Raw genomic sequence first — 112,946 nt, forward strand, 5'->3', positions numbered from 1 at the left:
ACCCAGGGCCCGACTACGACGCCACCCGCCACAACGCCGGATTCTGGTGGATCGATGCACTGGCCCGCGAACTGAAAACCACGCTGGTGCCGGACCGCAACTACCACGGCCTTGTCGCCCGCACGAACGTGCATGGGCAGAGCGTCTGGCTGCTGGAGCCCCAGACCTTCATGAATCTCTCGGGCAAATCGGTGGCGGCGCTGGCGCGGTTCTTCAAGATCCAGCCCGACGAAATCCTGGTGGCGCACGATGAACTCGACATCGCCCCGGGCCATGTGAAGCTCAAGCGCGGCGGCAGCCATGCCGGCCACAACGGGCTGCGCGACATCCATGCGCAATTGGGATCGGCGGATTACTGGCGCCTGCGCATAGGGATCGGGCACCCGGGCATCAAGGCGGAAGTGGCGAACTGGGTGCTCAAAAAGCCGTCGCCCGACCAGCGAACGCTGATCGAAGACAGCATTGCCCATTCGTTGAAGGCGCACCCGGCGATGCTGGCGGGCGACATGGAAAAGGCCACGCTGCTGGTGCACACGACCAAGCCCCCACGCCCCAAGCCGCCACGGCCGGACGGCGTTTAACTGCTATTTTGAGAGCTGCCCGCGCAATACCTTCTTGCGTGGGAGACGGAACCGCCTGAATCAGGACGCCGCGCCCTGGGCCGCCGCGGCTTGCAGGCGCTCGTACTTCTGGAACAGGGTTTCCCGGCTTTCCACGTGCTGCGGGCTGACCGGAATGCAGGCCACGGGGCAGATCTGCACGCACTGCGGCTCATCGAAATGGCCCACGCACTCGGTGCATTTGGCCGGGTCGATTTCATAGATGGCCTCGCCCAGGTAGATGGCCTGGTTGGGGCACTCGGGCTCGCACACGTCGCAGTTGATGCACTCGTCGGTGATCATCAAAGCCATGGCGATCTCCTGGCACAGGCCTGGGGCGCGCGAAAGGCCGCAAGGGCACGGAGGGCGGACGTCATGCCAGGATTATCCCCGCCCTGGCAAGTCCCTGGCGCAGGCGGGGCGGTCTGCCCCCCTGCCCCATCCCCGCGCGCACCGCGCCGTGCCCATCCGGCCCCGCGCCGCAACGGGTACCGGTGCACCGCACGCGCCCCGCCTCCGACCGCCGCACGGTGTTTGCCGCTATGCTGCACCCACACCGCCCTGCCCCTTTCGGCAGCCCGGACGCCTTGCGGCGCCCTTCCGATCCATCCCATGGGACCCTTCCTCCTCAAACGGCTGCTCACGCTCATCGCCACGCTGGCCGGGGCGTCGGTGGTCGTGTTCGTGGTGCTGGAGATCCTGCCCGGCAATGCGGCGCAGATGCTGATGGGACCGGATGCCTCGCCCGAGGCCGTGGCCGCCCTGGCGACGAAGCTGGGGCTGGACCAGCCCGCGCTGCAGCGCTACGGCCACTGGGTGGGCGGGCTGCTCACGGGCCAGCTGGGCGACAGCTACGCCTACGGCACTCCGGTGCGGGACCTGGTTCTGGAGCGGCTGGCGCTCACCGTGCCGCTGGCGCTGATGGCCATGGCGATCACCACCGTGCTGGCGCTGCTGGCGGGCGTGTACGCGGCACCGCGCCACAACCGCTGGGGCGACGTGGGCGTGATGGGGCTGGCGCAGATCGGCATCGCCATTCCGAATTTCTGGTTCGCCATCCTGCTGATCCTGCTGTTCTCGGTGAAGCTGCAATGGTTCGCGGCGGGCGGCTTTCCGGGCTGGACCGAGGACAGCGGAGGCAGCCCGCTCGAGGCGCTGAAGGCACTGCTGCTGCCCGCGATCTCGCTGGCCGTGGTGCAGGCGGCGATCCTGGCGCGCATCACCCGCTCGTCGGTGCTGGAGGTGCTGCGCGAGGACTTCGTGCGCACGGCCCGCGCCAAGGGCCTGTCGCGCCGCGCGGCGCTCTGGGGCCACGTGCTGCGCAACGCGATGATTCCCGTGGTGACGGTGATGGGCCTGCAGTTCGCCAACCTGCTGGCCGGCACCATCGTGGTGGAGAACGTGTTCTACCTGCCGGGCCTGGGGCGGCTGATCTTCCAGTCGATCGCCAACCGCGACCTGATCGTGGTGCGCAACTGCGTGATGCTGCTGGCGGCCATGGTGATCGTGGTGAACTTCGTGGTGGACCTTCTCTATGCCGCCATCGACCCGCGCGTGAAAGCGAGCGACCTGTGATGCCCCCGTCCCCCGCCACGCCCTCCCAGCCCGTCCCGGCAGCGGGGGCCGCGCCGTCCGGCCTGCGCCGCGCGCTGCGCCACCGCAGCTTCGCCATCGGCGCGGTGCTGTCGCTGCTGCTGGTGCTGGCGGCGCTGGTGTCCTTCGTGTGGACGCCCGGCTCGCCCTACGACATGGACATGGAGGCCAAGCTGCTGCCCCCCTCGGCCGCGCACTGGCTGGGCACCGATGCGTTCGGGCGCGACGTGGCCTCGCTGCTGCTGGTGGGCGCGCGCAATTCCATCCTGGTGGGGGTGATCGCGGTGGGCATCGGCCTGTCCATCGGCACGGCGCTCGGGCTGCTGGCGGCGGCGCGGCGCGGCTGGGTGGAAGAACTCATCATGCGGATGGCGGACTTCACCTTCGCGTTCCCGGCGATTCTCTCGGCCATCATGCTCACCGCCGTGTTCGGGGCGGGCGTGGTCAATTCGATCATCGCCATCGGCATCTTCAACATCCCCACCTTCGCCCGGGTCACGCGCGCCTCGGCCAATGCCGTGTGGTCGCGCGAATTCATCCTGGCGGCGCGCGCCTGCGGCAAGGGCCCGTGGCGCATCACGCGGGAGCACGTGCTGCCCAACATCGCGGCGGCGCTGATCGTGCAGGCCACGATCCAGTTCGCGCTGGCCATCCTGGCGGAGGCCGCACTGTCGTACCTGGGCCTGGGCACGCAGCCGCCGCAACCGTCCTGGGGCCGCATGCTGAGCGAGGCGCAGACACTCATGTTCCAGGCGCCGCTGCTGGCCGTGTGGCCCGGCGTGGCGATCGCGCTGGCGGTGCTGGGGCTGAACCTGTTGGGCGACGGCCTGCGCGACCTGCTCGACCCGCGCCTGTCGCGCCAGCGCTGACGCCATGGACTCCCACGCCCCGCCCGCCATGCCCCTGCTCGAAGTCTCCGACCTGCACGTGCGGCTGCACACGCACCGCGGCCCGGCCGATGCCGTGCGGGGCGTGGGCTTCACGCTCGAACGCGGCGAGACGCTGGGCCTGATCGGCGAGTCGGGCTGCGGCAAGTCCCTCACCGCCATGGCGCTGATGGGCCTGCTGCCGGACCGCGCCACCACGCACGGCAGCATCCGCTTCGACGGCACCGAGCTGCTGGGCCAGGACGAGGCGGCGCTGTGCCGCATCCGCGGGCGCCGCATCGGCATGGTCTTCCAGGAGCCCATGACGGCGCTCAACCCGGTGCACACCATCGGCCGGCAGGTCGCCGAGCCGCTTCGGCAGCACCTGGGCCTGCCCGCCGCCGCGGCGCGCGCACAGGCCGTGGCGCTGCTGGACCGCGTGGGCATCCCCCGAGCGGCGCAGCGCTTCGATGCGTTCCCGCACCAGTTCTCGGGCGGGCAGCGCCAGCGCATCACCATCGCGATGGCGCTGGCCTGCGGGCCGGACCTGCTGATCGCCGACGAACCCACCACCGCGCTGGACGTGACGGTGCAGCAGCAGATCCTGGGGCTCATCGGTGAATTGGTGGCCGAGCGCGGCATGGCGCTGATCCTGATCTCGCACGACCTGGGCGTGATCGCGCAGAACGTGGACCGCATGCTGGTGATGTACGGCGGCACGGTGGTCGAGCGCGGCCCCACGGCGGCAGTGTTTTCGGCCATGGCCCACCCCTACACGCGGGGGCTGTTCGCGGCCCGCCCGCGGCTCGATGCGGCTGCGTCGGGAAGGGGCGCCCACGGTGCGCGCGTGCGCCTGCCCACCATCGCCGGCACGGTGCCGGAACTGGTGGACCTGCCGCCCGGCTGCCCGTTCGCGGGCCGCTGCGGCTTCACGGTGCCCGCGTGCTACCCGGCCCTGCCGGCGCCCGTGCCGCTGGGCGACGGCCATTCGGCCCGCTGCATTCGCCTGGACGCGGTGGCGGCAGCGGCGGTGCAGGAGGGCCGGGCATGACCTTGGATGCCACTATCAAAAACATAGCAATCACGGCAATCAGTACTAGGGCACAGGACCGATTCGACCCCGAAGAGCCCCCCCTGCTGCAGGCCACCGGCCTGGTGCGCGAATACGCCCTGCCGCGCGAGCGCCTGTGGTCGCCGCCGCCCACGGTGCGGGCGCTGGACGGGGTGAGCCTGTCCATCGCCGCCGGCCGCAGCCTGGGCGTGGTGGGCGAATCCGGCTCGGGCAAATCGACGCTGGCGCGGCTGGTGATGGCGCTCGATGCGCCCACCGCCGGCAGCGTGCACCTGCTGGGCCGCGATCTGCACGCGCTGCCGGCGGCCGAACTGCGGGCCGCGCGGCGCGATTTCCAGATGGTGTTCCAGGACCCCTACGGCTCGCTCGACCCGCGCCAGACGGTGGCGCGCATCGTGGCCGAGCCGCTGCAGGCACTGCCCGCCACGCCGGGCACGGCGAAGGTGTCGCGTGCCGAGCAGCGCGAGCGGGCCGGCGAGGCGCTCGCCCAGGTGGGCCTGCGCACGAGCGACCTGGACAAGTACCCGCATGAGTTCTCGGGCGGGCAGCGCCAGCGCATCGCCATCGCGCGCGCCATCGTCACGCGGCCGCGGCTGGTGGTGGCCGACGAGCCGGTGAGCGCGCTCGACGTCTCGGTGCAGGCCCAGGTGCTGAACCTGCTGCAGGACCTGCAGGAGCGCTTCGGCATCACCTACCTGCTCATCAGCCATGACCTGGCCGTGGTCCACCACCTGTGCGATGAGGTGGTGGTGCTCTACCAGGGCCGCATCGTGGAGCGCGGCACGCCCCAGGCGCTGTTCACCCAGGCCGAGCACCCCTACACCCGCGCGCTGGTGGCCGCCGTGCCATCCATCGAACCCGGGCGAGCGCGTGCGCCGGCGGCGCGGCGCCCCCCGGCCGGGCCCGGGGTGTAGTAAAAAGCCTGTTGGCCGCCGAGGGCGCGCGCCGCCGGCCGATCCACCCCGCCGATCCGATGCCGCCGCCCGCCCCCTCGCCTTCCGTCCCGCCCCTGGTCTGTTCCTATCCGGAGAATCCGCCCATGCTGAACCGTCGCACCGTCCTCGCCACCGGCGCCCTGGCCACCGTGCCGCTCGCCGCGCCCCTGCAGGCGCTGGCCCAGGGCAAGAAGGACGCCGTCACCCTCGCCATGACGCTGGAGCCCCCGGGGCTGGACCCGACGGCCGGCGCGGCCTCGTCCATCGGCGAGATCACGCTGTACAACGTGTTCGAGCCGCTCACCAAGATCAACGCGGACGGCAGCGTCTCGCCGCTGCTGGCCGAAAGCTGGGAGGTCTCGCCCGACCTCAAGACCTACACCTTCAAGCTGCGCGGGAACGTCAAGTTCCACAACGGCGCGCCGTTCAACGCGGCGGCCGTCAAGTTCTCGTTCGAGCGCGCGGCGGGCGACAAGAGCACCAACAAGGACAAGCGCACCTTCGCCAACCTCACCACGCAGGTGGTGGACGACCTCACGGTGGTGGTGATCAACAAGGACATCGACCCCGACCTGCTCTTCCTGCTGGGCCAGGCCACCGCCGTCATCGTGGAGCCGGGCAGCGCCGACACCAACGCCACCAAGCCCGTCGGCACGGGGCCGTACCGGCTCGAATCGTGGAGCAAGGGCGCCTCGGTCACGCTGGCGCGCTGGGACGGCTACCGCACGGCGAACGCGATGCACATCCGCCGCGCTACGTTCCGCTTCATCTCGGACCCGGCCGCGCAGGTGGCGGCCCTGATGGCGGGCGACGTGGACGCGTTCCCGCGCGTCACGCCGCGCAGCGTGGCGCAGTTCAAGGCCAACCCGCGTTTTCAGGTGATCGTGAGCGGCTCGCGCGCCAAGACCATCCTGGCCATCAACCAGCAGAAGAAGCCGCTGGACGACGTGCGGGTGCGCCGCGCCATCGCGGCCGCCATCGACCGCAAGGCCGTGATCCAGGGCGCCGGGGACGGCCTGGGTGTGCCGATCGGCAGCCACTACGTACCGGGCGCCTTCGGCTACCTGGACACCACGGGCATCAACCCCTTCGACCCCGAAAAGGCGAAGAAGCTGCTGGCCGAGGCCGGCGTGAAGACGCCGCTGGAGCTGACCATGACACTGCCGCCCACGCCCTACGCGCGCCAGGGCGGCGAGGTCATCGCGGCGCAGCTGGCCAAGGTGGGCATCGTCGCCAAGCTGCAGAACGTGGAGTGGGCGCAGTGGCTGAGCGGCACCTACGGCAACAAGAACTACGACCTCACCCTCATCTCGCACGTGGAGCCGTTCGACCTGGGCAACTTCGCCAAGCCCGACTACTACTGGGGCTACAACTCGCCCAAATTCAACGCGCTGTACGAGCAGATCAAGAACGCCGCCCGCCCCGCCGACCGGGCGCGCCTGCTGGGCGATGCGCAGCGCCTGCTGGCCGAGGATGCCGTGCATGCCTTCCTGTACCAGCCGCAATGGGTCACGGTGGCCAACAAGAACCTGCGCGGGCTGTGGAAGGACATGCCGATCTTCGTGAACGACCTGTCGGCCCTGTCCTGGGCCTGAGCGTGAACGAGCCCGCCATGCCCCAGGCCGCCTCCACAACGCCCGCATCGTCCGCCTCATCCGCACTGCACGACCTGCCCGCCCACGCCCTGCTCGACGCCTACCGCAGCCGCCGCCTGTCCCCGGTGGAGGTCACGCAGTCGGTGCTGGACCACATCGCCCGGTGGGAGCCCCACCTGTGCGCCACCTACCTGCTGCGCCCCGAAGCGGCCCTGGAGCAGGCCCGCGCGAGCGAGGCGCGCTGGCTGCGCGGCGCCCCGCAGGGCCTGCTGGACGGCGTGCCCGCCACCATCAAGGAAAACATCGCCACCGCGGGCGACCCCACGCCGCTGGGCACGGCCGCGACGGTGCTGGTGCCGGCCCCGGCCGATGCCCCGCCGGCCGCGCGGATGCGCGAGGCCGGCGCGGTGATCGTGGCCAAGACCACCATGCCCGACTACGGCATGCTGTCGTCCGGTCTGTCGAGCTTCCATGCGCTGGCGCGCAACCCGTGGGACCGCTCCAAGGGCCCGGGCGGCTCCAGCGCCGGCGGGGGCGCGGCCGCAGCGGCGGGCTACGGGCCGCTGCACATCGGCACCGACATCGGCGGCTCGCTGCGCCTGCCGGCCAGCTGGTGCGGCATCTTCAGTTTGAAGCCCAGCCTGGGCCGCATTCCCATCGATCCGCCCTACACCGGCCGCGCCGCCGGCCCGATGACGCGCACCGTGGCCGACGCCGCGCTGATGATGCAGGTGCTGAGCCAGCCGGATGGGCGCGACAGCATGGGACTGCCGTTCCAGCCCATCGCCTGGGGCGATGCCGCGCGCGGGCCCGAGCGGCTGCGCGGACTGCGCCTGGGGCTGCTGCTGGATGCCGGCTGCGGCCTGCCGGTGGACCCCGAGGTGCGCGCAGCCATCGAGCAGGCCGCGCGCTGGTTCGAGGCGGCGGGCGCTCACATCGAGCCCATGACACCGTTCATGACGCAGGGGATGCTCGACGGCATGGACCATTTCTGGCGCATGCGCTCCTACACCGACCTGCAGACCCTGCCCGAGGAGCGGCGCGCCCGCGTGCTGCCCTACATCCGTGCCTGGGCCGACAGCGCAGCGGGCCTGTCGGGCACCGAAGTGTTCCACGCCAGCCAGCAGTTCCACGCGACGCGCGTGGCCACGGTGCAGGCCTGCGGCGCGTTCGACTACGTGCTCTCGCCCGTCGCGCCCCTGCCCGCCTTCGCGGCCGAGCTGCCCTCGCCCACCGACGACCCGCTGCGCCCGCTGGAGCACATCGGCTTCACCGTGCCGTTCAACATGTCCGAGCAGCCTGCCGCCTCGGTGAACTGCGGGTACACGGCCGCGGGCCTGCCGATCGGGCTGCAGATCGCCGGGCCGCGCTTCGACGACCTGGGCGTGCTGCAGGTCGCCCATGCCTTCGAGCAGATCCGCGGGCCGCAACGCCCCTGGCCCCAGCCCCCCGGGACCTGACGGGTGCGCCCGCGAGCGCGCCTTTCAGGCCCATGTTCCTTTCAACGCCTGCCCTGCTTTCCTTCACCCCCGTTTTCCCGACACCACGGCCCGACCCCGCACATGGACACCTTTCTTCTGGCGATCCTGATCGCCACCGGCACCTACGCCCTCAACGCCCGCCAGCAGCGCCGGCGCATCGCGCTGCTGGCGCGCCACCTGGCCAACTACCAGATCGAGAAGCTGATGGAGAACCTCACCGAGGGCTACCTGCGCGCCCTGGGCGAGAGCGAGCCGCAGCGGCGCGACCAGATCTGGAGCCTGCTGACCACCACCGAATCGCAGCTGACCGAGCAGTTCAACCGCTTCACGGCCGAGTTCTCGCGCCTGGACCCGGCGCTGACCCGCGTGAGCCGCATCGCGATCAGCCTGCCGTTCGCCCACCAGCTGTTTCCATCGGCCGCGTTCGACATGCGCAAGGCCCTGCTGGTGCATGCCCAGGGCATCGACCGCGCGGTGCGCAACGAAGCCGGCCGCGATGCGCGCGACAAGGCCTTCACCCTGTCGGCCGAGCTGTTCCTGATGCAGCACACCTGCCACTGATTCTGCAAATCGAAGACCATCGCCTCGGCCCGCATGATGGCGCGGCACCAGACGCCTTACGACCAGCTCGTGGCCTCGGTGTCGCCGGAGACGCGCAAGGCCTATCTGGCGCTGGTCAACGGCTGACCGCCCTCATCGTCCACACCCCGCCCCACCCCACCCCACCCCACCCCACCCCACCCCGCCATCGCCCATGCCCACCGCGCCCGCCGCACCGCCCCCTGCCGCCCTGGCGCCGCGCGCGGCCTGGGGCATGCTGCTGGCGCTGGTGTCGGGCTTCGCGCTGAGCCAGGCGTTTCGCACCATCACCGCGATCATCGCCACGGGCCTGCGGGCGGAGTTCGGGCTATCGGCCGCGGCGCTGGGCGCCTTCGCCGGGGCCTTTGCGTTCGCCTTCGGCACCATGCAGCTGTTCATGGGCATCGGGATCGACCTGTACGGCGTGCGGCGCACGCTGCTGGCGGCGTTTCCGCTGGCCATTGCGGGCGCGCTGCTCTCGGCGCTGGCGCCGGGCTACGGACTGGTGCTGCTCGGGCAGGCGCTGATCGGCGTGGGCTGCGCCCCGGCCTTTCTGGTGTGCACCGTGTTCATCGCGCGGCATTTTCCGGCCCAGCGGTTCGCGGTGGTGTCGGGCGTGGCCATGGGCGTCGGCGGCCTGGGCATGCTGTTCACGGGCACGCCGCTGGCCTGGCTGGTGCAGCACGCGTCGTGGCGCTGGGGGTTCGGCGTGCTGGCGGGCCTGGCCGCGCTGGCGTGGCTGCTGATCTTCTGGAAGGTGCACGAGCCCGCGCGGCCGCACGCTGACGGCGCCCCGCGCGAATCGGTGGGCGCCGCCGTGCGTGGCTTCGCGGCGCTGTTCCTGCTGCCGCACACGGCAGGCATCGTGCTGCTGGCGCTCAACACCTATGCATCGTTTCTCGCACTGCGCGGGCTGTGGCTGGGGCCGCTGCTGATCGAGCGGCACGGCTTCTCGCTGGTGCAAAGCGGCAACGTGGCCGTGGTGGTGTCGCTGGTGTCGCTCTTCAGCCCCGCGCTGTTCGGGCGGCTGGACCCGGGCCCCGCGCGGCGCCGGCGCTGGATCGCCGGGTTCACCGGCGTGCTGGCCCTGGTGTTCCTCGCCATCGGCCTCGTGCACCAGACCTGGCTGGACGTGGGCGGCGCCATCGGCGTGGGGCTGCTGTCGGGCTACATGGTGCTGCAGTACGCCGACGTGTGCGCTCGGCCTACCCCGCCGCGATGACGGGCCGTGCGATGGCCGTGTTCACCATGGCGATGTTTCTCGGCGTGGCGCTGATGCAGTGGCTGACCGGCGTGGCGGCGGCCATGGCGGCGGCGCACGGCGTGGAGCCATACACGGCCGTGATGCTGACGATCGCGGCGCTGCTGATGGCGGGAGTGCTGGCCTTCCTGCGGCTACCGGCGCCGGCGCCCACCTGAGCCGGTGCCCACCTGAGCCGGTGCCCATGGAGCGGCGCGATAGGGCTTCAAGCCAAATCGGCCTCCACCGCAATTAGCACTAGGGCGTATAGCTATTAATTTAATAGCGAATCAAGAACATCTGGCGCTCGGCATTGACGAACTTTCACTGCCGCCTGGCTTTTGCCATCAGACTTTTCCCGCCGCCCTGTCATTGACCCACTCCAAGCTCTTGCCTTTAACGCACCAGTCGGGATTGCGCACCCAGTCGGTAAACCAGATAGAAGGTTGATCTTGAAGCTGATCGCATTGGACGTAACCCAGCCGCGGCATCCATCGACTTTGCACAAGCGCAGAGGTGCTGATGATCAAGAATAAAACGCCCACGCTTAAAAACACTAGGAAGTTAAACAGAGCTTCCAACCTCTTGACCCAGACGCCTTCATAAGGGATAGCCTTGAGCACCAAGCCCAGTGGGAGAACCAACGAAATCAACAGCGCAAAAGGCGCCAGCAGTGCCGTGGGCCTGATCCGAATGACAGGCATCGAAAAGATCATTTGCTTGATCGGCGGTATGACGCTATCAAGAATGAGCCATCCAAATAGAAACGCCATAGACAGGCACAGAGGCAGGCCCCACACCAATGCCTTTCTGATCTGACGGGTGTTATTCATGGGTTAGCTCATTGAAGGAAAGACGAAATCAGTGTCGACGGCATGTCATTCGGCACAAGAAATCCTTCACTCCCTGGTCGATGGACTTGCCCATCCGAACACCCGTTTGCTCGGCAGAACTACCTATTTCCTTAGCCCAGGATTCGACAGCTCTATCGATGTAGTAAAGCCCTTGCGACATGGATTCAGGAGTGGCTTTCAGCGCATCAATCACATTTTTCTTGATCTGCCATTTGTTGTCCGCTGCATTCAAAACCGTCCCCACGACCACAGCAAAAACGGCCATGACAAAAAGTGGGGTGACCGCCACCGTGGTGAAAAGTCCTGCAAGGGTTGCGAAACCATAGGCCACCAGCCCAGCCAGTCCCCCTTTCACAGCCTCCACCCCGATTCCGCCCACCAAGTCATACATGGTCTTCTCGTCGTTGAACATGAAGTCCATCAACTCGATCCCTGTGGACACCACCACGCCCAGCATGAAGCCGCCTTTGGCGATGCCTTGCAGGCTCTTCATTCCCAAGCCCAACTGAAGCATCTTGGGATTCGTCGCCAGGTAGCGCGTGCCCTGCAATGCACTGCTGCGTTTGGCTGAGTACCCTTTGATGATGATGTACGTGCCTGTTGCCGTGGTCTTGATGTAGGTGCTGATACCCGCCATGCCGATGGCGTTCAGCGTCTTGGTGATGGCCAGCATGTCATTGGCACCCTGCGCTACGGGCCCGACCCACGGCTCGCTGGCATTCGGGCTGAACTCCTTCTGCCAATACTGCCCGAACGTGGACTGCGACAGCATCTTGCGCAGCTTGAATTCCAGCGCGGCATTGCGCCTGGCCTTGTCCTGCAGGATGCTCATGTACTGGCCCTGCGTCAGCACCAGCACGTCCACCTGGTTCTTGTCCATGGACTGGGCCAGGGTCTGTCCGTAGCCGACGTTGAAGAACGTGGCCGCGAGTTCTGCGCTCATTCAATCCCCCCTTCGAGATCGCGTTTTTATTGGGGGCGAATGCTAACTGCAGATGGGAGCGCTCCGGCTCCAGGATGCAACATTCTCTTAACTAATTGTTAACTCACCGCAATGTCCGCACAAACACACCCGTGATACCCGCAAGAAACACTCCAACCAAATCGGCCTCCACCGCAATCAGTACTATGGCGTATAGCTATTAATTTAATAGCAAACTAAAGTGAACTGGCACTGGAGCCATCGCCCCGGTAAAGCCAGGGCACGTCCAGCAGACGCTCGCCCAGCAGCCGCAGCGAGGCATCGCGCGCCCAGCGCACCGGGCCGGTGGCGTGGAAGATCCGCCCGTTGCGCGTGGAGCGCGCCTGCACCCGGGCGTTGCGCTGCCAGCGGTTGAGGGCGTAGCGGCGCAGGCGCAGGGGCACGTCGAGGTCGTGCATGGACAGGGCGCGCTGCAGTTCGGCGGCGTCCTCGATGGCCATGCCGGCGCCTTGTGCGAGGTAGGGCCGCATGGGGTGCGCGGCATCGCCCAGCAGGGCGACCCGGCCGCGCGCCATGCCGTCGGCGCCGCGCACGGGCGGGCGATCGCACAGCGGCCACAGGCGCCAGCCGCCGCCGGCGTCGGCCACGCCGCTCACTGCCTGCTGCAGCGCGGGGCAGGCACCGCGCAGCGCCGACGCCAGCCCGGCGGCGTTGGCGGCGTGGTCCCAGCCCTCCAGGTCGTCCGGCGCCGGCCCTTGCACGATCACCACCAGGTTCTGCAGTTCGCCCCGGCGCACCGGGTACTGCACGGCATGCAGGCGCGGCCCCAGCCACGCGGTGACCTGGCGGGTGCGCAGCACGTCGGGCAGGGCGTGCTGCGGCACCAGCGCGCGGTAGGCCAGGTGCCCCGTCACGCGCGGGCGCGCGTCCCCCAGCAGCGCGGCGCGCGTGCGGCTCCACAGGCCATCGGCGCCCACCAGCGCATCGCCCTCCACCTCCTTGCCGCGGCTGGTGCGCACGGTGACGACGCCCTCGGCATCGGAGAAATGGTCGATGGCGTGGGCCAGCGAGATCTGCGTGTCGGTGTACTTGGTGACGGCGGCGAGCAGCAGCCCGTGCAGGTCGGCGCGGTGGATGGTGGCGTAGGCCGCGCCGTAGCGCGCCACGGCCGTGGGCCCGAGGGGCAAGACGGCCAGTTCGGCACCGCTCAGCGCGCTGCGCACCTGCAGACGCTCCGGGAACGCGGCCACCGACTGCAGCCGATGCTGCAGGCCCCAGGCCTGCAGCCGGCGCACGACGTTGGGGCCGAGCTGCACGCCCGCGCCCACTTCGCTGAAAGCCTCGGCGCGCTCGTACAGGCGCACGTCCCATCCCGCCCGGGAGGCACCCAGCGCCGCCGCGAGCCCGCCGATGCCGCCGCCGGCGACCAACACCTGTTGTTTCTGCATGCCGGCGATTGTGCCCGCGGCAGGGCTGGCACCCGCAGGGGACAGATCAAGGAAGAAGCGATCCCGCCCTTCGCAGGGGCCGGGTGCCGGCCCCGCAGGGGCTCAGAGCGCGGGCCGCACCGCCCGCTCCAGCACCGTGGCCGGCGCCGGGCGCCCGAACAGGTAGCCCTGGAACGCATGGCAGCCGTGGCGCTGCAGGAACTGCAGCTGGCCCGTGGTTTCGACGCCCTCGGCCACCACGTCCAGGTCCAGGCTGTGCGCCAGGGCGAGGATGGTGCGCACGATGGCGGCGTCGTTGGGATCGGTGAGCACGTCGCGCACGAAGCCCTGGTCGATCTTGAGCTGGTCGATCGGCAGGCGCTTCAAGTAGCTGAGCGACGAGTAGCCGGTGCCGAAGTCGTCCAGCGAAAAGCCCACGCCGTGCGAGCGCAGCTTTTCCATGCGGGCGATCACGTCCTCCACGTCGGTGAGCAACAGGCTTTCCGTCAGTTCGATCTTGAACAGCCGCGGCTGCGCCCCGCTCTCGCGCAGCGCCTGCAGCACCTGATCGACGAAGTCGGGCTGGCGGAACTGGCGCACGCTCACGTTCACCGACAGCACCAAGTGCGCCGTGGCCGCGCTGCGGGACCAGGCCACGAGCTGCCGGCAGCCGTGCTCCAGCACCCACTGCCCCAGCGGCACGATGAGTCCGCTCTGCTCGGCCACCGGGATGAACTCGCCCGGCGACACCATGCCGCGCTGCGGATGCTGCCAGCGCACCAGCGCCTCGGCGCCGAGCATCTGGCCGCGCCGGTCCACGATGGGCTGGTAGTGCAGCATCAGCTCGCCCACCTGCAGCGCGCGGCGCAGCTCGGCTTCCAGCGCCGCCCGCGCGCTGACGGCGGCCTGCATGCCGGGGTCGAAGAAGCGCACGGCGTTGCGGCCGGCCGCCTTGGCCTGGTACATGGCCATGTCGGCGTGCTTGAGCAGGTCGTCCACGCTGCCGGCGGATTCGCCGAAGAGCGTGAGCCCGATGCTCGGCGTGCTGTGGTGGCTGATGCCGTCCAGCAGGTACGGCAGGCTCAGGGCGTTGCCGATCTTGCGCGCCAGCAGCGAGGCATCGGCGCTGGCGGCCCAGGCCTCGGCGGGCAGGCCTTCGGCCAGCACCACGAACTCGTCGCCGCCGAAACGGGCCACGGTGTCGCTCTGGCGCACGCAGCCTTGCAGGCGCTGGGCGACCTGCACCAGCAGGCGGTCGCCCATGTCGTGGCCGAGCGTGTCGTTCAGGTCCTTGAAGTTGTCCAGGTCGATGAACAGCAGCACGCCGTGCCGCCCCGTGCGGCCGACGGACAGCGTGGCGCGGTAGAGCCGGTCGATCAGCAGCCGCCGGTTGGGCAGGCCGGTGAGCACGTCGAAGAACGCCAGCCGCTCGATCTCGGCCTCGACCTGCTTGCGGTCGGTGATGCTGCGGCCGACGCCCCGGTAGCCCTGGAACGCACCGGCCTCGTCGAACACGGGCACGCCGCTGATCGACACCCAGTAGGCCGTGCCGTCCGATGCCAGCCGCTGCAGCTCGAGCTCCCGGAACGGCTCGCGCGCATCGAGCAGCCGGCGGTGCGCCGCCCAGTCCTCCTCGGTCATGTTGAGGGCGCCCAGCTCCCAGCGGGTGCGCCCCACGACTTCGCCGGGCTCCATGCCCACGGGGTTGCGCCCGCCCACGAAGTGGATGAACCGGAAGGATGCGTCCTGCTCCCAGTACCAGTCGGAGGAAAGGTCGCTCAGGCTGCGAAAGCGTGCCTCGCTCACCCGCAGTTCGGCCTGGGTGCGCACGTGGTCGGTCACGTCGGTGAAGGTGCGCACCATGCCACCGTCGGGCAGTTGTGTGGTGTGCACCTCCAGCGTGCGCCCGTGGCGCGTGCGGCGCCAGTACACCGCGGGCGACGGAATGCCGCCAGCGCTTTGCACATAGGCCCGCGCCTGCGCATCGACCAGTTCCGCGCTTTCGCCGAAATCGCCGCGCGCTTGCTGCAGCTGCTTGAGCTCCATCAACGTGGGCCGGGCATCGAGCAGTGCGCGCGGCAGCTCCAGCAACTCCAGCACCCGGTCGTTGTAGACGGTGATGCGGCCGTCGGGCCCCACGGTGTACAGGCCCTGGCTCATGCTGGCCAGCGTGGTCTGCAGCAGCGCGCGCTGCGAAGGGGGCTCGTCCGGCCACGGCAGCGCGGGCACGGCGGCGGGCACCGGACCGTGCGGCGCATGCGCATGCAGCAGCGCCGCCAGCCGCTGGGCCAGTTGCGGCAGGTGCGCGCCGCCTTCGGCGCGCAGCACGTAATCCCCGGGGCCCAGGCGCAGGGCACGCGCGGCGAGCGCCTCCTGCGCCGGGTCCAGGCAGAGCACCAGCGGCTGGGTGCGCGCCTGGGCCGCCCAGTCCGGCAAGGTGGTGGCACTGCGTTCCAGGTCCAGCACCAGCGCCTGGCAGGCCGCCGGCACGGCGAACGCGGGAGACCGCGCCACGCCATCGCGGCCGGCCGCGAAATCCGCGGGGGACACCTCCCAGTCGGGGCGGTGGCTGGACAGCCATCGCATCGCCGCGCGGGCCGGTGCCGCGCCGGTGCCCACCCATCCGATGCGCGGCCGCGCGGCCATGGCGGTGGAGACCGGCGCGCCGCCCGTTCCCAGAGGGCAAGGGGCGGCAGCGGCAGGGGAAACGGTGGGCAGCGCGCTCATGCCATGCCGGCTTCTGCGGCCGTGGGCTGAGCGCCCGGCAATTGCTGGTCGCGTTCGAACTGGGCCACCGGGCTGGGCCGGCCGAACAGGTAGCCCTGGAAGCCTTCGCAGCCGTGCAGCTTGAGAAACGCCAGTTGCCCGGTGGTTTCCACCCCTTCGGCGACCACCTGCAGGTCCAGGCTCTTGGCCAGGGCGAGGATGGTGCGCACGATGGCGGCGTCGTTGGGATCGGTGAGCACGTCGCGCACGAAGCCCTGGTCGATCTTGACCTGGTCCAGCGGCAGGCGCTTCAGGTAGCTGAGCGACGAATAGCCCGTGCCGAAGTCGTCGAGCGAGAAGCCCACGCCCTGCTTCTTGAGCTGGGCCATGCGCTGGATGGCGTCCTCGATGTCGCCCAGCAGCAGGCTCTCGGTGAGCTCCAGCTTGAGCCGCTGGGGGTTGGCGCCCGTGCGCTGCAGGGTCTCCAGCACCTCGGCCGCGAAGGCCGGCTGCCGGAACTGCCGGGCACTCACGTTGACGGCGATGGTCAGCCGCGCGGTGTCGGGGTGCTCGGCCCAGCGCACCAGTTGCTCGCACGCCGATTCGAGCACGAAGCGCCCCAGCGGCAGGATGAGCCCGGTCTGCTCGGCCAGCGGGATGAAGTCGCCGGGGCTGATCATGCCGCGCCCGGGGTGGTGCCAGCGCACCAGGGCTTCGGCACCGCACAGCTGCGCGCGGTGGTCCACGATGGGCTGGTAGTGCACCGCGAGTTCCTGGCGGGCCAGCCCCTGGCGCAGGTCGGCTTCCAGGTGCGAACGGGCGTGCACCTGGGCCTGCATCTCCGGGTCGAAAAAGCGCTGCGTGTTGCGGCCTTCGGCCTTGGCCTGGTACATGGCCAGGTCGGCGCGCTTGAGCAGCTCGTCCACGCTGCGCGGCTGGTCGCCGAACAGCGTGATGCCGATGCTCGGCGTGCTGTAGTGCTGCTGCGTGCCCAGCATGAAGGGCTGGTTGAGCTGCAGCAAGAGCTTGTCGGCCACGTGCTCGGCCTGCGTGGCCGCCTCGGTCAGGCCGGCGTCGAGGTTTTCCAGCATCACCACGAACTCGTCGCCGCCGAAGCGCGCCACCGTGTCGGTGGCCCGCACGCACGACACCAGGCGCGTGGCGACCTGCGCCAGCAGCTGGTCGCCCATGTCGTGGCCCAGCGTGTCGTTCAGGTCCTTGAAGTTGTCCAGGTCGATGAACAGCAGCGCGCCCAGCTGGCCGTTGCGCTGGCAGACGGCGCTGGCGCGCTGCAGGCGGTCCAGCAGAAGGCGGCGGTTGGGCAGGCCGGTGAGCGCATCGAAGAAGGCCAGCAGTTCGATCTGCTGCTCGGCCTTCTTGCGGTCGGTGATGTCACGGCACACGCCCAGCAGCCCGGTGACATGGCCGTGCAGGTCCCGGATGGGGGTCTTGATGGTTTCGAAGTAGCCCTCGTAGCCGTCTTCCTGGAACGTGAGGGTCTCCTCGTACACCAGTGGCTGCCAGGCCGCCATGGCGCGCTGGTCGAGCTGGCGCACCCGCTGGGCCTCGACGGCGGGTAGGAGATCGTCGTCCGACAGGCCGATGATGTCGCGCTCGCGCCGCCCGATGAAACGCTCGAAAACGGGGTTGCACGACAGGTAGCAGCCGTTGGCATCCTTGAGGAACACCACGTCGGGGATCGCGCTCACCAGGCTGGCCAGGCGGGTGCGCTGCTGCGTGAGCTCCAGCGCCATGCGCTTTTGCTCGGTCAGGTCGAACGCGAACACCACCACGGCCACCGTGCGGCCATCGGCGGCGACTTCCGGCACCAGCGTGGTGTGCCAGAACTGGGCGCCATGGGTTTTGGGAATGCGGTGCTCGAACACCACTGTTTCGCCCTGCAGCGCCCGGTCGAAATGCGGCTGGATCGGGGCCATCAGGTCGGCAGGCAGCACGTCCACGAGGAACTGGCCTTCGAGCTCATCGACCGGACGGCGCAGCCAGTGCGCCTGCGAAGGGTTCACGTACACGATGCGCAGATCGCGGTCCAGCCGCGAGACGCCGCCCGGCAGGTGGCTGAGCAGGCTCGCCAGTTGCACCTCGTGCGCGCGGCTCAGGTCCTGGGCCTCCCGCTGCTCGGTGACGTCGGTCAACACGCCGTCCCAGATCACGCGGCCCTTGTCCAGCGGCCGGGGGGTGGAGCTCATCCGCATCCAGCGCAACTGGCCGTTGGCCACGCGCATGCGCACCACCGAGTCGCCGACGCCCATGGTGCGGTAGGACGCCTCGTCCGACGCGGCGCAGGCCAGGCGGTCCTGCGGCTCCATCTGCTCGAAGAACAGGGTGGCATCGTTCACCACCGCCTGGGCCGAAATGCCGTTCAGGCGCTCGATCGCATCGCCCATGTGCACGAAATGCCAGCGGCCGTCCGCCTCGCGCACGCGCTGGTACAGCACGCTGTCGGGCAGGTTGCGGCCCAGCAGCTGCAGGCGGCGTTCGCTTTCCAGCAGCCGGGCCTCGGCCTCGCGCGCCCGGGCGAACGGCATGCGGATGCCGGCGATGAACACCGCCTGGAACATCAGCGCATACCCCAGCACGCGCAAGGCGTGCGCGAACGTGTCGACGAAAACCGGATGCAGCGGGTACAGCAGCATGGCGAATTCCGCCAGCGCCAGGGCGGCCGCCGCGCAGGCCATGATGCGCCGGCGCCCCCGGCCGCGCTCCCTGCCGGCTGTGTCGTGCACCCGGTACATCACCCAGGCGGCAACGGCCATGACGCCTCCGAGCAGCGCGTCCGCCCCCATGGCGAAGCGCTCGCCGTGCGCCAGCCCGAACTGCTCGGGCAATCCGCTGGAGGCGGACCACACGAGCACCAGCGACACACCGGCCGAGGCCACGGCCCAGGCCCGACCGGGCCCGTGGAACGACACCCGCAAAGCGAACAGCAGCAGGGTCAGCGCCTCGACCCCATGGGCTAGCAAGCCGAAGTAGGAAGATACATTCGCCCGCGTGACGGACGCCATGCTTTCCATCTGGTGCAGCAGGACGGCGTGAAGGAAATTACAGACCGCAGCGGTCGCCAGCCCGGCCACGAGCACGTTGGCGCGGCCTTGCTGCGTATCGTCGAGCATGTGCAGGGACACTGCCACGGCCAGCAGGCCGATGAGCACCACCACCATGTCGAGGAAAGGCTCGAGGCCGTGCAGCCCCTGCAGGCCCGAGCCCAGCAGTTGCACCACCGGCACCAGCAGCAGCGCCAGCACCGCCACCACCAGCATCAGCGTGACCGCGGGCGCCTCCGACAGAAGCGTCCGCGCGATGGCTGCAGTGACCGGACGGTGGGGAGGGGGGGTCATGGCGGCGGCGGGTTACCTAAACATATCGTCACAAGTGTATCGGGCCGCTCGCCCCCCGGGTGGATGTCCCCCAATCAAGCGGTCAACAACTGCCGGAGCACATAGGGCAGGATGCCACCGGCGCGGTAGTAGTCCACCTCGATCGGCGTGTCGATGCGCAGCGTGACCGTGACCTCCTGGCGCGACCCGTCGGCCCGGCGAATCGTCAGCAGCGCGTCGCTTTGCGGGGTGAGTTCCGAATCCGGAGCCACGTCGATCGTCTCGTTGCCGGTCAGGCCCAGCGATTCCCAGGAATCGCCCGCCTTGAACTGCAGGGGCAGCACGCCCATGCCCACGAGATTGGAACGGTGGATGCGCTCGAAGCTCTTGGCCACCACCGCCTTGATGCCCAGCAGCTGCGTGCCTTTGGCCGCCCAGTCGCGGCTGGAGCCGGTGCCGTATTCCTCGCCCGCGAAGATCACGGTGGGGATGTCCTGGGCGATGTACTTCATGGCCGCATCGAAGATGAACATCTTCGTGCCCTGCAACTCGCCCTCGTTCTGGAACAGCGTGACGCCGCCCTCCTCGCGCGAGCCGTCGGCGGTGGGCGGAATCATCAGGTTCTTGATGCGCACGTTGGCGAAGGTGCCGCGCATCATCACATCGTGGTTGCCGCGGCGCGCGCCGTAGCTGTTGAAGTCCTGCTTCATCACGCCGTTGTGCAGCAGCCACTGCCCGGCGGGCGAAGTCTCCTTGATGGAGCCCGCCGGCGAAATGTGGTCGGTGGTGATCGAGTCGCCGAACAGCGCCATGATGCGTGCGCCCACGACCGACTCCGATGCCTTGGAGCCGTCCGCGCCCACCGCCCGCTCCTTGGCCTCCAGCGTGAACCGCGCGAAGAATGGCGGCTCCGCGATGTAGGTGCTGGCGGGCCAGTCGTAGGTGTCGCCCTTCACGCCCTTGATGTTGTTCCAGAGCGCGCCCGGATCGGTCTTGACCTTGCCGTAGTTGTCGCGGAAAGCCTTGCCGTTCATGGCGTAGCGCATCAGCGCGTGGATTTCATCGCTGGTGGGCCAGATGTCGCCCAGGTACACGTCGCGCCCGCCCTTGCCCTTGCCCACCGGCTCCGTCATGAGGTCACGCAGCACCGTGCCGGCGATCGCGTACGCCACCACCAGGGGCGGGCTGGCCAGGAAGTTGGCCTTGATGTTGGGGTGGATGCGGGCCTCGAAATTGCGGTTGCCCGACAGCACCGCCGCGCAGACCAGATCGTTGCCGGTGATGGCCTCGTTCAACTCAGGCGCCAGGTCGCCGGCGTTGCCGATGCAGGTGGTGCAGCCATACCCCGCCAGCGCGAACCCGAGCTTTTCCAGGTAAGGCATCAGACCGGTTTCGGTGAGGTATTCCGTGACGATGCGGGAGCCGGGTGCGAGCGAGGTCTTGATGTGCGGCCGCACTTTCAGGCCGGCCTCCACGGCCTTCTTGGCCAGCAGGCCGGCGGCCAGCAGCACGCTCGGATTGGAGGTGTTGGTGCAGCTCGTGATGGCGGCGATCAGCACGTCGCCGTTGCCGATGGTGGGGTCCACCCCCTTGGTCGGCAGGCGCACGGCGGCATCGGCATGCGTGACCGCCAGCGGCGGCTTGTTGTGCTCCATCTCGACCAGGAAACGCGGGCCACCCGCAGGGGCCGGCTTCTCGGCGGGAACCGCCTCGCTCACCCCCTCGTCGCCCCGGTGGATGTGGTGCCGCGTGTGCAGCAGTTCGGCCGGGCGGTTGAAGCCGTTTTCCGCCGCGGGCTTGCTGAACAGCGACACGAAGTCGCTGCTCACGTTGCCCAACTCGATCCGGTCCTGGGGCCGTTTCGGTCCGGCGAGGCTGGGGGTCACATCGCCCAGGTGCAGGCGCACGATCTTGGAGTAGTCGATTTCGCCGGCGAGCGGCACGCCGAACAGGCCCTGGGCGCGGAAATACGCCTCGAACGCTTCGATCTCGCTGTCGGTGCGGCCAGTGCCCTTGAAGTAATCGATGGTCTTTTCATCCACCGGGAAAAACCCCATCGTCGCGCCGTACTCGGGTGCCATGTTGCCGATGGTGGCCCGGTCGGGCAGCGACAGCGTGCGCGTGCCCTCGCCGAAGAATTCCACGAACTTGCCGACCACCTTGTGCTGGCGCAGGATCTCGGTCACCGTCAGCACCAGATCGGTGGCGGTCACGCCTTCGCGCAACTGGCCGGTCAGCTCGAAGCCCACCACGTCCGGGGTCAGGAAATACACCGGCTGGCCCAGCATCGCCGCCTCGGCTTCGATGCCCCCCACGCCCCAGCCCACCACGCCGATGCCGTTGATCATGGTCGTGTGGCTGTCCGTGCCCACCAGCGTGTCGGGGTAGTACACGCCATCGGCCCTCTTGTGCACCCCCCGCGCCAGGTATTCCAGATTGACCTGGTGGACGATGCCGAACCCGGGCGGCACCACGCCGAAGGTATCGAATGCCTGCATGCCCCACTTCATGAATTCGTAGCGCTCGCGGTTGCGCTGGAATTCCAGCTTCATGTTCAGGTCCAGCGCTTTTTTCGTGCCGTAGTGGTCCACCATGATGGAGTGGTCCACCACCAGGTCCACGGGCACCAGCGGCTCGATCTTCTTGGGCTTCTTGCCCAGGCGCTGGGCCACGCTGCGCATGGCGGCCAGATCGGCCAGCAAGGGCACGCCGGTGAAATCCTGCAGCACCACGCGCGACACGACGAAGGGAATCTCGTCCTTGCGGTCGGCCACTGGCTGCCAGCGCGACAACTGCTCCACGTGTTCCGCCGTGACCTTGCGGCCATCGCAGTTACGCAGCACCGATTCCAGAACGATCCGAATCGAAACCGGGAGCCGTTTGATCGACGGGTATTGCTTGGCCAGTGCCGGAAGCGAATAGAACTTGCCGCTTTTGCCGGACCCCGTCGTGAAATTCTTCAGGGTGGATGCGAACGCGTGGCGGGAAACCGGGGGTGACATCGAAGCCATGTAGTGCTACTCCTGTGGGGACGAGAACACCTATTCTGGCAGTCCTACATATCGATGCAATCGTGGGGTAATCGCATGCAGGACATTTCAGAGAGTCCACCGCCAAACTCCAGAAGAAACGCCCGATCGCAAGGCTTGCCGTCCTACGCCATGGGAACAGCAGCGCGGGTAGGTGCAGCGCCATATATCGCGCGCCATTCGATTAACAAAATACCGCCCTGCGGAATTTCCATTTTTATCCGATGAATTCCCTTGAAATTAATCGGCTGGGCAGCATTGCCGCTCAAGAAGGTTAAGCCAACTCCCAATGGCTGGGATTTGAGACAGAGCGCAGCGCCCGAAAGCGGCCAGTGCACAGATGAAAGGGAAGCCAGGAAACCCGCCTGGGCTGCCCATGCAGTCAAACCGAACGGCACGGTATTCGCAGCCATGAAAAAAGCCCGCCAAGGCGGGCTTTTTATTGCGTGGGTTGCTCTTGCCGACCCGCAGCGCGGGCAGTGCCTGCGCGCGATCTGGAATTCCAGGCTTGCACTCAAATGGCGAATTGCTCGCGGTCCTGGTTCTGGATCCACTTGGGCGCCTTGCCACGGCCCGTCCAAGTCTTGCCCGTCGCGGGATCGCGGTATTTGGGAGCGACTTTGACGCCGGCGCTGGCACTGCGGGCACGGCCCGTGGGAAATACGTCCTGAGCGGTCAAACCATACTCCGCCACCAGATTGCGAACCTGATTGATGGCATCGGAAAGTTCGCGGCGACGTGCTTCGCCGATTTGCTGCTCAAGTTCTTCGCGCTGTTTCAGCAGGTCTTTGTAGCTAGTGCTCATGGTGATGTACGGAGATTAATAACGAAGGCCGCATTATAGGTATCTTTCAATATCGTGCAGAGAAAGCGGGCGCAATCCACCCTTTGAATAACCCGCTGATTTCTGGAATTTCGGGGAACTCTGCCAGCTCAGCCATATCGAAGCGCGCGCCCTGATTTGCACCGGCCGGACCATCGTGGCCTGGGCGATTACCTGGCACGGCCTCGTCCAGCCGCGACAATGGAGGTTTACCACCTTCGGAAACGCCATGGCGCTCTACTGCATCGGGGATATTCAAGGCTGCGACACGGCATTGCAGCGCCTGCTGGACCACATCGGGTTCTCTCCCAGCCGCGACACGGTTTATTTGCTGGGCGACCTGGTGAATCGGGGCCCTGATTCCGCTGCCGTGCTGCGCCGCTGCATGCATCAGGGCGACAGCCTGCGCAGCCTGCTGGGCAACCACGACCTGCATCTTCTGGCGGCCGCCCACGGGGCCCGCAAGCCTTCCCGCCGCGACACGCTGGACCAGGTGCTGCAGGCACCCGACCGCGAGGCCCTGCTGGACTGGCTGCGCCATCAGCCGCTGGCACGCCAGCATGTGCATGGCGGAGAGCCCCTGTTGATGGTCCACGCGGGCGTATTGCCCTCGTGGTCGGCCCAGGACGTGCTGGCGCATGCCGACGAGGTGCATGCCGTGCTGCGCGGTGCCGACATGCCCGCATTCCTTCACGCCATGTACGGCGACACGCCCGACCGCTGGGACCCCACGCTGACCGGGACGGATCGCTTGCGCGTGATCGTCAATGCCCTCACCCGATTGCGCTTCTGCACACCCGAGGGCGCCATGGATTTCGAGAGCAGCGAGGGTGCCAGCGCTGCCCCAGCCGGCCTGGTGCCGTGGTTCGAAGCACCGGGCCGAAAAACGCAGGACGGGCTGGTGGCATTCGGGCACTGGTCCACCCTGGGCTGGATGAACCGAGCCAACCTGCTGGCGCTGGACACCGGTTGCGTATGGGGAGGCTGCCTCAGCGCGGTCCGGTTCGGCCGCACGCTGGCAGACCGTGAGCACTGCCATGTCGATTGCGAGGAGGCGCAAAAGCCTGGGGCCTGAACACGAACGAGCCACCCGCCGCCCAACGGCGATAAGGACTCACCCAAGGCCTCAGCGGATCAGGCCCGGCCGACGGATCGGCCCGGGGGGATCACTGCGAGGAGGTTTCGGTCTCGGGCTGCACGGCCTTGAACAGGGCCGCCACCTTGCGTTTGGGCTTGATGTTGGCCGAGATGCCGCTGCGCGCCGGCTGGGCCTTGGCCGCGGACTCCCAATGGGGCGCCGCCTCGGTGGCCGGTGCCTCGTAGGGCTTGTCGAAGAACGGATCGCGGGGTGCCGAAGGGGCACGGTAGCTGCTGCGCGGCGCGCTGCCACGCGGGTCGTGCGCCTCGCCGCCGCGCTCACGCCGGCCACCTTCACGCTGGCCATCCTCGCGCCATGCGCGCTGGCCATCGTTGATGCGGCCGCGCGGGCGGTCTTCCTCGTACTCGAGGGCTTCGAGATCGATCTTCTTCTTGATGAGCTTTTCGATGTCCGCCACCAGGCGCGTGTCGCTGCTGGACACCAGCGTGACCGCCAGGCCCGAGGCGCCTGCACGGCCCGTGCGGCCGATGCGGTGCACGTAATCCTCGGCATTGAACGGCACGTCGAAGTTGAACACGGCCGGCACATCCTTGATGTCCAGTCCGCGTGCCGCCACGTCGGTGCACACCAGCAGATCGACTTCGCCCTGCTTGAAGGCGTCGAGCGCCTTCAAGCGTTCGTCCTGGCTCTTGTCACCGTGCAGCGCCGCGGTCTTGAGGCCTTCGCGCTCCAGGCTGCGGGCCAGCCGGGCACAGCCGAGCTTGCTGTTCACGAAGATGAACGCCTGCTTCAGGCCCCGCGTCTTCAGCACTTGGTGGATGGCGCGGCGCTTGTCGTCGTCGTTGGCGCTGTAGAAACGCTGCTCCACCGTGGAAGCCGTTTCGTTGGGGCGCGCCACTTCGATCGTGATCGGGTCTTGCAGGTAGCTGCCCGCCAGGCGCTTGATCTCGGGGGAGAACGTGGCGCTGAACAGCAGCGTGGTGCGCTGCTTGGGCAGGTACGAGAGGATGCGCTGCAGATCGGGCAGGAAGCCGATGTCCAGCATGCGGTCGGCTTCGTCGAGCACCACGTACTCGACCTGGTTCAGCACCGCATTCTTGGCTTCGATGTGGTCCAGCAGCCGGCCGGGCGTGGCCACGAGCACTTCCACGCCTTTTTTCAGCTCCAGCGTCTGCGGCTTCATGTCCATGCCGCCGAACACCACGGTGCTGCGCAGCTTGGTGTACTTGGCGTACAGGGCGACCTGCTGGGCGACCTGGTCGGCCAGCTCCCGCGTCGGCAGCAGCACCAGGGCGCGCACCGGATGGCGGGCGGGGGAGGTGGAGCTGTTTTCGTGCTTGAGCAGGCGCTGCAGCAAGGGCAGCGAGAAGGCGGCCGTCTTGCCGGTGCCCGTCTGGGCCGCACCCATCACGTCCTTGCCAGTCAAGACGACCGGAATGGCCTGCTCCTGAATGGGCGTCATGGACTCGTAGCCCATTTCGGCCACGGCGCGTGCCAGCGGTTCAGCCAGCGATAAATTGGAGAAAGAACTTGTCATTTAGCCCGCTATTGTCGCACCAGGGGCTGAACGGGGTGTTTTTTCGGGTAGGCATTCGTGTGCCAAAGGCAAGATGCTACTCAATTCATAGCGCCATACGATGGCTGGACCAGCGCAAACGCCACCCCAGGCATTGCGGGGTGAAAGCCGCCACTGCGGCGTTCGCACTACAGGCTGCGGGCCGAGAAGGTGTCGCAGGCCTTCACGCTGCCGTTTTCGAGGCCTGCATGGAACCACCGCTGGCGCTGCGCGCTGGTGCCGTGGGTGAAGCTGTCCGGCACGACGGCGCCGCCGCCCGCCCGCTGCAGGGCGTCGTCCCCGATCTTGGCTGCGGCGTTCATGGCCTCCTCCACATCGCCCTGCTCCAGGATCTGGCGGGCATTCTGGGCATGGTGGGCCCAGACCCCGGCAAAGCAGTCGGCCTGCAGTTCCAGGCGAACGGACAGCTGGTTGTACTGCACCTGGCTGACGCGGCCGCGCATCTGGTCCACTTTGGCGCTGATACCCAGCAGGTTCTGGACGTGGTGGCCCACCTCGTGGGCGATCACGTAGGCCTGGGCGAAATCCCCCGGTGCGCCCAGCCGGTTCTTCAAGGTTTCATAGAAGCCCAGGTCGATGTACACCTTGCGGTCGCCGGGACAGTAGAACGGGCCCATCGCCGCCTGGCCGGTGCCGCAGGCAGTGGGTGTGGAACCACGGAACAGCACGAGCTTCGGGTCCTGATAGGCGTTGCCACCCTGGCGGAAGATGTCGGTCCACACGTCTTCGGTGTCGGCCAGCACGGTGGAGACGAAGCGCGCCATCTTGTCGTCGGCCGGCGGGCGATGTGCCGGCGCCTGCTGGACCTGGGCGGGAGCGCCTCCGCCGCCGCTCAGCAGTCCCAGAATCGTCAGCGGATTGATCCCGAAAATCCAGCCCCCCAGCAACGCCACCACGATGGTGCCGATGCCGATGCTGCGGCCGCCGAACACCGGCATGCCCCCACCGCCGCCGCCATCGCGGCGGTCCTCGACGTTGTCCGACTCGCGGTTGCCTTCCCATTTCATACGGTTCTCCTGCTCGCACCTGCGGATGCGGTGCGCCGGATGTTACGCCCGTGCCGCACGCCGGGCAGCAGTTCCCATGGGTCGATTCGCGACGCCATCAAGGCTGCGGCTCGCTGAACGAGGGCGCGTCCACCGCTGCATAGGTGGCCGGTGAACTCTGCAGGCCCCGGGGCGCCCAGTGCGCCTGGCGCTCCGATGCCTGCTGCACCTGCCCCTGCACCACCCAGCCCAGCGCGACGAGTTGCGCCGCGATCACCACGCTGCCGATCACGATGGGCCAGGGGCGCAGCCTGGGTGCGGAGGACACAGGGGGATGGAAATCGTCGTGCATGGCAGTCTCTTGCGGATGGGGCTGAAATGGATGGGTGGGATGCTAGGCAGCGCGCCAGGGTCGAAAACCCGGTCGATGGCCTGCGGGGGCGTAGGACGCAGCCGGTATGGCGACACCCCCTGCAACGCGCCGACCTTCAGGCGCCCCCTGCCTGGATCAACGCGTGCACCAGTGCACGCTGGCGGCGGCGGGCTCGGCGTCTTCGAAATACCCGGACAACTCCTGCACCAGGGCTTGCAGGGCGCATCCCGGAAGGGCACGGGCCCGTTCGATCTGCTGCAGGGCGTAGGTGCGGTCGCCGAGCATCATGGCGGCGCTGATGCAATGGCCACGGGCGGCCATCTGCAGCAGGAAGGCATCGAGCGCTTCGGCGGGCCAATAGCAGCGGTGGGTGCTGCCTCCCGAAGCCTCGTGCAGCACATGCGAAAGGCCCGTGCGCTCGGCCTGGAGAGACGATACGGCGTGGTGGGTGGCAGGCATGGTGGGCTCCTCAGGCAGCGTTCTGCGTGGGATTTACAGCATCCAACCGGATGCAACACAGAACCTGACTGAATCGTAAAAAACCGTAGCCGCCCCCGCTCACGGCAAAAAAGCCGTGGCGGTGTAGGACTCCACCGCCCGGAAAATCAGGCCCGCATCAGGCCTTGGGCAGGGTGACGCCGCTTTGTCCCTGGTATTTGCCGCCCCGGTCTTTGTAACTCACGTCACAAACCTCGTCGCTTTCGAAAAACAGCACCTGGGCGCATCCCTCGCCCGCGTAGATGCGGGCCGGCAGCGGCGTGGTGTTGCTGAATTCCAGCGTGACGTAGCCCTCCCACTCGGGCTCGAACGGCGTCACGTTCACGATGATCCCGCAGCGGGCATAGGTGCTCTTGCCCAGGCAGATGGTCAGCACGTTGCGGGGAATGCGAAAGTACTCCACCGTGCGTGCCAGCGCAAAGCTGTTGGGCGGGATGATGCAGCTGTCGCCTTCGAAGTCGACGAAGCTCTTTTCATCGAAGTTCTTCGGGTCCACCACGGTGCTGTGGATGTTGGTGAACACCTTGAATTCCGGCGCGCATCGGATGTCGTAGCCATAGCTGCTGGTGCCGTAGCTGATGATCTTGCGGCCTTCCGCCTCACGGACCTGGCCCGGCTCGAAGGGCTCGATCATTCCGGTCTGCTCCGCCATGCGGCGAATCCACTTGTCGCTTTTGATGCTCATTGCTCACTCCTGCTGGGCCGCCATTGTAGAGAGGACGCGCGGGAAGGCACTATATTTTTCATAGCGACCTGCGCAAGTGCAACCTGCGCCAGGGGCCTATTCGGCTTGGGAAACCACGGTGCGCTCGATCACTCGGTCATCGCCCAGCACGATCATCGCGAAGAGCAGTTCGTCCAGGTTGGCCGCGTGCGCGGTCTTGCGCGCCAGCAGCGGCGTGGCGCGCGGGTCCAGCACCACGAAGTCGGCTTCGCACCCGGGCTGCAGGTTGCCGATGACGCCCGCCAGCCCCAGCGCGCGCGCCGCGCCGGCCGTGTGCTGCCACCACAGCGCCTGCGGCGAGAGCGACAGGCCGGGCTTCGTCTGCCCTTCGCGCCCCACGTAGTAGGCGGCGAGCATGGTGTGGAACGGGCTGAAGCTCGTGCCGCCCCCCACATCGCTCGCCAGTCCATAGCGAAAGCCGACCCGGTCGGCCCCGGCGTAGTCGAAGAAACCACTGCCCAGAAACAGGTTGCTGGTGGGGCTGACCGCCGCCACCGCCCCGGTGTCACGCATGAGCGCCCGGTCGGCATCGTCAAAGTGGATGCAGTGGGCGTACACGGCGCGCTCGCGCATCAGCCCGAAATCGTCGTACACCGACAGGTAGCTGCGAGCGGCGGGAAACAGCTCGCGGGCCCATCGGATCTCGTCCAGGTTCTCGGCCACGTGCGACTGGATCCACACGTCGGGGTATTGCGCGGCCAGTTCGCCCGCACCGCGCAACTGGGGTTCGGTGCAACTGGGCGCGAACCGCGGCGTGATGGCATAGCCCAGCCGGTCCTGGCCGTGCCAGCGGCGGATCAGCGCCTCGGTGTCGCGCAAGGATTGTTCGGTCTGGTCGCGCACGCCATCGGGCGAGTGGCGGTCCTGCAGCACCTTGCCGGCGATCAGGCGCAGTCCGCGCGCCTGCGCCTCGCCCATCAGCGCGTCCACCGACGCCGGGTGCGAGGTGGCGAACGTGAGCGCGGTGGTCACGCCGTTGCGCAGCAATTCGTCCAGGAACACGGTGGCCACGCCGGCGGCATAGGCCGGATCGGCAAAGCGGGACTCGTGGGGAAAGGTGTAGTTTTCCAGCCAGGGCAGCAGGCCGTCGGCGGGCGAGCCGATCACGTCGGTCTGCGGAAAATGCACGTGCATGTCGACGAACCCCGGCGCGATGATGCGGCCGGGCCAATGCACCACCGGCCATTGCGCGTAATGGGCCGCCAGGGTGTTCCAGGCGCCTGCGGCCTGGACGCGCTGGCGCCCCTGGGCATCGGGGCCGATGGCCAGCAGGCCGTCTTCTTCATACAGGGCCGAATGGTCGTCGGCGAAACGCAGCAGGCCGGAGCGGTAGATTTGCATGGCGGCAGCTTAACGCCGGGAACGGCGCCTTTCATGCGCGCAGCGCATGGGGCCCATACCGGCGGCGCTACACCGCCACCCGCTCCCGGGGCGGCAACGCCTCGCGGTCTCCGACCGCCGTCGGGGCGGCTGAGCGGCCCAGTTGCCCCGCGATGCGCTGGGCGTGCAGCAAAAGCCGCTCGATGGCAGACACGTAGAACAGCGCGCCCTGGGTCAGCGCCCCGATGGCGAACAGGCCGGGCTGGCCCAGCACCTGAAGGCTTTGGGCATCGATCGCGATGCCGCCCAGTTCGTGCTGGCGGATCAGGCCGCGGTCGATGAGGTTCTCGATGAGCGGCGAATCGATGCGCGCCAGGTTACCGGCCACGCCGGTCGCATCCAGGATGCCGTCGAGCGCCAGCGTTCCGCCGGCCAGCTCCACCTGGAATCCCGGCCGGCCCTCCGCCAGCCGGGTGGCCCGGTAGCCGGGGTGCACGGTCAGTTGGCCCGCCTGAAGCAGCGCCTGGACCTTGCGCGCGTTGTCCAGCGGCATCGGGTGCCGGTAGCTCATCCAAAGGCCCTGGTATTTGCGAAAGAACCGGCGCTTCTGGTCCGGACGCAGCGCGGTCCAGTAGCGGTCGATGTCCTCCTTGGTGGCGTCCAGCTGCAGCTGCCAGTCCCGCACGGCGTGGGCCGCCTCGATCTCCCGGCCTATGCGGACCAGGGGGTCGCGGATCGTCATGAGGCCCGGGTATTCGTGCCCACAAGGATGGCTTTCGCGGAACCAGCGCAGGAAGCCGCGCAGCGTGTCGCCCGCATAGCGGTGCTCGGGGCGCACCAGGGGGGTGGTGGGCAAGGCGCCGCGCACCAGGGGCAACTGGCCGGAATGGGAAAACATGTGGATGCGCTCCACACCGAGCCGGCCCAGCAGCAGCGCCATGTCGATGGCGGTGAGCTTGGTGCCGAGGATGCCGATGCGTGCGTTCCGCGGCAGCTCGGCCTTGATGGCGCCCAGGTCGTGGTACGGGTTCGCGTGGTAGTGCGCCACGCCCGGAAACGGCGACCGCTTTTTGAGATGCCCCAGCGCCAGCACGACCTGGTCCACATGCCAGGCATGCTGGGCCGTGGCCACGTGAAAGCCACTGGCCCCGCGCTCGATGTCGGTCACCGCCTGCGCCACGCGCACCAGCTTCACGCCGCGTGCGGCGAACGCGCTCTCGGCCTGGTGGGCGACATCCTGCAGGTAGGCCCCCATGAGCGAGCGCCGCACGTATCCGCCGGGCGCTTCGGCCTGTCCCGCGCAGAGCTGCTGCAGCCAGCGGTCGAACCCGTCCGGCTCGCCGGTCCGGGCGCTCAGCAACGACGAAGCCATGTTGAGGATGAACTCGCCGTCGTTGGTGTCCCGGCCATAGGGCAGTCCCGGGCCGAACCCGCCGGACTCGTCGAACAGCAGCACCTCGGAAATCCCGGCATGGCCGCCCATGCGGCTCAGCGCTTGCGTGACGAGGGTGCCGCTGCAGCCGCCCCCGATGATGGCGATCCTGGCCATGGTCATGTCTCCTTCGCGGATGCGGTGCGCCGCCGCATCAGGCGGCACCACCGGCCAGGGCCAGGTCCGCCGCGCGATCCCGGGCCGCGGACGCGGGGCGTGATGAGGAGCCATGCCGTGCGAAATGCTGGCGCAGCAGCATGTCGGCGCGCAGCGAGGCGGGAGCGGTCTGCAGCAGTGTCACCAGTTCGACCAGCGAAGCGGGCGCGCCTTCCAGGTAGCGGCGGATGGAGTGCCCGTCGTGCAGGCGGACGGGGTCTTCCCGCAGCACCACGCCCACCAGGCGGAGCAGCAGCTTCTTTTGCTCGCCCTTGCGCAAGATCCAGTGCGCGCTGCCGTAGCGGGACGCCTCGTCATCGCGGTGCGGCAGGAGCGGCGCCAGGCTCCAGAGCCCGTTGCCGCTGCCGCACAGGTAGTCCGGCGTGGTCGTGCCGGCCACGCTGCGCACATCGTTCAGCGCGGTGACGTCCACTGTGGGGGTACCGAGCACGGACAGGTTCACATCGCAGGCCGACGCGAACGACAGGGCGACGGAGCGGTTGAAGATTTCCTCCTGCTCCTGCACCGAATAGCCCAGCCGTTGCAGGTCCGCCCGGGCGGCGTTGTCGATCTGCTGGATGGTCGCGATGCCGGAACTGTGCGCCAGGAAATGCAGCCGCACCAGGTCTTCGATGCCCTGGAAAGAGAGCCGCCCCGCCGGCTGCCCGTCGCGGTTCAGCGGCCGGCCCGCCGCATCGCGCTCCACCAGCCCGGTGGCCGTCCAGGCCAGCGCCCGCGGCAACGCGACCAGCCGGGGCAGCACCACGCGCTCGTAGATGAGGCGGGACGAGTGGCTGACCACCTGCGCATGCGACTTCGTGTTGAGCGTGAAGCGGTTGTGCAGCATGCTGGATTCGATCAGCACGGTGCCGTCGGCATCGAGGCCCGCGTGCGCGATGCCGAGCACTTCGGCGGCGGCCTGCGTGCGCTCCAGGAACCGGGCAAACGTGGCCGTGAGCCCGGTGGAGAGCTTCAGCCCCTCCGGGTAGTGGGTGGTGGGCGTGCTCGGCAGGACGATCCATGCGCCGCGGGCGATGGCGCCCTGCACGGCCGCCACGTCCATGTCGATGGGCACCGCCAGGCCGCCGCTGCGCGGCGCGTCCCGGTACACCCGGATGCCGGCGCTCTTGGGCTCGGCCTCCGAATTGGCCCGCAGGGCCACCGCCCGCTCGTGGATGGCCTCGAACAGCACGGCCATGGCGGCGCTGTAGCCGGGCTCGCTGCGCACGGCGGTATGGACGATGTCGGTGCGGTCGTCCGTGTAGTGGCAAGGAATGGCGGTGAGGAATTCGAGAAACCGCACCTCCGGCCCCTTGAACTGCGCAGGCGGCACCTGGAAGGCATGGGGCGGCAGGCCCGCTTCGGCAGCCATGGCCTGCAGCGCCGCGTCCCACCGCCCGCCGGGGCGCTGGCGCTCGGCCAGCAACTCGCGCACGAAGTTCAGGGCCTGCAGCGGATAGACGTGCCGGAACGCCGCCGCACCTTCACGGGGATAGCGGTCCCGCTCCTCCACGAAAAAGCGCGCGTAGAGCCCATGGTCGCGCAGGGCCGCGAGCGCGAGGTCGCCCGCACCCGGTGCCTGCGGATCGGGCGGCAGGTGGTTGGCCGCGGCCTCCAGCGTGTCCAGGAACCGCGATTCCCGGGCCGCGTAGGCGGGCTGCAGCGGTGCCAGCGCCGCCAGCACGGCGCTGGCCATGGCCCGGGGGCGGTCCAGCGGCACGGTCGCGGCCAGCGGCTGCAGCCGGGCGATCGCGGCCTGCAGCAGCGCCACATCGGGGTGGGGCATGTCCAGCGCCACGCGCGTTTCCTCGGCCGTCAACACCGTGGCCCCCAGGGCCTGCAACTGCTCGCGCAGATAGCGCACCTGCTCCGCCGTGGTGCCGCGGCGCCAGCCGCCCGCCACCTCGGGATCCGGCACGTTCAAGGCATCTTCGAGGCCCACCCGCACGCCGTCGAGGGCCACAGCCAGGCGCGGCAGCAGCACGATCATCGGGCCGGGCACAAGGGCGGACACCTTGGCGCCGGGGCACTCCGCGCGGATGCGCGCCACCACTGGCCGCAGCCGCGCCACCGCCTGGGCCAGGGCCTGTTCGAAGGCCTCTGCAGAGCCCTCTGCCAGCAGGCGCAGGATGTCCTTGCGCTCTTGCACCGGCAGCAGGGAGTCGTCCTGCACCCCGCCCTCGGGCAGGCGCCGGTGCTGGTCCACCCCCACCACCAGAATGAACAGCACCGGCCCACCCACCGAACGCAGGCCGGGCTGATAGGGCCCCAGCGCACCGTCCAGGATTGCGCCGTTGAACACCTCCACCTCGAGCCGCACACCCCATTGCCGGCAGTGCGCGATCTGCGCCGCCAGGAAGGCCGGGGGGTTTTCATAGCCGCCCCCCGCCTGGAAGACCACCGGCCCGGGGCTGAAGGAGCCCATCTCCGGCGCGCGCTGCTGCGCACCATAGGCCCGCAGATGCACCCGGCGCACGGGGCTTTCGAAGTCGGCGGCGCCGCCCCGCACGCTGGTGGACAGGTTCAGGATGGCGGCAGGCGCCGCCTGGTGCAGGCGGGGCACGATCGCCGCGTACTGCGCTTCGTCGATGTGGTTGGCCTGCCGCCCCAGGCGCACCGGCACGGCCACCCCGGGCACGTGGACCGGGTGCTGGCCGCTGCAGTCCCGCGTGTGCAGGTGCACGATGGCGGCCCCCTCGCGCACGGCCGCCACGCTCTGCGCGACGATGGCTTCGGGTGCGATGGGCAGGTGCGGCGATGCGGTCCTGCCCGGATTCCAATGGCCTGCGCCGTGGTCGGCCCAGCCGCGCTCGCGCAGGGTGTCCAGCAGCTGCGGCGCCTCGGCCTGCAACGCGGCCACCAATGCGGGCGGCAGGTAGGTCTCGATCGTTTCCGCGCGCCATGCCAGATCGCCGGCGCCCGCCACGTCCCAACCCTGGAAGGTGAGCGTCAGCACCAGCTCGCGCGCCGTCTTCGCCGAGGCGATGCGGTGCAGGGCCACACCCGGCAGATGCCGGCGTGCCTCCACGTCGCCCAGGCGGCGGCCCGGCGCCTGGGGCCCGTCCGCCGCGCTGGCCACCTGCAGGGCGTCCAAGCTGTCGCAGATCCCCAGGCCGCCGGCCGGCACCGCCTCCCAGCCATCGGCGGCCAGCCGATGGGCCAGGCCCATGCCCTGGGCGTCCGCGGCCTCGATCGACCAGGCAGGCAGGAATTTCGGCTCCCGGGCCAGGGCTTGCTGTGGAACGGCGCCCACAGGCGCTGCCGTGATGAACATTCGCATCGACCTTCTCCCCTTGGTTTTTTCTGAACCCGCCGCGCGCCGCGGCCGGCGCATCGCGCGCCTGGCGGGCATGTCGGTGGCATTACAGCAATGCCCGGGGCGCCCGGAAACTATCCCTTCGGGTAGTTGCCAGACCGGCGCAGATGAAACCCAGGCCAGCGAGGAGCCCAGTGAGCGGCGTGCCCGGCGCTATGCCGCGTCGCCTGCCTGCGCTGCCGCCTGCCGGGCGCAGACCGCGCGCAGCGCCGCCACGAACAGCGATTGCTCTTCGTAGCGCGCGCCCTCGGTCCGCTGGAACAGCGTGATGGGCGGCAGCGTCCAGCCGAAGCGGTGGGCGACGATGCCCACGCCCGCGATGCGGGCCAGTTCCTCCGCGATGTCGGCGGGCACGATGGACACCGCTTTTTCGTTGGCCGCGATCAACTCGCCGATGAGCTTGGACGACAGGCTCTCGACGAACGGCGCGGGCGGCGCCACCCCTGCGCGCAGAAAGAAATCGGTGATCTGCTCGCGCATGGGCGTCTGGCGGGCGCCCAGAATCCACTCCAGCCGGGCCAGCTCCTGCCAGGCCAGGGGCTGGCGCCCCAGCCGCGCGGCGAGGCGGCGGTGGGTGATGAGGCGGGGCTCCTGGTGGTAGAGCACCTCGTGCGCGAGGCCCTGCATGTCGAGCACGGCCGACGCGCGGCCGATCACGCAGTCCAGTTCGTGCTGGCGCAGGCGCTCCAGCAGGCGGTCGCTGGTGCCTTCGTGGATGGTCACGGTCACCTGCAGGCCCTGCGGCCGCGTCTGGCCGATGGCGGCCGCCAGCAGCCGACCGGACACGAAGGGGATCACGCCCACCTGCAGGTGCGCGGCGCGGCCCAGGCCCACGGCCTCGATGTCGCGCACCCAATGGCCCAGGTCCTCCAGCATTGCCCGGGCCCGGGTGATGACGAGCTCCCCCAGCACCGTGGGCGCCATGCCGCGCGCGGAGCGGTGGAACAGCGCGCCGCCGAACATGGACTCCAGCTCGGCCAGCGCGTGCGTGACGGCCGGCTGGCTGGTCGCCATGCGATGCGACACGCGGGTCAGCGAGCCGTGCTCGGCAATCATGCGCAGCAGCACCAGGTGGCGCATCTTGAGCCGCGACGCGAGCCGGGCCTCCATCTCGGCAGGGGTCATTGAACGCTCCCAAAGCCATATCCATTGGCTTATGAGGCAATACTAAATGAGAAAGATTACCTCATGAGACTCCCCCACAATCGCAGCCCATGCGGCGGCGGCCTTGCGGGGCCGGACGCCTTTCGATCAAAAAAATGGAGGGAGAAGCGCGCAATGGAAACGATCTACTGGGTGGTGGGCATCGGGGCCGTGGTGGCCGGGTTCGTGCAGGGGCTGTCGGGCTTCGCGTTCGGCATGGTGGCCATGTCGTTCTGGGCCTGGACGCTGGAGCCGCGCCTGGCGGCGGCGCTGGCCGTGTTCGGGGCGCTCACCGGGCAGATCGTCGCGGCGGTGTCCGTGCGCCGCGGCTTCGACGTGCGCACGCTCGCGCCGTTCGTGCTGGGCGGGCTGCTGGGCATTCCGCTGGGCGTGGCGCTGCTGCCGCGCCTGGACATGGTGTGGTTCAAGACGCTGCTGGGCGCCCTGCTGGTGCTGTGGTGCCCGACCATGCTGATGGCCAAGCGCCTGCCGCGCATCCGCTCGGGTGGCCGCGTGGCCGATGGCGTCGTGGGGCTGGCCGGCGGCGTGATGGGCGGCATCGGCGGATTCACCGGCACGCTGCCCACGCTGTGGTGCATCCTGCGCGGCTACGAGAAGGACCAGCAGCGTGCCGTGATCCAGAACTTCAACCTGTCGATGCTGCTGGTCACCATGGGCACCTACCTGGGCACCGGCATGGTCACGCGTGACATGCTGCCGTTCTTCGCCATCGTGGCGCCGGCGATGCTGGTGCCCACGCTGCTCGGCACGCGGCTGTACATCGGTCTGAGCGACGTGGCCTTCCGGCAGATCGTGCTGGGCCTGCTCACCGCGTCGGGCGTGGCCCTGCTGGCCTCGTCGCTGCCGCAGCTGGTGGCGCGCCACCTGTAGCGGCCGAAAGAGAGAGGACGGCCCCTCGCCAAGGCCCCTTTCCGCCCTTTTCAGCGCTGCACGCCCTCGACCAGCCAGTTCATCTGCAGGATCTGCGCATCGCCGAGGGTCTGGCCCGCGGCGATGACCTCGCGGCCGGTGTTGTCGCGCACGGGCGTCGCGCCCGCGCGGAACGGGTGGAAGCGCCCCTTGGCGATGTCTTCCTGGCGTGCCAGCACCTCGGCCTTCACGGCCGGCGGCACCTTGCTGCCGAAACCCTCGACGCGGATCATGCCCTCGCGCACGCCGCCCCAGAGGTTGCCGCTTTTCCACGTGCCCTGCGCCACGGCGCGCACGCGTTCGGTGTAGTAGCCGCCCCACTGGTGCGTGACGGCGAGGATCTGCGCGTCCGGCCCCATGCGACGCATGTCGGAGTGGTAGCCGATCGCGAGCTTGCCGCGCTCCTGGGCCGCGGCCATCACCGCCGTGGAGCCGGTGTGGAAAGCCACCACATCCACGTTCTGGTTGAACAGCGCCATGGCCGCATCGCGCTCCTTGGGCGGGTCGAACCACACGTCCAGCCACACGAGCTTGACCGTGGCCTGGGGGTTGACCGAGCGCAGGCCCAGCGTGAACGCATTGATGCCCTGCAGCACCTCGGGGATGGGAAAGCCGGCCACGTAGCCCGCCACGTTGGTGCGCGTCATGCGCCCGGCGGCGACGCCGGCCAGGTAGCGGCCCTCGTAGTAGCGGGCGTTGGCCGTGGCCACGTTGGGCGCGGTCTGGTAGCCGGTGATGGATTCGAACTTCACGCCGGGATAGTCCCGCGCCACCCGCAGCGTGGGCTCCATGTAGCCGAAGCTGGGCGTGAAGATGATCTGGTGCCCCGTGGCGGCCAAGTCGCGGATGACGCGCTCGGCATCCGCGCCTTCGGCCACGTTCTCCACGAACGTGGTACGCACGCGGCCGCCCAAGGCGGCCTCGACGGCCTTGCGGCCCTCGTCGTGCTGGCGCGTCCAGCCCGCTTCGGTGATGGGCGAGACATAGACGAAGCCGGCCTTCACCACGGCCGAGGGGACGGTCTGGGCGGTCTGGCCGGTTTGGGAAAAGGCGGGGGAAAGCCAACAGCAAGCGGCCACGAGCGTGGCTGCGAGGTTTTTGTACATGGTGGTCCTCTACATGGTCCCGGGGGATGGAAACGCGAAAGGTGGCCGGGACAGCCGCCTTTCGGGGAGCGCGATTGTAGTCAGCCGGCCCGGCCCGCGTGCCGGCAGGGCCATGCGGGCGGGCGCGCCTGCGGCCATCCGGGCCGAGACCTGCGCGGGCCGCCCTTCAATGATTGGGGGCGAAAAGTGCCTCTAGCACAATTGGAACTAGGGCATATCGCTATATTTTTAATAGCAATCCGCACGGACGTGCGGGGATCAGCCAAAGCCCGCCGCCAGCACCCCGCGCGCCTCGCGCACGAAGTCCGACTCCCCGGCCCGGGGCGGCAGCAGATAAAAGCCCGCCTGCGGCAAGGCCGGCAGGCCGTGCGGCGCCGGCAGCACCCGCACGCCGGGGCACAGCGCCGAGGCATTGAGGCAGGCCACGCCCAGGCCCGCGGCCAGCGCCGACTGCAGCCCCGCCACGCCCGAGGCCAGCAGCGCGATGCGGTAAGGCACCCGGCGGCGTTCCAGCAGCGCCACGGTGAACTGGTGCAGCGAACAGCTGTCGGGCAGCGCGAGCAGGCGCAGCGGCTCGCCCCGCACGCGCGTGACGCCGGGGGCGGCCATCCAGTGCAGGGCCTCCTGGCGCAGCAGCGACGCCTTCGCCGTGGCGGCATTGGCGGCAGGCCGTGCGCGGGCCGCGCCGGCCGTCGTGCGCGCGGCGGGCAAGGCCATGGTCAGCCCCACGTCAAACTCGCCGCCGGCATAGCCCGCTTCGACCAGCCCGCTTTTCTGCACCGTGACCTGCAGCCGCACCTGCGGGTACTGCGCCTCCACCCGCGCCAGCAGGCCCGCCAGATCGGCCGGGCGGAAGTAATCGGTGACCCCGAGCCGCAGCGTGCCCTGCAGCGCCACGCCGTGCAGATCGCGCCAGGCCGCTTCGCTCAGCGCGAGCAGCTGGCGCGCATGGCCCAGCAGCCGCTCGCCCGCCGCCGTGGGCGCCACGCCGGCCTTGGAGCGCAGCAGCAGCGACTGGCCGGCCTGCTCTTCGAGCTTGCGCAACTGTTCGCTGACGGCCGACTGCGACAGGAAAACCCGCGGCGCGCCGGCCGTGAGGCTGCCCGCGTCGATCACGGCGGCGAAGGTGCGAAGCTGGTCGAGGGGAAAGGCGTGCATGGTCCAGAAGATCCAACGGCAAAACCGATGGATGGTATCCATGAATCCCGATTTTCAGGAAAACGGATGCGGCGAAAAATCTCGGCATCCTTTCAACGAGCACCCGCACCATGCCCCACATCGCCATCCACCTGTCCGGCCCCGCCGATGCCGCCCTGGCCCGCCGCGCGACCGCCGCCGTCGCCGACATCACCCAGAACGTGCTGGGCAAGGCCCTACCCGTGATCGCCACCACGGTGCAGTTCATCGCGGCCGACCAATGGTTCATCGGGGGCGTCTCGCTGGCCGAGTTGGGCCAGACCGCCTTCCACCTGGACATCAGCATCACCGACGAGACCAACACCAAGGCGGAGAAGGCGCGCTACCTGCGCGAGATCCATGCCGCTTTCGCCGGCCTGATGCCCCGCCTGCACGAGGTGAGCTACATCCACCTGATCGATGCCCGCGCGGCCGCCTACGGCTACGGTGGGCGCAGCCAGGAATGGCGGCACCAGCAGGCCGGCGTGTAGCGGCGCGGGCTCGGCGCAGGGCCTGCCACGCCCTGCGGCGGCGCCGTCAGCGCATCGGGATGACGAACACCCGGCGGCGCGCCTCGCAGCCCGGGCCGTCGTAAGGTGTGCTGTCGCGCTCCCAGCCCGGCCCTGGCGACACCTGGGCGCAGACGCGCTTGCCGTCGACCTTGCTGCGCCAGAAGTACCACGGCGCGGGCGCGGCCCCCGCAGTGCCGGCCAGGCATGCGGCTGCCAGCAGCGCGGCGCCGCAACGCAGGGCGAAGGCGCCGGCCGGGCGGGTGCGGAAATCGGGAAGCGACGAAGTCATGGCGTGTCTTTGACATGGCTGTTGAGCATGGACGGGTCGCGGCCTGCGGCGCCGCCCCGTTGCCATTGTGAGGGCCCGGGCCTCAATCCACGGGCGCCGAGACGATCCAGCCCTCCAGCGGGTCCAGCCCCGGCGGCAGGCCGTACAGCGCATCGCCCTGCTGGTGGCGCTGCTCCGCCCAGGCGGCCTGCACCAGGCACAGCACCGCGTCCAGGCGGTCGCCGCTGGCGTCGTCCACCAGCGCATCGCGCTGCGCGTGCGTGAGCTTGAGCCGCAGTCCCAGCCGGGTGGCGCCGTTCTCCAGCGCCGTGACCAGGTCCTTGCGGGCGATGAGGCGGTCGGGCGTCTGCTTGGCGCGGTCGTCGCTCTTGTAGCTGCGCCGGGCCAGGATCTCGCGCGCCAGCAGGCCGGGGTAGGCCTCCAGCGCCACGCGGGCCGGATCGCCCGCATGCAGGCCGGGCAGGTGCACGCCGGCATCCAGCAGCAGCGGCACGCCCGCGTGCAGCATGTAGGCGACGGGCGGGTTGACCCACTTCATCGACGGGCTGGAGCCCGCCGGCCCGTCAGCGGCCCGGTGGGCGAACTTGGCGCCCGCCGGGCGCGCATCGCAGAACGCCGCGAAGGTGTCGCGGATCTGCGCGCGGCTCAGGCCGCGGTAGTGCTGCATGCTGGCATGCCAGGTGAGCGGCCAGCCCAGGTGCGCCAGCAGCTCGCGCGGCAGGCCGAACGGCAGGTCGAACCCGCCCACCCAGGTGCGCGACTCGGCCAGCCAGCGGCCGAAGCCCGCCAGCGTGTCGAAGGTCTCCAGCCCCGAAAGCACCACGCGTGTCCCGGCCAGTTGCCCGCTGGCGACCACGATGGGTTTGCGCCGGCTGGGACTGCTGGAGAAATCGCAGCCGATCAGCATCGGCAGCGGCGGCACGGCGCTGGCACCCGCATCCATGCCCTACCCCAGCGCCAGGGCGGTGACGCCCGCTGCGATCAGCACCGCGCCCGCGATGCGCGCGGCCCGGTCGCCCTCGCCCAGCAGGTGGCCGCCGATGAGGGCGGCGAACAGCATCGACACCTCGCGCGCCGGCGCCACGTGCGACAGCGGGGCCTCCTGCATGGCGTACAGCACCAGCACGTAGGCCACCGGACTCACCGCCGCCACCAGCAGGGCGAAGCGCCACTGCACGCGCCAGAGCACGCGCGCGGCCGGCAGGTCGCGCAGCACCACGGGCGCGAGCACCGCCACCCGCACGAAGTTGCCCATGTAGTCCACGAGGATGGGCGACATGCGCAGTACCTTCACCGCGTAGCCGTCCACCACCGTGTAGCTGGCGATGAACGCGCCGGTGAGCACGCCGTAGCGGATGCCCGCATGCACCCGCTGCCGCGCGGCCGGATCATGCGCGGCGCGCAGCAGCGCGGGGCCGCCGGCGATGAGGAACACTCCGCCCACCACACCAGCGATGCCCAGGCCCCCGAGCAGCGAGATCTGCTCGCCCAGGAACGTGATCGCGACGAGCGACGACATCAGCGGCCCCGAGCCGCGCGCAAGCGGGTACACCACGGTCAGGTCGGCCTGGCGGTAGCCGCGCAGCAAGATGACGTAGTACGCCACGTGCAGCAGCCCGCTGGCCACGACGAAGCCCCATTCCTTGGCGCCCCATTCGGGCACGGCATCGCCCCCGAGCCACCAGCCCAGCGGCGCCCAGCCCAACATCATCAGCACCGAGGTGAAGAAGGCAAAGCGCGAATCGCCGCCCGCTTTCTTGGCCGCGATGTTCCAGCACGCGTGGATGAGTCCGGCCAGCAGGATGAGCGCGAAGGCGTTGAAGGTCACGGCGCTGAAAAAAGGGAGAGGAAGCCTGAATGCAGAAGGCCGCAGCGCATGGCGCCTGCGGCCTCGGGGGACGGGTGGGTGACAGAGGGAAGGCAGGCCCGCCTAGGCGCGGCCGATGATGGACGCCGTGGCCATCAGTTCTTCCAGCAGCGCGAACGACACGCGGCCCGAAACCGAGTACGGGTCCAACTCGGGCTTTTCGGAGTATTTGAGCAAGATGGAGTGGTTGATCCGGGTCAGGTTGACCTGGCCCATGGTCCAGCCGCCGAAGCGGCGCTCCTGGATCTCCTCGAAGTGCAGCAGTTCCACGTCCTTGTGCCGCGGGTCCTTCTGGATGTGGCCGTACAGGGCGCTCACCGCGGAGCGGCCGCCCTCGATCGCCTGCAGGAACACGCCCCCGCCGTAGCAGAGCACGCCGGTGATGCCGCAGGTGGGGTTGTGCTGGCGCGACTGGCTGAGGATGGCTTCGATGGCGTCGGGCGAGGTGTCGACGGCGCGGCTGGCGTAAAGCAGTCGGACGAGCATGTCAGTTCCTTCCGGGAATGAGCGAGAGGAATTCGCGGCGCAGGGCCGGGTCCTTCAGGAACACGCCACGCATGACCGAGTTGAGCATCTTGCTGTCCATCTCGCGCACGCCGCGCCAGGACATGCAGAAGTGGCTGGCCTCCATCACGATGGCCAGGCCGTCGGGCTGGGTCTTTTCCATGATGAGGTCGGCCAGCTGCACCACGGCCTCTTCCTGGATCTGGGGGCGGCCCATGACCCAGTCCACCAGCCGCGCGTATTTGGACAGGCCGATGACGTTGGTGTGCTCGTTGGGCAGCACGCCGATCCAGATCTTGCCCATCACGGGGCAGAAGTGGTGGCTGCAGGCGCTGCGCACGGTGATCGGGCCGACGATCATCAGCTCGTTCAGGTGCTCGGCGTTGGGGAACTCGGTGATGGCCGGCTGCTGCGCGTAGCGGCCCTTGAAGACCTCGTTGAGGTACATCTTGGCCACGCGCCGCGCGGTGTTCTGGGTGTTGTGGTCGGTGGCCGTGTCGATGACCAGGCTGTCGAGCACGCCCTGCATCTTGGCCTCGACCTCGTCGAGCAGCAGTTCCAGCTCGCCGGGCTCGATGAACTCGGCAATGTTGTCGTTCGCATTGAAGCGCTTGCGTGCCGCGGCCAGCCGTTCGCGGATTTTGACGGAAACGGGCGTGCCCTCTTCGGGCGGCGCGTCGTTCGATTCGGCGGCGAGTTGTCTGAACATGGGCGGCATCGTACCAGCGAATGCCCGTCCCGGCTTGCCGAGTGTTTTTGGCCCCCAGCGCATATTCCTCTAGGGCGTATAGCTATAAAAATAATAGCGTCAAACCCAAGCCGCACCGGCTCAGTAGCGGTTGCCGGTCACCCAGAGCGCGGCGCGCATGATGGCGAAGGCGATGCGGTCCAGCGCGCGCTGGCGCCAGGGGCGCTCGGCGTAGGCGCGCGGGTCCATGCGCTGGCCGGCATGCTCCATGGCGTGCACCAGGCGTTCGCGCAGGTCGGCGGCGAAGCCCGCGTCCTCGATCACCACGTTGGCCTCGCGCGCCAGCAGCAGCGACAGCGGGTCGAGGTTGGACGAGCCCACGGTCGCCCAGGGGTGTTCGCCCAGCGCATCGACCACCGCCACCTTGGCGTGCAGGAAGCTGGGCGAATACTCGTGGATCTCCACGCCGGCCTTCAGCAGCGCGCCGTACACGGGCCGGGCAGCGTGGTACTGCATGAAGTATTCGTAGCGCCCCTGCAGCAGCAGGCGCACGCGCACGCCGCGGCGCGCGGCCAGCACCAGCGCGCGGCGCAGCTTGCCGCCGGGCACGAAATAGGCATTGGCGATGATGATTTCGTGCCGCGCGTTGGCGATGGCGCGGCGGTAGGCGCGTTCGATGCGGCTGCGGTTGCGCAGGTTGTCGCGCAGCACCAGCGCGGCCCGCATGCGGGGGCCCGCGTCGTCCGCGTCCTCCTGCGCGCGCCGGGCCTGGGCGGCCGCGCGCAGGTCGCGCAGCGCATCGGCCAGGCGGTGGCGGCGCGCGTCGCGCACCGCCTTGAGCCGCCACCACACGTGCTGCATGGCCTCGTCGGCCTGCTCCACCAGCCGGCCCTCGGCACGCACCGCGAAATCGAAGCGCGGGGCTTCCAGCACGCCGTGGTTGGGGTCGTGCAGGTCGTCCAGCACGTTGATGCCGCCGCAAAACAGCACGCAGCCGTCCACCACGCACAGCTTGCGGTGCAGCCGGCGCCAGCGGTGGGGCAGCAGCAGGCCCAGCGTGCCGACCGGCGAATACACCTGCATCTGCACGCCCGCGGCCTGGAAGCGCTCGGGCCACGGGCCGGGCAGCGAGCCGGTGCCCACGCCGTCCACCACCAGGTGCACGCGCACGCCGCGTTCGGCCGCGCGCACCAGCGCCTCGGCAATGCCGGCGCCCGTGCCGGTGCAGTCGAAGATGTAGGTCTCGAACTGGATGTCGGACGTGGCGGCGTCCATGTCGGCCACGAGGGCCGCGAACAGCTCCTCGGACCCCTGCAGCAAGCGGACGCGGTGGTCCGCGCCGAGCACGGCGGCATGCGACATGGCTCAAAGCCCCCCGCGGCTCACAGGCGGAACTCGGCGATGAGCGGCAGGTGGTCCGACATGCGCCACCAGATGCGCCCGCGCGGCACGTGCAGGCCGAGCGGCGTGAGCCCGCGCACGTACACGTGGTCGAGCTGCACCATGGGCAGGCGGGCCGGGTAGGTGAAGGTGCGGGGCGCCTCCTCGTACTCGTACAGCCCGCAGGCCGCCAGCGCACGCTTGACCTGCAGGCCCCAGTCGTTGAAATCGCCCGCCACCACCAGCGGCTCGTCCGGCGGCACCTCGCGGGCGATGAAACGCTGCAACTGCGCCACCTGGCGCACGCGGCTGCCGGGGATCAGGCCCAGGTGCACCACGATGGCATGCACGCGGCGGCCGTGGATCTCGACCTCCACGTGCAGCAGGCCGCGCTGCTCGAAGCGGTGGTCGGAGATGTCCTCGTGCCGGTGCCCGATCACGGGCCAACGCGACAGCAGCGCATTGCCGTGCTCGCCATGGCGGGTGACGGCATTGGTGCGGTACACCGCCTCGTAGCCCTCGGGCGCCAGGAACTCGGCCTGGGGCATGTCGGGCCAGCGCTGGAAGTACTGCTGTTCGCGGCGGTGCATCTTGCGCACCTCCTGCAGGCACACGATGTCGGCGTCGAGCTGCTCGACGGCATGCCCCAGGTTGTGGATCTCGAGGCGGCGGGCCGGGCCCAGGCCCTGCACCCCCTTGTGGATGTTGTAGGTGGCGACGCGCAGGATGTCGGAGGGGTCCATGGCGCGATTGTGTCGCAGCCGCGCGTCGTTCCGGTGTCAGCCGGCGGGAAGGGCCTTTTTTCCACCCTCTGGCCGGCGCCGCGCGCCCTACACTGTGCTCTTTGCTCACCGGGACGCGCGCCGCACCGCCATGGCCACCGCCAAAGAACCAGACTCCACGGAATCCCAGGCGCTGGTGATCGACAGCAACGCGACCTCGCGCAGCATCCTGGTGGCGCAGTTGCGCGAATACGGCATCCACCGCGTGGTGCAGTGCAGCAGGGTGCAGGACGCACGCAGCCGGCTGGAGCACACCGTGTTCGACTACGTGCTGTGCGAGCAGTATTTCGCCGAATCCGGGCAGTCCGGCCAGACGCTGCTGGACGACCTGCGGCGCGCCCAGATGCTGCCATTTTCCACCGTGTTCTTCATGGTCACCGCCGAGGCCTCCTACGCCGCGGTGGCCGAGGCGGCCGAATCCGCGCTGGACGGCTACCTGCTCAAGCCCTTCACACCCAGCGCGCTGTTCGAGCGGCTGGGCCTGGCGCGCCTGCGCAAGACCCACCTGCGCCCGATCTTCGATGCCATCGGGCGGGAGGACTTCGAGGCCGCCGCGCAGCTGTGCGTGGAGCGCTTCGAGGCGCGCAAGCCCTACTGGCTGTATGCCGCGCGCATCGGCACCGAGCTGCTGCTGCGCCTGGCGCGGCACGACGAGGCCCGCACCCTGTTCGAGGCGGTGATCGAGGCGCGCGCCCTGCCCTGGGCCAAGCTGGGGGTGGCGCGGGCGCAGATCGAGTCCGGCCAGGCGCCGCGGGCCATCACCACCTTGCAGGGCCTGATCGGGGAGGACGCCTCGTTCGCCGACGCCTACGACGTGCTCGGGCGCGCGCAGGTCGAGATGGGCCATTTCGAGGACGCCATGGCCACCTACCGCACGGCCAGCGGCCTCACGCCGGACTCGGTGGTGCGGCTGCAAAAGCTCGGCATGATGGCCCACTACATGGGCGACCGCGAAACGGCGGCCAAGGCCCTGTCGCGCGCCGCGGTGCTGGGCATCGACTCCAAGCTGTTCGACTACCAGTCGCTGGTGCTGTTGGCCTTCGCGCACTTCACGGGCAACGACCGCAAGGGCCTGGAGCGCTGCATGGCCGACTTCGTGCGCATCCTGGAGCGCCATGGCGACAGCCGCCGCGTGCAGCGCTTCAGCGAAATCGTGGCGGCGCTGCAGCAGATCCAGCAGCGCCAGTTCGCCCAGGCCGTGGCGGGGGTGCGCGCCATGGCGCGCGAGATCGGCATCGGCGAATTCGACTACGAAGCCGCCTGCAACCTGAGCAGCCTGCTGGCCGTGCTGGCCGCCACCTCCATCGACCTGCAGGAGGGGCCGGCGTGGGTCACCGCCATCGGCATGCGCTACGCCAACACGCGCGGCCTGTGCGAGCTGATGGCCAATGCCTGCCTGGTCCACCCCGACTACTCGGACATCGTGCGCGGCTGCCTGCTCCAGATCAACAAGGCCGCCGAGAACGCGGTGGCGCTCAGCCTGTCGGGCGACCCCGGCGGCGCGGTGGCGCAACTGCTGGACGCCGCCGGCACCACGCTCAACACCAAGCTGCTGGACCTGGCGCAGCAGATGCTGACCCGGCACGCCGCCCGCATCGACGACGCTGCGGCGCGGCAGGCGGCCATCGACGCCCTGCGCTCGCGCTGCGGCCCGACCACGCCGCGCGCCGTGCTGGGCCAGGCCACCGAAAGAAAGCCGGGCGAGCTGGTGCTGCGCACGTCCAGCGCCGCCAGCACGCCCGCCGCCACGCCCTCCTCGCCTTCGTCACCCGCCTCGCCACTGCCCGAACCGGCCGATCTCGCGGCGGTGCTGCGCCTGCGGCCGATGTAGCACTGGCCAGGAGGCCGCGGTCAGGCCGGCGGCACGAACCGGGGCAGCATCAGGCAGGCCTCGGCATTGGAGGGGGAGAAACAGGCCAGCGCCGCATCGCGCCAAGGCAGCCAGCGCCACGCCACGTGCTCGCGCGGGCTCAGCACCACCGGCGTGCCCTCTGGGACGCACAGGCCGAACAGCCGCTCGCGGTTGCGCACCACGCCCGGCGCATAGCGATGCAGCCACTGCGGCCAGATGTCGTAGACGTTTTCAAGCGCCCAGTCGGTCAGCGCGCAGCCGGGGGCGCGGGCATCGATGCCCGTTTCCTCGCGCACTTCGCGCACCGCTGCATCCTCGAAGGGCTCCTCGGGCCAGTCCTTGCTGCCGGTGACCGACTGCCAGTGGTCGCCACCGCCCGCCCGGTGGATCAGCAACACGTCCAGTGCCGGGGTGTGGACCACCACCAGCACCGACTCGGGGATCTTGAACGCGCCCGGCAACGGGATCAGGCCGCCGCGGCGAGCAAGGACTGCAGGTCCTGCCGGGGCGCATCCGCCAGCGCCCCGGCCGCGCACTGCTGCAGCCACTGCGGCGAGATGCGACAGAGCATGGCCCGGCCGGCCGGCTCGCCCGCCGTGGCGACCGGCACCACGGCATCGATCAAGGGCGCCGCCCCGGCAACCGCTCCCACCCCCACCGGCTGCAGCGTGCGGCGGTCCAGTTCGAGGATGGCGCCGAGCGCATCCACCCGCAGCGCGAACTCTTGCATGCGCCCGTCGTCCAGGGTCGCGCGCACCACCACGATCTGGCGGTTGGGGTCGCCCTCGCGCGGGGCCGGCGCATGCGCCTGGCCTGCCGGCGCGGCGATCACGCTGCGCAGGTCCACCACCGGGCACACGCGGTGGCCGATCTGCGCCAGGCCGAGGAACGGCGCGCGCAGGCCGCCCGCGTGCAGCACGGTCACGTCGGGTGCGGCCTCCACCACCGAGGCGGCCTCCAGCCCGAACCACTGCGCGCCCATGCGAAACGATGCCAGTTGCAGGCCCTGCGCCGCCTCGATGCGCGCGCCGGGCAACGTGGCCAGCGCGGGCGCCAGCGCCGCGGCGGCCTGGTGCTCGCACACGTGGCGCAGCACCGCGCAGCCCAGTCCGTGGTCGTAGCCGTCCTGCGCGCGGAACTCGCGATAGCCCTGGCCCCGCGCGAACCCCGTGGCGTACAGGTGGCGGCCCAGGACCGCCATGCGCGGCTCGGTGCGGCCGGCCGCCCAGGCGGGCATCGCAGCCTGCGCCTCGCTGCCCGTGGCGCAGACCACCGCGCCCTGCGCATCGACGAACGCCAGCACGTCGCGCCCGCCCGCCCCCCCCGCGCAGTCGGCCAGGATGGACGACAGCTGCTCGGCCGCATCCCAGACGATGGCAATGCCGCCCAGCAACGGACCCGTGGCGCCGCGGCCATTGCCTTCGCCGCGCACCGCAGCGGCATAGACGAAGGTAGGGCCCTGGCCGTAGAACCGGCTCGGCGCGTAGCGGCTCACCACGTAACCCTGGCTGCCCTGCAGGCGCAGGCAGCGGCCGACCCATTCCTCGTCCAGCGAGGTGCCCACCTGCCGCGCCTGGCCGGGCTGGGAGACGGCCACCACGCGGCCCTCGCGGTCGAACAGCACCAGGCAGGCGTACACGGTGTAGAGCCGGTTGATGCCCTGCAGCACCGCGGTGGCCTGTTCGCAGCCCGGCGTGCCGGCCTCCAGGGTGCGGGCGAATTGCGGCGTCAACGCCCACCAGCGGCAGTCGTTGGCCCGCTCGTACAGGTTGCGGTCCAGGATCTGCATCGCCAGCGACGCGCGGCCCCGGGCATCGCTCAGCAGCGAACGCATGACCACGCCGTACAGGTCCTGCAGGGCACCGGCGAAGGCCAGCGCCGTCTTGCGGGCGGTGGCGCCAATCTCGGACAGCAAGGTCTTGGCGAACTGCAGCTCGCGCGGCGCCGCCGAATCGCCCCCGAGCTGGTGCAGGTCCAGCAGGCCGTTCCACACCGAGCGCTCCAGCGCCGACTGGATGGTGGCGGACCGCGCCGGAATGTCGCGCAGCTCCTGCGACAGCACATCGGCGTGGCCCGCCAGTTCGACCGGGAAAGCGCCGGCGTCGCCCTGGGCCGCCTCGTCGAAGGCCACGTCCAGCGGCAGCAGCGCCACGCCGCGCCAGCCCGGCCCGGCATAGCCCTGGAAGCCCTCGGTGTCGCGCACGGCCATCAGGTAGCGCCGGCTCGCATGGTGGATCGGCTGCACCCCGGCGGCGGCGGCCTGCGGCAGCGGCCAGCCGGCCGGCAACTGCAGCGGGTCGCTGGACACCAGCACGCGGCCCTGGCCGTCCGTGAGCGCGAGCACGGCGTCGCAGCCCTGCCCCTGCGGGCCGCCGCCGTCCTGCACCGAGGCGAAGATGGCCGGCATTTCGTCGGCCAGCTTGAACTGCAGGCACAGCACGCCCACGGCATGCCCCTCGAAATCCACGCGCCGCGCGTACATGAGCGTTTTGCCGGCCTCGCCGCTGAAGCCGTGCACCGCGTAGTGCTCCACATAGGGCGCATGGCTGTGCAGCACCGACTGCAGAAACGCCTGGTCGGCCTGCCGCTGCGCCTCGGACGCGACCGGCTCCACCGCATGCAACTGGGCGCACGGCCGGCCGGCGGTGTCGAACAGGAAGATGTTGCCGTACACCGTGTACTTGTCGGCGTATTCGCGCAGCCGGGCGGCAATGGTGGGGCGGGTGTCGGGGTCGGGGTGGCCCAGGAACTCGGCCACGCCCACGTCGGTGGCGAAAAAGCCGATGTCGGCCGTGCGCTCGAAAAGGTTGCGCACCAGCACGTCGATGCAGACCTGGGCGCGCGACGCGAGATCGCTGATCCGGTTCTTGAGCGCCTCGCCGGCCAGCCCGCGCATCAGGTCGGCCGACAGGGCGGCGAAGTCCCTGCGGGCCTGCGCCAAGTCATGGCCGGAGGAGGCTTTGGAAGACAGCAGCGACAGGGACGACAGCAAGGACAGGTGGTCCCATGCATTCTCGACCAGTCTCAATTCCTGTCGCTGGTGCTGCGCCGCCGGCATGTACCGCAACCATTGCTCGGGGGTGGCCAGAAAGGGAGACGCGTGAGACACAGGAAGTCCTTTTGCCTGGGCGATGGCCCAGATTGTGATGCATGCATGGCGGAATCCACACGCCATCGGCATGGGGTTTGCCCTTTGCCATCCAGACAGGGTCTGCACGACGGGGCCGAAGACAGCAGCACAATGCGTGCCACACCCCCGTACCCTGTTCCGGTCCCTTCCGCATCACCCGCCTAGGCGGCCCGGTAGCCCCCTGAGCCGCCGCGCCCGGCCCATCAGCTTCCCGAGGATTTGCGGGCCGTGGCCACGGGCGGCGGCATTTCCTTGGCCTGCAGCGCGCGCACCTGCGTGACGAGCTGGTTGTGCGCATCCAGGAAGGCCGCGGCGATCACCTTGCCCTCGTTGGTATTGCTCCAGCCCGCGCCGGCCGCCCCGCCCAGCTTGCCGAACACCAGCCCGCCCACGCCCAGGTCGGTGGAGCGTGCCGCGCCGGTGGAGGCCGCCACCTGCTCGGTGGTCTCGTTGTCGGACAGCAGCAGGGCCGTCTGCGCTTCCTTGAACTTGACCTGCTCCACCAGGCCGGCTAGGCCCGCGATGTCGCGCAGCACCGGAATCATGGCGATGACGCCGGACAGACCCCGGCCCGCGTCCTGCTCACTGAACGTGAGGCTGGGCGTGAGCGTGTACTGCGCCTCGTAGCCCCGGCCCTTTTGCACCGTGGAGTTCTTGCGCAGCACGCCCGCGTCCTTCAGGTCCTGCTCCTGCACCGTGCCCCGCAGGCCTGCGGAACGGTCCACCACGCGAAAGCAGCCGCTTTGCTGCGCCAGCAGCTTGATCAGCGGCACGGGCGAGGCCGGAAGCTGGTAGCCCGACCCCATGATGTAGCCGTTCGGGTTCTCGGCCAGCGCCAGCGTGGCCACGGGCGCGTCACAACGCACCAGCTCGCGCGCGGCGTTGCGCGCCCCTTCCGGGCCGGCCGAGCCGGTGACGACGGAGCCGCCCTGCCCCAGCTCGGTCTTTTTCTCGCCACAGCCGGCCAGCGCAGCCACCAGGGCCAGCAGAGTCACGGAGAGCCGGGTCACTTTGCGGGTTTGCATCAACGCGTCCTTCAATGGAAAAAAAGCGGCAGGAACATGACGCTCCTGCCGCTTGGGGGTCTATCGCTTCGACGGTCCCGGGGGATCGGCCGTGCGCCTGGCGGATCAGGCCGACTTGACCGCGTCGGGGTTGCGCAGGCGGATGTGCAGCTCGCGCAGCTGCTTTTCGTCCACCGGGCTCGGCGCCTGCGTCAGCAGGCACTGCGCGCGCTGCGTCTTGGGGAAGGCGATCACGTCGCGGATCGACTCGGCACCCGTCATCAGCGTGACGATGCGGTCCAGGCCGAAGGCCAGGCCGCCGTGGGGTGGCGCGCCGTACTGCAGGGCGTCCAGCAGGAAGCCGAACTTCTGCTGCGCTTCCTCGGGCGTGATCTTGAGGGCGTCGAACACCTTCTGCTGCACGTCGGCGCGGTGGATACGGACGGAGCCGCCGCCCATCTCCCAGCCGTTGAGCACCATGTCGTAGCCCTTGGAGATGCACTTTTCGGGCGCGGTGACCATCCAGTCCTCGTGGCCGTCCTTGGGCGCGGTGAAGGGGTGGTGCACGGCGGTGTAGCGCTGCGAGTCCTCGTCGAACTCGAACATCGGGAAGTCCACCACCCACAGCGGCGCCCAGCGGTCCTCGAACAGGCCGTTCTTCTTGCCGAACTCGCTGTGGCCGATCTTGATGCGCAGCGCGCCGATGGCGTCGTTGACGACCTTTTCCTTGTCGGCGCCGAAGAACAGCAGGTCACCGTCCTGTGCGCCGGTGCGCTTCAGGATTTCGGCGATGGCCGCGTCATGGATGTTCTTGACGATGGGCGACTGCAGGCCGTCGCGCCCCTTGGCCAGCTCGTTGACCTTGATGTAGGCCAGGCCCTTGGCGCCGTAGATCTTCACAAACTCGGTGTAGCCGTCGATCTCGCCGCGCGAGAGGCCGCCGGTCTCGCGCGCGCCGCCGGGCACGCGCAGGGCCACCACGCGGCCGCCCTTCATGTTGGCCGCGCCCGAGAACACCTTGAAGTCCACGTCCTTCATCACCTCGGTCAGTTCGGTGAATTCGAGCTTCACGCGCAGGTCGGGCTTGTCGGAGCCGTAGCGGTAGGCCGCGTCCTGGTACGTCATGACCGGGAACTCGCCCAGATCCACGCCCAGCGTGTTCTGGAACACCGTCTTGATCATGCCCTGGAACATGTCGCGGATGTCCTGCTCTTCCATGAACGACGTTTCGATATCGATCTGGGTGAACTCGGGCTGGCGATCGGCGCGCAGGTCTTCGTCGCGGAAGCACTTGGTGATCTGGTAGTAGCGGTCGAAGCCGGCCACCATCAAGAGCTGCTTGAACAGCTGGGGCGACTGCGGCAGCGCGAAGAACTGGCCGTCGTGCACGCGGCTGGGCACCAGGTAATCGCGTGCGCCTTCGGGCGTGCTCTTGGTGAGCATGGGGGTTTCGATGTCCACGAAGCCGTTGGCGTCGAGGAACTTGCGCACCTCCATCGACACGCGGTAGCGCAGCATCAGGTTGTTCTGCATGTACGGACGGCGCAGGTCCAGCACGCGGTGCGTGAGGCGCGTGGTTTCCGACAGGTTTTCCTCGTCGATCTGGAAGGGGGGCGTGACCGACGGGTTGAGCACGTTCAGCTCATGGCACAGCACCTCGATCTTGCCGCTCTTGAGGCTGTCGTTGGTCGTGCCCTCGGGGCGCGCGCGCACCAGGCCCTTGACCTGCACGCAGAACTCGTTGCGCACGCCTTCGGCCGTCTTGAACATCTCGGCGCGGTCGGGGTCGCACACCACCTGCACGTAGCCTTCGCGGTCGCGCAGGTCGATGAAGATCACGCCGCCATGGTCGCGGCGGCGGTTCACCCAGCCCGCGAGGGTGACGGTTTGGCCCAGGAGGGCTTCGGTGACGAGACCGCAGTAGTGGGAACGCATGGCCATTGGAGAGTCTTCCTGCGCCCTCGTGGAGCGCGACAAGGTTTCCGCACGCCCGCGGCAAGCGGGCATGCGACGAGGTGTTATCGGGAATCGGGCGGCGTGAGATCCGGGGGTGCGACCACCCCCATGGAGACGATGTACTTGAGTGCCGCATCGACGCTCATTTCGAGTTCGATGCAATCGCTCTTGCGCAGGATCACGAAGTAGCCGCCCGTCGGGTTGGGGGTGGTGGGAACATAGACGCTCACGTATTCATCGCGCAGGTAGGCCGCCACTTCGCCGCTCGGCGTGCCGGTGATGAACGCCACCGTCCACACGCCCTCGCGCGGCCATTGCACCAGCACGGCGGTGCGAAAGGCGTTGCCGCCCTCGGAAAAGAGCGTGTCCGACACCTGCTTGACGCTGGAGTAGATCGAGCGCACCACTGGGATGCGGCTCACCAGGGCATCGCCCCACTCCACCAGCTTGCGCCCCGCGAAGTTGCTGGTGAGCGCGCCCACCGCGAGCAGGATGCCCAGGGTGAGCAGCACCCCGAAGCCGGGAATGTGAAAGCCCAGCAGCTTGTCGGGCTGCCAGGAGCCGGGCAGGATCTGCAGGGTCTGGTCGAGCGTGCTCACGATCCAGTTCAGCACCCAGGCCGTGATGACGCCGGGAACGATGACCAGAAGGCCGGTGAACAGCCATTTGCGCAAAGCGGACATCCGGGGCCGTTCAGTTCTTCTTGGTGTCGGAAATGCTGGCGGCCGGCGCGGGGGCTGGCGCGGGAGCCGCCGCTTCCTTCTTGGGGGCGCTGTCGCCGCCAGACGCAGCGGCAGGCGCTGCACCGTCGGAGGCCGCCGCATCGGGCTTGGCGCTGGCGCCGCCGGTATTGCCGCCGCGGAAATCGGTCACGTACCAGCCCGAGCCCTTGAGCTGGAAACCGGCTGCGGTCACCTGCTTGGAGAAGGCCTCGGCCCCGCAGGCCGGGCACACCGTGAGCGGCGCGTCGGACATTTTTTGCAGCACATCCTTGGCGTGGCCACAGGAACCGCATTTATAAGCATAGATAGGCATCTTGAGCGTGTGCGATGGAAAGTGCAAAACCTTCAATTATAGGCACCGCACCCAAGCCCCTTCACGCCTGCTCCGCCCCTGCCACCGGGTGGTGCGAAGCGCGCACGTTGCGCAGCCCCTGCGGCGCCAGCGAACCGATCAGCATGCCCGCCGTGGCGGCCAGCACGCCCGCCAGCTGGGCTGGGAACACGGCGCCGGCCGGCGTGGCCAGGAACAGCAGCCACGACGACAGGCCCGCGATGATGGCCAGGATGGCGCCCTGGGTCGTCGCGCGCTTCCAGTACAGGCCGAAGACCAGCGGCACGAAGGCGCCCACCAGCGGCACCTGGTAGGCACCCGACACCAGTTCGTAGATCGACGTGCCCTGCATGTGGATCGAATAGGCCAGCACCAGGGCGCTGAACACCAGCGTGCTGATGCGCATGGTGCGCAGGCGGTCGCTGTCGGTGCCGTTCGGTCGGAACTGGCGCCAGATGTTTTCGGTGAATGTGACGCTGGGCGCCAGCAGCGTGGCCGAGGCCGTGGACTTGAGGGCGGACAGCAACGCACCAAAGAAGAACACCTGCATGATGAACGGCATCTTTTGCAGCACCAGCGTGGGGAGCACCTTCTGCGGGTCGTCCTTGAGCAGTTCGGCCGTTTCGGTCGGCATGATGATGAGCGCACTGGCCACCAGGAACATCGGCACGAAGGCGAACAGGATGTAGCAGATGCCACCGATCACCGGGCCGCGCGTGGCCGCCCGGATGTTGTTGGCCGACATGACGCGCTGGAAAACGTCCTGCTGCGGAATGGAGCCGAACATCATCGTGATGCCCGCCGCGATGAAGAAAAGAATGTCGTGCAGCTTGGGCTCGGGCAGGAAGCGGAACAGGTCGCGGCTGCTGGCCAGCTCGATCACCTTGTCCGCCCCGCCGGCCATGTTGCCGGCGAAGACCGCGATGATCGTGAGCCCGCCCACCAGGATGATCATCTGGATGAAGTCCGTCACCGCCACCGACCACATGCCGCCGAACAGCGTGTAGGCCAGGATGGAGACCACCCCGATGGTCATGCCCACCGGAATGCTGATGGCACCGCCGGACAGAAGGTTGAACACCAGGCCCAGCGCCGTCACCTGCGCCGACACCCAGCCCAGGTAGCTCAGCATGATGATGAGCGAGCACACGATCTCGACCGCGCGGCCGTAGCGCTCGCGGTAGTAGTCGCTGATGGTCAGCAGCGTCATGCGGTACAGGCGCGCCGCGAAGAACAGCCCCACGAGGATCAGGCAGAAGCCCGCGCCGAACGGGTCTTCCACCACGTTGCCCAGCCCGCCCTCGATGAACTTGGCCGGAATGCCCAGCACCGTCTCGGAGCCGAACCACGTGGCGAACGTGGTCGTCACGATCATGTAAAGCGGCAGGTGCCGCCCGGCGATGGCGAAGTCCGCCGAGTTCTTCACCCGCCGCGCCGCGAGCAGGCCGATGGCGATGGTGATCAGCAGATAGACAATGACCAGGGTCAACAGCACGGCATGCTCCTCGTATGTCGCGTAGGGAGGGGTAAGGGAAAAGGGAGGGGTCGGAAAAAGGCTAGAAGAGCCGCACGCGGATCAGCAGCTGCATCGCCAGCAGCCCCAATACAAATCCCATGCCACCGTAGATCAGGCTTTGCAGCAGGCGGTTGGTGCGTTTTTGCGCGGCCAGCAGTTCCAGCAGCTCGCGCCGGTGGTCGTGCGGCCGCTCGCGCAGGTAGCCGTGCAGCAGGCGCGGCAGCTCGGGCAGCATCTTGGCAAAGCGCGGCGCCTCTGCGCGCAGCTCGCGCCACAGGCGCTGCGGCCCCATCTGGTCGAGCATCCACTTTTCGAGGAACGGCTTGGCGGTGCTCCACAGGTCCAGGTCGGGGTCGAGCTGGCGCCCCAGGCCCTCGATGTTGAGCAGCGTCTTTTGCAGCAGCACCAGCTGCGGCTGGATCTCCACATGGAAGCGCCGAGAGGTCTGGAACAGCCGCATGAGCACCATGCCGAGCGAGATCTCCTTGAGCGGGCGGTCGAAGTACGGCTCGCACACGGTGCGGATGGCCGCTTCCAGCTCGTTCACGCGCGTGTGGGCCGGCACCCAGCCGCTTTCGATATGCAGCTCCGCCACGCGTTTGTAGTCGCGGCGGAAGAACGCCGTGAAGTTCTGCGCGAGGTATTCCTTGTCGAACTCGGTCAGCGTGCCGACGATGCCGAAGTCCAGCGAGATGTAGCGCCCGAAGGTCTCCGGCTCCAGGCTCACCTGGATGTTGCCCGGGTGCATGTCGGCATGGAAAAAGCCGTCGCGAAACACCTGGGTGAAGAAGATCGTGACCCCGTCGCGCGCCAGCTTGGGGATGTCCACCCCCGCGGCCCGAAGGCGTTCGATCTGGTTGATGGGCACGCCCTTCATGCGCTCCATCACCAGCACCTCGGCGTGGCAGAAGTCCCAGAGGATCTCGGGGATCAGCACCAGTTCGAGCCCCTGCATGTTGCGGCGCAGCTGCGCGGCGTTGGCGGCCTCGCGCACCAGGTCCAGCTCGTCGTGCAGGTAGTTGTCGAACTCGGCCACCACCTGGCGGGGCTTGAGCCGCTTGCCGTCGGCCGACAGGCTCTCCACCCACCCGGCCATCAGGCGCATGAGCCCCAGGTCGTTCTCGATGACGGGCAGCATGCCCGGGCGCAGCACCTTGACGGCCACCTCGCGCTCCACGCCCTTGCGGTCGCGCACGACCGCGAAGTGCACCTGGGCGATGGACGCGCTGGCGATCGGCACCCGGTCGAACGACACGAACACCTCGGCCAGCGGGCGGCGGAAGGCGCGCTCGATGGTGGCCACTGCCACGTCGGGATCGAAGGGCGGCACGCGGTCCTGCAGGTGCGCCAGCTCGTCGGCGATGTCGGGCGGCATCAGGTCGCGCCGGGTGGAGAGCACCTGGCCGAACTTCACGAAGATCGGGCCCAGCCGCTCCAGCGCCTCGCGCAGACGCTGTCCGCGCGGGGCGTCCAGATTGCGGCCGATCGACACGATGCGCGCCACCAGGCGCAGCCAGGGCTTCTGGAAGCTCGTCAGGACCAACTCGTCCAGCCCATAGCGGAGCACCACCCAGACGATGGTGACGCCGCGAAAGAAACGACTCATGGTGCGAATCGGTCGGTACCGCCGGCCTCGCCGGCAGAGGACCCCCGGCGTGCGCCGACGAACTGGCGCAGCGCCTGCGCAGCGCGGCGGGCCGCCGAGCCGATGGCATGGGCCGGCGCATCGCCGATCACGCGGGCCAGGTCTTCCTCGACGTCCCAGCGCACGTGGTCCACCAGCCAGTTGATGTCGGCGGCCAGTTGCACGTCGCCTTCGATGCGGATGCCGGGCTTGTCACCGCGCAGCGCGGTCTGGGCCAGCGACAGGGGCGAGGTTTCGATCACCTCCAGGCGCAGGTCCGGCACCTGGCCCTCGGGCGCCAGGTCGAGCAGCCCGGCCGGGGTGATCTGCAGGGCCATGGAATAGACCCGCCACTGCACCCGCGCCACGCGCCCCTTCTGGCGCACGAGGCGGTCCATGGCCTCGGGCTCCTGCATGAGCACGTGGTTGAGGAACAGCACCAGGCGGTGCTGCACCTCGTGCACCAGCCACTGCGGTGGCTGCGGGCCTGCGGCGATGCGCTCGAAAAGCCCATCCAGGAATGAAAAAGGGGACTGTGTTGCCATAGTCCCCGATTATTCCCCGAACTGGGCGCGGCACCGAGGGCTTTACCCCCGCGCCCGCCGCGCCATTGCGGTGGGTTACTGCAGGGCCTGCACCCCGGCCACCAGCCAGCCGCTGCCGCCGCTCTTGGGCTTGGTCATGTTCCACACCTCGCGGAACGGGCTCGGGCCGGCCGAGAGTTCCTCGCGGATCATGCCGGAGAACTCCACGCTGGCCATGTAGCCGTCGCCCAGGTCCTCGATGCCCAGCAGCTGTGCCTCCAGCATGACCACGTCGGTGTGGTTGGGCTGGCTGGCGCCGCGCAGCGACTCGCGCTCGCTCAACTGGGTGCGGATCTCCTCCACCATGCTGTCGGTCATCATCGAGCGCAGCGCGGCGATGTCGGACCGGTCCCAGGCGCCTTGCAGCGTGATGAAGTTGCGCTTGGCCGCGGTCAGGAAGCCTTCGGTGTCGAAGCCCTCGGGCACGCCCCAGTTCTGCGAGCCGGCCAGCGCCGAGCCGATCACCACGCCGGAGCCGCCACCGCTCTGGCGCGAGGCGTCGAAGGCCATGCTGCTGCGCTCGAAGGGCCGCGCGGAGGCATCGTTGCCCACGTTCTGCGGGCTGTACTGTCGGGGCATCTGCGCCTCGGCCGGCGAAGCGGCACCGCCGCCGGCGCCCTGGAAGGCGAAGGGCGAATTGCCCGCGCCACCGCCTTCGGCGGGCTTGCGCGACCGCATGAACATGCGGAACACGGCGAAGGCCCCCAGCGCCAGCAGCGCGATCAGCAGGAACTGGCCGAAGCCCGCGCCCAGGCCGAGCGAGTGGGCCAGCCAGGCCAGGCCCAGGCCCGCGGCCAGTCCGCCGAGCATCGCGCCCCAGGGCTTCTTGGCGGCCGCCGCGGGAGCGGCTGCCGGTGCGGCGGCGGGCTTGGCGGCCGCCGCGCTGTTGACGTTCTGCGCCGGTGCGCCGGGCGCGGCGGGTGGAGGCGAAGCCGCCTCGCGCTGCGTCACATTGCTCGACTGCTTGCCAACGGACTTGCCGCCGCCCATGCGGCGCGCATCCGCATCGGCATGCACCACCAACAACATGGCGACCAGCGCCACGGACCACAGTTTCATCATGTCATCTCCAATTTATAGATACGTGCCGGCTGCGAACGAAAACGCAAGGCGGCTCAGCACTTGATTCCAACATGCAAAGCGACGATTCCCCCCGTCATGTTGTGATAGTCCACATGCCCAAAGCCATTTTTCTGCATGAGGGTTTTGAGTTCTTCCTGCCCCGGATGCATGCGGATCGACTCGGCGAGGTAGCGGTAGCTCGCGTCGTCGCCGGCCACCATCCGGCCCAGCTGGGGCAGCACCTTGAAGGAATACCAGTCGTAGGCCTTCTCCAGCGGCTTGGCCACCTTGGAGAACTCCAGCACGAGCAGGCGGCCGCGCGGCTTGAGCACGCGGCACATCTCGGCAAGGGCCTGGTCCTTGTGCGTCATGTTGCGCAGGCCGAAGGCCACGCTCACCACATCGAAATGGCCATCGGGAAAGGGCAGCTTCTCGGCATCGCAGACCAGCGTGGGCAGCACCACGCCGGCATCGATGAGGCGGTCGCGCCCCACGCGCAGCATGGCTTCGTTGATGTCGGTGTGGACCACCTCGCCCGATGCGCCCACCTTCTTGGCGAAGGCCTTCGCGAGATCGCCCGTGCCGCCCGCGATGTCGAGCACGCGGTGGCCCTCGCGCAGGTTGGCGACCATGACCGTGTAGGCCTTCCATGCGCGGTGCAGGCCACCGGACATGAGGTCGTTCATGACGTCGTACTTCGATGCGACGGAGTCGAAAACGCCGCGCACGCGGCGCGCCTTTTCCGCTTCATCGACCGACTGGAATCCGAAATGCGTGGTGCTCATTCCGCGATGCTAGGGGCGCGGGCCCCGCTCGTACAGCGACAACCCCGCACCTGCATGGGGCATCTGTCGCAATTTGGACGCTGGGGCACGGGCCGAACGGGCCCGCCGCCCTCAGTGCGCGCAGCCGCCAGAACCGTGCGAATGGCCGCCACCGCCGCGCCGGGGCGGCATCGGCGTGTCGCGATCGGCACCGGCCTCGGCCAGCCGGCGCAGGTAGTCGGCCCACAGCGCGTCCTGGCGCTGGCCGAGTTCGTAGAGGTAGTCCCACGAGAAGATGCCCGTGTCGTGGCCGTCGGAGAACGTGGGCTTGACCGCATAGTTCCCCACCGGCTCCAGCCCCGCGAGCGTGACGTGGCGCTGCCCGGTCTGCAGCACCTCCTGGCCCGGGCCGTGGCCCTGCACCTCGGCGGAGGGCGAGTACACGCGCATCAGCTCGAACGGGATGCGGAAGGCCGCACCGTCCGAGAACACCACCTCCAGCACGCGCGATGCCTCGTGCACCGTGATCGACTGCGGCGTGGGTGCGCCGGCTTTCAAACCTGCCATGGAAATCCTCTGTGCGTTTGCGTTGTGCCCGCTGCGGGCGGCCCGATGGAGCCGGAGCGCGATTGTCCCACCGCGCCCTGGCCGGGCCGGCAGCGCGCCCTGCGCGGGCTCAAGCGCCTGGGCGTCAGGCCAGCTGCGCCAGCTGCGCGGCCATCGCCGCCTCGGCCGCGGCCAGGCGGGCGGCCACTTCGGCCTCGCGTTCGGGCACGCGGTCGCGCTGCGGCGTGGCCCACACGGCGCCGGGGAAATGGCTGTCCCAGGCAAAGCGCGCGATCACGTGCCAGTGCAGGTGCGGCACCATGTTGCCGAGCGCGGCCAGGTTGATCTTGTCCGGCTGCACATGGGCGCGCAGCGCGGTCTCCACCGCCGCCACGGCCTCCATGCAGTGCAGGCGGTCGCTCGCGTCCAGGTCGGTGAACTCCGCCGCGTGCGCGTTCCACACCACGCGGTAGAAGGCTGGAAAGCCGGCCTCCTGCGCGCGGATCACGCGCAGCTTCGGGCCGCGCCAGACCAGCGCGCCGCCGTCGCCGTCGCACAGCGGGCAATCGGGCACGGTGGCCGCAGAAGGCGCCGTGGCCGCCATCAGACCAGCACCCGCTCGATGCCGCCCGCATTGGCGCGCTGCACGTATTCGGGCATCCATTGGTCGCCGAGGATCTCGCGCGCCATCTCGACGACGATGTAGTCGGCCTCCAGCAGGCCGTTGTTCAGGTCGTCCTGGTAGCGGTTCAGGCCCTGCAGGCAGCTGGGGCAGCTGGTGAGGATCTTCACGTTGTCCTGCGCGCCCGCGGCGCCGCTGGCCCGCAGCGCGGCCTCGCCCTTCCTGATTTCCTCTTCCTTTCGAAAGCGCACCTGCGTGGAGATGTCGGGCCGCGTCACGCCCAGCGTGCCGGATTCGCCGCAGCAGCGCTCGCTCTTGAGCACCTGCGGCCCCACCAGCGCCTTCACGGTCTTGACCGAGTCCTGCAGCTTCATGGGGTTGTGGCAGGGCTCGTGGTACAGGTAGGCGCCCTTGCCCTGCAGGGTCACGCCCTTTTCCAGCAGGTATTCGTGGATGTCGATGATGCGGCTGCCCGGGAAGATCTTGCCGAAGTCGTAGCCCTGCAGCTGGTCGTAGCAGGTGCCGCAGCTCACCACCACGGTCTTGATGTCGAGGTAGTTGAGCGTGTTGGCCACACGGTGAAAGAGCACCCGGTTGTCGGTGATCATCTTTTCAGCCTTCTCGAACTGGCCGCTGCCGCGCTGCGGGTAGCCGCAGCACAGGTAGCCCGGCGGCAGCACGGTCTGCACGCCCGCATGCCACAGCATGGCCTGCGTGGCCAGGCCCACCTGGCTGAACAGGCGCTCGGAGCCGCAGCCGGGAAAGTAGAACACCGCCTCCGTCTCGGCCGTGGTCGTGGCCGGGTTGCGGATGATGGGCACGTAGTCCTTGTTCTCGATGTCCAGCAGCGCGCGCGCCGTCTTCTTGGGCAGGCCGCCGGGCAGCTTCTTGTTGATGAAGTGGATCACCTGCTCCTTGACCGGCGCGGTGCCCACCGTGGCCGGCGGCCGCGCGGTCTGGCGGCGGCCCACCTTGCGCAGCAGGTCCACGGCGATGCGCTGGGCCTTGAAGCCCACGCCGACCATGGCGCTGCGCATCAGCTTGATGGTGTCGGGATTGGTGGCGTTGAGCATGGTCATGGCCAGCGCGTTGCCCGGGCGGAAGGTCTTCTTGCCCATCTTGCGCAGCAGGTTGCGCATGTTCATGGTCACGTCGCCGAAGTCGATCTTGACCGGGCACGGCGTGTAGCACTTGTGGCACACGGTGCAGTGGTCGGCCACGTCCTCGAACTCCTGCCAGTGCTTGATCGACACGCCCCGGCGCGTCTGCTCCTCGTACAGGAAGGCCTCGACCAGCAGCGAGGTAGCGAGGATCTTGTTGCGCGGGCTGTACAGCAGGCTGGCGCGCGGCACGTGGGTGGCGCACACGGGTTTGCACTTGCCGCAGCGCAGGCAGTCCTTGACCGAATCGGCGATGGCGCCGATGTCGCTCTGCTGCATGATCAGCGACTCGTGCCCCATCAGGCCGAAGCTCGGCGTGTAGGCGTTGGTCAGGTCGGCGAACATCAGCGAGTTGCGGGCCGAACCGGGCTCCCGGGCAATATCCACTAGGGCACCATGCTCCTTATTTCGTAGCAGCTTGCCTTTGTTGAATCGCCCTTCGGGGTCCACGCGCTGCTTGTAGTCGGCGAACGGCCGCAGCTCGTCGTCGGTCAAAAATTCCAGCTTGGTGATGCCGATGCCGTGCTCGCCCGAGATCACGCCGTCGAGCTGGCGGGCCAGCACCATGATGCGCGCCACGGCCTCGTGGGCCTTCTGCAGCATGCGGTAGTCGTCGCTGTTGACCGGGATGTTGGTGTGCACGTTGCCGTCGCCGGCATGCATGTGCAGCGCCACCCACACGCGGCCCTTGAGCACGCGCTGGTGGATGGCCTGGGCCTCGTCCATGATGGGCTGGAAGGCGGCGCCGGCGAAGATCTTGGCCAGCGGCTCGCGCAACTGGGTCTTCCAGCTGGCGCGCAGCGTGTGGTCCTGCAGCTGAGCGAAGAGCGGCTCCACGTCGCGCAGCCAGCCGGTCCACAGCGCGCGCACCTCGCCCACCAGCGCCACGGCCTGGCCCACGCGGTCTTCCAGCAACTCGGCCGACGGGATCTCGTGCGCGTCGTCCTGGCGGCCCAGCGGCAGGTTGCCGCGCAGGAAGAAGTCTTCCAGCGCATCACACAGTGCGATCTTGTTGCGCAGCGACAGCTCGATGTTGATGCGCTCAATGCCGTCGGTGTACTCGGCCATGCGCGGCAGCGGGATCACCACGTCTTCGTTGATCTTGAAGGCGTTGGTGTGGCGGCTGATGGCGGCCGTGCGCTTGCGGTCCAGCCAGAACTTCTTGCGCGCCTCGGGGCTGATGGCGACGAAGCCCTCGCCCGAGCGCGAATTGGCCAGCCGCACGACCTCGCTGGTCACGCGCGCCACGTCGTCGGCGTTGTCGCCCGCGATGTCGCCGAACAGCACCATCTTGGGCAGGCCGCCGCCGTGCCGCTTGCTCTTGGTGGCGTAGCCCACGGCCTTCAGGTAGCGGTCGTCCAGGTGTTCCAGGCCCGCCAGCAGCACGCCGCTGCGCTGCTGCTCGGCGAACATGAAGTCCTTGATCTCCACGATGCTGGGCACCGCGTCCTTGGCGTTGCCGAAGAACTCCAGGCACACGGTGCGCGTGTGCTCGGGCATGCGGTGCACCACCCAGCGCGCGCTGGTGATGAGGCCGTCGCAGCCCTCTTTCTGGATGCCGGGCAGGCCCGACAGGAACTTGTCGGTCACGTCCTTGCCCAGGCCCTCCTTGCGGAAGGTCTTGCCGGGGATGTCCAGGCGCTCGGTGCGGATCGGCGTCCTGCCGTCGGCCTCGAAATACTGCAGCTCGAAGCTGGCCACCTCGGCGTCGTGGATCTTGCCCATGTTGTGGTTCACGCGGGTCACCTCCAGCCACTGGGCGTCGGGCGTCACCATGCGCCAGCTGGCGAGGTTGTCGAGCGCCGTGCCCCACAGCACGGCCTTCTTGCCGCCGGCGTTCATGGCGATGTTGCCGCCGATGCAAGAGGCCTCGGCGCTGGTCGGGTCCACGGCGAACACGTAGCCCGCGCGCTCGGCCGCATCGGCCACGCGCTGGGTGACCACGCCGGCCTCGGTCCACACCGTGGCGACCTCGCGGTCCATGCCCGGGAGGCGGCGCATTTCCACCTCGGTCATGGCTTCGAGCTTTTCGGTGTTGATGACCACGCTGCGCCAGGTGAGCGGAATGGCGCCGCCGGTGTAGCCGGTGCCGCCGCCGCGCGGGATGATGGTCATCTCCAGGTCGATGCAGGCCTTGACCAGCGCGGCCATCTCGGCCTCGGTGTCGGGGGTGAGCACCACGAACGGGTATTCGACGCGCCAGTCGGTCGCGTCGGTCACGTGGGACACGCGCGAGAGGCCGTCGAACTTGATGTTGTCCTTGGCCGTGTGGCGGCCCAGGCGCTTTTGCACCTGGCGGCGCAGTTGCGCCGCCTCGATGAAGGTGGCGTCGAACTCGGCGATGGCGCGGCGGGCGGCCTCCACCAATTGGCCCACGAGCTGGTCGCGGCCGGAGTCGTCGGCCGGCGTGCGGCGCTTGCCGATCTCGGCCAGGCGGTGCTCCAGCGCTTCGACCAGCAGCTTGCGCCGGTCGGGGTTGTCCAGCAGGTCGTCCTGCAGATAGGGGTTGCGCTGCACCACCCAGATGTCGCCCAGCACTTCATAGAGCATGCGGGCAGAGCGGCCGGTGCGGCGCTCGCGGCGCAGCTGGTCGAGCACGTCCCAGGACGGAGCCCCGAGCAGGCGGATGACGATTTCCCGGTCGGAAAACGAGGTGTAGTTGTAGGGAATCTCTCGCAGGCGGGCGGGCTCGGCGGCCTGCGCCTGCAGGGCAGCCAGCGCTATGGGAACGTTCATGGGGTCAACCTGGGTCGGGCGCGTGGGGCGCCCCTGTGCCTCGGGGCCGCGATTTTATGCCAGCCTCCGGGCGGTCCCGGGGGCCGGGACGGCCCCGCCAGCCGGTGCGGCACCGACCGCACCCCTTTTGCTACCATTTCTATAGCATCATACCGGCGTTTTCATTGTGCTGGAGGCCGTTTTGGCACCAAATCCCAAGGCAGGCCGGCGGAGCCCCTGGCGGCCGGCCCGGCCGGTCAGAACAGCACGCGGCTGCGGATCGTGCCCGGCACCTTGGCCAGTTCGTCCTGCGCCAGGTCGGACGACTGGGCGTCGATGTCGATCACCACGTAGCCTACCTTCTCGTTGGTCTGCAGGTACTGGGCGGCGATGTTGATCCGGTTGTCCGAGAAGATCTGGTTGATCTGCGACAGCACGCCCGGCACGTTCTGGTGGATGTGCAGCAGCCGGTGCTTGCCCGGGTGCGCGGGCAGCGCCACCTCGGGGAAGTTGACCGATGAGATCGAGGTGCCGTTGTCGCTGTACTTGACCAGCTTCTCGGCCACTTCCAGCCCGATGTTGGCCTGCGCCTCCATGGTGGAGCCGCCGATGTGCGGGGTGAGGATCACGTTGTCCAGCCCGCGCAGCGGCGACAGGAACTCGTCCTTGTTGGTGCGCGGCTCGACCGGGAACACGTCGATGGCGGCGCCCAGCAGCTTCTTGGCCCGGAGCGCCTCGGCCAGCGGCTCGATCTCCACCACCGTGCCGCGCGCGGCGTTGATGAGGATGCCGCCGGGCTTCATCGCCGCGATCTCGGCCGCGCCGATCATCCACTGCGTGGACGCCAGCTCGGGCACGTGCAGGCTCACGATGTCGGCCTGCCCCAGCAGCGCGTGCAGCGAGGGTGCCTGGCGCGCATTGCCCAGGGGCAGCTTGTTGACCACGTCGTGGAAGATCACGTGCATGCCCAGCCCCTCGGCCAGCACCGACAGCTGCGTGCCGATGGAGCCGTAGCCCACGATGCCCAGCGTCTTGCCGCGGATCTCGTAGGCGTTGTCGGCCGACTTCAGCCAGCCGCCGCGGTGCGCCACCGCGTTCTTCTCGGGAATGCCGCGCAACAGCAGGATGGCCTCGGCCAGCACCAATTCGGCCACCGAGCGGGTGTTGGAGTACGGCGCGTTGAACACGGCGATGCCGCGCTCGCGCGCGGCGTTCAGGTCCACCTGGTTGGTGCCGATGCAAAAGCAACCCACGGCCACGAGCTTGTGCGCGTGGGAGAAAACCTCGGCCGTCAGCTGGGTGCGCGAGCGGATGCCCACGAAGTGCGCATCGGCGATCTTGCGTTTGAGTTCGTCGTCGGGCAACGCGCCGGAGATCGCCTCGATCTGCGTGTAGCCCGCACCGCGCAGCACGTCGAGCGCGGACGGATGGATGCCCTCGAGCAACAGGAACTTGATCTTGCTTTTGTCCAGAGAGGTTTTGGCCATGGAAAGGTCCGGAGGATCGGAAAAGGAAAAGGCGCGGGATTCGGCCCCGCGATCAGCCCCGAAATGGGGACGCGAGATCATTGTGCACCGCACAAAACCCTGCTGGCATCCTTGCAATTCGCTGAAATGGTGCGCGGCACCAGTCGCCAAGGCGACTCCGGCCAGCGCCGATCTGTCACGGAATTGTCACGAAATCGCCAGCGCTGGCGCCCGTTTGGCGGCCATGGCGGGCCCCTGCGCCGCGACGGGTTTCCCCGCTTGATCGCTGCGTGGGCCTATGCGACAACGACATATTCGTGTCACGAAATGCGTCCTACCATCGGCGCTTCGTGCATTTCGTATCGATTCGAGGAGTTTTCATGCAATTCAAGCACCTGGCGGCCGCTGCCGCCATCGCCGCTTCGCTCTGCGCCACGGCGCAGGCACAGACCGAGATCCAATGGTGGCATTCGATGACCGCGGTCAACGGCGAGTGGGTGAACGACCTGGCCAAGCAGTTCAACGAGAGCCAGAAGGAATACAAGATCGTGCCGACCTACAAGGGCACGTATGACGAGTCCATGACGGCCTCCATCGCCGCCTTCCGCGCCGGCAACGCACCGCACATCCTGCAGGTGTTCGAAGTCGGCACGGCCACCATGATGGCCAGCAAGGGCGCCATCGTGCCCGTGGGCAAGGTGATGCAGGACGCGGGCGCGAAGTTCGACCCGGCCGCCTACATCCCCGCCGTGGCCGGCTACTACACGGCCCCCAACGGCCAGATGCTGAGCTTCCCGTTCAACAGCTCCACCACCATCTTCTACTTCAACAAGGACGCCTTCAAGGCGGCCGGCCTGCCCACCGACAAGGCACCTGCCACCTGGCCCGAAGTGGTCAACGCGGCGGCCAAGCTCAAGGCCTCGGGCCACAAGTGCCCGTTCACCACGGCCTGGCAGAACTGGACGCAGGTCGAGAGCTTCTCGGCCTGGCACAACGTGGAGTTCGCCAGCAAGTCCAACGGCCTGCAGGGCCTGGACGCGCGCCTGAAGGTCGATTCGCCCCTGCACGTGCGCCACATCGAGAACCTGGCCAACATGGCCAAGCAGGGCCTGTTCGTCTACAAGGGCCGCGGCAACGTGCCCGAGGCCAGCTTCGTGTCCGGCGAGTGCGCCATGATCAACACGTCGTCGGGCTTCTACGGCAACGTGGCCAAGAACGCCAAGTTCGCCTACGGTCTGGCTCCCCTGCCCTACTACCCCGACGTGCCCGGCGCACCGCAGAACACCGTGATCGGCGGCGCGAGCCTGTGGGTCATGGCCGGCAAGAAGCCTGCCGAATACAAGGGCGTGGCGCAGTTCTTCCAGTTCATCTCCACGCCTGAAGTGCAGTCCGCCAGCCACAAGCGCACCGGCTACCTGCCCGTCACCAAGGCCGCGTATGAGCTGACCGAGAAGTCGGGCTTTTACCAGCAGAACCCCGGCACCGACGTGGCCGTGACGCAGATGATCCGCAAGGTGACCGACAAGAGCCGCGGCATCCGCCTGGGCAACTACGTGCAGATCCGCGCGATCGAGGACGAAGAACTCGAACAGGTGTGGTCCGGCAAGAAGACCGCCAAGGAAGCGCTGGACACGATCGTCAAGCGTGGAAACGAGCAACTGGAACGCTTCCAGAAGGCGAACAAGTCGTAATACGGCTTAAACTGACCGTTTCGCCAACCGTAAAAAGCAGATGGGTCATCCATCTGCTTTTTGCTTTGGGAAGCGCCGATTTCTCCCAACCTTCCGCCCCATGGAAAAACGCGTCCGTTTCAAATCTGCCTGGCTGCCCTGGCTGCTCATCGCGCCGCAGATGGCCATCATCCTGGTCTTCTTCTTCTGGCCCGCCAGCCAGGCGCTGGTGCAGTCGATGCAGCTGCAGGACGCCTTCGGAACCTCCACCGAATGGGTGGGCCTGGCCAACTTCCGCCAGCTTTTCAACGACGGCAGCTACGTGGAGTCGTTCAAGACCACGGCCATGTTCTCGGTGCTGGTGGCGGGCATCGGCATCAGCCTGTCGCTGATGCTGGCGATCTTCGCCGACCGCGTGGTCAAGGCGGCCATGTTCTACAAGACCATGCTGATCCTGCCCTACGCCGTCGCGCCCGCCGTGGCCGCGGTGCTGTGGGTGTTCATGTTCTCGCCGTCGCTCGGCGTGGTGGCTTACGGCCTGGAGAAGGTCGGCATCCACTGGAACCACCTGCTCGACTCGGGCCAGGCCATGACGCTGATCGTGATGGCCTCGGTGTGGAAGCAGATCTCCTACAACTTCCTGTTCTTCCTGGCCGGGCTGCAGTCGATCCCCAAGTCGCTCATCGAAGCCGCGGCCATCGACGGCGCGCGCCCGTGGCGCCGCTTCTGGACCATCCAGTTCCCGCTGCTGTCGCCCACCACGTTCTTCCTGCTGGTGATCAACGTGGTCTATGCCTTCTTCGACACCTTCGCCATCGTCGATGCGGCCACGCAGGGCGGCCCGGGCAAGGACACGGCCATCCTGGTCTACAAGGTCTATTACGACGGCTTCAAGGCCATGGACCTGGGCGGCTCCGCCGCGCAGTCGGTGGTGCTGATGCTGATCGTCGTCGCGCTCACCGTGGTGCAGTTCCGCTATGTCGAAAAGAAAGTGAACTACTGATGCAACGCCCGATGCAATGCGTTTCCTCGATGGAGGCCGCCCATGGTTGAGCGCCGCCTGACCGCCGGCATCCTGGCCCATGTGATCATGGTGCTGGGCGTGCTGATCGTCGCCTTTCCGCTGTACCTGGCGTTCGTCGCCTCCACGCACACCGCGCAGGAGATCGTGCAGGCCCCCATGCCGCTGCTGCCCGGCGGCCACTTCTGGGAGACCTACAAGGCCGCCCTGTTCGGCCGCGACGCAGGCGCGGGCTCCACGGCCCCGGTGGCCCGCATGATGTGGGTCAGCCTGGTGTCGGCCCTGGTCATCACCTTCGGCAAGATCGCCATCTCGCTGCTGTCGGCCTTCGCGATCGTGTACTTCCGCTTTCCCTTCAAGGGCCTGTGCTTCTGGCTGATCTTCATCACGCTGATGCTGCCCGTGGAAGTGCGCATCGGCCCGACGTACCAGGTGGTGTCCGACCTCGGCATGCTCAACAGCTACGCGGGCCTGACCGTGCCGCTGATCGCCTCGGCCACGGCCACGTTCCTGTTCCGCCAGTTCTTCCTGACCGTGCCCGACGAGCTGGTGGAGGCCGCGCGCATGGACGGCGCGGGCCCGATGCGGTTCTTCAAGGACATCCTGATCCCGCTGTCCAAGACCTCGATCGCCGCCCTCTTCGTGATCCAGTTCATCTACGGCTGGAACCAGTACCTGTGGCCGCTGCTGGCCACCACGAGCGAAGACATGTACCCGGTGGTGATCGGCATCAAGCGCATGATCGCCGGCGGGGACGGCCAGAACGAATGGAACATCGTCATGGCGACGGCCATCCTGGCCATGCTGCCGCCGGCCGTGGTGGTGATGCTCATGCAGAAGTGGTTCGTCAAGGGCCTCGTGGACACCGAGAAATAACGGTCAACGACCACCGATCGATCTGACAAGAATCCCAAAGATATGGCATCCCTCTCGCTTCGCAACGTCATCAAGCGCTACGGCGCCGGCCCCAAGGCCAACCCGGTCATCCACGGCGTCAGCGCCGAAATCCAGGATGGCGAATTCATCGTGATCGTCGGCCCGTCGGGCTGCGGCAAATCCACCCTGCTGCGCATGGTCGCGGGCCTGGAAGAGATCAGCGGCGGCGAGATCGCCATCGGCCCCCGCGTGGTGAACAACCTCGAGCCCGCCGAGCGGGACATCGCCATGGTGTTCCAGAACTACGCGCTCTACCCGCACATGACGAACTTCGACAACATGGCCTACGGCCTGAAGATCGCCAAGGTGCCCAAGGACGAGATCAAGCGGCGCGTGGACAAGGCCGCCAAGATCCTGGAGCTGGGCCACCTGCTGGAGCGCAAGCCGCGCGAGCTGTCCGGCGGCCAGCGCCAGCGCGTGGCCATGGGGCGCGCCATCGTGCGCCAGCCGCAGGTGTTCCTGTTCGACGAGCCTCTGTCCAACCTGGATGCCAAGCTGCGCGCGCAGACCCGCCTGGAGATCCAGAAGCTGCACCGCGAACTGGGCATCACCAGCCTGTTCGTCACCCACGACCAGGTCGAGGCGATGACGCTTGCGCAGCGCATGATCGTCATGAACGGCGGCGTGATGGAGCAGTTCGGCACGCCCGAGGAGGTCTACCACTCGCCGGCTTCGACCTTCGTGGCCAGCTTCATCGGCTCGCCGCCCATGAACCTGCTCCAAAACGCGGAAGGCGGCAAGCAGGGCGCGATCCTCGGCATCCGCCCCGAGCACCTGGACATCGGCGCCACCGGCTGGGCCGTGCAGGTCGAGACCGTCGAGCTGCTGGGCGCCGAACGCCTGGTGTACGCCCGCATGAACGGCGAATCCCTCATCGTGCGCGTGGAAGAAGGCACGCACTCGCCCCAGCCCGGCGACACCATCCACGTCGCGCCGCGCCCGTCGCGCCTGCACTGGTTCGACGCCGCCACCGGCAAGCGGATGTGAGCGACCCCATGAGCCGCCAACCCGCGCCGGCCCGGCTCGTGCACGCGACCGTTCCCGTGCTGGCCTCGCTCGACCTGGACGAGAGCGCGGCCTTCTGCGCCGACCGGCTGGGGTTCGTGCCCCGGCTGCGCACGGGCGACTACCTCATCGCCGAGCGCGACGGCTGCGAACTGCATTTCTGGCACTGCACCGAGCGCCACATCGCCGAGAACACCTCCTGCTACGTGCGGGGCGACACCCGCGCGCTGCATGCCGACTTCGCCGCGCGCGGCCTGGCCGTCGATCCCCCGCGCGAGCAGCCCTGGGGCATGCGCGAGCTGTACGTGATTGATCCGCACGGCAACCTGCTCAAGTTCGGCGAAAGCCTATGAATCCCCCCGCAGTCGCCACCGGCGCCTGCGGGCGCGGCCTGCTCCGCGGCCATCGGACGGGACGGGCCGCGCCGGTTTCGAATGCCGCGACAGCATCCCCAACCCTCGTTCACTGACATGACCGCCCCTTCCGCTGCTGCTGCCGTTGCGCCCGCCGTTTCCGTGTCCGACTGGCCCTATCCGCGCTGGATCGCCCACCGCGGCGCCGGCAAGCTCGCGCCCGAGAACACGCTGGCCGCCTTCCGCCTGGGCGCGCACCACGGCTACCGCATGTTCGAATGCGACGCCAAGCTCAGCAGCGACGGCGTGCCCTTTCTACTGCACGACGCCACGCTGGAGCGCACCACCTCCGGCCGGGGCACGGCGGGCGAGCAGGCCTGGAGCGACCTGTCGCGCCTGGACGCCGGTGCCTGGCATTCGCGCGCCCACGCCGGCGAGCCGCTGCCCACGCTGGACGCCGTGGCGTGCTTTTGCCGGGCCAACGGCCACCTGCTGAACATCGAGATCAAGCCCACGCCCGGCACCGAGGAGGAAACCGGCCGCGTGGTCGCCGCGCACGCCGCTCGCCTGTGGCAGGGCGCCGCGGTGCCGCCGCTGCTCACCTCGTTCCAGGTGCGCGCGCTGTCCGGTGCGCGCGACGCGGCGCCGCTGCTGCCGCGCGGCCTGCTGCTGGACACGCTGGGCGCCGGCTGGCTGGACACCGCGCAGCAGCTCGGCTGCGTGGCCATCGTCTGCAACCACGCACTGTGGAATACCGAGACCGTGGCCCAGGTGAAAGGCGCCGGGCTGCGCGCCTTGAGCTACACGGTGAACGACGAATGGGCCGCGCAGCGCCTGATCGACCTGGGCACCGACGGCATCATCACCGACCGGGTGGACCTGTTCAGCCCGGGGCAGTGATACGCTTTCGGGTCCTTGTACGCACGGACTCGCCCTTGCTTCCTTCCTTTTTCAGAACCCTGCTGGCCGGCCTGCTCCTGGGCCTGGCCCTGTCCCACCCCGCTGCGGCGCAGGACCGGACCGCGGCGGCATCCGCCCCGGCCTCGGCCGCCAGCGCCACGGCCCCCCGGGCCGGCGATCCGGCCCCCCGTTCGGTGGACGACCTGCGCAAGCAGCTCGATGCCGTCCCGAAAAAGCTCGATCCGGACGACGACGGCCGCAAGCGCGTCAACGAGGTCTACGCCATCGGCACGGCTGCCGAGCAGCTCGTCGCGCAGCGCACCGAAGAGCTGGCCGACCTGGACACGCGCCTGGCCGGGCTCGGCCCCTCGCCCGAGAAAGGCGCGCCCGCCGACTCCCCCGACGTCGCGCAGCAGCGGGCCGGGCTGGCCAAGCAGCGCGCCGTCGTGGACGCCGACCTCAAGCTCGCCCGCCTCATCGTGGTCGATGCCGACCAGCGCAGCGCCGACCTCGTGCGCCAGCGCCGCCAGCAGTTCCAGGATGCGCTGACCGCCCGCATCGACTCGCCGCTGGGCCCCACCTACTGGCGCGCGCTGCGCAACGCCTGGCCCTCCGACACCGCCCGCCTGTCGATGCTGGCGGTCGAGATCCGCCAGGCCCTGGAGCGGGCGATGGAGCCCGCCCGGCGCGCCACCTTCCTCGGCAGCCTGGCCGGCGCGCTGCTGCTGGCCGTGCTGGGCAACTGGCTGGCCAAGCGCGTGCTGGTGCGCGTGGCCCCCACGCGGCTGCCGTCCGGGCGCCTGCGGCGCTCGCTGCTCGCGGCGGTGTCGGTCGTGGTGCATGTGCTGCTGATCGGGCTGGCGGCGCAACTGGCGCTCAGCGGCGTCGACGTGGGCGACAACCTCGGCGACCGGCTGCACGGCCTGGGCAGCACGGCGGTGCGCCTGGCCATCTTCGCCTCGTTCGCCATCGGACTGGGGCACGCGCTGCTGTCGCGCCGGCGCAGCTCCTGGCGGCTGCCCTCGCTGTCGGACGACCTGGCGCGGCGGCTGAGCCCCTACCCCTGGTGGATCGCCCTGGTCGCCATCACCAGCGGGCTCATCACCGAAATCAACACCGCCGTGGGCGCCAGCCTCGCGGCCGAGGTGACGACGCAGGCCGTGACGGCGCTGCTGGTCGCGCTCATCGCCATCGCCTGCCTGCGCCACCTGCACACCCCGCGTACCACGGCCAAGGACGGCGCGGCGGAGGGCGGCAGCGAGCCCGCCGAGGCCGCTGCCGCGCCCCCGCGCCCACTGTGGGTGGGCCTGCTCGTGGCCTGCGCGGGCTTCGCCTCGGTGGCGACCCTGGTGCTGGTGGCGCTGGGCTTCGTCGCCCTGGCCAGCACGCTGGCGCGGCAGATGGTGTGGAGCGCCATCGTCTTCGCCACCGCCTACCTGCTCTACCAGCTGGCCGACGACGTGTGCGAGGCCGTGCTGTCGTCCAAGGGCAGCTTCGGGCGCCGGCTGCATTCCGGCATGGGCATCGACGCGGGCCTGCTCGACCAGGCGGCCGTGCTGGGCTCCGGCGTGCTGCGCGTGGTGCTGTTCTTCTACATGGTGATCGCGCTGATGGCGCCGTTCGGCACCGGGCCGGACGAGGTCTTCCGGCGCGGCAGCAGCCTCAACAACGGCCTGCAGGTGGGCAATTTCGCGCTCGCGCCCCAGGCCTTGCTCACCGCGCTGGCCGTGGTGGCGGCGGGGTTCGTGGCCATCCGCGTGCTCAAGCGCTGGCTGAGCGACCGCTACTTTCCCAACACGTCGCTCGAGCCCGGCATGCGCAGCTCCATCGTCTCGCTGCTGGGCTACGTGGGCGGCGTGCTGGTGGTGGCCGCGGCGCTGGCGGCGCTGGGCATCAGCGTGGAGCGCATCGCCTGGGTGGCCAGCGCGCTGTCGGTGGGGATCGGCTTCGGGCTGCAGGCCATCGTGCAGAACTTCATCTCGGGCCTGATCCTGCTGGCCGAGCGGCCGGTGAAGGTGGGCGACTGGGTGGTGCTGGGCGACACCGAGGGCGACGTGCGCCGCGTGAACGTGCGCGCCACCGAGATCCAGCTGGGCGACCGGTCCACCGTGATCGTGCCCAACTCGGAGTTCATCACCAAGACCGTGCGCAACATGACGCTGACCGGCGCGCCGGGCCGCGTGCTGCTGCGCCTGCCCGCGCCGCTGGACACCGATGCGCAGCGCATGCGCGAGGTGATCCTGCAAGCCTTTCACGCCCACGAAGGCATCATGGAAGACCCCGAACCCATCGTGCAGCTCGAAGGCATCCTGAACGGCACGCTCACCTTCCTGTCCATCGGCTACGTGAGCAATCCGCGCAACTCGGGCGGGGTGCGCAGCGACCTGCTGTTCACCATCCTGGACAACCTGCGCGGCGCAGGCCTGGCGCTGTCGCCGCCGGCGACCACGTCGCTCACCCACCCCACGCCGACCTCGCCGACCGTGGCGGTGCCGCAGCCGCAGGGCGGCAACGCGCCGGGCACGACGGTGGTCTGACCGGGGCGCGGCCACCCCGGCCGCAGCGAATCGCTATAAATTCAATAGCACAATGCCCTAGTGGAATATGTGCTGGAGGGCGATTGGGCTCGAAATCCTCAATCCAGCTTCGCGCCCGACTGGGCCACGGCGGTGGCCCAGCGCGGCATCTCGGTCGCGAGGAAGGCCGCGAAGGCGTCCGCCCCCAGGAAGGCCGGATCGGCGCCCTGCGACACCATGCGCTCGCGCACCTCGGGCGACTGCAGCACCTGGCCGAACGCATCGCTCAGCTTGGCGACCACGTCCTTGGGCGTGCCGGCCGGCGCGAGAAACCCGTAGAAGCCCACCACCTCGAAGCCCTTGAGCCCGCTCTCGATCGCCGTGGGCACGTCCGGCAGCGCCGGGTTGCGCTGCCGGCTGGTCACCGCCAGGGCGCGCACCTTGCCCTGCTTGTGGTACGCGGCCGCCTGCGGAATGCTCTCGGCCATGAACTGCACCTGGCCGGCCATCAGGTCGGTGAAGGCCGGGGCGCTGCCGCGGTACGGGATGTGCACCATGAACAGGCCCGTGGCCGTCTTGAACATCTCCGGCACCAGGTGGCTGATGCCGCCGTTGCCCGCCGAGCCGAAGTTCACCTGGCCCGGCTTGGCCCCTGCGTACTGGATGAATTCGGGCAGCGTCTTCGCCGGCAGCTTCGGGTTGACCAGCAGCGCGAGCGGCTGCATGGCGGTGCGCGCGACGGGTGTGAAATCCTTGAGCGTCTGGTAGGGCAGCCGGCTGTACAGCGCCGGGTTGATCACCATCACGCCGGTGTTGGCCAGCATCAGCGTGTGGCCGTCGGGCGGCGCCTTCATCACGTCCTGCGCGCCGACGGTGCCGCCCGCGCCCGACTTGTAGTCCACCACCACGGGCTGGCCGAGCACGGCCTGCAGCTTGTCGGTGAGCAGGCGGGCATGCTGGTCCAGCGGCCCGCCCGCCGGAAAGCCGATCACGATGCGGATGGGCCGGGAGGGAAAGCCCTGGGCCAGGGCGGCCACGGACAGGCAGGCCAGGGTGGCGGCCGCCAGGCAGGTGCGCAGGCGCATGCGAAAGTCTCCTTGTTTTGGGTCTGGATGGGATCAGCCGCAGCTTAGGGCCGACCTCCATCGCCCGGCACGGGGTCTTACCCGCAAAGCCCCTTCACAGCAGGCCCTGCCCGGCGAAAATACCCGCTCGTCCACCGCCGCCGAAAGTCCCTCACCATGACCCTCGCCCACTGGCTCGTTTTCTGCGGCGTCTCGCTGCTGATGTACTTCACCCCCGGTCCGGCCGTGCTGCTGGCGGTGTCGAATTCGGTGGATGTCGGGGCGCGGCGCACGGCGTTCAGCTCGCTCGGCAGTTCGGCCGGCATCTTCGCCGTCTCGGGCCTCGCGATGGTGGGCATGGGGACCATCCTCAGCCTGTCGGCGAACGCGTTCCTGGTGATGAAGGTCGTCGGCGCGCTGTACCTGATCTGGCTGGGCGTCAAGCGCTGGCGCAGCCAGGACGCGCTGATCGCCAGCGATGCCGGCCTGGCGCCCACCCAGCGGCGCGAGCGCAAGAACTGGCAGCTGGTGGCCCAGGGGCTGGGCGTGTCGCTGACCAACCCCAAGGCCATCCTGTTCTTCTCGGCCCTGTTCCCGCAGTTCATCGTGCCCGGCGAGCCGCTGTTCACGCAGTATCTGCTGCTGACCACGACGTTCGCCGTCTGCGCGTTGATCTCGCACGCCTTCTACGTGGTGCTGATCTCGCTGGTGAAGGGCCACGTGGTGGCGCGCGCCAAGCTGTTCAACCGCATCGTGGGCGGCACCTTCATGGCGCTGGGCGTGGGCCTGCTGCAGACCCGGCACAAGCTGGGCTGAGGGCCCGGGCCGTCCGGGCGCGTCTTTCTCAGCGCCAGCCGCGCAGCAGCCCCCACTGCGCGGTCGCGCAGCCCACCGCCAGCGCCGCGTAGGTGAGCATCTTTCCGTCGCGTCCCCACCACGCCAGACCGGCCGCGAGGACGAGGCAGCCCACCCCGAACAGCACGCCCAGCTGGGCCAGCGTTCCGCGTGTGGCCGCCCGCTTTCGCAGGAAGACCTTGCAGCCGGCGACCAGCAGCAGCGCCACGGCGAACGCGGGCAGCACGAAATTCAGCAGATGGTTGACGGCGGACAAAGCATCCATGGACATGACCCAGATCAAGACTATTACAGGCATAGCCCCCTGCATCGGGCCGGCAATTTTATAATCGCCGCTTATGGCAGTCTGGGCCCTTGGCATCAACCACACGACCGCGCCGCTCGATCTGCGCGGTCGTTTTGCGTTCGCGCTCGATCAGATCGCGCCCACGCTGCAGGGTTTGCGCCAGTCGCTGGGCGGCGCGAGCCGCCATCCCAGCGTCGAGACGGCCATCATCTCCACCTGCAACCGCACCGAAATCTACTGCGCCGGCAACGAATCCGCGCTGGACCACACGCTGGGCTGGCTCGCCCAGAGCGGCGGCGTCAGCCCCGCGCTGCTGCGCTCGCACTCCTACGCGCTGGAAGACGGCCTGGTGGCCCGCCATGCCTTCCGCGTGGCCAGCGGGCTCGATTCCATGGTGCTGGGCGAGGCGCAGATCCTCGGCCAGATGAAGGACGCCGTGCGGGCCGCCGAAACCGCCGGCGCGCTGGGCACCACGCTCAACCAGCTCTTTCAGCGCAGCTTCGCCGTCGCCAAGGAAGTGCGCACCAGCACCGAGATTGGCGCCCACAGCATCAGCATGGCCGCCGCGGCCGTGCGGCTGGCCGGCCAGCTGTTCGAGGACCTGTCCGAGATCCGCGTGCTGTTCGTCGGCGCGGGCGAGATGATCGAGCTGGCCGCCACCCACTTCGCGGCCAAGAACCCCAAGGCCATCGCCGTGGCCAACCGCACGCTGGAGCGCGGTGAAAAGCTCGCCACGCGCTTCGGCGGCGAGGTCATGCGCCTGGCCGACCTGCCCGACCGCCTGCACGAGTTCGACGCCGTGGTGAGCTGCACCGCCAGCAGCCTGCCCATCATCGGCCTGGGCGCCGTGGAGCGCGCCCTGAAAAAGCGGCGCCACCGCCCCATGTTCATGGTCGACCTGGCCGTGCCGCGCGACATCGAGCCCGAGGTCAAGGCGCTGGAGGACATTTACCTCTACACCGTGGACGACCTGGCCGGCGTGGTGCAGACCGCCCAGGCGCACCGCCAGGCCGCCGTGGCCCAGGCCGAGGCCATCATCGACGCGGGCGTGCAGAGCTTCATGCACTGGATGGACCAGCGCAGCCCCACCGGCGGCGTGGTGCCGCTGATCCAGCAGCTTAATGCCCAGACCGACGAGTGGCGCGCGCTGGAGATCGCCCGCGCCAAGAAGCTCCTGGCCAAGGGCGAGGACATGGACGCGGTGCTGGAGGCCCTGTCGCGCGGCCTCACGCAGAAGATGCTGCACGGCACCCTGGCCGAACTGCGGGCCGGCGACGCCGAGACCCGTGCCCAGACGGCCCAGACCGTCTCGCGCCTGTTCCTGCGCTCGCAAAGCAAGACCGGCCTGTAGCGACGCGGCTGCGCGGCCTGCCATCAGGCCAAAAACGCCCCCAGCGCAGATTCCACTAGCGCTATCAGCTACAAAAATCGTAGCAATTTCTTTCCCCCCGACGATGAAGCCCTTTCTCAGAACCCAGCTCGAGCGCTATGCGCAGCGCCTTGAAGAGCTCGACTTCCTGCTCTCGCGCGAGGACATCATGTCCGACATGGCGCAGTACCGCACCATCTCCCGCGAACACGCCGAGGTCACGCAGATCGCGGGCCGCTACGCACGCCACCAGCAGCGCGAGGCCGACCTGGCCGGCGCCCGCGAGATGCTCGCCGACCCCGACATGGCCGAGATGGCGCAGGAGGAGATCGCCGCCGCCGAGGCCGAGCTGGCGCAGCTGGAAGAAGAGCTGCAGCGCCTGCTGCTGCCCAAGGACCCCGACGACGCCCGCAATGCCTTCCTGGAAATCCGCGCGGGCACGGGCGGCGATGAGTCGGCCCTGTTCGCGGGCGATCTGGCGCGCATGTACACCCGCTATGCCGCCAATGTGGGCTGGAAGATCGAGATCCTGAGCGCCAACGAGAACGAGATCGGCGGCTACAAGGAAGTGGTGCTGCGCGTGGAGGCAGACGGTGCCTACGGCGCGCTGCGTTTCGAATCCGGCGGCCACCGCGTGCAGCGCGTGCCCGCCACCGAAACGCAGGGCCGCATCCACACCAGCGCCTGCACCGTGGCCGTGATGCCCGAGCCCGACGAGCACCAGGCCATCACCCTGAACCCCGCCGACCTGCGCATCGACACCTTCCGCGCCAGCGGCGCCGGTGGCCAGCACATCAACAAGACCGACTCGGCCGTGCGCGTGGTCCACCTTCCCACCGGCATCGTGGCCGAATGCCAGGACGGGCGCAGCCAGCACAGCAACAAGGCCAAGGCCCTGCAGGTGCTGCAGGCGCGCATCCAGGAAAAGGAACGCAGCGAGCGCGCCGCCAAGGAGGCCGCCCTGCGCAAGGGCCTGATCGGCTCGGGCGACCGCAGCGACCGCATCCGCACCTACAACTTCCCGCAGGGGCGCCTGACCGACCACCGCATCAACCTCACGCTCTACAAGCTGCTGGCCATCATGGAAGGCGACCTCGCCGACGTGCTGGACGCCCTGCGCCATGCGCGCGAGGCCGAGCAACTGGCCGAGCTGAAAACCACGGCCTGATCGTTTCCAGCCCAACCATCCCGATGCCGAAGGATTCATTGCCTTGGACGCTATAAATTCAATAGCAAATGCCTCGCCGACCCTGGCCCAGGCGCTGGGCCAGGCCCACACCCTGGGGCTGGCACGCATCGACGCCCAACTGCTGCTGCTGCACGCGCTCGGCCGCCCCGAGGCCGGCCGCGCCTGGCTGCTGGCGCACGACACCGACGCCGTGCCCCCGCCGGCGATGGACGCCTTCCTGGCGCTGTGCCGGCGCCGCTCGGCCGGCGAGCCGGTGGCCTACCTGACGGGCCGCAAAGAGTTCTACTGCCTGGCGCTGCAGGTCGATGCCCGCGTGCTGGACCCGCGCCCCGACACCGAAACCCTGGTGGACTGGGCGCTGCAGGTGCTGCAGCCCATCGCCGCCCCGCGCGTGGCCGACCTGGGCACCGGTAGCGGCGCCATCGCCCTCGCATTGCAGCACCAGCGGCCCGACGCGCAGGTGCTGGCGGTCGATGCCAGCGCCCAGGCCCTGCAGGTCGCCCGGGCCAATGCCGAGCGACTGGGCCTGCCGGTGCGCTTCGCCGAAGGCGATTGGCTCGCGGGCCTGAGCGACAGCGCGGGATTCGATGCCATCGTCTCCAACCCTCCCTACATCGCCGCGGACGACCCGCACCTGGCGGCCCTCGTCCATGAGCCCCTGAACGCACTGGCCAGCGGCGCGGACGGCCTGGACGACATCCGCACCATTTCGGTGCAGGCGCCGACCCATCTAGTGCGCGGCGGCTGGCTGCTGCTGGAGCACGGCTGGGACCAGGCCGAGGCCGTGCACGCGCTGCTGCGCCAGGCCGGCTTCACCGAGGTGCAAAGCCGCACCGATCTGGCCGGGCATGCGCGCTGCACCGGCGGCCGCCGCCCGCCCGCGCCGTGATGCGATCCATCCCCAGGCCACCCGCACTGGAAAGCGCCCGCGGCGCCCCCATGTGGAGCCTGCGCACCACCACCAGGGTATGCCGCGGATCACCGCAGCGCCCACCGGCCTTCGCCGACAGTGAAATAATCACGCCTTGCCGCCGATCCACGGCCACTTTCAGGAGCAACCCATGAGCGACACCCAGCAACGCATCGACGCCCTCGTCAAATCCAACGACATCCTGCTGTTCATGAAGGGCAGCGCGAGTTTTCCGATGTGCGGCTTCTCGGGCCGCGCGATCCAGCTCCTGAAGGCCTGCGGCGTGGACCCCAAGAGCGTGGCCACGGTGAACGTGCTGGACGACCCGGAGATCCGCCAGGGCATCAAGGAATACAGCAGCTGGCCCACCATCCCGCAGCTCTATGTGAAGGGCGAATTCATCGGCGGCTCGGACATCATGATGGAGATGTACGAGTCGGGCGAGCTCAAGCAGGTGCTGGGCACGCAAGGCGAGTGACGCCGGCAGCCCCTGGCGGCTGCATCGACCGAAGGCCGCCCCCGGGCGGCCTTTTGCATGGGAACAACAAGGGCGGGTTGACGGGGTTTTTCCGCCGTTGAGACCGGGCATGTTGTGTGCTTGAATGAGTGCGTGACTTCCTCACACAGGAGCGCGCCATGACGACACAAAGCCTTGTTCCGCAAACGCCGGCCCTGAGCCTGCCGGTGGCCCAGTTGCGCAACGTGTTCCACCCCTGCGACGTCGAGCGCAAGCTCACGCGGCTGCAGGACGGCGGCAGCCAGCGCGAATACGAGAATCTGCGCGCGGTGTATGAACGCATGCTGGAAAGCGGGCCCGAACGCTTCCAGGTCAAGCCTTCCGGCGTGCCGGACATGGCCCACCTCTACGACCAGTTGCCCAACTTCACCGACGTCCTTGACGACGTGAAGCGCCACGTGGCCCTGGCGCAGGACAGCCGCGATGGGCTCGAAGTCACGCCCATGCTGCTGCTGGGCCCGCCCGGTATCGGCAAGACCCACTTCGCGCGGCACCTGGCCGAGTTGCTCGGCACCGGCATGAACCTCGTGCCCATGAGTTCGATGACCGCTGGCTGGCTGCTGTCGGGCTCGTCCTCGCAGTGGAAGGGCGCGCGGCCCGGCAAGGTGTTCGAGGCGCTGGTGGAGGGCGAATACGCCAACCCCGTCATCGTCGTGGACGAGATCGACAAGGCCGCAAGCGACGCGCAGTACGACCCGCTGGGCGCACTGTATGGCCTGCTGGAGCACGACACGGCGCAGAGCTTCACCGACGAGTTCGCCGAGGTCGCCATCGACGCGAGCCAGGTCATCTGGATCACCACCGCCAACGACGAGCGCGGCATCCCCGACCCCATCCTCAACCGCATGAACGTGTTCGAGGTGCAGGCGCCCACGCCGGAGCAGGCCCGCGCCATCGCACGCAACCTCTACCAGGGCATCCGCAACGGCCACGACTGGGGCCGCATGCTCGACCCGGAGCCGCAGTCCGACGTGCTGGACCTGCTCGCGCAGATGCCCCCGCGCGAAATGCGCCGGGCCCTGATGACGGGCTTCGGCAACGCGCGCCTGCAGCACCGCAGCGCGGTCGAAGTGGGCGACCTGCCGCGCAGCGCAGGCGGCAAATCGCGCATCGGCTTCCTGCAGTGAGCTAGCCCCCACCGCCCTCCCCGCCCGCTTGCATCCCCTGCATGCGGGCGCGCGAAGGCGCGCGGCAGGGCGGCTACACTCGGCACGCTGGCGCACAGCACGATCATGGCGGCGCCTGCCGTCCCATGACCCTGTCCCAAAGTCTCTTCGTTATCGGCCTCCTCATCGTGGCCAGCGCGTTCTTCTCCATCGCGGAAATCTCCCTGGCGGCTTCGCGCCGCCTGCGCCTGCGCCAGATGGCCGACGAAGGCGACACCCGCGCCGACCGCGTCATGCGCATGCAGGAGCAGCCCGGCGACTATTTCACCGTGGTGCAGGTCGGCCAGAACGCCGTCGCCATCCTGGGCGGCATCGTGGGTGAAGGCGCGCTCAGCCCCCATTTCACCGAACTGTTCGCCTACTGGCTGAGCAACGCCCGGGCGGAGACCGCGGGGTTCCTGGCGTCGTTCACCATCATCACCTCGCTGTTCATCCTGCTGGCCGACCTGTTTCCCAAGCGGCTGGGCATGGCCAATCCCGAACGCCTGGCCCTGCGCGTGTCGGCGCCGATGAAGCTGCTGATGACCGTGCTCCGGCCCGTGGTCTGGCTCTACAGCCGCAGCGCGGACCTGCTGTTTCGCATGCTGGGGCTGTCGTCGCTGCGGGACGACCGGGTCACCTCCGACGACATCCTGGCCATGATGGAGGCCGGTGCCCGCGCCGGCGTGCTGGCCGCGCGGGAGCAGCAGGTGATCGAGAACGTGTTCGAGCTGGACACGCGCACCGTCGGCAGCGCCATGTCGCAGCGCGACCGCATCGCGTACTTCCTGCGCGACGATCCCGATACCGTGATCCGTGCGCGCATCGCGGAAGAGCCCTTCTCGACCTATCCCGTGTGCGACGGCGACATCGACCACGTGGTCGGCTACGTGGACGCCAAGGACCTCTTCCAGCGCGTGCTGAACAACCAGCCCATCTCGCTGGCCGACGAAGGCCTGGTGCGCAAGGTGCTCATCGTGCCGGACCGGCTCTCCCTGTCCGAAGTGCTGGAGCAGTTTCGCCAAGTGCACGAAGACTTTGCGGTCATCGTGAACGAATACAGCCTGGTGGTGGGCGTCGTCACCCTGAACGACGTGATGAGCACCGTGATGGGCGACCTCGTCATGGGCCCGGCGGACGAGGAGCAGATCGTGCGCCGCGACGAGAACTCCTGGCTCATCGACGGCGTCACCCCGGTCGAAGACGTGCTGCGCGCACTGAACCTGGACGAACTGCCCCACGCCGAAGAGTACGAAACGCTGGCCGGCTTCCTCATGGTGATGCTGCGCCGCGTGCCCCGGCGCACCGACAGCGTGAACTGGGGCGGCTACAAGTTCGAGGTGCTGGACGTGGACAGCTACCGCATCGACCAGATCATGGTGTCGCGGCTGCAGGATGCGAACGGCGTGCCCATCGCCGCCGCAGCCAGCGCCATCTGAGGGCGCGGCGGCAGCAACGACTTAAGCCCGACCGGGCTACCCACCGGCCGGTGCGAGGCCCTCGGCTGCGGTGGTGATGCGGTCCTGGAACACCCAGTTGCGCTGTGCAGCGAACACCGCGTCGGGGTACTGCGGCCGGCCACGGCTGCCGTTGTAGCGGCCCAGCGTCATGAACAGATCGCCACGCTCCCGATCGAGGTAGTGGCGCAGGATCACGCAGCCGAAGCGCAGGTTGGTCTGCATGTGAAACAGCTTGCCCGGATCGCCGTCGCCGATCACCCGCGTCCAGAACGGCATCACCTGCATGTAGCCCCGCGCGCCCACGCTGGACACGGCGAACTTGCGGAACGCGCTTTCGACCTGCACCAGGCCGAGCACCAGCGATACATCGAGCCCTGCCCGCTTGGACTCGTACCAGACGGTCTGCAGGAAATCCCGGCGCACCTCCCAATCCGGCTTGCGGCGGCGCAGCCGGTCGCTCATGGTGCCCAGCCAGCGCAGGTACAGCAGCCGCGCTTCCGTCGTGCCGAACTGGGGTTCGGGCGGCGCCTGGTTGAGCACCGCGGAACTCAAGGCGGTGCGCACGGAGTCGATTAGGGGTTCTTCCAGTTGCCCCCCGGCATGGGCGGCCTGGGGGGCCGCCAGCCAGGCCGCCGGCCCAGCGGACAAGGACATCAGACAGGCCCGGCGCGAAACCGCCCCGGCCTCGCCTTTCATCGCGCTCATGGTGTCAGCCGACCCTTGATGTGCGCCAGGATGTCGGCCGTGGCGACCTTGGTCGCGGCGGTATCGCGGCGGTGCTGGTATTCGAGCTGACCTTCCTTGAGCCCACGGTCGGAGATCACCACGCGGTGCGGCACGCCGATCAACTCCCAGTCGGCGAACATCGCGCCCGGGCGCTCGCCGCGGTCGTCCAGCAGCACATCCACGCCGGCCGCCAGCAGATCACCGTAGAGCTGTTCGGCCGCGGCCTTGACCTCTGCGCTGCGGTCCATGCCGATCGGGCACACCACCACCGTGAAGGGGGCGATGGCGTCGGGCCAGATGATGCCGCGGTCGTCGTGGTTCTGTTCGATGGCGGCGGCCGGCAGGCGGGTGATGCCGATGCCATAGCAGCCCATCTCGAAGAATGCGGGCTTGCCATCCTCGCCCAGGAAGGTGGCGTTCATGGCTTTGCTGTACTTGGTCCCGAGGTAGAACACATGGCCGACTTCGATGCCGCGCTCGATGGCGAGTTCACCCTGGCCGTCCGGCGAGCGGTCACCCGCCACGACGTTGCGCAGGTCGGCCACCACCTCGGGCTCCGGCAGATCGCGTCCCCAGTTCACGCCCGTCATGTGGAAGTCGATCGCGTTGGCACCGCAGATCCAGTCGGCCATCACGGCCACTTCGCGGTCCACCACCAGTTTCACCGGCTTTTGCAACTGCAGCGGGCCCAGGTAGCCCGGCTTGCAGCCGAAGTGGTCTTCGATCTCGCCCACGGTGGCAAAACGGAAACCCGCCAGGCCCGGCACCTTGGACACCTTGATCTCGTTCATGTCGTGGTCGCCGCGCAGCAGAAGCAACCAGACCTGCGTCTTGACGATCTCGCCGGCCTCGTTGGTCTCGTCGGTGGCGAGCACCAGGGACTTCACGGTGGTCTGCAACGCCACGCCCAGCAGTTGCGCCACATCCGCGCAGGTGCTCTTGCCCGGCGTGGGCGTCTTGGCCAGGGCCTGGGCCGCCGACGGACGCGGGCCTGCTGGGGCCAGCGCCTCGGCCTTTTCCATGTTCGCGGCGTAATCGCTCTGGGGGCAGTAGACGATCGCGTCCTCACCCGTGGCGGCGATGACCTGGAATTCCTCGCTCAGGTCGCCGCCGATCGCGCCACTGTCCGCGGCCACGGCCCGGTAGGTCAGGCCGAAGCGGTCGAAGATGCGGCGGTACGCCTGGGCCATCACCTGGTAGCTGGCCTTGGCGGCATCCTGGTCGCGGTCGAAGGAGTAGGCGTCCTTCATGATGAACTCGCGGCCCCGCATCAGCCCGAAACGCGGGCGGCGCTCGTCGCGGAACTTGGTCTGGATCTGGTACAAATTCTTGGGCAGCTGCTTGTAGCTGCGCAGTTCCTGGCGGGCGATGTCAGTGACCACTTCTTCGCTCGTGGGCTGGATCACGAAATCGCGCCCGTGCCGGTCCTGGATGCGCAGCAGTTCCGGGCCCATCTTGTCGAAGCGGCCGGTCTCCTGCCAGAACTCCGCCGGCTGCACCACGGGCATGGCGACCTCGACGGCGCCGGCCCGGTTCATCTCTTCCCGCACGATGGCCTCCACCTTGCGGATCACGCGCAGTCCCATGGGCATGTAGTTGTAGATGCCCGCCCCCAGCTTCTTGATGAGGCCCGCCCGCGTCATGAGCTTGTGGCTGACCACTTCCGCATCGGCCGGGGCTTCCTTGAGGGTGGAGACGAAGAATTGGGACGCTTTCATTGGGGGGATTTCATGCAATTGCGCCCGGTCTGCTTGCTGCGCACAAGGCGCCGTGCATAATGGTCACAGTTTAAAAAATTGGGGTTAGATTATGCTTGACCGGGACGGCTTTCGGCCGAACGTCGGCATCATCCTGCTCAACCAGAAAAACCAGGTGTTCTGGGGCAAGCGGATCCGCACCCACAGCTGGCAGTTCCCGCAGGGCGGCATCGACAGGGGGGAAACTCCCGAACAGGCAATGTACCGCGAACTGCACGAAGAAGTGGGATTGCAGCCGGGCCATGTGCGCGTGGTTGCCCGCACCAGGGACTGGTTGCGCTATGAGGTGCCTGACCGGTACATCCGCCGCGATGCGCGCGGACACTACAAGGGCCAGAAGCAAATCTGGTATTTGCTGCAGCTGCTGGGCCATGACTGGGACCTGAATCTGCGCGCCACCAACCACCCCGAGTTCGACGCCTGGCGTTGGAACGATTACTGGGTGCCGCTCGATGTGGTGGTGGAGTTCAAGCGCGGCGTGTATGAAATGGCGCTCACCGAGTTGGCGCGCTTTCTGCCGCGCCACGAGCAACGCAATCGCTATCTGCGCAGCGGCATGCGCTCCCGTGAAGGCGAAGGCTTGCCCAGCGGCATGCCCATGCACCGGGCAGGCTCCCTGCTGGTCAGTCCTGGCATGGAAATGCCCCCGGGTGCCAGCTTCGATCCCGACCCTCAAAAGAGCAAATCCACCTCGCCTCCTTCGGAACAGGGAGCTGGCATTCCACTGTCGCCTTCGCAGTTCCTGCCCAAATTGGTTTGACGCGCCGCTGCCTTCTCCGAAAGGAAAAGGCAGCCCGCAAGCCCATGCCTGTGCGTCAGGCGTTTGCCAGCACCATGTTGTCGCGGTGCACCATCTCCGGCTCGGCGACATACCCCAGCAACCGTTCGAATTCCGCCGAGGGCTTGCGGCACAGCAATCGCGCCTCCGCACTGGCGTAGTTGGCAAGCCCCCGCGCCACTTCCGCCCCGGTCTCGTCACGCACGGCGATGACGTCACCGCGAGAAAAATCCCCCTCCACGGCGGTCATGCCGATCGGCAGAAGGCTTTTTCCCTCGGTTCGCAGCTTGACCGCCGCCCCCATGTCCACGGTCACGGCGCCACGGAGCTGCAAATGGTCCGCCATCCATTGCTTGCGCGCCTGCTTTTTCTGCGTTTGCGCGACCAGCAGTGTTCCGATGGCTTCGCCCCGGGTCAGGCGCACGAGCACATCGGTCTCACGGCCCCACGCGATCACGGTGGAGGCGCCTGAGCCCGCGGCCCGCTTGGCGGCAATGATCTTCGTGATCATGCCGCCCCGGCCGATGCTGGAGCCCACGCCCCCCGCCATCGCCTCCAGGGCGAGATCGCCCGCCTGGGCTTCGTGCACGAACTGTGCGTCCGGATTGCGCCGTGGATCTGCCGTGTAAAGCCCTTTTTGATCCGTCAGGATGATCAAGGCATCGGCCTCCACCAGATTGGCCACCAACGCACCGAGCGTATCGTTGTCGCCGAACTTGATCTCATCCGTGACCACGGTATCGTTCTCGTTGATCACAGGCACCACGCCCAGGCGCAGCAGGGTGAGCAACGTGGACCGGGCATTCAAATACCGCTCCCGATCCGCCAGATCGGCATGCGTGAGGAGCACTTGCGCACTGCCCAGCCCTTGTTCCCTCAACTTGGTCTCGTACATCTGCGCCAGCCCCATCTGGCCGACCGCCGCAGCCGCCTGGAGTTCGTGGATCTCATGCGGACGCGTCGCCCAACCCAGGCGCTTCATGCCCTCCGCAATCGCGCCGCTGGACACCATGACCACCTCGCGCCGCCCACCCGATTCACCGCGCGCCAGCGCCGCCAGTTGGCGACTCCATTCACCGATGGCAGCCTCATCCAGGCCACGGCCCTCGTTGGTCACGAGACTCGACCCTACTTTGACGACAATGCGGCGCGCGTCGCGCAATATGCTGGAAACCATATGGACAGTATTGGCGTCGGCGCTGGATGGACAAGCGATGAACGCTATTGAATAAGTAGCAGGAGTAGCGAAGCAAACGGATCACTCGGGCCGATCGCCCACGAAACGTGGATCCACCTCTTCCGGCGTCTGTTCGGCCTTCTGCTGAACCTGCACATGCCGGTAAATGGCATGGATCAACGGCTCACAGCCCTCGCGCGTCAAAGCCGAAATCTCGAAAACAGGCCCCTTCCACTTGAACCGCTTCACGAAATCCCGGACGCGCGCTTCACGCTCTTCCTTGGGAACCATGTCCAGCTTGTTGAGCACCAGCCAGCGCGGCTTGTCATAGAGGCCTGCGTCGTATTTCTTGAGCTCGCCCACAATGGCCTTGGCTTGCGCAACAGGATCGACAGCGTCATCGAAAGGCGCCAAATCGATCACGTGCAACAGCAAACGCGTGCGCTGCAGGTGGCGTAAGAACTGGTGCCCGAGCCCCGCCCCTTCAGAAGCGCCTTCGATCAACCCAGGAATGTCGGCAACGACGAAGCTCTGTTCCGGCCCTACCCGAACCACGCCCAGATTGGGGTGCAACGTCGTGAAGGGGTAGTCGGCGATCTTGGGCCGCGCATTGGAAATGGCAGCGATCAAGGTGGATTTGCCGGCGTTGGGCATGCCTAGCAGACCGACATCAGCAAGCACCTTCAACTCCAGCTTGAGATTTTTCTTCTCGCCAGGCCATCCTGGTGTTTTCTGGCGCGGCGCACGGTTGATGGCGCTTTTGAACCGCATGTTGCCAAAACCTCCATCGCCACCCTTGGCGATGGTGATCACCTCGCCCGGCACCAACAGTTCATACAGCACTTCACCCGTCTCGGCATCGGTGATGATGGTACCCACCGGCATCTTCAACGTGATGTCATCGCCAGCAGCACCGAACATGTCGGAGCCCATGCCGTGCTCGCCGCGCTTCGCCTCGTGGCGGCGGGAATAGCGGAAATCCACCAGCGTATTCAGATTCGGCTCGGCCACGGCAAAGACATGCCCGCCCCGGCCGCCGTCGCCCCCATTGGGACCGCCGAACTCCTTGTACTTTTCGTGCCGGAACGACACACAACCATTGCCGCCGTCGCCGGCAGCAATGTCGATAAAGGCTTCGTCGACGAACTTCATGGGGATCCAGTTTACAAAACAGGGTTCGGAAAGCGACGCGATGCCGATTCATCCGGCAGCCAACACTTCCAAAACGACAAAGCCCCGACAGGTCGGGGCTTCGAAAGCATCAAGTGGCAGGCGTCAGGCCGGCGTCACATTGACGGTGTGCTTGGACAGTGCGCCCTTGGTGCCGAAGGACACGTGGCCATCGACCAGTGCGAACAGCGTGTGGTCCTTGCCCACACCGACGTTCGTGCCGGGGTGGAAACGCGTACCGCGCTGACGAACGATGATCGAGCCCGCGCTGATCAATTCGCCGCCGAAAGCCTTCACACCGAGCATCTTGGGCTTGGAATCGCGCCCGTTTCGCGTAGAGCCGCCGCCTTTTTTCTGTGCCATGACATCAGCTCCTTTTAACCGGCGATCGCACCGATTTGCAGTTCGGTGAACTGCTGGCGATGGCCTTGGCGTTTCTGATAGTGCTTGCGACGGCGCATCTTGAAGATGTGCACTTTGTCGTGCTTGCCGTGCGCCACGACGGTTGCCGTGACGGTTGCGCCGGACACCAGGGGGGTGCCAACCTTGATTTCAGCGCCGTTTCCGACGGCCAGAACCTGGTCGATCACAATTTCCTGGCCTACGTCCGCAGCAATCTGTTCTACTTTAATTTTTTCGCCGGAAGCAACGCGATACTGCTTGCCGCCGGTTTTTATGACCGCGTACATGTGAACCTCTTTGAATGGAGTTCTGCGGACGAATTTCCGCAGAGCCGGCGACTATAGCACGAGGCAACTTTTTTAGCCAGCCGGCCGCATCCGACCAGGCGGCAACCGGAAACGTCGTCTTTTGCGGTGGGCAAGCCAGGAGCGCCCGAGTCGGTACGAAGCGATTCCTATAATCCATTTTTCGTCGCTGCACACGCTCATCTTGTCCACCACCACCTCCAGCACCTCAGCAACCCTCGCCTTGATCGCCGACGACATGCACGAGGTGGACAAAGTCATTGCCGCCCGGCTGAATTCGTCAGTCTCTCTTGTGGGAGACATTGCCCGCTACATCATTTCCGCAGGTGGCAAGCGCCTGCGTCCCGCATTGCTTTTGCTGATGTGCGGCGCGCTCGGCTACAAGGGGCTTCAGCGTTTCAATCTTGCAGCGGTGGTGGAGTTCATCCATACCGCGACCTTGCTGCACGATGATGTGGTGGATGAGTCCACGCTGCGGCGAGGGCGCCCGACAGCCAACGAGAACTTCGGCAATCCGGCAAGCGTGCTGGTCGGTGATTTTCTGCACTCGCGCGCCTTCCAGATGATGGTCGATGCGGATGACATGCGCGTGATGCAGATTCTTTCAGAGGCCACCAATGTCATCGCCGAAGGAGAAGTGCAGCAGCTCATGAACACCCATGACGCATCGCTGGATGAGCAGGGCTATCTGGAGGTCATCCGGTCGAAGACGGCCAAACTCTTCGAAGCAAGCGCCCGGCTGGCAGCCATTCTTGCTCGCAGTTCTCCTGATGTGGAGAAAGCTTGCGCAGATTACGGTCAGGCGCTCGGCACCGCATTCCAGGTCATTGACGATGTGCTCGACTACGACGGCGACTCTTCAGAGATGGGGAAAAATCTGGGAGATGATCTTCGGGAGGGCAAAGTGACCCTGCCCCTGATCATTGCCATGCAGCGCGGCACCCAGGACCAGCGGCGCCTGATAGAAAACGCCATACAGACGGGCGCGGTGGAAGAACTCCCAGCCATCGTGCAAATTGTGAAGAGTACCGGGGCCCTGGAAGCAACTCGACTTGCCGCTGCGGCCCAAGCACAGCAGGCAGTCGATGCCGCAAGGCAATTGCCCTCCAATCGCTACACGGAAGGTTTGCTAGAATTGGCCTCGCAATTGCTGGAGCGGCGTCTGTAATTGCCTTGAAAACAACACATCGGGGTGTAGCTTAGCCTGGTAGAGCGCTACGTTCGGGACGTAGAGGCCGGAGGTTCGAATCCTCTCACCCCGACCACGTTGTTACACCTTCGTGGTTTCGCCGCACTCTACCCCGTTGATCCCATGGCCCGAACATCCGCGCGATGTTAGGATGGTTTCCTTTCCATCCACATTGATTCTGCTGGTTACATGGCCGTTGATACCGCACCCAAAGAAGGCGCCGCAATTGCCCTGCCAGGTCTAGGCCGGGCATTGATGTCAGCCGGCAAGCTGAGTCAAAAATCAGCCGAAGATATCTTTCGCAAGTCACAAGTCGGCAAAACGAGCTTCATTGCCGAGTTGACCGGGTCGGGGGCTGTTTCCTCTGCCGATCTGGCGCACACGGTTTCTGCCGTATTCGGTGCGCCCTTGCTGGATCTGGAAGCCATCGATCCCCTTCGGATTCCCAAAGATCTCCTGGATCCGAAGATCTGCATCGCCTATCGTGTTGTGGCCCTGAGCAAGCGCAACAACCGGCTGATCGTGGCCACCGCAGACCCCACCGACCAAGAGGCAGCGGAAAAGATCAAATTCACGACCCAGATGGGGGTGGACTGGATCATTGCGGAATACGACAAGCTCATCAAGCTGATCGAGGCCAATACCAAGTCGGTCAGCGAGTCGATGGAAAGCCTGTCGGGCGGGGGAGATTTCGAATTCGACGATGTCAAGGTCGAAGAAGCGCCTGAAAACTCGGACAGCGCCAACGACGTTGAAGATGCGCCAATCGTCAAGTTCCTCCACAAGATGCTTTTGGACGCGTTCAACATGCGTGCGTCCGATTTGCATTTCGAACCTTACGAACACCAGTACCGGGTGCGTTTTCGGATCGATGGCGAATTGCGTGAAATCGCTTCGCCCCCCATCGCCATCAAGGACAAGCTGGCCTCCCGGATCAAGGTCATTTCCCGACTGGATATTTCGGAAAAGCGCGTCCCACAAGATGGTCGCATGAAACTCAAAGTCGGCCCGGATCGGGTCATCGACTTTCGGGTGAGCACGCTGCCAACGCTCTTTGGCGAAAAAATCGTGATCCGGATTTTGGATCCCAGCAGCGCCAAGCTGGGTATCGATGCGCTGGGTTATGAGCCGGAAGAAAAGGAACGGTTGATGCATGCCATCGGCCGGCCTTACGGCATGATTTTGGTGACCGGGCCAACAGGGTCAGGGAAAACCGTTTCCTTGTACACCTGCCTGAACTTGCTGAATAAGGCAGGCGTCAACATCGCGACTGCGGAGGACCCCTCCGAAATCAATTTGCCTGGTGTCAATCAGGTGAATGTCAATGAGAAAGCGGGGCTGACCTTTGCCACTGCCCTCAAGTCGTTTCTGCGTCAAGATCCTGACATCATCATGGTCGGCGAAATTCGCGACCTTGAAACGGCGGATATTTCCATCAAGGCAGCACAGACGGGCCACTTGGTGCTGTCCACACTCCACACCAACGATGCTCCGACCACGCTCACCCGGATGCGCAATATGGGAATTGCGCCATTCAACATTGCGTCCAGCGTCATTCTGATAACAGCCCAGCGCCTGGCTCGCCGTTTGTGCCCGGTCTGCAAAGCACCCGCCGATATTCCACATGAAACCCTGCTCGAGGCAGGCTATAAAGAGGATGAAATCGATGGCACCTGGGTGACATATCGTCCGGTCGGTTGTTCCGCTTGCAACAATGGCTACAAGGGGCGGCTGGGCATTTACCAGGTCATGCCGATTTCCGAAGAAATTCAACGCATTATTTTGCGCGATGGAAGCGCCTTGGAAATTGCCAAGCAGGCCAAGGCCGAGGGGGTTCGCTCCTTGCGCGAAGCAGGCCTTCATAAAGCCAAGATGGGGCTGACCTCTCTCGAAGAGGTGCTGGCCGTCACCAACGAATAGCGCCAATCGCGAGGATCATTATGGCAACCGCCGCATCGAGGGATATCAAGGACTTCGTCTTTGAATGGGAGGGCAAGGATCGCAGTGGAAAGATTGTCCGCGGGGAAGTGCGCGCCGTAGGTGAAAACCAGGTCCAGGCGACCTTGCGCAGACAGGGTGTGCTGCCTACCAAGATCAAGAAGCGGCGCATGCGTTCGGGCAAGAAGATCAAGCCCAAGGACATCGCATTGTTCACGCGCCAGATGGCCACCATGATGAAGGCTGGCGTGCCGCTGTTGCAATCCTTCGATATCGTGGGCCGGGGCAATACCAATGCCAGCGTCACGAAATTGCTCAACGACATTCGCAGTGACGTGGAAACCGGGACGTCGCTGAATGCGGCCTTCCGCAAGTACCCGATGTACTTCGACAGCCTTTATTGCAACCTCGTTGAAGCCGGCGAGGCCGCGGGTATCTTGGAGGCGCTGCTGGACCGGCTTGCCATGTACATGGAAAAGACCGAGGCCATCAAATCGAAGATCAAATCGGCATTGATGTACCCCATTTCGGTGGTGATCGTTGCATTCGTCGTGGTCACGGTGATCATGATCTTTGTGATCCCCGCATTCAAGGAAGTATTTACTTCCTTTGGCGCTGAACTGCCGGCACCTACGCTCCTCGTGATGGCCATGAGCGAGGTATTCGTCAAATGGTGGTGGCTGATTTTTGGCGTATTGGGCGGCGGATTTTATTTCTTCATGCAGGCGTGGCGCCGCAGCGAAAAAGTACAGATGTTCATGGACCGTCTGTTGCTGCGGCTTCCGGTGTTCGGGTCCTTGATCGATAAATCATGCGTTGCTCGCTGGACCCGGACGCTGTCCACCATGTTCGCCGCAGGGGTTCCTCTGGTTGAAGCCTTGGATTCGGTGGGCGGCGCCTCTGGCAATTCCGTGTATGCCCTCGCTACGGAACGAATCCAGCAGGAAGTCTCGACAGGGACGAGCTTGACGGCTGCCATGGGCAATGCCAACGTGTTCCCTTCCATGGTGATCCAGATGTGCGCCATTGGCGAAGAATCCGGCTCCATCGACCACATGCTGGGCAAAGCCGCAGACTTCTACGAGGCCGAAGTGGATGAAATGGTCGCGGGGCTGTCCAGCCTGATGGAGCCCATCATCATCGTGTTCCTGGGTACCATCATTGGGGGCATCGTGGTTTCGATGTATCTGCCGATCTTCAAACTGGGCCAAGTCGTCTGATGGAACTGGGACCCTGGGGAGACGCTTCGGTACTCGGCATTTTGGGTCTGCTGATCGGTAGCTTCCTGAATGTCGTGATCCATCGCTTGCCGAAGATGATGGAGCGGCAGTGGGCTGCAGAATGCGCTGACTTTGCCGCCATGGCGAACAAGGATGCGGCCTCCACGGAGGCGCCAGTGGCGCCGGTGGAATCCTTCAACCTCTGGACGCCGGCGTCGCGGTGCCCTGCCTGCGGGCATGCGGTGCAGTGGTATGAAAACATCCCGGTCCTGAGCTATCTGTGGCTTCGCGGACGGTGCTCCGCCTGCAAAGTGCGGATCAGTCCCCGATATCCTTTGGTCGAACTGGCCACGGGCGGTCTTTTCTTCTTTTGCGGCTGGCATTGGGGCACGACACTCACCGCAGTGGCCTGGTGTGGATTTTCCGCCGCGCTGATTGCTCTGGCGTTCATCGACTGGGACACCACGCTGCTGCCCGATGACATCACGCTGCCCTTGCTCTGGGCGGGCCTCATCGCTTCCGCAATGCAGTGGACCACCGTTCCGCTGTTCAGCGCAGTCATGGGGGCCGTGGGAGGCTACCTGTCCCTATGGACGGTGTATTGGGCCTTCAAGCTCGCGACAGGCAAGGAAGGCATGGGCCATGGCGACTTCAAGCTCTTTGCAGCACTCGGTGCCTGGTTCGGCTGGCCGGCGCTGGTGCCGATCATTCTCATTGCGTCCGTCATCGGAGCGTTCATTGGCATCGGCATGAAATTCGCCAGCCAGTTGCGCGAAGGCGGATACGTTCCTTTCGGACCGTTCCTGGTCGGCTCAGGACTCGCAGCCATGGTGTTCGGGCCGGAAACGATCCTGCAAGGGCTACTGCGCAGCCTGGGGCTTTGAGCCCATGGCGACCGGAACGCGGCCCGCTCTGCGCCTGGGGTTGACCGGCGGCATCGGCAGCGGGAAAAGCACAGTGGGCCAAATGCTGGCGGACCAGGGTGCTGCGCTCATCGACGCCGATCGGCTTTCGCGCCAGGTGACGGCACCAGGGGGGGCGGCCATCGAACCCATCCGCACCGCGTTCGGCGACGCCTTGATCGATGCGCACGGTGCGATGGATCGCGACCGCATGCGGGAACGCGTGTTCACGGACCCGGCGGCGCGTCAGCGCCTGGAGCGCATCGTCCACCCGCTGGTGGCCCTGGCAACGCAGGAAGCCGCTTCGCGCGCCGTGCAAAGCGGTGCGGCCCTGATCGTCTTCGACATCCCGCTGCTGGTCGAGTCTGCCCGCTGGGCGCAGCAGCTGGACCAAATTCTCGTGGTGGACTGCACCCCCGAAACCCAGATCCTCCGGGTGCAGCAGCGCAGCGCCCTGACGCGCGAGACGATCGAAGGCATCATGGCGTCCCAAGCCCCCCGGGCGATCCGGCAGGCGGCAGCGGACATGGTGGTCTACAACGACGGGATCTCGCTGCAAGGGTTGCGAGCTGACGTCCTTCAGATCGCCCAGCGGTTCGGGCTATGATGCCCGGCATATCGGACGCGCGAAGCTGGCAGCGCCAGCCGTGTGCCCCAGGAACCCTGCAGCGTGATCCTTTACGAATATCCCTTCAACGAACGACTGAGAACCTACCTGCGGCTCGAGCAGCTGTTTCGCCGCCTGGGTGAGTTGATTCCGCGCCAGCATCCCCTGGACCACCACTACGCACTGGTGACGGTCTTCGAAATCATGGATGTCGCGGCGCGCGCCGATCTCAAATCGGATGTGCTCAAGGATCTGGAAAAGCAGAAGCACCAGCTGGATGGCTACCGGGGCAACCCTTCGATTTCCGAAGCGGTTCTGGACGGCATCATCGCGCAGCTCGATCGGTGCTTTGCCGGGTTGAATGCGCAGACGGGCAAGGCAGGGCAGGCCCTGGCGGAAAACGACTGGCTGATGAGCATCCGCAGCCGGGTGGGCATTCCCGGGGGAACCTGCGGCTTCGATCTGCCGGCCTACTACGCCTGGCAGCACCATGCCCCCCAGCAGCGCCAGCAGGATCTGGAAGCCTGGGCGACCACCCTCGCCCCCCTGGCGGAGTCGTTGTATGTCCTCCTGAAGCTGCTGCGTGATTCGGGCGTGCCCCAGAAGGTGGCCGCGGACCATGGGCAGTTCCAGCAGACCCTGCCCCAGGGCCGCACCTTCCAACTGCTGCGCCTTCGCATCGATCCTTCCCTGGACCTGATCCCGGAGATCAGCGGCAACCGCCTGATCGTCTCCGTGCGGCTGATGCGCCAGCATGATGACGGCAAGCTGCATGCCGCCAACGAAGATGCCGCGTTCGAACTGACCTTGTGCGCCTGAGCGCCCGTTGACCATGAGCCGTTCTCAGCCGCGTTCGCCGGCCCCCTCCAACGCCAAGTACGTGACGTGCCCGGCCTGCCGTGGCGAGAGCCTCTACGGCCCCAGCAATCCCTTCCGGCCGTTTTGCAGCGAACGCTGCAAGCAGATCGACCTGGGGGCCTGGGCGAGCGAAGAATTCCGCGTGCCGACCGAACCACCGACCCAAGACCCCGACCTGGGCGACGGGCTTCCGCACATTCCGCCGGGTGCCTGGGAAAAATAGCCCCCAGGACATATGTTTCTAGGGCGTTTAGCTATTATTTTTATAGCTGATTGATCGTGGAAGGGTCAAAGGTCTCTCCCCGCTCCTGGGCCAGCCACTCCAGTACGGGATAAGCGCCCGGCAGTACGGGCGAGACCTGCAGGGGCCACTGCTGCCAGGCCATGGTCTGGCCCTCGCGCATTTCGAAGTCGCCCTGCCATTCCCACACCTTGCACCAGTGCAAGCGAACAAGCGCATGGGGATAGTCGTGCTCCGTCACCTTCCAGACGGATGCCGCACCGATGGTGACGCCCAGCTCCTCGATCAACTCGCGCCGCAAGGCCTCTTCCACGGTCTCCCCGGCCTCCAGCTTGCCGCCAGGAAACTCCCAGTACCCGGCGTAAGGCTTGCCCGCAGGCCGGGTGGACAGCAGCATGGCGCCATCCGCACGCAGCAGGATGCCGACCGCCACGTCGGTGTGCGTTCTGGCGTCGACAGGGGCCACGGGATCAGCCATGCTGGCGCCCCGCATAGTCCCGCGCGAACTGGTAGGCGACCCGGCCGCTGCGCGATCCGCGCTCCAATGCCCAGACCAGAGCCTGGGGGCGCGCTGCGGCAATCTCCGCATCCGCGACACCCAGGAAGGAAAGCCACTGCTCCACGATGGCCAGGTATTCGTCCTGGCTAAAAGGGTAGAAGCTGACCCACAGGCCGAATCGTTCGGACAGCGAGATCTTTTCTTCCACCACCTCGCCCGGGTGCACCTCACCATCTTCCGTGTGGGTATAGGACAGGTTTTCCTTGTGGTACTCGGGCAGCAGGTGGCGGCGGTTGCTGGTGGCATACACCAGCACGTTGGGCGTGGAAGCCGCCACCGATCCGTCGAGAATCGACTTCAGCGCCTTGTACCCCGGCTCGCCCTCTTCAAAGCTCAGGTCATCGCAGTAGACGATGAATTTCTCGGGCCGATCCGCCACGATCTCCACGATGTCGGGCAGGTCCGTCAGATCGGCCTTGTCCACCTCGATCAGGCGCAGCCCCTGAGGCGCATAGGTATTGAGGCACGCCTTGATGAGGGAGGACTTGCCCGTCCCGCGGGCGCCCGTCAGCAGCACGTTGTTGGCCGGCCGGCCTTCCACGAACTGCTGGGTGTTGCGCTGGATCTTTTCTTTCTGGGCATCGATTTCCTTCAGATCGTCCAGACGCATGCCCCCCACATGGCGCACGGGCTCCAGCGCACCGTGGCCGCCGCTGCGCTTGCGATAGCGCCACGCGATGGCACGGGACCAGTCCGGCGCGGTCAGGGCCTGAGGCAGCACCGATTCGATGCGGGAGATCAATTGCTCCGCACGGAGCATCAGGTGTTCGAAGGTGGCGGTCATAAGCGCTGCTGGAGGCCCGGATTCAGGAACGATAGTCGGCGTTGATCGTCACGTACTCGTGGCTGAAATCGCAGGTCCACACCGTTTCCGCGGCATCGCCACGGCCGAGGCCCACGCGCACGGTGATCTCGCTTTGCTTCATCACGCGCTGGCCGTCTTCCTCGCGGTAGCTGGGGTTGCGCCCGCCCTTCGTCACCACATGCACATCGTCCAGGTGCAGCTCGATGAGGGTCTGGTCGAGATCGGTGATGCCGGCATAGCCCACCGCCGCCAGGATGCGGCCCAGGTTGGGGTCGCTGGCGAAGAAGGCCGTCTTGACGAGCGGCGAATGCGCGATGGCGTACGCCACCAGTTGGCATTCTTCCGCCGTCTTGCCGCCCTCGACGCGGACGGTGATGAACTTCGTGGCGCCCTCGCCGTCACGCACGATGGCCTGTGCCAGCTTCTGCGCGACGTCCAGCATCGCGGCCTTGAGCGCCTGGCCCTCGGCGCTGTCCAGCGACACGATGGGCGCATGCGCGGCCTGCTGGGTGGCGATGGCCACGAACGAATCGTTGGTGGAGGTGTCGCCGTCGATCGTCACCCGGTTGAACGAACGGTCGGCCAGTTCGCGCAGCAACGGCTGCAACAGCGCGGGTTCGATGCGCGCATCCGTGGCCAGAAAGCCCAGCATGGTGGCCATGTTGGGGCGGATCATGCCCGCGCCCTTGCTGATGCCCGTCACCGTCACGATGGCGCCGCCGATCTGCACCTGCCGGCTGAAGGCCTTGGGCAGCGTATCGGTGGTCATGATGCCTTCGGCCGCCTGCGCCCAATGGCCAGGCTGCGCGTCCGCGATGGCAGCGGGCAGGCCGGCTTCGATGCGGTCGACGGGCAGCGGCTCCATGATCACCCCGGTGGAAAACGGCAGCACCTGCGAAGGCGACAGGCCCAGCAAGCCGGCCGCAGCCTGGCAGGTGGACCGTGCGCGCGCCAGCCCCTCGGCACCCGTGCCCGCATTGGCATTGCCGGTATTGACCACGATGGCGCGGATGGCCTGGCCGCCCGCCAGGTGCTCGCGGCAGACCTGCACAGGGGCCGCGCAGAAGCGGTTCTGCGTGAACACGCCGGCCACGGTCGCGCCTTCGTCGATCAGCAGCACCGTGAGGTCGCGGCGATTGGCCTTGCGCACCCCGGCCATGGCCACGCCCAGGCGCACGCCGGGCACAGGATGCAAGTCAGCGGGATTCGGCGCAATCAGGTTCACGGGCATGGCAGTGGGTCTCGGCGGGTAAGGGGGGAAAGAAGAAGGAAGGTCAACGGCGAAAACTGCCGATTCTAGGACGTGGCTTTTGGCGCGGCCTGGCTGGCATCGCCATCGGGCAGGTGGATCAGTCCGGTGTGGAAATCGTATTCGAACACTTCGCCATAGCGGCCCCATTCGATGACCGTGCGCAGCACCTGTTCGGCCTGGGCCTCGTCCAGGCTTTCGTGCAGCAGGCGCAGGAACGGCTTTTCCGGCAACTCGCCCGCAGGGTCTTGCTCCAGGCTGTGCCGCATGTGGGCCGCCAGCGGAACATGCGCGAGCAGCTGCTGGCCGAACAGGGTCTGCCGCACGGTGTTGGGCGCCTGCACGTAGCGCTGGCCCAGCGCGGTCAGGTGCAGGTCACCGTCGGCCAGCTGCGCAAACCCCAGCAGGGCCAGCGCCTGGGCCAGAACCAGCAGTTCGTCATCGGCCAGTTCCGCGTCTTCGGCCATGCGCGGCAGGTCGGCCCGGCCGTCGAAAGGCGCCTCGGACAGCCGCTCGAGCAGCCCTTCCATCCGACCGACATCGGCGGCCGGCAACTGGTCGGCCAGGGGCCTGCGGGACGGCTCGGCGGCTGGGCGGCCCGCGCCCGGCTGGCGCGCCGTCATGAGCCCGTAGACCTCGTCGATGAGGGCCCGCACCTCGGGGCTGTCGGGGTGGCGCGGGCGAGGCAACTGGATCGCCAGCTCGGCGCGCACGCGGCCCGGGTTACTGGCGAAAATCAGCACCCGGTCGGCCATGAGCACGGCCTCTTCGATGTTGTGCGACACGATGAGCATGGCGCGGGTAGGCATGCTGCCGCTGCCCCACAGCTCCAGAATGTCGTCGCGCAGCCGTTCGCCCGTCAGCACGTCCAGGGCCGAAAAGGCCTCGTCCATCAGCAGCACTTCGGGCTCCACCACCAGGGCGCGCGCAATGCCCACGCGCTGGCGCATGCCGCCCGACAGTTCGCGCGGCAACGCGCCTTCGAACCCGGACAGCCCGATCAGCTCGATGGCGGCGGCGGCCCGCCGTGATCGTTCGGCGGGGGCCACCCCCCGGGCCTCCAGGCCCAGCTCCACGTTCTGCTGCACCGTGAGCCACGGAAAGAGCGCGAACGACTGGAACACCATGGCGATGCCGCGCGCCGGGCCGTACAGCGGCTGGCCCCGGTAGCGAACATCGCCGGCATCCACCGGAACCAGGCCCGCCAGGATGCGCAGCAGCGTGGACTTGCCCGACCCCGACTGCCCGAGCAGCGCGACGATCTCGCCCTCCTGCAGCACGAGATCGACCCCCTCCAGCACCGAACGCGCGGTGCCGTCGCTGGAGCGAAAAGACTTGCCCACCTGGGCCAGCTCGGCGATGGGGGACATGGGAGAGGTTTCCATGGGTTCGGTTCCAGGCGTCAGGAGTGCATGCGGTTTTCGGCCATCGCGTAGAGGCGCCGCCACACGAAATGGTTCATGCCCATGACGAAGACGCACATCACGCCGATGCCCAGCGCGATGCGGGGAAAGTCGCCGATCGCCGTCATGTGGGCGATGTAGCTGCCCAGGCCATCGGCCTGCAGCGTGGTGTCGCCCCAGGTCACGTATTCGGCCACGATGCTCGCATTCCACGAGCCGCCGCTGGCCGTGATCGCACCGGTGACGAAGCTGGGAAACACCGCCGGCAGCAGGTAGCGCTTCCAGCGCAGCCAGCCCGACAGCCCCAGATTCTGTGCGGCATAACGCAACTCCGACGGCACGCTGGAAGCCCCGGCGATCACGTTGAAGAGCAGATACCACTGCGTGCCCAGCACCATCAGCGGCGCCAGCCAGAGGTTCGGATCGAGGTGCCAGCGCACGATCAGCACCACGGCCAGCGGGAACATCAGGTTGGCCGGAAAGGCCGCCAGAAACTGCGCCACGGCCTGCAACCGGCCCGCCCAGCGCGGATTCATGCCGATCCAGACGCCCACCGGCACCCAGACCACCGCCGCCAGCAGGATCAGCACGACCACGCGCACCAGCGTGTACGTGCCGAGCACGAAGACATGGCCCACCTCGTGCCAGCCCACCTCGCTGTGGATGAAGCGCACGAGCCAGATCACCGCCAGCATCACCGCCGCCGCCAGCAAGGCATCGCCCGCGCGCGTCAGGGCGGGATGGGGCACGGAGGGGCGTGCACGGATCGAGGTGCCATCGTGGCGCCGACGCAGCCGCGTGAGCGACCACTCCAGCGGCACCACGAACAGCGCCACCACCCGCTTGAGCTGCGACGTGCGGCGCATCCAGGACAGCAGCCAGGAGGTCGGCTGGGCTTCGCTGCCGCCCTCCTCGAACCGGAATTTGTCGGCCCAGGCAATGAGCGGGCGAAAGAACAGCTGGTCGTACAGCACGATGCCCACCAGCATGCCCACGATCGCCCAGCCGATCGCGCCCAAGTCGCGCGCCTCGATGGCCAGGGCGATGTACGAGCCCACGCCCGGCAGCTTGATGTCCTGGTGCGATACCGAGATCGCCTCCGACGCCACCACGAAGAACCAGCCGCCGGACATGGACATCATCATGTTCCACAGCAGCCCTGGCATGGCGAAGGGCAGCTCCAGCCGCCAGAAGCGCTGCCAGCCCGACAGCTGGAACACCGCGGCGGCTTCGCGCAGTTCGGCCGGCACCGTGCGCATGGACTGGTACAGGCTGAAGGCCATGTTCCAGGCCTGCGAGGTGAAGATGGCGAAGATCGCCGCGCACTCGACGCCGAAGAGGTTGCCCGGGAACAGCGCGATGAACCCCGTCACGGTGATCGACAGGAAGCCCAGGATCGGAATGGACTGCAGGATGTCCAAGAGCGGCACCATCACCCGCTCCGCCGTGCGGTACTTGGCCGCCAGCGCCGCGAAGAGGCAGGCAAACACCAGCGATGCGCCCAGCGCGATGAACATGCGCAGCGTGGTGCGCAGCAGGTAATACGGCAGCATCCACGGATCGAGCGACAGCGGCAGCACGTCGCCCACTTGGTAGGGCCTTGCCATCTGCGAGCCGCCCCAGGCCAGGGCGAAAAGCACGGCCAGCACCAGGGGTAGCAGGGCCCAATCCCATCGGTTGCCGGTGGCCTGAACCACCTGCCGCGGGAAAAACCGCTTGTCGATCATCCTTGCGCCCTTCTCCCTGTGACGCGAAACAGCCTAGCAGCGGCCCGTGACAAGCCGAAGACGAAGCCCCCACTGCTGCAGCCCGCCTCGCCCCATCCCTGCGCGCCCGGGGCACAGGCATCCCGCCCCGCGATCAGGGCGGTGCCGCATGGTCAGTCCAGACGGCCGTGGCAGCTCTTGTACTTCTTGCCGCTGCCGCAAGGGCATGGGTCGTTGCGGCCGACACGGGGCACTTCGCCCGCGAGCAAACCGGCCGCCATGGCCGCCTCGGAGCGGACCTCCACCTCACCGGTTTCGGTGGGGGCGGTGTAGGTCACATTGGCAATCTTCTCGGCACGGCTTTCCAGGGCCTCGGCGGCCTCGTCCAGCTGGGCAGGCGACTGCACCTGCACCGTCATCAGGATCTTGGTCACTTCGTTCTTGACCTGATCGATCAGTTGGCGGAACAGCTCGAACGCCTCGCGCTTGTATTCCTGCTTGGGCTGCTTTTGCGCGTAGCCGCGCAGGTGGATGCCCTGGCGCAGGTAATCGAGGGCCGCCAGGTGGTCGCGCCAGTTGGAGTCGAAGCTCTGCAGCAGCACCGCGCGTTCGAACTGGTTGAAATTCTCCTGGCCCACCAGCTCCAGCTTGGCCTGGAAGGCGGCCTTGCCTGCGGTGAGCACCTTTTCCAGGATCTCGTCGTCGGTGATGGCGTGCGCGCTGTCCACTTCCTGCTTCAGAGGCAACTGGATCTGCCAATCCTCGGCCAGCGACTTCTCGAGCGCCTGCAGGTCCCACTGCTCCTCGACCGATTCGGCCGGCACGTACTGGCGCACCAGATCGGTCAGGCAGTCTTCCTGCATGTTGGCGATCAGGCCGGACAGGTCGCTCGCGTCCAGGATCTCGTTGCGCTGCTGGTAGATCACCTTGCGCTGATCGTTGGAAACGTCGTCGTACTCCAGCAGCTGCTTGCGGACATCGAAGTTGCGCGCCTCGACCTTGCGCTGCGCCGACTCGATGCTGCGCGTGACGATGCCCGCTTCGATGGCCTCGCCATCGGGCATCTTGAGGCGGTCCATGATCGCCTTCACGCGGTCGCCGGCGAAGATGCGCATCAGCGAATCATCCAGGCTCAGGTAGAACCGCGAAGAGCCAGGGTCGCCCTGGCGACCCGAGCGGCCCCGCAACTGGTTGTCGATGCGGCGGGACTCGTGGCGCTCGGTCGCAATGATGCGCAGGCCACCCAGTTCCTTGATCTTCTCGTGGTCGCGCATCCACTGCGCGCGCACCTCGGCCACGCGGCTTTCCTTGGTCGCCTCGTCGAGCGACTCGTCGCTCTCGATGGCGGCCAGCGCCTTTTCGATGTTGCCGCCCAGCACGATGTCGGTGCCGCGGCCCGCCATGTTGGTCGCGATCGTGATCATGCCGGCACGGCCGGCCTGGGCCACGATGTCGGCCTCGCGGGCATGCTGCTTGGCGTTCAGCACCTGGTGCGGCAGGTTTTCCTTTTGCAGCAGCTGGTCGATGATTTCGGAGTTCTCGATCGACGTGGTGCCTACCAGAACGGGCTGGCCGCGCTCATGGCACTCGCGGATGTCCTTGATCGCCGCTTCGTACTTTTCGCGCGTGGTCTTGTACACGCGGTCCAGCTGGTCGTTGCGCTTGCTCGGGCGGTTCGGAGGAATCACCACGGTTTCCAGGCCGTAGATTTCCTGGAATTCATAGGCCTCGGTGTCGGCCGTTCCGGTCATGCCCGCCAGCTTCTTGTACAGGCGGAAGTAGTTCTGGAACGTGATGGATGCCAGCGTCTGGTTCTCGGCCTGGATGCCCACGCCTTCCTTGGCCTCGACAGCCTGGTGCAGGCCTTCGCTCCAGCGGCGGCCCGACATGAGGCGGCCGGTGAACTCGTCCACGATGACGATCTCGCCTTCCTGCACCACGTAGTGCTGGTCGCGGTGGTAGAGGTGGTTGGCCCGCAGCGCCGCATACAGGTGGTGCATGAGCGTGATGTTGGCCGGGTCGTAAAGCGATGCGCCTTCGGCGATCAAGCCGCGGCTGGCCAGCACGCGCTCGGCGGTTTCGTGGCCCTGCTCGGTGAGGAACACCTGGTGCGTCTTTTCGTCGAGCGTGAAATCGCCCGGCTTGGTGACGCCCTCGCCGGTGCGCGGATCGGCCTCGCCCTCTTGGCGCACCAGCAGCGGCACCACCTCGTTCATGGCGATGTACATCGCCGTGTGGTCTTCGGCCTGGCCGCTGATGATGAGTGGCGTGCGCGCCTCGTCGATCAGGATCGAGTCCACCTCATCGACGATGGCGAAATTCAGCCCGCGCTGCACCCGGTCGCGCGACTCGTACACCATGTTGTCGCGCAGGTAGTCGAAGCCGTACTCGTTGTTGGTGCCGTAGGTGATGTCGGCCTGGTAGGCGGCCTGCTTTTCCTCGCGCGGGGCCTGCGGCAGGTTGATGCCGACGGTCAGGCCCAGGAAGTTGTACAGGCGCCCCATCCACTGCGCATCGCGGTTGGCGAGGTAGTCGTTGACCGTCACCACGTGCACGCCGTCGCCGGACAGCGCATTCAGGTAGACCGGCAGCGTGGCGGTGAGCGTCTTGCCTTCGCCGGTTCGCATTTCCGAAATCTTGCCGTAATGCAGCGCCATGCCGCCCAGCAACTGCACGTCGAAGTGGCGCATTTTCATGATGCGCTTGGAGCCTTCGCGCACCACGGCGAAAGCCTCTGGCAGCAGGTCGTCCAGCGATTCGCCTTTGGAGACGCGTTCCTTGAACTCGGCGGTCTTGGCGCGCAGCGCCTCGTCACTCAGCTTTTCGTAGTCGGGCTCCATCGCATTGATGCGGGCCACCGTCTTGCGGTATTGCTTGAGGAGCCGGTCATTGCGGCTGCCGAATAATTTGGTGAGGAAATTGGTGGCCATGCGAGCAGGACCGCGCCGCGTGCCCGAAGGCGTACGGCGCGACCAGAATCCCTAAAGAAGAAGTGAGTTCAGGTGGGGCTGCGTTCTCAGGTTGCAAGTTGCGCAACCCGGGTCGGCAGGTCCGGACCGCGGATTTTACCTGCGCGGGGTGACCGGCTGGCCATCGGCCTTTTGGGGCGGTCCGGCACTGGCCACGCGGGTGGAGGGGGCCTGGGCTCCGGCCATCAGGAATTTTTGCGGATCCTGCGGAACACCCTGCACCAGCACCTCGAAATGCAGGTGGGGACCGGTGGAGCGGCCCGTCGTGCCGACCTCGGCGATCTTCTGGCCGCGGCGCACGAGGTCGCCGCGCTTGACCATCGTTTTGGAGGCATGCGCATAGCGGGTGACCAGCTGGTTGCCGTGGTCCACCTCGATCATGTTGCCGTAGGCGGGGTGGTACTCCTGCGCCACCACCACGCCCCCGGCCGCCGCGAGGATGGGCGTGCCCGTGTCCGCCTGGAAGTCCAATCCCGTGTGCAGGGCGGAGTGGCCCGTGATGGGGTCGATGCGCCAGCCGAACGCCGAGCCGAGGAGCTTGCCCAGCACCGGCGCCTGCGTCGGCACCATGTGCTTTCGGATGTGCTGGTCGAACAGCCGCGATTCCACCACGGTCATCAGATCCACACGGCGGTCCGTGAGCTGTGCCAGGTCGTCCAGCGTGCGCTCCAGTTCCTGCATGTCCATGGGATGGCCCGACACCAGCACACCGCCCTGCCCCGGCGGCCGCGAAAGTTCCGACGCCGGCATGCCCGCCAGTCCCAGCACCCGCTCGCCCAGCGACTCCAGCTGCATGACGCGCGCCTGCATCTCGCCGACCTTGCGCGCCATGGCGTCGAGGTTGGCGCGCATGAAGCGGTCGCGCTCTTCCATTTCGTCCTTGGCCACCAGCTTGACCAGCGACCCGACGATGGGCCAGCCTTCGCGCGCGCCCTTGAGAAAGACCCAGTGGTAGAGCATGGCCGCGACCAGCATGATGGTGAACGAGACCAGCAAGCCTGCCGCCATGAGCCGTGTCCCTGTCAGGTGTATGGCCCGGCTTCGCGCCAGCCTGGCGTCCGTGATAATCAAGTGCACTACATTTCTCCGCGCCGCGCGGCGCATTGCCATGAACCGCCGTCACCAAGCCGTCACCCTGCTTCAAGCCACGGAGGAATCCCCCACGTTGGCCAAGCTGGCGGCACTGACACGCGAATCCACGGAGCGGCTCAAGGCCATCGAGCCATTGATCCCCCCCACTTTGCGACCCGCCATTCAGGCAGGGCCGATCGAAGGCCCGACATGGTGCCTGCTGGTGCGCAGCAACGCAGCGGCGGCCAAGGTACGTCAGCTGCTGCCTGCCTTGCAGGCGCATTTGCGCACTCGGGGGTGGGAGGTTAACTCCATTCGCCTCAAAATCCAAACCTGAAGCCCGCAAGGGAAGGCATGGCAAAGGGGAGACGAAAAAGAGGGAAAGATGGTGCCGATTGTCGGAATCGAACTGACGACCTACCGCTTACAAGGCGGGTGCTCTACCAACTGAGCTAAATCGGCGAAGGCTGCATTCTAGCCGCGCGAAATGCGCCGCAGCCGCACGGCAACGCTATTTGACACGCTTGAGCGAGGGCCGGCCACCGGCGCCCGGCGACGTCGGCCGGGGCGGCGCACCACCGTCGTCCGGGGGCGAATCGGTGGACACCAGTTGCACCACACGGTCGTCCGCGCCCGTCGAAGGCTCGGACTCTGCGGGTGCGGAGGTGGCCGTTCTGAGGACCGAGGAAGACAGCACGCCGCCTTCGCTCGGCTCCAGCACGTCCACCGGCGGCGGAAAGGCCATGCCCTGGCCATTCTCGCGCGCGTAGATGGCAATCACGCGACCCACGGGGACCATGATGTCGCGCGGCTTGCCGCCGAAGCGCGCCTTGAACTCGATGAAATCGTTGCCCAGTTGCAACGCGCTGGTCGCGTCGTAGCTGATGTTGAGCACGATCTCGCCATCCTTCACATACTCGCGCGGCACCTGCACCGAGTCGTCCACCCGCACGGCAACGTAGGGCGTGAGCCCGTTGTCGGTGCACCACTCATACAAGGCCCGGATGAGATAGGGGCGAGTGGAGGTGGAATCCTGGGCGTTCATCATGGTGGCGTGCGGGAAGGAAGGATTGCGCAATCACTTGCGCATGACTTTTTCGGAAGGCGTCAGCGCTTCGATGTACGCAGGACGCGAGAAGATGCGCTCAGCATACTTGAGCAGCGGCGCGGCGTTCTTGCTCAGGTCGATGCCGTAGTAATCCAGGCGCCAGAGCAGCGGCGCGATGGCCACGTCCAGCATCGAGAAATTCTCGCCAAGCATGTACTTGTTCTTGAGGAACACGGGCGCCAGTTGCGTGAGGCGGTCGCGGATGTGGGCGCGGGCTTTTTCCAGCGCTTTCTCGTTGCCCTTGGTGGCACGCGACTCGAGGATGTTCACGTGAACGAACAGTTCCTTCTCGAAGTTCAGCAGGAACAGGCGCACGCGGGCGCGGTCCACCGGGTCGCCGGGCATCAGTTGCGGATGCGGGAAGCGCTCGTCGATGTATTCGTTGATGATGTTCGACTCGTACAGGATCAGGTCGCGCTCGACCAGGATCGGCACCTGTCCGTAAGGGTTCATCACGCTGATGTCTTCGGGCTTGTTGTACAGGTCCACATCGCGGATCTCGAAGTCCATTCCCTTCTCGAACAGAACGAAACGGCAGCGATGGGAGAAGGGACAGGTCGTACCCGAATAAAGCACCATCATGGTGAGAGGCTCCTAAAAATCAAAAAGAGTGGGCGCAGGATGCGTCCACTCTGAAAACCTGGGCAGCGCCAGGTCTGGCGCCGCAGGCGGTTGGTGCGGTTACTTGATGTCTTTCCAGAAAGCTGCGTTGAGCCTCCAGGCAATCACCGTGAACACACCGAGGAAAATCAAAACCCAGACGCCGACGCGCAACCGGGTATTTTGCGCTGGCTCGCCCATCCATTGCAGGTAATTGACGAGATCACCCACGGCCTGGTCGTATTGGAGGGGGCTCATTGTGCCCGGACTCACCTGCGTCCAGCCCTTGAAGACTTCCGTCTTGTGGCCATGGCTCTCCTGCTGTTCGAACACGGGGCGCCGGTCGCCCTGCAATTGCCAGAGCACGTGCGGCATGCCGACACTCGGGAAGGCGAGATTATTCCATCCCGTGGCCTTGGTCTCGTCGCGGTAGAAAGTGCGCAGGAAGGTATAGAGGTAATCCGCCCCCGTTCCGCCATGGCCGGCGCGCGAGCGGGCGATCACCGTGAGGTCGGGCGGATTGGCGCCGAACCAGTCCTTGGCCTGGCGCGGATCGATGGTGGACTTCATGGTCTCGCCCACCTTTTCGGTGGTGAACAGCAGGTTGTCCTTGATCTGCTGGTCGGTGAGGCCGATGTCCTTCAGGCGGTTGAACCGCATGAACGCGGCCGAGTGGCAGCTCAGGCAGTAGTTGACGAAGAGCTTGGCGCCGTTTTGCAGCGAGGCCGTGTCGTTGGTCTGGACAGGTGCCTTGTCCCAGGCGATGCCGCCTTCGGCAGCCTGCGCGCCCGTGGCGATGCCCAGGGCCGCGATCAGCGTGAGGATGATTTTTTTCATGGGATGGGTCTCCTGCCTGCTCAATGCGCCTTGAAGATCACGCGGTCCGGCACGGGCTTGGGCTCGCCGAGCCGGCTCCACCAGGGCATGAGCAGGAAGAAACCGAAATAGAACAGGGTGCCGACCTGCGAGACACGCTCGCCCAGCGGCGACGGTGGCTGCACGCCCAGATAGGCCAGTGCGACGAAGTTGATCACGAAGATGCCGTACATGTACTTGTGCCAGCCCGGACGGTAGCGGATCGACTTGACCGGGCTCATGTCCAGCCAGGGCAGGAAGAACAGGATGATGACGGCGCCGCCCATCACGACCACGCCCCAGAACTTGGCGTCGATCGACAGCATGAGGGCGATGGCCGCTGCCGCGATGGCCACGATCGCCACCTTGATGAAGACCGGCAGGCGGCCCTTGACCACGCCGAAGCCGGCGGCCAGCACCACGCACGCGATGAGGGCGTACATCATCTCGCTGGTGATGGCGCGCAGCATGGAATAGAACGGCGTGAAGTACCAGACGGGCGCGATGTGGGCGGGCGTCTTGAGCGGATCGGCCGGGATGAAGTTGTTGTACTCGAGGAAGTAGCCACCGAACTCGGGCGCGAAGAACACCACGGCCGAGAAGATGAACAGGAACACGCAGACCCCGAAGATGTCATGCACCGTGTAGTAGGGGTGGAACGGGATGCCGTCCAGCGGGTGGCCCTTGTCGTCGCGGGGGGCGTTGGGGCCCTTGATCTCCACGCCGTCGGGGTTGTTGGAGCCCACGTCGTGCAGCGCCAGCAGATGCGCCACCACCAGGCCCAGCAGCACCAGCGGCACGGCGATCACGTGGAAGCTGAAGAAGCGGTTCAGCGTGGCATCGCCCACCACGTAGTCGCCGCGGATCAGCAGCGCGAGGTCGGGACCGATGAAGGGGATGGCCGCGAACAGGTTCACGATCACCTGGGCGCCCCAGTACGACATCTGGCCCCAGGGCAGCAGGTAGCCCATGAACGCCTCGGCCATCAGCGACAGGAAGATGGCGCAGCCGAAGATCCAGACCAGTTCGCGCGGCTTGCGGTACGAGCCGTAGAGCAGCCCGCGGAACATGTGCAGGTACACCACCACGAAGAACGCCGAGGCGCCCGTGGAGTGCATGTAGCGGATCAGCCAGCCCCACGGCACGTCGCGCATGATGTACTCGACCGACTCGAAGGCCTTCGACGCGTCGGGCTTGTAGTGCATCACCAGGAAGATGCCGGTGACGATCTGGATCACCAGCACCAGCAGGGCCAGCGAGCCGAAGATGTACCAGAAGTTGAAGTTCTTCGGCGCGTAGTACTCCGACATGTGGACGCGGTAGGCGTCGAACGCGGTCGGGAACCGGTTCTCGAACCAGTTGGTCACTTTGGCGCCGGTGGAGGCGTTGGGGGAGATGTCCTTGAATTCGTGGGCCATGTCGTGTTCCCTCATGCCTTCTTGTCTTCACCGATCAGGAGCTTGGTCTCCGACAGGTACATGTGGGGAGGCACTTCCAGGTTGTCCGGCGCCGGCTTGTTCTTGAATACGCGGCCGGCCATGTCGAACGTGGAGCCGTGGCAGGGGCACAGGAAGCCGCCCTTCCAGTCGTCGGGCAGCGAAGGCTGCGCACCGGGCACGAACTTGTCCGAAGGCGAGCAGCCCAGGTGGGTGCAGATGCCCACGGCCACGAGGATTTCAGGCTTGATGGAACGCGCTTCGTTACGGGCGTATTCGGGGGTGAGTTCGCTCGGCTTGCGCTCCGACTTCGGGTCGGCCAGCTGTGCATCCAGCGAGGGCAGCGCGGCGAGCTGGTCGGGCGTGCGCTTGATGATCCACACGGGCTTGCCGCGCCATTCGACCGTGATTTTCTCGCCCGGCTTGAGATCGGAAATATCGACTTCGACCGCGGCGCCTGCCGCCTTGGCCTTCTCGGAAGGCTGGAACGTGCTCACGAACGGTACGGCGGTTGCTACGCCGCCCACGGCACCAGCGCAGCCAGAGGCGATGAGCCACGTCCGCTTGCTGGAGTCGATAGGAGTTTCACTCATGGGTGTCCTCGTTGTACTTCGCTGGGTGGGGCAATCGCGGAATTGTAGCGGAGTGAAAATGGGTATTCCTAGGCGTTAACACCCCTAAACCTGCGCAATACTGCGAGGGTTTTCAGCTATATCAAGGAGGGGCGAAATGAGCATCGCAAAGGAATTCAAAGAGTTCGCAATCAAAGGTAATGTGGTAGACCTTGCGGTCGGCGTGATCATCGGCGGCGCCTTCGGCAAGATCGTCGATTCGGTGGTCGGCGACCTGATCATGCCGGTGGTGGGGCTGGTCTTCGGCCGGCTGGATTTCTCCAACCTGTTCGTGGTGCTGGGCACCGTGCCGCCCGGCGTGCCGCAGACGCTGGACGCGCTCAAGAAGGCCGGCGTTCCGGTGCTGGCCTACGGCAACTTCATCACCGTGGCGGTCAACTTCCTGATCCTGGCTTTCATCATCTTCATGATGGTCAAGCAGATCAACCGCCTCAAGCGCCAGGCGCCGGCCCCCGCGCCGGCCCCGGTGGCGACGCCGGAAGACATCGTGCTGCTGCGCGAGATCCGCGACAGCCTCAAGCGCTGAAAGCCAGGGCGCGCGGCGCGCCCGGAGCCCCCGGCACGGGCGGCCTCCCGGTCGCTCAGGCGGCCGAGGCCAGCCGCCGCGCCATGCGCACGGCCTCGATCAGGCTGGAGGCATCCGCGATGCCCTGTCCGGCGATGTCGAACGCCGTGCCGTGGTCGGGGCTGGTGCGCACCAGCGGCAGGCCGAGCGTCACGTTCACGCCCTTGTCCACGCCCAGGTACTTGACCGGGATCAGCCCCTGGTCGTGGTACATCGCAAGCACGGCATCGAACTCGCCCCCGCGCTGCGGCGTGTGGCGTGCCCGCATGAAGATGGTGTCCGGGGCGTAGGGGCCGTGCGCGTCCACGCCCAGGCGGCGCGCGGCCTCGACGGCCGGGGCGATCACTTCCAGCTCTTCACGGCCGAACAGGCCGCCCTCGCCCGCGTGCGGATTGAGCCCCGCCACGCCGATGCGCGGCGCGCGGCCCAGGCTGCGCGAGAGCGCTTCGTGGGTGATGCGCAGCGAGTCCAGCACGTTCTCGCGCGTGACGGCCGCGATCGCATCGCGCAGCGAGACGTGGATGCTCACCAGCACGGTGCGCAGCTCGTCGCTCGCCAGCATCATGCGCACGGGCATGCCGGCCAGCGGCACGCCGGCATGGCGTGCCGCCTCGGCCTGCAGCAGTTCGGTGTGGCCGGGAAAATCCACGCCCGCGGCGCTCAGCGCTTCCTTGTGCAGCGGCGCGGTGACCAGGGCGGCGATGTCGCCGCGCAGGGCGGCCCGCGCGGCCCAGACCACGCAGTCAGCCGCGGCCCGGCCGGCCTGGGCGCTCACCTGCCCGAAGGGCACCGGCCCCGGCAACCCCGGCAGGGGCCACACCGGCAGGCAGCGCGGCGGCACGCCGGCCACGCCGGCCACGCCGGCCACGTCGGCCACGTCGGCCGGCGCCTCCAGGGTGGCCACGGGCAGCGATGGCTCGCCGGGCCGCTGGATGCACTGGGCGGCCCGTCGCAGCGTGGCCAGATCGCCCACGGCGAAGCAGCCGCGCAGGTCGTCCGGCGCATCGCGGAACGCCTTGGCCACGATTTCAGGGCCGATGCCGGCCGGATCGCCCTGGGTGATGGCCAGGGGCGGCAGGGCGAGGGAAGAGTCGGATGAAGGCATGAATCGGGCTCTAGCGCATATGTTTCTAGGGCATTTAGCTATTAATTTAATAGCATTAAAAACCCATTGACGGCCCAGGGCTCACGCCAGCACGCCCGAGGTCAGCCGCACCACGCGGTCGCAGCGCGCGGCGAGCGACTCGTCATGGGTGACCATCACGAACGCCGTGCCTTTGTCGCGCGCGAGCTGCAGCATCAGTTGGAACACCCCGTCGGCGGTGGCCCGGTCCAGGTTGCCCGTGGGCTCGTCGGCCAGCACGCAGGCGGGCCGGGTGACCAGGGCCCGCGCGATCGCCACGCGCTGGCGCTCGCCGCCGGACAGCTCGGCCGGCCGGTGCTGCACCCGGCCGCCCAGCCCCACGGCGGTGAGCATCTCGACCGCCTGCGCCACGCAGTCGGCATACGGCATGCGGCGGATGCGCAGCGGCATGGCCACGTTGTCCTGCGCGCT

At 67.6% G+C, this 112,946-nt stretch carries 99 protein-coding genes, 2 tRNA genes and 2 pseudogenes (2 of these 103 only partly in view); 38 read left to right on the forward strand and 65 right to left on the reverse strand.

Annotated features, from left to right (window positions below; all coding sequences use genetic code 11):
- Nucleotides 1-581: the 3' portion of an aminoacyl-tRNA hydrolase gene (gene pth / locus AVMA1855_RS03960; RefSeq protein WP_284424693.1), read on the forward strand. The gene continues 28 nt to the left of window position 1, outside the view; 581 of the gene's 609 nt are visible here — the last part of the coding sequence; its start codon lies off the left edge, out of view; it ends in the stop codon at nucleotides 579-581.
- Nucleotides 582-641: 60 nt separating this feature from the next.
- On the opposite strand, the gene AVMA1855_RS03965 is transcribed toward pth, so the two are convergent.
- Nucleotides 642-911, reverse strand: a complete 270-nt coding sequence (locus AVMA1855_RS03965) for a YfhL family 4Fe-4S dicluster ferredoxin (RefSeq protein WP_272564890.1) — start codon at nucleotides 909-911, stop codon at nucleotides 642-644.
- A 300-nt stretch (nucleotides 912-1,211) separates the two neighbouring features.
- Between AVMA1855_RS03965 and AVMA1855_RS03970 the strand changes: the two genes are divergently transcribed.
- From AVMA1855_RS03970 to AVMA1855_RS04005, 8 genes and pseudogenes are all read left to right on the forward strand, one after another.
- A complete protein-coding gene (locus AVMA1855_RS03970; protein ID WP_284424694.1) occupies nucleotides 1,212-2,174 on the forward strand; it encodes an ABC transporter permease in 963 nt (320 codons plus the stop codon).
- Nucleotides 2,174-3,061 carry an ABC transporter permease gene (locus AVMA1855_RS03975; RefSeq protein WP_284405522.1) on the forward strand — a complete coding sequence of 296 codons (888 nt, stop codon included), beginning with the start codon at nucleotides 2,174-2,176 and terminating at the stop codon, nucleotides 3,059-3,061. The genes AVMA1855_RS03970 and AVMA1855_RS03975 overlap by 1 nt, the downstream gene beginning before the upstream one ends.
- A 28-nt stretch (nucleotides 3,062-3,089) precedes the next feature.
- Nucleotides 3,090-4,109, forward strand: coding sequence for an ABC transporter ATP-binding protein (locus AVMA1855_RS03980; RefSeq protein ID WP_284424767.1), 1,020 nt, complete (start codon nucleotides 3,090-3,092; stop codon nucleotides 4,107-4,109).
- Nucleotides 4,106-5,044: an ATP-binding cassette domain-containing protein gene (locus tag AVMA1855_RS03985; RefSeq protein WP_284424695.1), complete on the forward strand. Its 939-nt coding sequence runs from the start codon at nucleotides 4,106-4,108 to the stop codon at nucleotides 5,042-5,044. The genes AVMA1855_RS03980 and AVMA1855_RS03985 overlap by 4 nt, the downstream gene beginning before the upstream one ends.
- A 125-nt stretch (nucleotides 5,045-5,169) precedes the next feature.
- Entirely contained in the window at nucleotides 5,170-6,660 is a 1,491-nt protein-coding gene (locus AVMA1855_RS03990; RefSeq protein ID WP_284424696.1) for an ABC transporter substrate-binding protein, read from the forward strand.
- A 17-nt stretch (nucleotides 6,661-6,677) separates the two neighbouring features.
- Nucleotides 6,678-8,120: an amidase gene (locus tag AVMA1855_RS03995; RefSeq protein ID WP_284424768.1), complete on the forward strand. Its 1,443-nt coding sequence runs from the start codon at nucleotides 6,678-6,680 to the stop codon at nucleotides 8,118-8,120.
- A gap of 102 nt (nucleotides 8,121-8,222) precedes the next feature.
- Nucleotides 8,223-8,828, forward strand: a pseudogene (locus tag AVMA1855_RS04000) (hypothetical protein).
- Between the two features lie 67 nt (nucleotides 8,829-8,895).
- A pseudogene (locus AVMA1855_RS04005) lies at nucleotides 8,896-10,139 on the forward strand (MFS transporter).
- 168 nt (nucleotides 10,140-10,307) lie between these two features.
- Here AVMA1855_RS04005 and AVMA1855_RS04010 read toward each other — a convergent pair.
- The 8 genes from AVMA1855_RS04010 to AVMA1855_RS04045 form a co-directional block, all read right to left on the reverse strand.
- Entirely contained in the window at nucleotides 10,308-10,793 is a 486-nt protein-coding gene (locus AVMA1855_RS04010; RefSeq protein WP_284424697.1) for a hypothetical protein, read from the reverse strand.
- Nucleotides 10,794-10,821: 28 nt separating this feature from the next.
- The gene (locus AVMA1855_RS04015) at nucleotides 10,822-11,757 is read right to left on the reverse strand and encodes a hypothetical protein (RefSeq protein ID WP_284424698.1); all 936 of its coding nucleotides are present in this window, start codon (nucleotides 11,755-11,757) and stop codon (nucleotides 10,822-10,824) included.
- A 215-nt stretch (nucleotides 11,758-11,972) separates the two neighbouring features.
- Nucleotides 11,973-13,184: an FAD-dependent monooxygenase gene (locus AVMA1855_RS04020; RefSeq protein ID WP_284429223.1), complete on the reverse strand. Its 1,212-nt coding sequence runs from the start codon at nucleotides 13,182-13,184 to the stop codon at nucleotides 11,973-11,975.
- Nucleotides 13,185-13,286: 102 nt separating this feature from the next.
- Nucleotides 13,287-15,809: a putative bifunctional diguanylate cyclase/phosphodiesterase gene (locus tag AVMA1855_RS04025; protein WP_502870260.1), complete on the reverse strand. Its 2,523-nt coding sequence runs from the start codon at nucleotides 15,807-15,809 to the stop codon at nucleotides 13,287-13,289.
- 77 nt (nucleotides 15,810-15,886) lie between these two features.
- On the reverse strand, nucleotides 15,887-19,225 hold the full coding sequence (locus AVMA1855_RS04030; RefSeq protein WP_284424699.1) for an EAL domain-containing protein: 3,339 nt from the start codon (nucleotides 19,223-19,225) through the stop codon (nucleotides 15,887-15,889).
- A gap of 74 nt (nucleotides 19,226-19,299) precedes the next feature.
- Entirely contained in the window at nucleotides 19,300-22,215 is a 2,916-nt protein-coding gene (locus AVMA1855_RS04035; protein ID WP_284424700.1) for an aconitate hydratase, read from the reverse strand.
- 143 nt (nucleotides 22,216-22,358) lie between these two features.
- Nucleotides 22,359-22,646, reverse strand: coding sequence for a hypothetical protein (locus AVMA1855_RS04040; protein ID WP_284424701.1), 288 nt, complete (start codon nucleotides 22,644-22,646; stop codon nucleotides 22,359-22,361).
- Nucleotides 22,647-22,747: 101 nt separating this feature from the next.
- Nucleotides 22,748-23,038: an H-NS histone family protein gene (locus tag AVMA1855_RS04045; protein ID WP_284424702.1), complete on the reverse strand. Its 291-nt coding sequence runs from the start codon at nucleotides 23,036-23,038 to the stop codon at nucleotides 22,748-22,750.
- A 247-nt stretch (nucleotides 23,039-23,285) separates the two neighbouring features.
- Between AVMA1855_RS04045 and AVMA1855_RS04050 the strand changes: the two genes are divergently transcribed.
- On the forward strand, nucleotides 23,286-24,131 hold the full coding sequence (locus AVMA1855_RS04050; RefSeq protein WP_284424703.1) for a symmetrical bis(5'-nucleosyl)-tetraphosphatase: 846 nt from the start codon (nucleotides 23,286-23,288) through the stop codon (nucleotides 24,129-24,131).
- A 91-nt stretch (nucleotides 24,132-24,222) separates the two neighbouring features.
- On the opposite strand, the gene AVMA1855_RS04055 is transcribed toward AVMA1855_RS04050, so the two are convergent.
- From AVMA1855_RS04055 to AVMA1855_RS04095, 9 genes are all read right to left on the reverse strand, one after another.
- Nucleotides 24,223-25,692, reverse strand: coding sequence for a DEAD/DEAH box helicase (locus AVMA1855_RS04055; RefSeq protein ID WP_272564908.1), 1,470 nt, complete (start codon nucleotides 25,690-25,692; stop codon nucleotides 24,223-24,225).
- A 167-nt stretch (nucleotides 25,693-25,859) separates the two neighbouring features.
- Complete coding sequence (gene ypfJ / locus AVMA1855_RS04060; protein WP_284402275.1) at nucleotides 25,860-26,738, reverse strand: KPN_02809 family neutral zinc metallopeptidase; 879 nt, start codon at nucleotides 26,736-26,738, stop codon at nucleotides 25,860-25,862.
- 97 nt (nucleotides 26,739-26,835) lie between these two features.
- The gene (locus tag AVMA1855_RS04065) at nucleotides 26,836-27,069 is read right to left on the reverse strand and encodes a hypothetical protein (RefSeq protein ID WP_284424704.1); all 234 of its coding nucleotides are present in this window, start codon (nucleotides 27,067-27,069) and stop codon (nucleotides 26,836-26,838) included.
- 156 nt (nucleotides 27,070-27,225) lie between these two features.
- Nucleotides 27,226-27,549 (reverse strand): hypothetical protein, encoded by a 324-nt coding sequence (locus tag AVMA1855_RS04070; RefSeq protein WP_284424705.1) that lies wholly within the window; start codon nucleotides 27,547-27,549, stop codon nucleotides 27,226-27,228.
- A 157-nt stretch (nucleotides 27,550-27,706) separates the two neighbouring features.
- Nucleotides 27,707-28,273: a dCTP deaminase gene (dcd, locus tag AVMA1855_RS04075; protein WP_272564912.1), complete on the reverse strand. Its 567-nt coding sequence runs from the start codon at nucleotides 28,271-28,273 to the stop codon at nucleotides 27,707-27,709.
- 96 nt (nucleotides 28,274-28,369) lie between these two features.
- Nucleotides 28,370-29,653, reverse strand: coding sequence for a guanine deaminase (gene guaD, locus AVMA1855_RS04080; protein WP_284424706.1), 1,284 nt, complete (start codon nucleotides 29,651-29,653; stop codon nucleotides 28,370-28,372).
- A gap of 67 nt (nucleotides 29,654-29,720) precedes the next feature.
- A complete protein-coding gene (locus AVMA1855_RS04085) occupies nucleotides 29,721-31,181 on the reverse strand; it encodes an FAD/NAD(P)-binding protein (RefSeq protein ID WP_284424707.1) in 1,461 nt (486 codons plus the stop codon).
- A gap of 37 nt (nucleotides 31,182-31,218) precedes the next feature.
- Entirely contained in the window at nucleotides 31,219-34,500 is a 3,282-nt protein-coding gene (locus AVMA1855_RS04090) for a 3-keto-5-aminohexanoate cleavage protein (protein ID WP_284424708.1), read from the reverse strand.
- A 189-nt stretch (nucleotides 34,501-34,689) separates the two neighbouring features.
- On the reverse strand, nucleotides 34,690-35,661 hold the full coding sequence (locus AVMA1855_RS04095) for a LysR substrate-binding domain-containing protein (protein ID WP_284424709.1): 972 nt from the start codon (nucleotides 35,659-35,661) through the stop codon (nucleotides 34,690-34,692).
- 153 nt (nucleotides 35,662-35,814) lie between these two features.
- On the opposite strand from AVMA1855_RS04095, the gene AVMA1855_RS04100 reads away from it, so the two are divergent.
- Nucleotides 35,815-36,570, forward strand: a complete 756-nt coding sequence (locus tag AVMA1855_RS04100; protein ID WP_284424710.1) for a sulfite exporter TauE/SafE family protein — start codon at nucleotides 35,815-35,817, stop codon at nucleotides 36,568-36,570.
- Nucleotides 36,571-36,620: 50 nt separating this feature from the next.
- Here the strand turns inward: AVMA1855_RS04100 and AVMA1855_RS04105 are convergent, their stop codons facing one another.
- Together AVMA1855_RS04105 and AVMA1855_RS04110 are read right to left on the reverse strand one after the other, a co-directional pair.
- The gene (locus AVMA1855_RS04105) at nucleotides 36,621-37,715 is read right to left on the reverse strand and encodes a BMP family ABC transporter substrate-binding protein (RefSeq protein WP_284424711.1); all 1,095 of its coding nucleotides are present in this window, start codon (nucleotides 37,713-37,715) and stop codon (nucleotides 36,621-36,623) included.
- A 258-nt stretch (nucleotides 37,716-37,973) separates the two neighbouring features.
- Complete coding sequence (locus AVMA1855_RS04110) at nucleotides 37,974-38,873, reverse strand: LysR substrate-binding domain-containing protein (protein WP_284424712.1); 900 nt, start codon at nucleotides 38,871-38,873, stop codon at nucleotides 37,974-37,976.
- 110 nt (nucleotides 38,874-38,983) lie between these two features.
- Between AVMA1855_RS04110 and AVMA1855_RS04115 the strand changes: the two genes are divergently transcribed.
- The gene (locus AVMA1855_RS04115) at nucleotides 38,984-39,382 is read left to right on the forward strand and encodes a 4-oxalocrotonate tautomerase (protein ID WP_284424713.1); all 399 of its coding nucleotides are present in this window, start codon (nucleotides 38,984-38,986) and stop codon (nucleotides 39,380-39,382) included.
- Nucleotides 39,383-39,428: 46 nt separating this feature from the next.
- Here the strand turns inward: AVMA1855_RS04115 and AVMA1855_RS04120 are convergent, their stop codons facing one another.
- The 7 genes from AVMA1855_RS04120 to AVMA1855_RS04150 form a co-directional block, all read right to left on the reverse strand.
- Entirely contained in the window at nucleotides 39,429-39,692 is a 264-nt protein-coding gene (locus tag AVMA1855_RS04120; protein ID WP_284424714.1) for a hypothetical protein, read from the reverse strand.
- Nucleotides 39,693-39,774: 82 nt separating this feature from the next.
- Entirely contained in the window at nucleotides 39,775-40,635 is an 861-nt protein-coding gene (locus AVMA1855_RS04125) for a DUF429 domain-containing protein (RefSeq protein WP_284424715.1), read from the reverse strand.
- 3 nt (nucleotides 40,636-40,638) lie between these two features.
- The gene (locus tag AVMA1855_RS04130; protein ID WP_284424716.1) at nucleotides 40,639-41,520 is read right to left on the reverse strand and encodes an EamA family transporter; all 882 of its coding nucleotides are present in this window, start codon (nucleotides 41,518-41,520) and stop codon (nucleotides 40,639-40,641) included.
- Between the two features lie 102 nt (nucleotides 41,521-41,622).
- The gene (locus tag AVMA1855_RS04135; RefSeq protein WP_284424717.1) at nucleotides 41,623-42,045 is read right to left on the reverse strand and encodes a BLUF domain-containing protein; all 423 of its coding nucleotides are present in this window, start codon (nucleotides 42,043-42,045) and stop codon (nucleotides 41,623-41,625) included.
- Between the two features lies 1 nt (nucleotide 42,046).
- Nucleotides 42,047-42,772, reverse strand: coding sequence for a GTP cyclohydrolase I (gene folE / locus AVMA1855_RS04140; protein WP_272565459.1), 726 nt, complete (start codon nucleotides 42,770-42,772; stop codon nucleotides 42,047-42,049).
- Nucleotides 42,773-42,892: 120 nt separating this feature from the next.
- Nucleotides 42,893-44,113, reverse strand: coding sequence for a cardiolipin synthase ClsB (gene clsB / locus AVMA1855_RS04145; protein ID WP_284393791.1), 1,221 nt, complete (start codon nucleotides 44,111-44,113; stop codon nucleotides 42,893-42,895).
- A gap of 20 nt (nucleotides 44,114-44,133) precedes the next feature.
- Nucleotides 44,134-44,874, reverse strand: a complete 741-nt coding sequence (locus AVMA1855_RS04150; protein WP_284405500.1) for an endonuclease/exonuclease/phosphatase family protein — start codon at nucleotides 44,872-44,874, stop codon at nucleotides 44,134-44,136.
- A gap of 130 nt (nucleotides 44,875-45,004) precedes the next feature.
- On the opposite strand from AVMA1855_RS04150, the gene AVMA1855_RS04155 reads away from it, so the two are divergent.
- The gene (locus AVMA1855_RS04155) at nucleotides 45,005-46,744 is read left to right on the forward strand and encodes a response regulator (RefSeq protein ID WP_284424718.1); all 1,740 of its coding nucleotides are present in this window, start codon (nucleotides 45,005-45,007) and stop codon (nucleotides 46,742-46,744) included.
- 20 nt (nucleotides 46,745-46,764) lie between these two features.
- On the opposite strand, the gene nudB is transcribed toward AVMA1855_RS04155, so the two are convergent.
- The 15 genes from nudB to serA all read right to left on the reverse strand — a co-directional run bounded on the left by nudB (nucleotide 46,765) and on the right by serA (nucleotide 65,988).
- The gene (gene nudB, locus AVMA1855_RS04160; protein WP_284424719.1) at nucleotides 46,765-47,226 is read right to left on the reverse strand and encodes a dihydroneopterin triphosphate diphosphatase; all 462 of its coding nucleotides are present in this window, start codon (nucleotides 47,224-47,226) and stop codon (nucleotides 46,765-46,767) included.
- Between the two features lie 5 nt (nucleotides 47,227-47,231).
- Nucleotides 47,232-49,874, reverse strand: coding sequence for a chemotaxis protein CheW (locus AVMA1855_RS04165; RefSeq protein ID WP_284424720.1), 2,643 nt, complete (start codon nucleotides 49,872-49,874; stop codon nucleotides 47,232-47,234).
- Nucleotides 49,875-50,098: 224 nt separating this feature from the next.
- The gene (locus AVMA1855_RS04170) at nucleotides 50,099-50,920 is read right to left on the reverse strand and encodes a CsgG/HfaB family protein (RefSeq protein WP_272565468.1); all 822 of its coding nucleotides are present in this window, start codon (nucleotides 50,918-50,920) and stop codon (nucleotides 50,099-50,101) included.
- Between the two features lie 105 nt (nucleotides 50,921-51,025).
- Nucleotides 51,026-52,840 carry an aspartate--tRNA ligase gene (gene aspS / locus AVMA1855_RS04175; RefSeq protein ID WP_284424721.1) on the reverse strand — a complete coding sequence of 605 codons (1,815 nt, stop codon included), beginning with the start codon at nucleotides 52,838-52,840 and terminating at the stop codon, nucleotides 51,026-51,028.
- A 77-nt stretch (nucleotides 52,841-52,917) separates the two neighbouring features.
- The gene (locus tag AVMA1855_RS04180) at nucleotides 52,918-53,538 is read right to left on the reverse strand and encodes a DUF502 domain-containing protein (RefSeq protein WP_272565470.1); all 621 of its coding nucleotides are present in this window, start codon (nucleotides 53,536-53,538) and stop codon (nucleotides 52,918-52,920) included.
- A gap of 10 nt (nucleotides 53,539-53,548) precedes the next feature.
- Nucleotides 53,549-53,890, reverse strand: coding sequence for an FmdB family zinc ribbon protein (locus tag AVMA1855_RS04185; protein ID WP_284424722.1), 342 nt, complete (start codon nucleotides 53,888-53,890; stop codon nucleotides 53,549-53,551).
- A 61-nt stretch (nucleotides 53,891-53,951) separates the two neighbouring features.
- On the reverse strand, nucleotides 53,952-55,403 hold the full coding sequence (locus AVMA1855_RS04190) for a high affinity choline transporter 1 (RefSeq protein WP_284424723.1): 1,452 nt from the start codon (nucleotides 55,401-55,403) through the stop codon (nucleotides 53,952-53,954).
- Between the two features lie 61 nt (nucleotides 55,404-55,464).
- Entirely contained in the window at nucleotides 55,465-57,030 is a 1,566-nt protein-coding gene (gene ubiB / locus AVMA1855_RS04195) for a ubiquinone biosynthesis regulatory protein kinase UbiB (RefSeq protein ID WP_284393778.1), read from the reverse strand.
- Entirely contained in the window at nucleotides 57,027-57,593 is a 567-nt protein-coding gene (locus tag AVMA1855_RS04200; protein WP_284393776.1) for a hypothetical protein, read from the reverse strand. Before AVMA1855_RS04200 ends, ubiB begins: the two co-directional genes overlap by 4 nt.
- A gap of 75 nt (nucleotides 57,594-57,668) precedes the next feature.
- Nucleotides 57,669-58,694, reverse strand: coding sequence for a Tim44 domain-containing protein (locus AVMA1855_RS04205; RefSeq protein ID WP_272565476.1), 1,026 nt, complete (start codon nucleotides 58,692-58,694; stop codon nucleotides 57,669-57,671).
- A 53-nt stretch (nucleotides 58,695-58,747) separates the two neighbouring features.
- The gene (gene ubiE, locus AVMA1855_RS04210; protein WP_284405490.1) at nucleotides 58,748-59,479 is read right to left on the reverse strand and encodes a bifunctional demethylmenaquinone methyltransferase/2-methoxy-6-polyprenyl-1,4-benzoquinol methylase UbiE; all 732 of its coding nucleotides are present in this window, start codon (nucleotides 59,477-59,479) and stop codon (nucleotides 58,748-58,750) included.
- A gap of 111 nt (nucleotides 59,480-59,590) precedes the next feature.
- Entirely contained in the window at nucleotides 59,591-60,025 is a 435-nt protein-coding gene (locus AVMA1855_RS04215) for a gamma-butyrobetaine hydroxylase family protein (protein ID WP_284424724.1), read from the reverse strand.
- A 124-nt stretch (nucleotides 60,026-60,149) separates the two neighbouring features.
- The gene (locus tag AVMA1855_RS04220; protein ID WP_284424725.1) at nucleotides 60,150-60,608 is read right to left on the reverse strand and encodes an HIT family protein; all 459 of its coding nucleotides are present in this window, start codon (nucleotides 60,606-60,608) and stop codon (nucleotides 60,150-60,152) included.
- On the reverse strand, nucleotides 60,608-64,522 hold the full coding sequence (locus AVMA1855_RS04225; RefSeq protein WP_284424726.1) for a DUF3683 domain-containing protein: 3,915 nt from the start codon (nucleotides 64,520-64,522) through the stop codon (nucleotides 60,608-60,610). Before AVMA1855_RS04225 ends, AVMA1855_RS04220 begins: the two co-directional genes overlap by 1 nt.
- Before the next feature lie 236 nt (nucleotides 64,523-64,758).
- A complete protein-coding gene (gene serA / locus AVMA1855_RS04230; RefSeq protein ID WP_284393767.1) occupies nucleotides 64,759-65,988 on the reverse strand; it encodes a phosphoglycerate dehydrogenase in 1,230 nt (409 codons plus the stop codon).
- 359 nt (nucleotides 65,989-66,347) lie between these two features.
- Here serA and ugpB point away from each other — a divergent pair, with 359 nt between their 5' ends.
- The 7 genes from ugpB to AVMA1855_RS04265 all read left to right on the forward strand — a co-directional run bounded on the left by ugpB (nucleotide 66,348) and on the right by AVMA1855_RS04265 (nucleotide 74,389).
- The gene (ugpB, locus tag AVMA1855_RS04235) at nucleotides 66,348-67,658 is read left to right on the forward strand and encodes a sn-glycerol-3-phosphate ABC transporter substrate-binding protein UgpB (protein WP_272565484.1); all 1,311 of its coding nucleotides are present in this window, start codon (nucleotides 66,348-66,350) and stop codon (nucleotides 67,656-67,658) included.
- A 100-nt stretch (nucleotides 67,659-67,758) separates the two neighbouring features.
- Nucleotides 67,759-68,640 (forward strand): sn-glycerol-3-phosphate ABC transporter permease UgpA, encoded by an 882-nt coding sequence (gene ugpA / locus AVMA1855_RS04240; protein WP_284393763.1) that lies wholly within the window; start codon nucleotides 67,759-67,761, stop codon nucleotides 68,638-68,640.
- Nucleotides 68,641-68,682: 42 nt separating this feature from the next.
- Nucleotides 68,683-69,534 (forward strand): sn-glycerol-3-phosphate ABC transporter permease UgpE, encoded by an 852-nt coding sequence (gene ugpE, locus AVMA1855_RS04245; RefSeq protein ID WP_284393761.1) that lies wholly within the window; start codon nucleotides 68,683-68,685, stop codon nucleotides 69,532-69,534.
- 42 nt (nucleotides 69,535-69,576) lie between these two features.
- Nucleotides 69,577-70,581 (forward strand): sn-glycerol-3-phosphate import ATP-binding protein UgpC, encoded by a 1,005-nt coding sequence (locus AVMA1855_RS04250; RefSeq protein WP_284424727.1) that lies wholly within the window; start codon nucleotides 69,577-69,579, stop codon nucleotides 70,579-70,581.
- Between the two features lie 8 nt (nucleotides 70,582-70,589).
- Nucleotides 70,590-70,952 carry a bleomycin resistance protein gene (locus AVMA1855_RS04255; RefSeq protein ID WP_284424728.1) on the forward strand — a complete coding sequence of 121 codons (363 nt, stop codon included), beginning with the start codon at nucleotides 70,590-70,592 and terminating at the stop codon, nucleotides 70,950-70,952.
- A 117-nt stretch (nucleotides 70,953-71,069) separates the two neighbouring features.
- Entirely contained in the window at nucleotides 71,070-71,852 is a 783-nt protein-coding gene (ugpQ, locus tag AVMA1855_RS04260; protein WP_284424729.1) for a glycerophosphodiester phosphodiesterase, read from the forward strand.
- Between the two features lie 35 nt (nucleotides 71,853-71,887).
- Nucleotides 71,888-74,389, forward strand: coding sequence for a DUF3772 domain-containing protein (locus tag AVMA1855_RS04265; RefSeq protein ID WP_502870256.1), 2,502 nt, complete (start codon nucleotides 71,888-71,890; stop codon nucleotides 74,387-74,389).
- 98 nt (nucleotides 74,390-74,487) lie between these two features.
- Here the strand turns inward: AVMA1855_RS04265 and AVMA1855_RS04270 are convergent, their stop codons facing one another.
- On the reverse strand, nucleotides 74,488-75,453 hold the full coding sequence (locus AVMA1855_RS04270; RefSeq protein ID WP_284424730.1) for a Bug family tripartite tricarboxylate transporter substrate binding protein: 966 nt from the start codon (nucleotides 75,451-75,453) through the stop codon (nucleotides 74,488-74,490).
- A 156-nt stretch (nucleotides 75,454-75,609) separates the two neighbouring features.
- On the opposite strand from AVMA1855_RS04270, the gene AVMA1855_RS04275 reads away from it, so the two are divergent.
- On the forward strand, nucleotides 75,610-76,248 hold the full coding sequence (locus AVMA1855_RS04275; protein ID WP_284424731.1) for a LysE family translocator: 639 nt from the start codon (nucleotides 75,610-75,612) through the stop codon (nucleotides 76,246-76,248).
- Nucleotides 76,249-76,276: 28 nt separating this feature from the next.
- Here AVMA1855_RS04275 and AVMA1855_RS04280 read toward each other — a convergent pair whose 3' ends face one another.
- A complete protein-coding gene (locus AVMA1855_RS04280) occupies nucleotides 76,277-76,552 on the reverse strand; it encodes a hypothetical protein (protein WP_284405482.1) in 276 nt (91 codons plus the stop codon).
- Nucleotides 76,553-76,625: 73 nt separating this feature from the next.
- On the opposite strand from AVMA1855_RS04280, the gene hemA reads away from it, so the two are divergent.
- From hemA to paeA, 6 genes are all read left to right on the forward strand, one after another.
- On the forward strand, nucleotides 76,626-77,924 hold the full coding sequence (gene hemA / locus AVMA1855_RS04285; RefSeq protein WP_272565496.1) for a glutamyl-tRNA reductase: 1,299 nt from the start codon (nucleotides 76,626-76,628) through the stop codon (nucleotides 77,922-77,924).
- Between the two features lie 103 nt (nucleotides 77,925-78,027).
- Complete coding sequence (prfA, locus tag AVMA1855_RS04290; protein WP_284424732.1) at nucleotides 78,028-79,110, forward strand: peptide chain release factor 1; 1,083 nt, start codon at nucleotides 78,028-78,030, stop codon at nucleotides 79,108-79,110.
- 61 nt (nucleotides 79,111-79,171) lie between these two features.
- On the forward strand, nucleotides 79,172-80,020 hold the full coding sequence (gene prmC, locus AVMA1855_RS04295; protein ID WP_284424772.1) for a peptide chain release factor N(5)-glutamine methyltransferase: 849 nt from the start codon (nucleotides 79,172-79,174) through the stop codon (nucleotides 80,018-80,020).
- A 172-nt stretch (nucleotides 80,021-80,192) separates the two neighbouring features.
- Entirely contained in the window at nucleotides 80,193-80,519 is a 327-nt protein-coding gene (grxD, locus tag AVMA1855_RS04300) for a Grx4 family monothiol glutaredoxin (RefSeq protein WP_272565499.1), read from the forward strand.
- A 158-nt stretch (nucleotides 80,520-80,677) separates the two neighbouring features.
- Nucleotides 80,678-81,685, forward strand: coding sequence for an AAA family ATPase (locus AVMA1855_RS04305; RefSeq protein ID WP_284424733.1), 1,008 nt, complete (start codon nucleotides 80,678-80,680; stop codon nucleotides 81,683-81,685).
- A gap of 125 nt (nucleotides 81,686-81,810) precedes the next feature.
- Nucleotides 81,811-83,142 (forward strand): polyamine export protein PaeA, encoded by a 1,332-nt coding sequence (gene paeA / locus AVMA1855_RS04310; protein WP_284424734.1) that lies wholly within the window; start codon nucleotides 81,811-81,813, stop codon nucleotides 83,140-83,142.
- 36 nt (nucleotides 83,143-83,178) lie between these two features.
- Here the strand turns inward: paeA and AVMA1855_RS04315 are convergent, their stop codons facing one another.
- A complete protein-coding gene (locus AVMA1855_RS04315) occupies nucleotides 83,179-83,868 on the reverse strand; it encodes a lytic transglycosylase domain-containing protein (protein WP_284424735.1) in 690 nt (229 codons plus the stop codon).
- On the reverse strand, nucleotides 83,865-85,607 hold the full coding sequence (locus AVMA1855_RS04320; RefSeq protein ID WP_284424736.1) for a proline--tRNA ligase: 1,743 nt from the start codon (nucleotides 85,605-85,607) through the stop codon (nucleotides 83,865-83,867). The genes AVMA1855_RS04315 and AVMA1855_RS04320 overlap by 4 nt, the downstream gene beginning before the upstream one ends.
- A gap of 91 nt (nucleotides 85,608-85,698) precedes the next feature.
- On the opposite strand from AVMA1855_RS04320, the gene AVMA1855_RS04325 reads away from it, so the two are divergent.
- Nucleotides 85,699-86,406: an RNA pyrophosphohydrolase gene (locus AVMA1855_RS04325; protein ID WP_284408210.1), complete on the forward strand. Its 708-nt coding sequence runs from the start codon at nucleotides 85,699-85,701 to the stop codon at nucleotides 86,404-86,406.
- 55 nt (nucleotides 86,407-86,461) lie between these two features.
- Here the strand turns inward: AVMA1855_RS04325 and proB are convergent, their stop codons facing one another.
- The 4 genes from proB to rplU all read right to left on the reverse strand — a co-directional run bounded on the left by proB (nucleotide 86,462) and on the right by rplU (nucleotide 89,460).
- A complete protein-coding gene (gene proB, locus AVMA1855_RS04330) occupies nucleotides 86,462-87,601 on the reverse strand; it encodes a glutamate 5-kinase (RefSeq protein ID WP_284424737.1) in 1,140 nt (379 codons plus the stop codon).
- 81 nt (nucleotides 87,602-87,682) lie between these two features.
- Entirely contained in the window at nucleotides 87,683-88,753 is a 1,071-nt protein-coding gene (cgtA, locus tag AVMA1855_RS04335; RefSeq protein ID WP_284424738.1) for an Obg family GTPase CgtA, read from the reverse strand.
- Nucleotides 88,754-88,876: 123 nt separating this feature from the next.
- Nucleotides 88,877-89,134, reverse strand: a complete 258-nt coding sequence (gene rpmA / locus AVMA1855_RS04340) for a 50S ribosomal protein L27 (RefSeq protein ID WP_272548923.1) — start codon at nucleotides 89,132-89,134, stop codon at nucleotides 88,877-88,879.
- A 14-nt stretch (nucleotides 89,135-89,148) separates the two neighbouring features.
- On the reverse strand, nucleotides 89,149-89,460 hold the full coding sequence (rplU, locus tag AVMA1855_RS04345; protein ID WP_092741307.1) for a 50S ribosomal protein L21: 312 nt from the start codon (nucleotides 89,458-89,460) through the stop codon (nucleotides 89,149-89,151).
- A 256-nt stretch (nucleotides 89,461-89,716) separates the two neighbouring features.
- Here rplU and AVMA1855_RS04350 point away from each other — a divergent pair, with 256 nt between their 5' ends.
- The 8 genes from AVMA1855_RS04350 to AVMA1855_RS04385 all read left to right on the forward strand — a co-directional run bounded on the left by AVMA1855_RS04350 (nucleotide 89,717) and on the right by AVMA1855_RS04385 (nucleotide 96,415).
- Entirely contained in the window at nucleotides 89,717-90,646 is a 930-nt protein-coding gene (locus tag AVMA1855_RS04350; RefSeq protein ID WP_284424773.1) for a polyprenyl synthetase family protein, read from the forward strand.
- A gap of 20 nt (nucleotides 90,647-90,666) precedes the next feature.
- Nucleotides 90,667-90,743 (forward strand) — tRNA-Pro (locus AVMA1855_RS04355).
- Between the two features lie 113 nt (nucleotides 90,744-90,856).
- A complete protein-coding gene (gene pilB / locus AVMA1855_RS04360; protein ID WP_284424739.1) occupies nucleotides 90,857-92,587 on the forward strand; it encodes a type IV-A pilus assembly ATPase PilB in 1,731 nt (576 codons plus the stop codon).
- Nucleotides 92,588-92,607: 20 nt separating this feature from the next.
- The gene (locus AVMA1855_RS04365; RefSeq protein ID WP_272565514.1) at nucleotides 92,608-93,825 is read left to right on the forward strand and encodes a type II secretion system F family protein; all 1,218 of its coding nucleotides are present in this window, start codon (nucleotides 92,608-92,610) and stop codon (nucleotides 93,823-93,825) included.
- Complete coding sequence (locus AVMA1855_RS04370) at nucleotides 93,825-94,709, forward strand: prepilin peptidase (protein WP_284424740.1); 885 nt, start codon at nucleotides 93,825-93,827, stop codon at nucleotides 94,707-94,709. The genes AVMA1855_RS04365 and AVMA1855_RS04370 overlap by 1 nt, the downstream gene beginning before the upstream one ends.
- Nucleotides 94,710-94,713: 4 nt before the next feature.
- Nucleotides 94,714-95,334, forward strand: coding sequence for a dephospho-CoA kinase (coaE, locus tag AVMA1855_RS04375; protein ID WP_284424741.1), 621 nt, complete (start codon nucleotides 94,714-94,716; stop codon nucleotides 95,332-95,334).
- A 63-nt stretch (nucleotides 95,335-95,397) separates the two neighbouring features.
- A complete protein-coding gene (gene zapD / locus AVMA1855_RS04380; RefSeq protein WP_272565520.1) occupies nucleotides 95,398-96,153 on the forward strand; it encodes a cell division protein ZapD in 756 nt (251 codons plus the stop codon).
- Nucleotides 96,154-96,166: 13 nt separating this feature from the next.
- Entirely contained in the window at nucleotides 96,167-96,415 is a 249-nt protein-coding gene (locus AVMA1855_RS04385; RefSeq protein ID WP_272565521.1) for a DNA gyrase inhibitor YacG, read from the forward strand.
- 40 nt (nucleotides 96,416-96,455) lie between these two features.
- On the opposite strand, the gene AVMA1855_RS04390 is transcribed toward AVMA1855_RS04385, so the two are convergent.
- The 7 genes from AVMA1855_RS04390 to AVMA1855_RS04420 form a co-directional block, all read right to left on the reverse strand.
- Nucleotides 96,456-96,911 (reverse strand): NUDIX domain-containing protein, encoded by a 456-nt coding sequence (locus tag AVMA1855_RS04390; RefSeq protein ID WP_284424742.1) that lies wholly within the window; start codon nucleotides 96,909-96,911, stop codon nucleotides 96,456-96,458.
- Nucleotides 96,904-97,776: an ATP-binding protein gene (locus tag AVMA1855_RS04395; protein WP_284424743.1), complete on the reverse strand. Its 873-nt coding sequence runs from the start codon at nucleotides 97,774-97,776 to the stop codon at nucleotides 96,904-96,906. Before AVMA1855_RS04395 ends, AVMA1855_RS04390 begins: the two co-directional genes overlap by 8 nt.
- Nucleotides 97,777-97,798: 22 nt before the next feature.
- Complete coding sequence (gene argJ / locus AVMA1855_RS04400; protein ID WP_284424744.1) at nucleotides 97,799-99,028, reverse strand: bifunctional glutamate N-acetyltransferase/amino-acid acetyltransferase ArgJ; 1,230 nt, start codon at nucleotides 99,026-99,028, stop codon at nucleotides 97,799-97,801.
- A gap of 65 nt (nucleotides 99,029-99,093) precedes the next feature.
- Nucleotides 99,094-100,431: an ABC transporter ATP-binding protein gene (locus AVMA1855_RS04405; protein WP_284424745.1), complete on the reverse strand. Its 1,338-nt coding sequence runs from the start codon at nucleotides 100,429-100,431 to the stop codon at nucleotides 99,094-99,096.
- Between the two features lie 17 nt (nucleotides 100,432-100,448).
- Entirely contained in the window at nucleotides 100,449-102,176 is a 1,728-nt protein-coding gene (locus tag AVMA1855_RS04410) for an ABC transporter permease (RefSeq protein WP_284393708.1), read from the reverse strand.
- A gap of 152 nt (nucleotides 102,177-102,328) precedes the next feature.
- Nucleotides 102,329-105,085: a preprotein translocase subunit SecA gene (gene secA, locus AVMA1855_RS04415; protein WP_284424746.1), complete on the reverse strand. Its 2,757-nt coding sequence runs from the start codon at nucleotides 105,083-105,085 to the stop codon at nucleotides 102,329-102,331.
- Between the two features lie 135 nt (nucleotides 105,086-105,220).
- A complete protein-coding gene (locus AVMA1855_RS04420; protein WP_284424774.1) occupies nucleotides 105,221-106,228 on the reverse strand; it encodes a M23 family metallopeptidase in 1,008 nt (335 codons plus the stop codon).
- A 4-nt stretch (nucleotides 106,229-106,232) separates the two neighbouring features.
- Between AVMA1855_RS04420 and AVMA1855_RS04425 the strand changes: the two genes are divergently transcribed.
- Complete coding sequence (locus AVMA1855_RS04425; protein WP_272565530.1) at nucleotides 106,233-106,532, forward strand: hypothetical protein; 300 nt, start codon at nucleotides 106,233-106,235, stop codon at nucleotides 106,530-106,532.
- 49 nt (nucleotides 106,533-106,581) lie between these two features.
- Here the strand turns inward: AVMA1855_RS04425 and AVMA1855_RS04430 are convergent.
- The 6 genes from AVMA1855_RS04430 to petA form a co-directional block, all read right to left on the reverse strand.
- Nucleotides 106,582-106,657 (reverse strand) — tRNA-Thr (locus AVMA1855_RS04430).
- Nucleotides 106,658-106,706: 49 nt separating this feature from the next.
- On the reverse strand, nucleotides 106,707-107,240 hold the full coding sequence (locus AVMA1855_RS04435; protein WP_284424775.1) for a ClpXP protease specificity-enhancing factor: 534 nt from the start codon (nucleotides 107,238-107,240) through the stop codon (nucleotides 106,707-106,709).
- Between the two features lie 33 nt (nucleotides 107,241-107,273).
- The gene (locus AVMA1855_RS04440) at nucleotides 107,274-107,885 is read right to left on the reverse strand and encodes a glutathione S-transferase N-terminal domain-containing protein (protein ID WP_272565532.1); all 612 of its coding nucleotides are present in this window, start codon (nucleotides 107,883-107,885) and stop codon (nucleotides 107,274-107,276) included.
- 99 nt (nucleotides 107,886-107,984) lie between these two features.
- Nucleotides 107,985-108,740, reverse strand: a complete 756-nt coding sequence (locus AVMA1855_RS04445) for a cytochrome c1 (protein WP_272565533.1) — start codon at nucleotides 108,738-108,740, stop codon at nucleotides 107,985-107,987.
- A 20-nt stretch (nucleotides 108,741-108,760) separates the two neighbouring features.
- Nucleotides 108,761-110,176 carry a cytochrome b gene (locus AVMA1855_RS04450; RefSeq protein ID WP_284424747.1) on the reverse strand — a complete coding sequence of 472 codons (1,416 nt, stop codon included), beginning with the start codon at nucleotides 110,174-110,176 and terminating at the stop codon, nucleotides 108,761-108,763.
- 11 nt (nucleotides 110,177-110,187) lie between these two features.
- A complete protein-coding gene (gene petA / locus AVMA1855_RS04455; protein ID WP_272565535.1) occupies nucleotides 110,188-110,787 on the reverse strand; it encodes a ubiquinol-cytochrome c reductase iron-sulfur subunit in 600 nt (199 codons plus the stop codon).
- Between the two features lie 136 nt (nucleotides 110,788-110,923).
- Between petA and mscL the strand changes: the two genes are divergently transcribed.
- A complete protein-coding gene (gene mscL / locus AVMA1855_RS04460; RefSeq protein WP_284393702.1) occupies nucleotides 110,924-111,352 on the forward strand; it encodes a large conductance mechanosensitive channel protein MscL in 429 nt (142 codons plus the stop codon).
- Between the two features lie 55 nt (nucleotides 111,353-111,407).
- Here the strand turns inward: mscL and pdxA are convergent, their stop codons facing one another.
- Both pdxA and lolD read right to left on the reverse strand, forming a co-directional pair.
- Complete coding sequence (gene pdxA, locus AVMA1855_RS04465; RefSeq protein ID WP_284424748.1) at nucleotides 111,408-112,496, reverse strand: 4-hydroxythreonine-4-phosphate dehydrogenase PdxA; 1,089 nt, start codon at nucleotides 112,494-112,496, stop codon at nucleotides 111,408-111,410.
- An 81-nt stretch (nucleotides 112,497-112,577) separates the two neighbouring features.
- A protein-coding gene (gene lolD / locus AVMA1855_RS04470) for a lipoprotein-releasing ABC transporter ATP-binding protein LolD (protein WP_284424749.1) crosses the window boundary here: on the reverse strand, nucleotides 112,578-112,946 show its 3' portion. 360 nt of this gene lie beyond the right edge of the window; 369 of the gene's 729 nt are visible here — the last part of the coding sequence; the start codon falls outside the window, past its right edge — the gene reads right to left on this strand; the stop codon is at nucleotides 112,578-112,580.

Source organism: Acidovorax sp. SUPP1855, assembly GCF_030158955.1.
Taxonomy (GTDB): Bacteria; Pseudomonadota; Gammaproteobacteria; order Burkholderiales; family Burkholderiaceae_C; genus Paracidovorax.

Excerpts from the sequence above, each read along its gene's own strand:
- AVMA1855_RS04405 (WP_284424745.1), bottom strand. The coding sequence starts at position 100,431 with ATGGAAACCTCTCCCATGTCCCCCATCGCCGAGCTGGCCCAGGTGGGC.
- AVMA1855_RS04030 (WP_284424699.1), bottom strand. The coding sequence starts at position 19,225 with ATGACCCCCCCTCCCCACCGTCCGGTCACTGCAGCCATCGCGCGGACG.
- AVMA1855_RS04435 (WP_284424775.1), bottom strand. The coding sequence starts at position 107,240 with ATGAACGCCCAGGATTCCACCTCCACTCGCCCCTATCTCATCCGGGCC.
- AVMA1855_RS04445 (WP_272565533.1), bottom strand. The coding sequence starts at position 108,740 with ATGAAAAAAATCATCCTCACGCTGATCGCGGCCCTGGGCATCGCCACG.
- AVMA1855_RS04305 (WP_284424733.1), top strand. The coding sequence starts at position 80,678 with ATGACGACACAAAGCCTTGTTCCGCAAACGCCGGCCCTGAGCCTGCCG.
- AVMA1855_RS04085 (WP_284424707.1), bottom strand. The coding sequence starts at position 31,181 with ATGGCCAGGATCGCCATCATCGGGGGCGGCTGCAGCGGCACCCTCGTC.
- guaD (WP_284424706.1), bottom strand. The coding sequence starts at position 29,653 with ATGCAAATCTACCGCTCCGGCCTGCTGCGTTTCGCCGACGACCATTCG.
- AVMA1855_RS04200 (WP_284393776.1), bottom strand. The coding sequence starts at position 57,593 with ATGGCAACACAGTCCCCTTTTTCATTCCTGGATGGGCTTTTCGAGCGC.
- hemA (WP_272565496.1), top strand. The coding sequence starts at position 76,626 with ATGGCAGTCTGGGCCCTTGGCATCAACCACACGACCGCGCCGCTCGAT.
- rpmA (WP_272548923.1), bottom strand. The coding sequence starts at position 89,134 with ATGGCACAGAAAAAAGGCGGCGGCTCTACGCGAAACGGGCGCGATTCC.
- AVMA1855_RS04015 (WP_284424698.1), bottom strand. The coding sequence starts at position 11,757 with ATGAGCGCAGAACTCGCGGCCACGTTCTTCAACGTCGGCTACGGACAG.
- ubiB (WP_284393778.1), bottom strand. The coding sequence starts at position 57,030 with ATGAGTCGTTTCTTTCGCGGCGTCACCATCGTCTGGGTGGTGCTCCGC.
- argJ (WP_284424744.1), bottom strand. The coding sequence starts at position 99,028 with ATGCCCGTGAACCTGATTGCGCCGAATCCCGCTGACTTGCATCCTGTG.
- grxD (WP_272565499.1), top strand. The coding sequence starts at position 80,193 with ATGAGCGACACCCAGCAACGCATCGACGCCCTCGTCAAATCCAACGAC.
- AVMA1855_RS04385 (WP_272565521.1), top strand. The coding sequence starts at position 96,167 with ATGAGCCGTTCTCAGCCGCGTTCGCCGGCCCCCTCCAACGCCAAGTAC.
- paeA (WP_284424734.1), top strand. The coding sequence starts at position 81,811 with ATGACCCTGTCCCAAAGTCTCTTCGTTATCGGCCTCCTCATCGTGGCC.
- AVMA1855_RS04225 (WP_284424726.1), bottom strand. The coding sequence starts at position 64,522 with ATGAACGTTCCCATAGCGCTGGCTGCCCTGCAGGCGCAGGCCGCCGAG.
- AVMA1855_RS04270 (WP_284424730.1), bottom strand. The coding sequence starts at position 75,453 with ATGCGCCTGCGCACCTGCCTGGCGGCCGCCACCCTGGCCTGCCTGTCC.
- coaE (WP_284424741.1), top strand. The coding sequence starts at position 94,714 with ATGGCGACCGGAACGCGGCCCGCTCTGCGCCTGGGGTTGACCGGCGGC.
- AVMA1855_RS04120 (WP_284424714.1), bottom strand. The coding sequence starts at position 39,692 with ATGACTTCGTCGCTTCCCGATTTCCGCACCCGCCCGGCCGGCGCCTTC.
- AVMA1855_RS04215 (WP_284424724.1), bottom strand. The coding sequence starts at position 60,025 with ATGGCAGGTTTGAAAGCCGGCGCACCCACGCCGCAGTCGATCACGGTG.
- AVMA1855_RS04010 (WP_284424697.1), bottom strand. The coding sequence starts at position 10,793 with ATGAATAACACCCGTCAGATCAGAAAGGCATTGGTGTGGGGCCTGCCT.
- AVMA1855_RS04250 (WP_284424727.1), top strand. The coding sequence starts at position 69,577 with ATGGCATCCCTCTCGCTTCGCAACGTCATCAAGCGCTACGGCGCCGGC.
- ypfJ (WP_284402275.1), bottom strand. The coding sequence starts at position 26,738 with ATGAAATGGGAAGGCAACCGCGAGTCGGACAACGTCGAGGACCGCCGC.
- proB (WP_284424737.1), bottom strand. The coding sequence starts at position 87,601 with ATGGTTTCCAGCATATTGCGCGACGCGCGCCGCATTGTCGTCAAAGTA.
- AVMA1855_RS03995 (WP_284424768.1), top strand. The coding sequence starts at position 6,678 with ATGCCCCAGGCCGCCTCCACAACGCCCGCATCGTCCGCCTCATCCGCA.
- AVMA1855_RS04100 (WP_284424710.1), top strand. The coding sequence starts at position 35,815 with ATGGAAACGATCTACTGGGTGGTGGGCATCGGGGCCGTGGTGGCCGGG.
- secA (WP_284424746.1), bottom strand. The coding sequence starts at position 105,085 with ATGGCCACCAATTTCCTCACCAAATTATTCGGCAGCCGCAATGACCGG.
- serA (WP_284393767.1), bottom strand. The coding sequence starts at position 65,988 with ATGGCCAAAACCTCTCTGGACAAAAGCAAGATCAAGTTCCTGTTGCTC.
- rplU (WP_092741307.1), bottom strand. The coding sequence starts at position 89,460 with ATGTACGCGGTCATAAAAACCGGCGGCAAGCAGTATCGCGTTGCTTCC.
- ugpB (WP_272565484.1), top strand. The coding sequence starts at position 66,348 with ATGCAATTCAAGCACCTGGCGGCCGCTGCCGCCATCGCCGCTTCGCTC.
- AVMA1855_RS04315 (WP_284424735.1), bottom strand. The coding sequence starts at position 83,868 with ATGAGCGCGATGAAAGGCGAGGCCGGGGCGGTTTCGCGCCGGGCCTGT.
- AVMA1855_RS04150 (WP_284405500.1), bottom strand. The coding sequence starts at position 44,874 with ATGGACCCCTCCGACATCCTGCGCGTCGCCACCTACAACATCCACAAG.
- AVMA1855_RS04220 (WP_284424725.1), bottom strand. The coding sequence starts at position 60,608 with ATGGCGGCCACGGCGCCTTCTGCGGCCACCGTGCCCGATTGCCCGCTG.
- AVMA1855_RS03985 (WP_284424695.1), top strand. The coding sequence starts at position 4,106 with ATGACCTTGGATGCCACTATCAAAAACATAGCAATCACGGCAATCAGT.
- cgtA (WP_284424738.1), bottom strand. The coding sequence starts at position 88,753 with ATGAAGTTCGTCGACGAAGCCTTTATCGACATTGCTGCCGGCGACGGC.
- AVMA1855_RS04440 (WP_272565532.1), bottom strand. The coding sequence starts at position 107,885 with ATGATGGTGCTTTATTCGGGTACGACCTGTCCCTTCTCCCATCGCTGC.
- pdxA (WP_284424748.1), bottom strand. The coding sequence starts at position 112,496 with ATGCCTTCATCCGACTCTTCCCTCGCCCTGCCGCCCCTGGCCATCACC.
- dcd (WP_272564912.1), bottom strand. The coding sequence starts at position 28,273 with ATGAGCATCAAAAGCGACAAGTGGATTCGCCGCATGGCGGAGCAGACC.
- AVMA1855_RS04275 (WP_284424731.1), top strand. The coding sequence starts at position 75,610 with ATGACCCTCGCCCACTGGCTCGTTTTCTGCGGCGTCTCGCTGCTGATG.
- AVMA1855_RS04095 (WP_284424709.1), bottom strand. The coding sequence starts at position 35,661 with ATGACCCCTGCCGAGATGGAGGCCCGGCTCGCGTCGCGGCTCAAGATG.
- AVMA1855_RS03990 (WP_284424696.1), top strand. The coding sequence starts at position 5,170 with ATGCTGAACCGTCGCACCGTCCTCGCCACCGGCGCCCTGGCCACCGTG.
- AVMA1855_RS04450 (WP_284424747.1), bottom strand. The coding sequence starts at position 110,176 with ATGGCCCACGAATTCAAGGACATCTCCCCCAACGCCTCCACCGGCGCC.
- AVMA1855_RS04055 (WP_272564908.1), bottom strand. The coding sequence starts at position 25,692 with ATGACAAGTTCTTTCTCCAATTTATCGCTGGCTGAACCGCTGGCACGC.
- AVMA1855_RS04185 (WP_284424722.1), bottom strand. The coding sequence starts at position 53,890 with ATGCCTATCTATGCTTATAAATGCGGTTCCTGTGGCCACGCCAAGGAT.
- AVMA1855_RS04105 (WP_284424711.1), bottom strand. The coding sequence starts at position 37,715 with ATGTACAAAAACCTCGCAGCCACGCTCGTGGCCGCTTGCTGTTGGCTT.
- pilB (WP_284424739.1), top strand. The coding sequence starts at position 90,857 with ATGGCCGTTGATACCGCACCCAAAGAAGGCGCCGCAATTGCCCTGCCA.
- AVMA1855_RS03970 (WP_284424694.1), top strand. The coding sequence starts at position 1,212 with ATGGGACCCTTCCTCCTCAAACGGCTGCTCACGCTCATCGCCACGCTG.
- AVMA1855_RS04325 (WP_284408210.1), top strand. The coding sequence starts at position 85,699 with ATGCTTGACCGGGACGGCTTTCGGCCGAACGTCGGCATCATCCTGCTC.
- AVMA1855_RS04040 (WP_284424701.1), bottom strand. The coding sequence starts at position 22,646 with ATGGCTGCGAATACCGTGCCGTTCGGTTTGACTGCATGGGCAGCCCAG.
- AVMA1855_RS04410 (WP_284393708.1), bottom strand. The coding sequence starts at position 102,176 with ATGATCGACAAGCGGTTTTTCCCGCGGCAGGTGGTTCAGGCCACCGGC.
- AVMA1855_RS03965 (WP_272564890.1), bottom strand. The coding sequence starts at position 911 with ATGGCTTTGATGATCACCGACGAGTGCATCAACTGCGACGTGTGCGAG.
- AVMA1855_RS04035 (WP_284424700.1), bottom strand. The coding sequence starts at position 22,215 with ATGGCTTCGATGTCACCCCCGGTTTCCCGCCACGCGTTCGCATCCACC.
- AVMA1855_RS03975 (WP_284405522.1), top strand. The coding sequence starts at position 2,174 with ATGCCCCCGTCCCCCGCCACGCCCTCCCAGCCCGTCCCGGCAGCGGGG.
- AVMA1855_RS04370 (WP_284424740.1), top strand. The coding sequence starts at position 93,825 with ATGGAACTGGGACCCTGGGGAGACGCTTCGGTACTCGGCATTTTGGGT.
- AVMA1855_RS04025 (WP_502870260.1), bottom strand. The coding sequence starts at position 15,809 with ATGGCCGCGCGGCCGCGCATCGGATGGGTGGGCACCGGCGCGGCACCG.
- AVMA1855_RS04115 (WP_284424713.1), top strand. The coding sequence starts at position 38,984 with ATGCCCCACATCGCCATCCACCTGTCCGGCCCCGCCGATGCCGCCCTG.
- AVMA1855_RS04110 (WP_284424712.1), bottom strand. The coding sequence starts at position 38,873 with ATGCACGCCTTTCCCCTCGACCAGCTTCGCACCTTCGCCGCCGTGATC.
- AVMA1855_RS04135 (WP_284424717.1), bottom strand. The coding sequence starts at position 42,045 with ATGCTCGTCCGACTGCTTTACGCCAGCCGCGCCGTCGACACCTCGCCC.
- AVMA1855_RS04125 (WP_284424715.1), bottom strand. The coding sequence starts at position 40,635 with ATGGATGCGGGTGCCAGCGCCGTGCCGCCGCTGCCGATGCTGATCGGC.
- prfA (WP_284424732.1), top strand. The coding sequence starts at position 78,028 with ATGAAGCCCTTTCTCAGAACCCAGCTCGAGCGCTATGCGCAGCGCCTT.
- ugpA (WP_284393763.1), top strand. The coding sequence starts at position 67,759 with ATGGAAAAACGCGTCCGTTTCAAATCTGCCTGGCTGCCCTGGCTGCTC.
- AVMA1855_RS04045 (WP_284424702.1), bottom strand. The coding sequence starts at position 23,038 with ATGAGCACTAGCTACAAAGACCTGCTGAAACAGCGCGAAGAACTTGAG.
- AVMA1855_RS04155 (WP_284424718.1), top strand. The coding sequence starts at position 45,005 with ATGGCCACCGCCAAAGAACCAGACTCCACGGAATCCCAGGCGCTGGTG.
- ugpQ (WP_284424729.1), top strand. The coding sequence starts at position 71,070 with ATGACCGCCCCTTCCGCTGCTGCTGCCGTTGCGCCCGCCGTTTCCGTG.
- AVMA1855_RS04365 (WP_272565514.1), top strand. The coding sequence starts at position 92,608 with ATGGCAACCGCCGCATCGAGGGATATCAAGGACTTCGTCTTTGAATGG.
- AVMA1855_RS04180 (WP_272565470.1), bottom strand. The coding sequence starts at position 53,538 with ATGTCCGCTTTGCGCAAATGGCTGTTCACCGGCCTTCTGGTCATCGTT.
- AVMA1855_RS04065 (WP_284424704.1), bottom strand. The coding sequence starts at position 27,069 with ATGCACGACGATTTCCATCCCCCTGTGTCCTCCGCACCCAGGCTGCGC.
- AVMA1855_RS04280 (WP_284405482.1), bottom strand. The coding sequence starts at position 76,552 with ATGGATGCTTTGTCCGCCGTCAACCATCTGCTGAATTTCGTGCTGCCC.
- mscL (WP_284393702.1), top strand. The coding sequence starts at position 110,924 with ATGAGCATCGCAAAGGAATTCAAAGAGTTCGCAATCAAAGGTAATGTG.
- AVMA1855_RS04050 (WP_284424703.1), top strand. The coding sequence starts at position 23,286 with ATGGCGCTCTACTGCATCGGGGATATTCAAGGCTGCGACACGGCATTG.
- petA (WP_272565535.1), bottom strand. The coding sequence starts at position 110,787 with ATGAGTGAAACTCCTATCGACTCCAGCAAGCGGACGTGGCTCATCGCC.
- ubiE (WP_284405490.1), bottom strand. The coding sequence starts at position 59,479 with ATGAGCACCACGCATTTCGGATTCCAGTCGGTCGATGAAGCGGAAAAG.
- AVMA1855_RS04170 (WP_272565468.1), bottom strand. The coding sequence starts at position 50,920 with ATGCAAACCCGCAAAGTGACCCGGCTCTCCGTGACTCTGCTGGCCCTG.
- AVMA1855_RS04350 (WP_284424773.1), top strand. The coding sequence starts at position 89,717 with ATGCACGAGGTGGACAAAGTCATTGCCGCCCGGCTGAATTCGTCAGTC.
- AVMA1855_RS04390 (WP_284424742.1), bottom strand. The coding sequence starts at position 96,911 with ATGGCTGATCCCGTGGCCCCTGTCGACGCCAGAACGCACACCGACGTG.
- AVMA1855_RS04425 (WP_272565530.1), top strand. The coding sequence starts at position 106,233 with ATGAACCGCCGTCACCAAGCCGTCACCCTGCTTCAAGCCACGGAGGAA.
- AVMA1855_RS04070 (WP_284424705.1), bottom strand. The coding sequence starts at position 27,549 with ATGCCTGCCACCCACCACGCCGTATCGTCTCTCCAGGCCGAGCGCACG.
- AVMA1855_RS04395 (WP_284424743.1), bottom strand. The coding sequence starts at position 97,776 with ATGACCGCCACCTTCGAACACCTGATGCTCCGTGCGGAGCAATTGATC.
- AVMA1855_RS04255 (WP_284424728.1), top strand. The coding sequence starts at position 70,590 with ATGAGCCGCCAACCCGCGCCGGCCCGGCTCGTGCACGCGACCGTTCCC.
- AVMA1855_RS04420 (WP_284424774.1), bottom strand. The coding sequence starts at position 106,228 with ATGCGCCGCGCGGCGCGGAGAAATGTAGTGCACTTGATTATCACGGAC.
- AVMA1855_RS04320 (WP_284424736.1), bottom strand. The coding sequence starts at position 85,607 with ATGAAAGCGTCCCAATTCTTCGTCTCCACCCTCAAGGAAGCCCCGGCC.
- AVMA1855_RS03980 (WP_284424767.1), top strand. The coding sequence starts at position 3,090 with ATGCCCCTGCTCGAAGTCTCCGACCTGCACGTGCGGCTGCACACGCAC.
- aspS (WP_284424721.1), bottom strand. The coding sequence starts at position 52,840 with ATGGCCATGCGTTCCCACTACTGCGGTCTCGTCACCGAAGCCCTCCTG.
- AVMA1855_RS04090 (WP_284424708.1), bottom strand. The coding sequence starts at position 34,500 with ATGCGAATGTTCATCACGGCAGCGCCTGTGGGCGCCGTTCCACAGCAA.
- AVMA1855_RS04205 (WP_272565476.1), bottom strand. The coding sequence starts at position 58,694 with ATGATGAAACTGTGGTCCGTGGCGCTGGTCGCCATGTTGTTGGTGGTG.
- folE (WP_272565459.1), bottom strand. The coding sequence starts at position 42,772 with ATGTTCAGACAACTCGCCGCCGAATCGAACGACGCGCCGCCCGAAGAG.
- clsB (WP_284393791.1), bottom strand. The coding sequence starts at position 44,113 with ATGTCGCATGCCGCCGTGCTCGGCGCGGACCACCGCGTCCGCTTGCTG.
- AVMA1855_RS04020 (WP_284429223.1), bottom strand. The coding sequence starts at position 13,184 with ATGCAGAAACAACAGGTGTTGGTCGCCGGCGGCGGCATCGGCGGGCTC.
- ugpE (WP_284393761.1), top strand. The coding sequence starts at position 68,683 with ATGGTTGAGCGCCGCCTGACCGCCGGCATCCTGGCCCATGTGATCATG.